Consider the following 83,750-nt stretch of genomic DNA (forward strand, 5'->3'; position numbering starts at 1 on the left):
CGCAGCCCCAACGGTTGAGACGACAGAGGCGCCAGCTACAACAGCGATAGAAGAGAACAACTCCGCAGCGTCAGAACCAGGTGGGTTCCAAACCTTTATGGGGAAGGTATTCCATATTCTATGGCAGGTCATCCTGTGGTCGGCCCTCGTGATCCTTGTTATTGTGATATTCCGGCGTTGGCGTACTGGAGCGCATCTGCAGGCTGAGATCAGGGAATACAGGAGGATCAGCGGCGAATTAATGGTGACGGTGAATCGTTCGCTTGAGGGTGTGTCCGCGCTGGCGGAAATAAGCAAAGGCAGAACCGAACGTGTCGCCAAGGAATTGGAAGGCACACTGACTGATTTGTTGATTGCGGCAGAGGAGCTGAGCAAGAAGCCCGAAAGGGAGGGGTTTGTACTGGGGCTTGCTAAGCTGGAAAAAGAGCAGACGCGATTGAATCAAGGCGTAGCCCTATTAAATCGGACCGCTGAACGAGCGATTGAATCGGCAGAAGAGCTTGCCGGGCACGAACAAGAAGTGCCCAAGATCGTTCAACGACTCCAATCGGAAACAAGGACAGGCCTGTCTGCCTACGAAGAGCTGGAGGGTCTATTGGAAGGACCGGTAGAACCGATGAGGCGGGAATTCAAAGAGCTGGAAGAACTGCTGCATCAAGCACGGGAGCATGCCGTTCTTGATGTGCTGACTGCGCGTGACTGGACCGGCCGTGCGGAGCGATCGATGGCGGCGCTTGCTTCCAGTCTGCAGGAGCTCTTGAAGCTATCCCGCCGATATCAGGCCTATCCTGAATTGGAGCGACAAATACGCCAATCCATTAAGCATGTGATTCAAGAGCATAACCTGTATGAGCGAGAGCAAGATATCTATCATATCCTTGAAGAGAGCAGTAAACTGGTACCGCAGCTTCTGCAATTTTTGCGCAAGGCAGAAATCATATCCGCTCGCACACAGTGGCAACGTATGGAGAAGCTGTTAGCCGAAGCCCGGGACAAAGCAGACCGTCTTGCTGAGCTGCAGAGCAGTAACAATAGTAAAGCAGCTGTGCTGGACGATCGGGTTCGTGAGCTGGATCGGCTCGTGAAGCAATTGGATCAAGAGTTCTTCCGCCTGTCCAATGCGTTTAAGAAATCGTTATGGCAGCCGCTTGAAACGGATTTTGTACAGTTAAAACGCGAGCATGCTGCTGCAAGAATCGAATTGGAGAAAGCCAATGAGCTGCAGGCGCGACAGCAATTTCAGAAGGCGAAAGAAAGGTTCGACGACCTCGCCATAGGTGCGAAGCAATTAGAGAAAAAGCTGCTTCAATGCGAGCAGAACATTATCCAGTTGGATGAGCAAAAGCAAGCGGCCATTGACGGTTTTGAAAAAGCTAGGGCAGCATTCGAAAGTCTGAAAGAAGAGGTTCATGCTTCGGATTTGATCATCTTGCCTGAAGCGGGACTGGAGGCCGATTATCGTGTGGTGGAAGAGGTGGCCAAGCGCTTCCGCGAAGCGGCCGATATCTGGCCTTGCGATCTGCAGCATTTGCAAAAACAAGAGGCGTTGCACAAGGAAGCGATCGCCCAATGTCGCGAACACTATGAACAAATTCAACAGAAGAAGGAACATGCGGTTACGACGCTTGAGCGCTTCACCATCTTGTTTCATCGAGTTATAGATACGACGTCAGGCATCTTCTATAAGATGGCTAGAAAGCGTGACTTCCGAGAGTTGGATAGAGAGATGCACGCTTTAATTGAAAGTGGTCGTTACAATGAAGCGATTGAACAGCTAGCGGAGCTGCAGCGTTTTATTGATACGGTAGTCAACAAAGGTGAATATATCAAACGGACCGTCGTACAACAGCCCACGGTGACGACCAAAACGAAAGAACGTCGCAAGAGCGATATGTCTTTGGAACAGGAAATGTCGTCCTTGTCCGAGAAATCATCTTCCAAATCCAAATCTGTGGAGCCCACCGGACCCATGTTTGACTGGGGTGGAAAGGGCCCTTCTAGTTAGACTTAAACCATACCTCATTTAACTAAAAAGACCTCAATCTCCATCATTGGAGGTTGAGGTCTTTTTTGTAGTTAAGATGTGTACACCCACCGTCGGCTGTAACGCACCTTTGTTCCTCTATTTGCCCGGCAAGCTGTAGGATGTCGGCTGTAACGCACCTTTGTTCCTCTATTTGCCCGGCAAACTGCAGGGTGTCGGCTGTAACGCACCTTTGTTCCTCTATTTGCTCGGCAAACTGCAGGATGTCGGCTGTAACGCACCTTTGTTCCTCTATTTGCTCGGCAAGCTGCAGGATGTCGGCTGTAACGCACCTTTGTTCCTCTATTTGCCCGGCAAACTGTAGGTTGTTGGTCATAACGCACCAAAGCGGCCGTCAGAGCCGGGAGATAAGTCTCTTAGCACTGTAAGCGCTCCTGGCAATCTTACTCCACTCCCGTATTCAAGTAATCCCGGGTCAGCTGCTTCCAGCGTTCAGGGGAGCCTTCCGAGGCGGCCCATTGTACCATGACGATGGATTCGCCTGGCTGGAAGTCCAGCGACAGCGAAGGCTGGTTGCTTAGCCTGGTGCTGTTCAGATAGAAGGCAATGCCTTCTTCCTTGACGATGGCTACGAGATCCTTGTTGGGTGAAGAATAGGCATCCAGGGCCTCCGGCTCGCGCTGCCAGATCTCTTCCCAAGCTACGCCCAGCTTGTCATGGGAGACGACTTCGCGCGGGAGCGGCTGGAGCAGATCCTTCACCTCATAAGAGGTCTGATCGTTATTGTATTCCACTTGTTGAGCCGTCCAACGACCCGGCTTGCGGACAATTGTCCAATGGCTTGGTGATTCTTTGATGTCACCAAGACTAGGCACAATCGTATCCTGGCCAGGGACCGGGAAGATCTCGCTAAGTGGCACATGCGATTCCAGCAGAGGCTGGATGTTCGGCAGCCGGTTGGCCGTGAGCTGGTCAATATGCTTCACCCAGAACAATCTCAGTGGCTCCGCACGGTCAGCAGTGACCGCTTCCTGCTCGATCGCCACGTCACGATTCCCTGCGAAGAGCAGCTTCTCGGATACGATTACTGGCTCATCACTAAAGGGTAGCTCCGTCTCGGTTGCAGGTACATCATCTTCTGAGCTAGTTACAGTCGCTTCTGTATCCTGTCGCTTAGCTGGCGCGGCTGAGAGAATCTGTACCTCTTTGCCTTGATTCTTCTCCACCACCGGCTCGATCATCCAGAAATCCTGGTTGTAGGGCATCAGAATACCCTCCCCTTGCGAGGCCTCAACGACTTGGCCGTCCTCCGGCGCGATTAGAACCGTCCGGTAATCGCTGTAGGCATGACTGGTTTCGGTGGCGGGATGATCCGTCCGCAGGCCGATCAGCACAGCAGTTTGCAGCAGCGGATCTTCATAGTTGTTCTCATCTGCCGTATCCATAGCCGCCTGGTTCGCCATGTTAGACGATCCCGTCTTGTTAAGCGGGTCCATAGGCGTGCCTATATTGCCACTAAACAGGATGATGGCGAACACCGCCACCATGGCGAAAGCGCCGCCTGCCCATGCGAGCGGGAACCGCTTCTGGCGCTGTGGCCTGGGGGAATGGGATGCAGTGTCGAGTATTTTTTTCTGCAGGGCAGAGTTAAAGCTTCTTCCACGCAGGGGACCCTCGCTAAGCTCTTGCCGCAAATCCTCGTAATCGCTAGGATCCATTGTTTTGTCGCTCCTTTATCTTGGATAGTTTCAATCGCGCATGATGCAATCTGGATTTAATGGTGCCTTCACTGACATCCAGAATCTTGGCGATCTCTTTCATCGATAGCTGATAATGTGCAAACAGAATAATGGCTTCACGGTACTTGACCGGCAATTGCAATACCATATCCCACATGTTGTTCACAGTGGCCGCTTGCATAACCTCCTGTTCTGCGGACTGCTGTCCCCCCTCGGAGGAGAAGTAGTCGACTAATGTAATCTTGCGAAAGTAGGCGGAGCGGCGATAATCCAGAACTGTATTGCGGGTGATCGTCAGCAGCCAGGTTTTAAGAGAAGATTCGCTTCGGAACGTGAACAAGCTCCGGTACACCTTAAGAAAAACATCTTGGGAGATGTCGTCCGCAAGCTCCGGCTTGCGGGTCATGCTATACGCATAGTTCCAGACATCTTTACCGTAAGAGGTCATTAGTTCATTCAGAATGGCCTGTTTATCCTCACTATCGGTCAGTGTCTTTAAGTAATCAAACTTTGCATCGGAGTTCAAAACCGCCACCTCTATCTGTATCGACGTATGAAAAGTCATTCGAGTTCAATAATTTAAAGAAAAGCTAAAGATTTTCTTAAGATTTTCTTGAACATCGTAAAAACATTGAATTTATCGGTAAAAATAGCCAAAAAACCGTTGCGGGACATGAGAAAAGGAGGCTCTCCTTGGCTCTATCACGCTTACCGGCCGGCACCTGCTTAAGAATCCCTCTCATTATAACATGCTGGGCGTACAAGACCATAATTGGTGACAAGAAGTTTACATTTGAAAAAAATGGAGCAACAGAAGGGCATGAACCTGAAGTTATTGGCTCTACAAAAAATGGCCTCCTCAGTCAATACTCAAAGGGAGGCATCTAAGGGGGAACAAGGTGAATAGTTAATGATATCTGGAGGAGGGGTTGTATGCTCAAACGAGGGTTATGCTTTATGATCGCAGCTGTCATGCTCGTATCAGGTTTGTTGCCTGCAAGCAGGCAAGCCGTAGCAGCTTCGGCGCAGACTGCGGGAGACTGGCAAGGCCACTGGGCGCAGGAAGAGATTGGCCGCTGGCTGGATAGTGGTTTGTTGGAAGGTTATCCGGATGGCAGCTTCCGTCCACAGCAGTCGCTGACGCGGGCGGAATTTGCAGTTGTTTTGACACGGTTGTTTGGACTTCGGGCAGAGGCGGCTCCGGTGTTTGCAGATATTAAACCGGGCGAGTGGCACGCTGAAGCCATCGATGCTTTGACACGAGCAGGCTTGGCGGAGGGGTATCCAGATGGCACGTTTCAGCCTTCTCGATCGGTGACCCGACAGGAGGCAGCGGTACTGCTGTATCGGGCTTTTTTATTCAAGGAAGAAGATGCGCCCACTGGGGGGACATCAAGTTACAAAGACCAGGAAGCCATCGGCAGCTTTGCCAGCGAGGCAGTTCGTCAGCTGGGGGGCCGAGGCGTCTTGCTCGGCTATCCGGATGGCAGCTTTCGTCCACAGGAGCCATTGACCCGGGCCAGTGCGGCTGCGATGCTGCACCGATTGACGGGTTCGTGGATGCATAGCGCAGATGATATGGCCCAGGGCAGAATACAGGGACATGTTCTGGTGGCTGCTGGTAATACTAAGGTAGAGGACGCAAATGTCGAAGGCAATGTGTATGTCACAGCAGGCTCTGCATCGGGAGACTTGAGTATCATTCGAACAATAGTAGAGGGCATGATTCATTTTCAAGGGGCACAAGATATCCTGCTGAAGGATACGGTGGCGAGAGCCGCAGTCATTCATAGATCAGGTACAGCCATAAAGGCAGAGGGTACAACCAAGATGGGCCACATCCGTTTTGCCGCTGGTGGATCATGGGATCATAGCGGAGCGGACACCGGCGGTGCAGTCCAAATCATGACGAGTGAAAGCGTGCAATTGAAAGGGAATTATGAAAGCGTGACCATTACAGCATCCTCGAATGTGCGGATCGAAGGTGCAGTGGATGCCATCCGGGTCGATAGCAGCATGGCCTATGTCAATGGCGTGGAGCTGAAGCGCGGCCAGACCTATACACTCTCCAACGGACAATTAGTGGAGGCAGGGGAGGCGGCTCCGCCTCCAACACCACCTGCAACCGGACCGGTAATCCCTGGACCGAACCCTAACCCCAATAATCCCGGTGAACCACAGCTGTGGACGCTGGTATGGTCCGATGAATTCGACGGTAGCGGCGAACGGCTGAACGAGCATGGCGTCGACCTTGGTAAATGGGGCTTCCAGAACGGCACGGGATCGCAATACGGACTGGATGGCTGGGGCAATAATGAGCAACAGTATTACACGGAGGACAATGTCCGTGTGCAAGATGGCCGCCTGGTCATCGAGGCCAGAAATGACGGTCGTGGCGGCAAACCGTATACTTCGGGACGGCTGTACACGGCGCCTACATTTTCCAAAGCCTACGGCAAGTTCGAGGCGCGGATCAAGATGCCGACCGGTCAGGGATTCTGGCCAGCCTTCTGGATGATGCCGCAGGACAGCGAGTATGGCGTATGGGCATCCTCCGGAGAGATCGATATTATGGAAGCCAGAGGCCGGCAGCCCGACCACGTAGGCGGTACAATCCATTACGGGGGCGTGTGGCCGGGCAACAAGTATATGGGAAGAGAGTATTATTTTCCGCAGGGGCAGTCCATTGCCGAATACCATACGTATGCTCTAGAGTGGGAGCCTGGCGAGCTTCGCTGGTATGTGGATGGCCAGTTGTACTCGACGCTCAATAATTGGGATAGTCAGGGGCAAGACCAGCCTACGCGTTATGCGTATCCAGCGCCCTTTGACAAGCCATTCTATATGATTCTGAACCTAGCGGTTGGCGGGACGTATGATGGTAATCGCGAACCGGAGCCTTCGATGTTCCCGGCGCAGATGGAGGTCGACTACGTACGGGTGTATGAGCTGACCGGCAGACCTTACCGCGAGGCTGTCCAGCCCATCGTGGACAAAGAAGAGCTGCCGCCTGGGGCCAAGCTGCCGGTGGACGGCAACTATATCTATGATTCGGGCTATGATCGTCCTATTACGACGGTTACGAAAGACAGTGACACTCTGCATCCACAGGATTGGAATTTTGTTGCCCTGGATACGTTCGGCGGGCGGGGCAGCGTCGCAATTGAGGAGACAGGTGGCAGCCGCTTCGCTCGGGTGGATATAGCCGAGGGTGGCTCGCAGGTGCATTCGGTGCAGTTAATACAGCATCTGACGCTGACCAAAGGCAGATATTATCGGGTCAGCTATGACGCCAAGGCCGCGTCTGACCGAACTCTCACCGTCAAGCTGGGAGGAGGCGCCGAGCGGGGATATGCTGCCTACTCCGACAGCAAGACGATCCAGCTGCATAGTGATGTGGCCTCTCATACCTTTGCCTTCCAGATGCTCGCAGACTCCGATGCCAGAGCGAGGCTGGAGTTCAATATGGGAACGAATGCGAGTTCCGTGTGGATTGGTCATGTCAAAGTGGAGGAAATCGAGGGCATTCCATTGGATGAGGATGGAGAGAAGCCGCCGCTCGCGGATGGCAACCATGTCTATAATGGTTCTTTTAATCTGGGGGAGATGCACCGGATGACTTACTGGCATTTTGATGTTCAGCCAGATGCGGTGGCAACGGCCCGGGTAGACAGCCGAGAGAACCGGCTGCGGGTAACGGTGGCAGGCGGAGGCGCAGCCTTGTCCGCCGTAGCGTTGACCCAGCGGGGCATCGAGCTGCTGCGGGGCGAGGATTACACCCTGAGCTTCCAGGCCAAGGCAGCAGAGGCCGACCGCACCGTGGGTGTCTCGCTTGGTAGCAGCGACGGCACCCGTGCCTACCTGGAGAGAGACATCCTGGTAGGCCGTAATGAGGACAGCTATGAGGTCCGCTTTACAATGCCCGCTGAGGTGACGGACCGTCAGGCCGTGCTGCATTTCCATCTGGGCGGTCAGGCTGGAGCTGTAGAGCTGGACGATATCACCTTAATTCGTACAAGCGACCGCAATATCGACTATTCCGGCATCGATTTTTTCCCGCTTCGTAATGGCGGATTTAACGCAGGGTTTGCTTCGTGGGACCCGTTCACAGAGGGTGGCGCGGCCAGCTTCGAGGCGGCCGGGGGCGAGGCGGAGATTGCCATTGCAGCCAAGGGGCCCAACCCCTGGAGTGTCATGCTAAGCCAGGGCGGGCTGAAGCTGAGCAAAGGCTTTGAATACCGGCTGGCCTTTGATGTGCGGTCGTCGGAGGCCCGGGACATGGAGGCAGTGGTGGAGAATGCGTCGTACACCCGACATTTTCAAACGCACAGCATCGCGGTCTCCCCGCAGGTCCGCCGTTATGAGTATAGCTTCAAGATGAATGCCGACGAGACGGTCGCGTTGAAGTTTCTTCTGGGGAATACATCTACAAGTCCTGCGGGTTCACATACGGTATACATTGATAATGTTGTGCTGGAGCTCAAAGACCCGCCGGTTAAGCGGGCGCCTGAACTGCAGGCGGCACCGGAGATGCGGGTTGGTCAAGCGGCTGTGTTGCGATATGTAGAGGATGAAGCCTGGCGCTCGGCGGTGACGGCTGTCAGCGTTGACGGGTCGCGGGTCGCAGATACGGACTATAGGCTGGAGCCCGGACAGCTCCACCTGGCAGCCTCCCTGTTCCCGGCGGCGAAGAGTTACATCGTGACGGTGGAGGCCCAAGGCTATGCGCCGGCGGTTGTCAGCCAGCCCTATTACGCAGCGGATGGCAATCTCCTGATGAACGGCAGCTTCACTGCCGGGCAGGCCAACTGGGACTATTGGGTGGGCGAGGGGGGCGTTTCTGCGCTATCCATTGCGGGGGAGGAGGCCGCGATCGACATCACCAACCATGGGGGCATTCATTCCCAGTGGGGCGTGCCGCTCAGTTGGTCGACCCAGCTCTCGCAGAGCGGCATTCAATTGGCGGCGGGACGAACCTATGAGCTGAGCTTCCGGGCCCGAAGCACCATCGAGCGGCCGATTGAGGTCGAGTTGGGCGGACTGCCGGGGCAACCCAAGCACGTCATGCAGGTGAATAAGGAAGCGGGCGTCTATACCGAGCGATTCAGCACCGCAGGAGCCGTTCAGTTGAAGCTTCTGTTTCTACTGGGTAATGTGGTGCATGGCGGACAGACGACCCCTGATGCAGCGCATACCGTCTACCTTGACGATATTGTAATCCGTGAAGTGGATCAACAGCCGTAAGGAGACACAACTAGCTCAATAGCCGCCCCCCGGGACCATCCCGGGGGGCGGCTTGCGTGGAGGACCTCTGTCAGTTGGGACGTGACGGCGCTGCTATTGCAGCTTCTCCCGGTACTCCTGTGGTGTCAGCCCGTATTTTTCCTTGAACACTTTAATGAAATAGCTAGTTTTTAAGTAGCCTAAGCCGGCCGCAATTTCGTAGATTTTCTGATGTGTTGTCGTCAGCTGTCTGGCGGCCTGCTCCATTTTGAGACGGAACAAATAATCACTGATCCCTTCGCCGGTTTCCAGCTTATAGATTTTCGACAGGTAGGAAGGATTGAGGTAGACATGAGCGGCAATCGATTGCAGGGAAGCCTCCCCGAGATGGGCAAGAATGTATTGTTGGGCCTGCCGAACGGTCGACGAGCGGGTATCGATGGTTTCCAGCTCGACGGCCTGCCGGAATTTGCCGATCATTGCCGTCGTCCAATCCCGCAGCTGCGCAATGGTATGGAATTGCGGACTGCCGACCAGGTGCTGGTAGTTGTCGCCGAGCAGCTCGCTCATCCACCGCTTGCTCTTGTGAATCGATCGGGTGAGCGAGCTGGCGATCGTATAATAGGTTTCAAGAATATGCTCGTGTGAATGGCCCCATTGCTGCTCCAGCTCCTCAAATACGTCATCCAGCTTGCGCTCCAACTGCTCCCATTGTCCCGCCTCCAGCAGATGATTCAGCGTCGGCGGATCATAGAGCAGCGAGAGCGAGCTCGCCTGGACAGGGGCATGCTCTTCCCCCAGTGATAGCAACAGCTCCCGTTCGAAGCCAATGTGCTGGCGGAACTGGACCACGGAATCGCTGTGCACCTGGGCCATATCGGTGGCCAGCACACCCCAGTGACTGAGCAGAATGGACACGGTCCCCTTCAGGTAGAGTTTGACGGCATGCTGGAGCTGAGCGGCCATCTGCTCCGCCAGCTCATTGCGAACCCCGGCAGTATCCACGGTTTTTAGCGTAAGAATAGCGACCAGATAGTTGTATTCATCCTTCGTCTTCCACAAGTGATATTGCTCAGCGAAGATTTCCTCCGCGATGTTCGCTACCGCGAATTCCATCAGTCCAATATCTTGGCCACCGTAACGGTCCAGTCCCTCCTCCAGCCGAATCAGCATGAGCCGGAAAGGCTGATCCGGGCACAGGGGCAGCTCCAGCAGGGTCAGCCTGGCCGCCAGCTCTTCCTCCGGGATGCGGCGTCCCTGCATCAATTCAGTGAGCAGTGCAGCCTGCAGCACCGAGAGATTAAGCTGAACCGACTGCATGATGTTCTGATGTGAGGAGATGGTGCTCCATTGCTCCTCCAGCGCGCGCACCGCCTTGGCTGCTGCCTGCAGCACCTCCTCGTCGCTGGCAGGCTTGAGCAAATAATCCACCGCCTGGTGCTGGAGCGCTTCCTTCGCATAAGCGAAGTCGTCGTAGCCGGTCAGCACGATACACTTGATGTGTTTCCAGGAAACCCGCAGCTGCTCCAGCAGCTCCAAGCCCGACATGCCAGGCATACGGATGTCCGTAATGACAAGATCTATGGGGCGGTCGGATACGATGTCCAGCGCTTCCCTGGCAGAGAAGGCTTTGTGAACCGTACCCACGCCTACGGTGGACCAGGGGAGCATGGTAGCCAGATCCTCCACCAGATCGGGCTGATCATCGACAATCAATAAGGTATGCATATTAGACGCCTTCCTTTCCTCAACCGAACGTGTAAGGCCTGTATCAATTATAATCCGCCCCTTCATCAGTGGCCGCCTCCGGCCATCGGATCTGTACAGTCAATCCGCCCTCTGTTCGCCGTCGGAAGGACAGGGCGGCCGCCTCGCCGAACTGCAGCGTCAGCCGCTGACGGATGTTCCAGAGCGCGCAGCCGGTCTGCTCATTGGGAGGCTGTGTCAGATCCAGACGCAGCCTGGAGAGCTGCTCCTCGGTCATGCCGGCCCCGTTATCCGTGACCTCCAGAACATAGTAGCCGTCCCGTTGTTCCCCTGAAATCTCCAGACGGCCGTCGCCCTCCAGCCGCTCCAGGCCATGGACAATTGCATTCTCAGCGAGCGGTTGCAGGAGCAAGCGGGGCACCTCTAGGTCCAGCATGGATTCGGGCACGCGGATCTCGTATGTGAGATGGGCCAGCTGCATGGCCTGAATCTCAAGATAGCTCTCAATTAACTGGAGCTCTTCCCGCAGCGGAGCTGCCGATTTCTCGACCCGGGTGGTGTAGCGGTAATATTTGCTCAGATGCATGGCCAGATCCATGACGGATTCCCGTTTGCCCAGGCGCGTCATACTGCGGATCAGAGCAAAGCAGTTATACAGAAAGTGCGGGTTAATCTGCGACTGCAGCTGCTTCAGGTTGGCTTCACGGGTCCGGATCTGCTCGGCATACACGTTATGAATTAACTGGTCAATGTCTCCGGCCATCGCATTGAAGCGCTCGAACAGGAAGCCAAATTCATTGTGCGGTCTTGCCTTGATTCGCACGGAATAATCACCAGCGCGCAGCTTCTGCACACCGCGGATGAGCTGGTGAATCGGCCGCTGGACATGGCGGTACAGCAGATAACTGGCGAGAATGCCCATGACAAGCAGGAGACCGACCGAGCCATAGAACAGGTTGCGCGATTGCGTGATTGGCTGCAGCATCTCCTGCAAGGGCACGTAATCGACCAGATGCCATCCCAGCGATTCAATCGGCATGACATGGACCAGATACTGCTTGCCGCCCAGTATAACGCGGCTCCGGTCAAAGCTGACCGGTGTAAGCCCGGCCATCTGCACGGAAAGCTCCTTCATCATTTCCGTGTCGGCTGTCCGGTTCATAATCATGCCATCCTCCGAACTGTACAAGAACGGATCGCCTTTGCCGCCCAGCTTGAAATTATCCAGCTCCTTGATCAGGTATTCCCGGGGAAACGAGACCTCTACAATAATCCCTGCTTGCTGCGGATTAACGATGCGGCTGGCGGGCTTGACAATATGCCGGACGAACCGCTGTTGGCTATGCTTGTCAATCGTCATCTCCTTGTACTTCCAGGAGGGAGTCAAGATGCGCTGGAGCTCTACGGGATCATAGGTGCTGCGGGGATTGGTGGAGACAATCTCGCCGAGCTCCGGTGCAATAATGCTGTATTGCGTATCCCACCGCTCCGCAACGTTCAGCAGCCGGAGCCGCTCCAGGATCCGGGATTTTTCTTCATTGCGTTCGTACGCATTGTCTTCCAAATAAAGATGCTGCAGCCCCTGAATATGAATATCCTCACTGAGCAGAAAGGCCATGGTCGACAGATTTTCAATGCTGGAATTGAACTCATGGGCGAGATAGGCCATATCTTTTTGCTTCAGCGACTGAATCTCTTGCTCCAGTACGGAAACGCTTACACGATTAGAAAGACTGTATAAGAGCAGAATCGGAATCAAGAGCAGGATAACCATAATAATGACCTTGGCAAAAATATTCAACCGCATCAGCATGCCGTCGTACCCCTTTCAATGTCTGCGGGCCCAAGTGATCCATCAACAAAATGGCATCGTTCCAAAAAACCTGGTCTGTGAGCTTTGAAATCCCATTGATACAATTAATATACAGAAAGTGGAGGAAAGTCAACGATAAATGTCTGCATGTAAAGGAGCCGGTTCCATGAAAAGTACCGTCAAGTCTGCGCCCCCGGCGCCTGTTGCTACCTCGCCCGCTCGTATCCCGCGAAGCAGCGTCCGCAAGCCTCGCGAGCGCTGGAGTCTGACCTGGCCGTTGCATCTGATGCTGCTGCCCGCGGTTCTGGTCACGATTCTCTTCGCTTATGTGCCGATGGGAGGGCTGGCGATGGCCTTCCAGGATTTCAAGCCGTATGACGGCATCTTCGGCTCGCCGTTTGTCGGTCTGGAGCATTTCCGCTTCATGTTCGAATACCCGGACAGCAAACAGGTCATTCTCAACACGCTGATCATTGCAGGACTCAAAATCGTCTTTGGTCTGCTGGTGCCGTTTGCATTTGCCATCCTGCTCAATGAAATCCGGATGATTTTCTTCAAGCGGGTCGTGCAGACGCTAGTCTATCTGCCGCACTTCATCTCCTGGGTGATCTTGGGCGCCATTCTGACCGACATGCTCTCGAGCGAAGGCATCGTCAACCAGACCCTGTCCGCCATCGGACTGCAGCCGGTGTTTTGGCTGGGGGACGGCAACTGGTTTCGCTTCACGGTAGTCGTCAGCGACATCTGGCAGAACTTCGGCTTCAACACCATTGTGTTTCTGGCGGCGCTGGCGGGTGTTAATCCCTCGCTGTATGAGGCAGCCGAGGTCGATGGAGCGAGCCGCTGGCGGCAGACGCTGCATATCACTATGCCCGCCATGATCCCCATCGCCGTAGTGGTCGGTACCCTGTCGCTAGGTAACATTCTTAACGCAGGCTTTGATCAGATCTTTAACTTGTATAATCCGCTAGTGTACGACAAGGGCGACATTATCGACACCTTTGTCTATCGAACCGCCATTCTGAACGGCCAGTACAGCTTCGGTACGGCGGTTGGCATGTTCAAATCGATGGTCGGTCTCATCCTGATCGTCATCTCGTACCGGCTAGCAGCCAAATACGCCGGCTACAGGATCTTCTAATTTGAACTTGTACTAAAGGGAGTGAACAGCAGATGTATCACAAAACACCAGGCTACAAAACGTTCAGCGTTTTCAACTATCTTCTGCTGACGTTGATCTGCATCTCCTGCATCCTGCCGCTGATTCACATCCTTGCGGTCAGCTTCAGTGGAAGTGCGCCAGCCAATTCCAATCTTGTCGGGCTGCTGCCGATTGACTTCAACACAGAAGCGTATGCCAAGACGCTCCATAACAGCAACTTCCACCGGGCCTTGTTCGTCGGGGTGCAGCGAACGGTTCTCGGAACGGTTATTGGGATGCTGCTGATCGTGCTGGCTGCCTATGCCATCTCCAAGGATGCGCACGGGTTTCGGAGCCGTACCATATACACTTGGTTTTTTCTCTTCACCATGCTTTTCAGCGGGGGCATCGTGCCGAGCTACATGCTGATTCGCAACCTGGATTTAATGAACACAATTTGGGCGCTGGTACTGCCGGTGGCGGTCAATGTGTTCAATATGGTCCTGATGATGAACTTCTTCCGCGCTGTGCCCCGGGAGCTGGAGGAGGCATCGCTGATGGACGGGGCTGGACATTTTCGCACCCTGTGGAGTGTCTATCTGCCAATTTCACTGCCGGCGCTGGCCACCATCTCGCTGTTCACCATGGTGTTCCATTGGAATTCGTGGTTTGATGGTTTGTTGTACATGACGGATTATCGCAATTATCCGCTCTCGACCTTCTTGCAGACAGTCATCGTGCAGCAGGACTTCAATCAGATCAATGTGGATGTTAACGAGATGAAGAATCTGTCCCAGCGCACCGTCAAAGCGGCACAGATTTTCATTGGGACCCTGCCCATTTTGCTGGTTTATCCGTTTTTGCAGAAATATTTTGTGAAGGGCATTATACTCGGGGCAGTCAAGGAATAGCAGCTGGTATAAATTAGGGTATATAGTCAAACAAACAGGCATGTCGGAAGCACGGTATATCAAGCTATAGTGAAAGCATAACCAGAGCGCGGAAGGCGAGCAGGGTGACAAGGCGCGTCCGCAGCAGCTGTAAACTAGGAATGGGGGATGGAAGATGAAACGACAGGTAGCGCTTGTGCTGGTTCTGATGCTGGTATTCCTTGCAGCCTGCAGCAACAACGGGGGCAACAGTACGGAAGGGACTGGCGGGGAGGGTCAAGGGCAGGGGACACAGACGGAAGATCCGGGTTCAAACAAGGAGGAAGCAACTGCCAATGGCTTCAAGGATGGCAAATATGATCCGCCTATTAGCCTGACGACGGTGGTAGGACTGGATCAGAATGCAGCGGTGTTCAAAAAAGGCGAAAGCATGGAGGACAACGTTCACACCCGCCTCGTCAAGGAACGGCTGGGCATTGATCTCAAGTACGATTGGGTGGTGACCAATACCAACGATGCGTACAAAACCAAGCTGCGGCTGATGCTCTCCTCGGGTGAGAAGATGCCGGACGTGGTCCGGTACCGCGGCGACATGGAGACGGTCAACCTGCTGCTGGACTCCGGGCAGTTTATGGCAGTCGACGAGCTGATCGAGCAGTATGCTGGTGACTTGTATAAGGAAGGGCTGGAACTCGATCCGACAATCTGGTACCCCATTACCCGTGATGGCAAAAAAATGGCCCTGCCGATTCTCGATTACGCCTATAATGGCAACCAGACGATGTTTATCCGCGAAGACTGGCTGCGCAAGCTGAATCTCGAAGCGCCGAAGACGCTCGATGAGCTGGAAGTGGTCATGGATGCCTTCGTGAATCAGGATCCCGACGGCAATGGCAAGAAGGATACCCTCGGTCTGGCCACTGGTTTTAAAAACGGCTTCAATACATGGATGACGGATATCGGTTTCGTGTTTGGTGCTTACGGCGCACTGCCTGGCAGTTGGAATCCCGGCGAAGATGGCACACTGGTGCACGGCTCCGTAGAACCAAAGGCGAAGGAAGCGCTGCTGCGGCTGCGGGATTGGATGAGCAAAGGGTACATCTCCCAGGATAGTGCCTTGAAGGATGAAGTGGGTGGTTCGGAGATGTTCACCAAAGGGCAGGCGGGCATCATGGTCGGTCCCAACTGGATACCGGCTTGGCCGCTCCCGGATCTGGAAGTCAATGTGCCGGAGGCTGAGTACAAAGCGTATCCGCTGCCAACCGGACCGGATGGTATAGCAGGTGCAGCAGGTAACAATCCGCCGGTTAACGGCTATCTGTTCATTAACAAGAACGCCAAGCATCCCGAGGCTGTACTGCATTACTACAACTTCTTCTTCGACAATCTGGCCAATCCGGAGCCAGACAGCGAGTTCGCGTTGGGCTTTGCCGAAGGGTATGACTACGCTGTCCTGGATGATGGCACCGTCATACGCGACAACAATACTGCCAAGGAGCATGCGGAGCTGTTCCCGGATGTCGATCTGAACAATTCGCTGCCGAACCCATTCTTCTATACGCTCACTTATGAAGGCGCACGCATCCCGACACTATATGCGGACAGTATGGTTAAGGCTGCTGAGGGTGGCGAGCTGGTCACGCCATACGAGAAGATGGAGGTGGGCGGACGCAAGGAGCAGAACATTCATGCTATGAAGGTCATTATGGACCAGCTGGATGTGTATCACAAAAACTACTACATGGGTCCGCTGACAGATACCATGCAAAGCAAAAATGAGCTGCTGAGCAAACTGGTCAATGAAGCGTACAATAAAATAATCTACAGCCAATCCCCGCCAGAGGAGTTCGACAAAATGTCGGACAGCTGGCACAAGTCAGGCGGCGAGCAGATTACAAAAGAAGTGAATGAATGGTACGAGGAAGTAAAATAAGTTTGTAAACGAACATCCCCCCTCCAGCTCAGGCCGGAGGGGGGATGGTTGCTTATAAGTTAGGTGATAATTCCGACATGGGGACTAACGTATACCCTTCGTTTTGCAGATATTCGATAACCGCCGGCAGGGCGTCAATCGTATTCTGCAAGCTGCCTTTGCGTCCACCAAAGCTATGCATCAGAATAATGCCATTTGGCCGCACGGTTTCTTGGACGATCTTCAGAATCTCATCCGGCTCGGTGCCTGCCCAGTCGCGCGTGTCCACGGTCCAGCCGACCAGCTCGCGTCCGGTCTCCCGGAGCAATGCTTTGAGTGGGTCAGAGACGGCTCCGTATGGAGCGCGGAAATAACGAGTCGTCTCACCAAGCACGTCCTTAATGAGCTCGTCGCCTTTCTCGATCTCGTCGATCAGCGCCTGGCCTTCCAGCTTGGGCAGATTGGCATGTGCGTAGGTGTGATTGCCGATGGTATGGCCTTCGTCCTTCATCTGCTGCAGCACGGCAGGGTATTTCTCAATCTGCGTGCCGACCACAAAAAAGGTCGCTTTGACGCCATACTGCTTCAGAATCTCCAGCACCTGCGGCGTATACCGGATGTCCGGACCGTCGTCGAAGGTCAGCGCTACCAGCTTGCGGTCACCAGCGGCGGATTCGCCTGCAGGCGTCTCGGTTACTGGTGGCACAGGCTGCTCAGCTGCGGGCGGCTGGGTGCTGCCGGTAGTATCGGCAGGCGGGGCTTCCGCGTCGCCGCCTTCCTCAGACACCGGCGATTCCACGCTGCCGTCCGGTTCACTCGGCGGAGCTTCCGCTTCGTTGCCGGGCGACCCTTCCTCGGAGGGATCTTCGGGAACCGCAACACCGGTGCCATCTGGCCCAGCGTTCCCGGAAGGGGGGGCTGCGGGCGCCAGCTCATCGCCGGGCCCCGATGCCATGCCATCCGGCTTGGTGCCGGTGGTTGGCTGCTGAGGTACTCCCGCGCTGAGAACCGCACCGGCCAATGCCGCTTGATCGCTGGCGGCAGGCCGCTCGGTTAGCGCCGATATGGCTTCCCAGGGCAAAATCAGACTGAGCAGGTAGCAGGCGCCGACGATCGCCAGAGCCCATAGCAAGGTGTGAAGCATACAAGGGACAAACATACGTCTTGCTTGGACCAGCTTCGCGATCAATGCACTCGCCTCTTCCTCTTGATGCTGTCGAACGCTGTCAGCGCTCTTCTACATAATCAGACGAAAGACGCGCACAAAATGTTCAATAAAAATCAAGTCTTTAGCTTCTTTCTTCCGGCATCGGCAAGAAGAGCAGTGTAAAGGGCAAATTGCTGCCCGCTGACGGGCTAATCCAGATTTCTACCGTCTCTTCGCGAGCTCCTGTGCGATAGAGGACACTTGCCTCCCGGGTCGCGCTAGCCATGCCCAGATGTGTGAATCCGACGACCTCGCCGTTCACCCGGGCTGAGCCGGCATACAGTCCGCCACGCGGGTTGAAGGCAATCACAGTATGAGGCGCAACGCGGTTCAATTGAAGCTTGTACATCACGCCATAATTGCCGGAGTTGGTGGCTGCGCCGCCATGAATACCATCTATACCACGCTGAAACGGGTCAGTGGTATTGTCCGTCAGCGGCAGCCGCTGGGGGCTTTCCCCGACCGGAGCATCATAGCGGAAGACACGGTTGGCGTCTGCAAAGGTCCCGCGCACAATCGATTCCCGCGGATCGAGCCGGGGTAGCGTGTCCAACGATTGCAGGGGGTCCATGTCCTCGCCGATCAGCAGCGAGGCATATCGGATCGCGCTGTCTGTATCCACCGAACCAGTAAAGGTGATGATATCGCCTGGTGACAGCGCCTTGGCTTGGGTTAGGCTATCGAACAGCAGGACGCGTTCACCGGGCGCCAGCTGGATGCTTCCTGTGCCGCCAGCCTTTTCGGAGGCCAGATAACGCCCAAGCGACATCCGGCCGGCAATTTCGGCGTACGGCGACGGCCCGGCCAGTCCCTCACCGGTTATCCGGAGCTCCACAGGATGTATACCTGGATTCTCGGCGACCAGATAAAGCTTGGCTTTCTTATTCATACGGTTCTTGTGGTGCAGCAGGAAGCGGGTCTCGCCCTGAATCAGATCCTCATACAACACACCGTCCTCGAAGACTGATTCTGGTCCGCTGCTGCGCATTAAGGTCTGCGGCTCGGTTGTGAAGCGGTAGGGAAGAGCCTCCAATTGCAGCACTGGCAAATGGACGATCGGCATATTGCTGCCCGCAGGGGTATATCGCAGAGCGAATTCTTCCGGGGTGTAGAGCGTGTCCTCTGTAATCCGGATGATTGTGCTAAATGATGAGGATACACCGCGCTTATCAGTAACAACAAGCGTCACCGTCTGCATGCCAGGCTCGAAGAAGGCTGGCTTGTTATTGTCCCATGTGCGCTCACTGATCGGTTCGCTCTCCGCCAGGCTCTGATCGGTATATTGGACAGGCTCGCCCATCCGGTAGACTTCCTTGTCGGTACTGAAATGAGCGACTGGCGGTACATACGGAGCTTCGACAGGCTCGTCGTTCAGCTGCAAAATAATCGCTTGGCCTTCCACCCGATAACGCAAGTTTAAAGCGGAAGTCAGTGAGGTGAAGGGCACCATCAGATGATTACGGTCCGCGTAGACGGCACCGCGCAGCTCGCGAATCTCCCCGTTAACGACATAGCTTGCACTGCCGTTGCGATAGCGCAGCTCACTCCCGCGTATGGTCACTAGCGTCTCGCCGGACAGGGCATCATGGGCAATTGCACCACCTAGCCGCTCGGTCATGAAGCGAAGGCCGACATAAGAGACACCCTGGCGGACCGTTGTCGGCCGGGGTGAGGTATACAGCTGACCATTTATGTATGCTTGGTCGCTGTTCATGGTCAGAATCAACTGGTTGTCCGTATAGTCGGTGGGAGCGGAAGATGACAGCTCGGGCAAGGACTCGGCCATATCAGCAGCTTGGAGCCCTGCCTCCGGCTCGGTCTCCTCTTCTAGAACAGCCTCCTCGTAGTTGGTGTTCACCTCAGCCGGCGCGGCGTGAACGCTGCTGAGGGGCGGCGACCAGACGGCACCAGCCACCAGCGCGGCCAATGCCGTTTTGTATATCTTCTTCATGAGTATTATGTTCCTCCTATTAATATCGAAAATTAGACTGTTGAAAAGAAAGCCTACAGTTACGGATCGATCTTCCGATCGCTGTTGTCCCCAGATTTCTTGATTGATTAACCGCTTTAGCTGTTGAAATCCGGGGACAAAGGCGAACGCTTCGCTTCTCCAGATTCGATTCCGTGCCTCTCCGGCCGTTCTTCAACAGTCTGAAATATGGTGTACACTATTTCCAACTGACAACGAGCACCCCCGCCAGAATCAGGCCGGTTCCCAGCCAGCGGTTGGCAGGGATCGCCTCGCCGAGCAGCTGCCAGGCGACGAGCAGGCCGATGACATAGGCAAGGCTCTGCAGCGGATAGGCACTGCTGAGCGGCAGCCGCGAGAGTACCGCGAGCCACAATAGCGTCGCCAGCCCATAGCAGCCGATGCCTAGCAGAATCAGCGGCGAGACCATAACCTGCGTGAGGTTGTGCCAGCCCAGACCGCCGAGTTTCGTCAGTCCAAGCTTCCACACGTATTGGCCGGCCACGAGCAGCAGGATATTGAGCAGCAGCATGAAATAGGTCACGGCTGACCGACTTTCTCGCGCAGGCCTGCCTCCATCTGTGCGCATCGTTGCTCCTGGATAGCTAGCGCCTGAGTGAGCAGGATCACGCGGCGCGTCAGTGCCGATACGGCCATGGTCAGATGCAGCATAATGCACAACACGGACATGAGCCCCAGCAGATAAAGCAGCGATGGCGCGTAGTCCACGCCAAAGCGGACGGCCAGCCAGTCGAGGAGTTGGGGAAACAATGACAGGGCCATCATGACCAGACTCAGGGCGAGCCAGAGCAGGGCATATTGCTCCCGCAGCTTGCGGCTGCGAATCAAATACAGGATCACGCCGAGAAAAGCCGTACTGATCAGAAAGCTCAGCAGGAACAAATCAGGCTTCATAACGCACCCACCATTTCTCCTTGCGGGTCCGTGCGATTAAGACGGCCAGGATGACCTTGATCATGTAATAGACCGATTTGACAGCAGAGATGCTGGAGGTGCCGGCGACCCGCGCTCGCATAACGACAGGCACCTCGCGGAAGGTGAAGCGGCAGTTGTCCAGCTGTACCAATACCTCGACCTCTGGATAATCTGTTGGATAATCTGCGGCAAACATACGCAGCGCGCGCTCCCCGCAGATGCGAAAGCCGGACGTTGGATCGGTCACGGGCTTGTTGAGCAGCCGTGTCAGCAGACCAGACAATACCTCGATCCCGATTCGCCGCAGAAAGGTGGACTGGAACCCGAGCTTCTCCACGAAGCGCGAACCGACGACCATATCGCATCCCGAAGTCTGAAGCTCGTGCAGCAGGGCGGCAAAATCAGCAGGATCATGCTGGCCGTCTCCATCCATTTGGGCTGCATACTTGTAGCCGTGGACAGCGGCATAACGGTAGCCCGTCTGCACAGCGCCGCCAATGCCGAGATTGCAGCTCAGGTGCAAGACGGCTGCGCCGCCTCGCGCTGCTTCCTCGCCAGTGGCATCTGACGAGCCGTCGTTGATGACGAGGACATCAGCATACGGGATCTGGCGGCGAATATCCTCTACGACCTCCCGGATACCTTCTGCTTCATTAAAAGCAGGAACAATAATTAGAATGTCGTTACGCATGAGCCGCGCCCTCCTCCGTAGATGTATTGGCTGACCGTCCGTTGTCTCGAGTGGGTTTGAAACGCTGCCAGAGGCCGACTGCCAGCATACTTCCCAGCATGATCAGCAGCGGCATCGCCGTGAAGTTGTAGCGGAATTCCGGCACAAAGGCGAGACGGGTCAGAGAAATCGTCCCCAGCAGTACGACCAATAGCATGGCGGGCTGCCGCCAGCGGCGCAGCATCAGGAGCGCGGCTAGCGTCCCTGAGAAGACAATCACCAGGTGGACGGGTTGTCGCAGCGGGATGACTGGATACAGCGGCGAATGACCGGAGCCGAAAAACATGCGTCCGTAGGTATACTTGAGCTTGCCGATGGTATACCACTTGACGTACGTCCACGTATGCTCGGTGAAGCCGATGCGGAGCCGTTCCTTGGCAACCTCCATCTGTGTTTTGCCTTTACGATCCACCAGGCCGTCATCATAATTCTTGTCGGGATAAGTACCTGCGGCAAACGGGTTAACCTGGGTGGAGGCGACGACAACCTCTCCCAGCGTCACCACGTTGCGAATGACCCAGGGGGAGAGCACCAGCCCGGCTCCGATTAATGCAAATAAGAATAACTTTGCTGTTTCCAGCAGCTGGCGGCCCCGGATGAGTAGCAGCACGTAGCTGGCACCGATCAGCACCAGAAATTCGGGCCGAACCAGGACGGTCAGCCCCATAGCGGCTCCTGCCAGTGCGTGCAGCGTCCAGCGCTTCTGTTCAAAGGCGAGCAGCTGCAGCCACACATAGAGCAGAAGCAGCATCGCAGCCAGTGGCTCCGTGAGAATGGCTCCGTTTGCCCAGATGAAGGGCGGATAGACTGCCATAGTGGCAGCAGTCAACAAACCAGCCTGACGACCCGCCAGCCGGGCGGCAATGAGATAGCCGAGCGCGATGGAGACCAGACTGAAGCCGACCTGCAGGACACGGATGATGGGAAACGGCTCGTAAGACAACCCTTCGGCCAGCTTGTAGATGGCTGCCATGAACAACGGGTAACCTGGCGTGACTTGCGCGTTGGATGTGGTGCTCTTGTAGGCGTACACCCCTTCGTCCAGCAGTTGTCGGACCATCGCGTCATAATGGATGGTATCGTGCGATACCTTGTGGGAGGTCGAGAAGAGGAAATCGAATCTCAGGATAGTTGCGACTGCCAGGATCACCAGCAGGGTGATAGCTGTTGCTTTATTCATTCGGAATCGTGCTGCGGACTGGGAAACCATAGGGGCGTGCCTCTCTTTCTATTCTCTGTCTGTTGTCCGCAGGGAGCCTTGCGGCGCCCATGCGGAGCGATTACAGAAAGTATAGAAGAGGAAGCTTAAGGGTGAAGTGCCGGAATGCTTAACATTCTCTTAAGGAGCGCTTAATTCCGGCTTAGGCGAGGGGGAAACGGGACTCAAACACAGTTTTTTTGGTGCTGCTGGCCGCCGATACCTGGCCGCCGTGTACTTCAACAATGCTTTTCACAATAGCCAGTCCAAGACCGGTACCTCCGCTCGAACGAGAGCGGTCGCCCCGGTAGAAGCGGTCGAAGATGAACGGTATATCCCGTGCAGGGATGGGGTCACCGTAATTGATAATCTGAACGCTTGCTTCCCGGCCGTTAGTGGCAATGACAATATCGACGTAATGCCCTTGGCTACCGTACGAAATGGCATTGGCGATCAAATTCTCGAAGCTCCGAACCAGCAAATTGCCGTCTGCTTGAATGAAGATCGTATCCTCTGCCGTCTGAATCCGGCATGCCATGCCAGCCCGGTCCAGATGAGGGACGAACTCTTCGGCGAGTTGACGAAGAAACCCGACCAGATCAATGGCATCCAGCTCCAGCGGCAGACCGTTGTTAATCCGGGTATATTCAAACAAATCATCGATTAGCGTCTTCAGCTTTTGTGATTTCTCATAGGCAATGCCCACATAATGGCGCATCTCCACCTCATCCCGGTAACGGTCGTTCTCGATGACTTCCAGAAAGCCAAGAATTGAGGTGAGTGGTGTTCGAAGGTCGTGGGAGACGCCGGTAATCAGATCGTTTTTGGTCTTCTCCGCGTTGCGCTCCTCCTCAATGGAGCGGGACAAGCGGTCAGCCATTTCATTAATGTTATCGGCTACTCTGGCGAGCTCGCCGTATCCGCTATCCACCGCAATTCGTCCGTCCAGATGACCGTCGGCAATGCGGCGCAGACCCGCTGTAATCTCTTCCAGATAACTGCTGAGTCTGGCTGACATCTCATGGATACCGGCAGCTGCTTGACCCAGCTCGTCCTTGGAGCGTGTGAGCTCGCTGTTGCCCTGCAGGTCACCATTGCCGATCCGCTTGAGCGCAATCTCCACCTCGCGCAGACGCATGACTGTACGGTTGCTGAATACAAAGAACAGCACCAGAAAGAGAGCGGGCCCAAAATAGTAGATAAGCTCAGAGCCAACTTGGTTTTTTAGATAGGCAAACGGGGTGCGGAACGGCTGGAATTCAATGAGAAAATTAAAGATCAGATTGCCCATGTACAGGGTTGCTGCGGTCACGCCAGCACTCGCAAGGACATAGAACAGGAACTTCCATCGGATAGAATAAAGCCAATCTCTAGGCATGGGACCTCCTTCAGGTGTCAGGATGGATCGATTTTGTAGCCGATTCCCCAGACGGTCTTAATGTAATGCGGCTTTTGAGGGTCGCGTTCGATCTTCTCGCGGATTTTGCGGATATGTACCATGACGGTATTTTTGGATTCCATAAACGGTTCGTTCCACACATCTTGATAGATCTTGTCCATGCTGAGCACAATGCCGCGATTAAGGGCCAGCAGCTGCAGAATGGCGAACTCGCGCGGCGTCAGCTTGACCTCTTGGCCGGAGACTGTGACGGTGTGAGTCGCTACGTTGATGATCATATCGTCAATTTCAATCACGCTCGCATCCGTGGTGCGATTCCGGTTAAACGACTTGTAGCGCCGGAGATGCGACTTGACGCGGGCCATCAGCTCCAGCGGGTTGAAGGGCTTCGTTACATAATCATCGGCGCCGATGCTCAGACCCGAGATTTTGTCGATATCCTGGCTTTTGGCGGAGAGCAGAATGATCGGCACCTCGCTGTGCTCACGGACCTTGATACAGGTTTCCATCCCATCCATCTCTGGCATCATGATATCCATAATGATCAGATCCACCTCTTGCCGACTGAGCTGCTCGAGCGCTTCTCTGCCGTTAGAGGCCTTCAGCAGGTGATAACCTTCATTATTAAAATAAATTTCCATCAATTTTATAATTTCCTTTTCGTCATCGACGAGCAGGATTGTTCCCCGGTCTGCCATGTGTACCTCCTACGTACATTTACAGTAGATATATACGCCAATATAGCACAAGACGGACGTCACAGGTGCTTAAGATCTTCTTAACAAATCTTCCCGGCTTCAGGTACCGGCATGCATGCGGCAATAAAATAGATTTATATAGATATATTTACCTGTTCTGTGATAAAATTTTTGCTAGATATAGACCTAGTAAAATAGTATAAAAGGGCGGTTTCTGCATCTATCGTCCTGCTTGAATAACCTCTAGTAAAGGGTGGATCATGTGCGGAGAATAGTAAGCTTGCTGCTGTGCCTGGCTCTGGTGGCCGGCTTTATGCCGATGATTAGCGTCCAGGCGAGCGAGAGCGGCTCCAGTGTGCCGGGACTTGCCGGTGCACAGGTGATGAATAGCTGTCAGATTGTCCTTGTCTTTGACCAGGCAATCACGTATGCGGGGGGCGAGATGCTGCCGCCTTTTTTGGGTTCTGAGTCAGGGGAATTGCCTCCTCTAAGCGGAGGAGGGGCGATGCCACCAGTCATGCCTCCAATTCCAGGGGGATCGGGCGGAGCCTGTGGTCTATTGCCCGGAAGCGGTGGTCACGAAGGCATTACAGTTGCACCGCCAGGCGGGGACGCTTTGGATATTGGGGCTGTTATTCCGTTTCATTATGGCTTGATTCTGGTGCTGGAGGAGCCGCTTGGTAATCAAGAGCTACTGGACATCAGTATGGATGAAGGTGTAGTGCAATTCAGTGGCAGCGAGGCGCCGTTTGAGCTGTCTGGGTACCGGGTGATGACACCGCTTGGTATCCTCGGGCTGATGGATCGGCTGGATCCGCAGCGCAGTGGCTTCCAGGTCGGTCACGCCGTCAAATATATGAAAGGCACCGATTCGATATCAGTGGCAGGAATGGCAGGGCTCGATCAGGAGGATGCTCGGTTCCTCCTGTCGCTGATCGAGAGCGGACCGGTCGACAAGTCAGAGCTGAATTCCTTGATCAGCATCGGGGAGTCGCTGCTGGAGAGCGGTGAAGGGTACGCCCAGGCGGAGCGCGAACGGCTACAGAGCGCACTCGCGGCTGCTCGTCAGACGGAACAGGCGGCGACGGCCAGTCATCGTGAGGTACGGGCTCAGACGGTCACGTTGGAGCGGGCAACCGTAGCATTCTCTGGGAGCTTCGAAATGCTGGCGCCGCTGGCTGGGCCGGTATCCGTTGCCCCGGCTCCGGGATCGGTTCTGGCCGATGGCCGGTTTAATGAGGCAGATCGGAGTGCGCTGGGTGGAGACGCGCAGGCAACGCTTGAGGTTGTGCTGCCGGCGGCCAGCGAGAGCCGCACCGCCTACCGGGCAGGGGACCGCGTTGTGGTTACAGCCGGTCCGGGTACCGGAGCGGCTTATGTCCTGACCGAGGTAGACGCAGCTCGGCTTGCGAACGAGTCGATCACGGTTCAGGTGAATGTGTCCAACGGCTATCTGATGCTGATGCGGGTCGCAGACCGAACTGTGATCCACGAGGTGGTCGTTATGACAGGTCGCATTGCGGTGCCGGACTCCCCGGCGCGGCAGGCTGTCAACGCAATCCGCATTGATACGCTTGCCCCTGAGGTCCGCACGGACAACAGCTCGGTCGAATACACAGGGACGATTGAGGCCACTAGCAGCGAGGCGAGCGTGATCGTGCTGGTGCCTGCAGCGCAGGAAGTGAGCGGACCTGAGGCGCTCAGAGATGAGCAAGGGGCTTACTTGTATCCGGCACGAGAGGTGAATGGGGCCGGGGTGTTAGCGACGTTCGGTCCAGCGGATTGGGAGCCAGGCGAGTATAAGGTATATGGGGTTGATAGTTTCGACAACCTGTCCGAGCCCGTGTACGTCTTGGTCGGCCATCCGGACAGTCCAGTCATCCGGCTTCAAGCGGATGCCAGTCCAGATGTAGAGCTGCCAGCTTCTCCGAATCCAGAAGTACTGGCGCCATACGGGATGACCGTCGCTGAGCTCGCGGAGGAGCAGCTGGAGATTAATAACCCGTACACGATTGAAGTGTTGGATCGTGAAGGAATGCCGGTTGAAGGATCAGAGCTGCTGGCTCAGGGCATGCGTCTGCGAATCAGTGCTCCCTTCTCTGGAGAGTGGACGGATTATCATGTCCGGCTACAGGCAGTAGCAGGTACACTGCTGGAGCTGCGGGAGGGGCTTGAGCGGCTGGAGGAGATTGATGCGATCAAGCTGACCGCTGACATTGTCGAGCCGGAGGCCGAGCTGACGCTGTATGGCGATGCTGTGCTGCGGGCAACAGGCCTGGCGCCGCGCGTGCTGGAGGTCAGAACGCTGGATGTTCAGAGCTTCATGCTGACTCGCAGTGGGGTGGAGCTGGTGTTCCATACGTCAGGAGACGAAGAGCTGACGACTGCTATAACCGGTCAATTACCGGATCGAATCCAGATCAGCGGTCTGGCAGCAGAGGGTTACAGTGGAGTGGCCGGGCGCTCGCCAGAAGGGACGTTTTACTATACGCAGGATCCAACATCTGATCGCATCAACGCCTACGTCAGTACCCCTGGGGGGCTGCAGGAAGCTTGGACCGGTGCGTCCCACATTTACTTGACCCGGGATATTACGCTGCCGGACGATGAGCAAGGGCAACTGAGCCAGTCCGACCTGCTGGTGGAGCTGGCTGCCTCAGAGGAGCGGGTTCTCTCCGCCGCTGGGATTGCTGAGGGTTGGGAAGCTAATCGGGTACGGGTGGTCGTAATCGACCGTGGCTTGCCGGGGCTGTCAGCAGTAGTAAGCTCGGTGAATCTCGGCGACGGAGCAATGTACGGCTTCCGTCTGACCTTTGATGCGCCGGTGTCCAAGATTACGAGAGATAAGGGGACATCGATCATCGAGTCGATTACCCTTCGATACGAGAGTGAAGATGAAGATGAGCTTGTAAATTTCGAGGATTTCACGGTCTACTGGTTTGAAGATAATCAAACGGTGGAAATTCACAAATCTCCAGGAACCAGCCCTTTTGGCCTGTTGGGCATTGAAGTCACCTTTGCAGATGAGCTGATCGTATCTCAAGCAGGCGCGGTGTACGATACAGATGTGCCGGTCATTTACACGCTCCCTCTACCGTTGCAACCGCCATCCATGATGGAGCTTGCTCGGGAATCCATACTGGGTGACGGGATGCTCAATATTGCTGAGTATGCGTTGCTGGATGCCGGTCAAGCCACAGCTGCCATCGAGGTAGAACTGCCAGGTGGAGTCGCAGAGGGGTATGCGGCTTACCAAGCGGGGGACCAAGTTGTTGTCAGGGTATCTTGGGAAGATGCAGGATACTACGAGCTGACAGCGGCGGACATCGCGGTACTCCAGTCGGAACCACTAACCATATCGGTCGATGTCTCTGATTATCTGCTCGCCTTCGAGGAGGGCGTGGAGTGGATGGGTTACGCGAGAGCCTGGGTTGAGTCGGCGGGCTCCCACGCGGATGATTCCGATGGTTGGTATGAAGAATTAATGCTTTATGTGGACCTCAAAGCACCGACCGTGACAGGAGCGCCGGAGGAAGAGCATCCTTACCATGATCCCCTTACGGTTAGCAGTGATGAATCAGGTGCGATTGTACTGGTGCCTGGAGTTATTGAAGTTTCCAGCCTGGACGATCTCTATGCCGATGGAGCGTACCTGTACCCCTATCAGATGGTAGACGGTCGCGGAGCGTATGTCTGGTTTGAAGCTGGGGATTGGCTGGAGGCGGGCTCCTACAACCTCTTCGCAGTGGATGAAGCGGGTAATTTGTCGGTAGCTGTACCAGTGACGATAGCGGCCGCTCCTGCAGAGTTGACGGCGGAGATCGGGAATTATGTGATCGACGGTCCTTTATACTCATTTGATATTTCGTTTAATGAACCGATTCTTGAGAGCGTTCGTGGTTTGGAGAACGGGATTGTGGATCGAGTTGAGCTTCATTATGGCGAAGGTAGTGATCCTGTCATTCTAGAAGCCAGTGCATGGTCCTTATTCTGGGATAATAGCCAGACACTAAATCTCCATAACGGAGAGGGGATCCCGTGGATGGGCTTAGAGTCCGTTTCCGTCTACTTTGTCGATCATGTGTTGGTCTCCGAGGGAGGCGCGAGATATCCAGCGGGTGTGCCGCTGCACGGAATATTCAATGGACCGGGCTTCCCTGAGGAGCCAGGGCCGGATCCGGTTTATGTCATTGCAGGCGCTCCCCTGACAGAGGGTCCTAACCTCTATCATCTTCAGGTCAAATTCTCAAAACCGCTGGTGACATCCGAGAACCTGCTGAGAGAAGTAGAGGTTCACTATATCAATGGGGACCCGGTGACTTATCTCCAGGGTGAGGCGGTCTCCTTTAACAAATTGGGTGACGATGAGCCAAATCAGTCGTTTGAGCTTTCATTTCATGAGTATGTCCCTGACCTAAGAAAGGTCTCTGAAATTCTAGTGTACTTTACGGATGCGGCTCGTTCCACGGATGAGGGAGAGTTGTTCCAGAAGTATGCCGTCTATCGTCCGGTTGATATCCAGACCGCCGGGGGCAGTGAAGGGGAGCTTGCTACCATCTATCTGCCGCCATATACATCGGGATGGACGGTGCTGGACTATCTTGCCCTGCAGGGGTACGACGAGGTGGTCATCTACAGCGGCGATGAGCCGGCTGAGCGTGCCTACCCAGTAACATCGGGCATGTCGGTACGCCAAGGGGACCAACTGCTATTCGACATCGGCATCCATCGGCACATCAACGAGGCAGCGCCACTTGCAGAGGCATTCCGTAACACAACCGGCGTGGACCGAATCAAGTATGCGTTCTCTGACGAGTACTATGAGCGGCATTCTGACGGATACTTCTGGGAGCCCAATGGCCAGGAGGCGTATATCCTCCATGAGACCGACTTCCGCACTGCCGCAAATGACGGAGAGATTCAATCAATCCGACTACTTGAAGATTTGACGTTCCAGGAATCCTTTGCTTTCCCGAACCGTGAGCTGCGTTTTGAAGGAGAGCAGGTAACGTTAAGCATCCCGGGAATCGACGGCTACGATGAGGAGCTGCATGCAATTAGCGAGAGCATCACGGTTGTCGACACGAGCCTCGAGGCTCCGCCAAGAGTAGCCTATATGCCGGAGTATACGTATCTCTATCAAGGATGGTCGACTCAATTTGGTTTCACGGATGCCCTGACAGAGGAACAACAGGAGAAATGGCTGCCTCTTATTCATGAAGCGATTGTTGCAGAGCATAGGCTGGCAGACGATGATATTACGGTGGAGCTTCATCCGCAGGATGATCGGGCCGTCAGAATCGTAAACCAGACAGACCGATTTTTGGATTTCCAGGCTAGTGATGTTTATGTCAAAGCGGACTTAACCAACCCGTTCTCGCCACGCGGCAAGGTGATGTCAATGCGTCCATTATTCCCGTACATTACCTTGCTGAACAGCGGAGAGCCTGCTACCACTAGGTTTGCGATTTCGTTCAACAAGAAGCTCCATGGCACCACGTTAGGGCTCAATTCACAAGCCATATTCCAAGAGATTTCGTACTTTCAGGCTGGTCAGGGTAATGTCTCCTTGATGGACCAAATCGTTGAAGCTCAGTGGCTTCCAGACGGCGCGAACGATATGCTGCTATTGACTATTGCAGGGTTTACCTATGATGAAGAAAATCCCGTAGGTTTGACCTTCATCTTTAGGGACAATGTAATTCGAGATTTCGAGGGCTACGGCTTCCGCCCGCAACGAGAGTTCTATTATGGCCCAACGGCATAATCCATTGTCGACGAACAAAAAGCGATACCGGCTAATGCAAGCCATGGTATCGCTTTTTTGATATTGCAATCTGCGCTAACGGCCAAATAGATGCTTATTTCGGCGTTTTTGAGGGGGGTGGGTTTCTAACGGCCACAGGTGCAGTTATTTGCTCAAAAACACAGGGAACGTCGCTTCATTCAGCATAATAGCCGCATATATGGCCGTTAGAGTTTCGAAGCAGCGATTTTGGGTGAAATAGCGGCTGTGGTGGCCGTTAGAATTCGCCGCAGCTTCGACAGGCATGTTACTCCAAAGGCTGCACGTACCCAACTCGCCCCGTGGATAGGATAAGCTCCCAAGACGCGGGACGACGATTTGGTTGAAGATCCCACAATCCTTCTGACGCTGGACCAGGATCGGAGCACGATGAGGAGGGACGGCTTGTGCAAATCAAGGTATCCGTGGTATCCAGCCCCAATCCCCATCACGTCCCTTACCCTACCTATCAGTCTGCCTGCCTTCATAACTTACCTTTTCGCAGGTTGTCTTCCTGTCCGTCTACTCAATCTATAGGCTGTTCCACATCCCATCAGATGGTCATCTCAATGATGGGCGGTGTATCTCGCAGGATGAGCGCTGGAGAGGGGGGCGCAATGGAGCCGCAGTTTCTAGTTACAGGCTACTTCAACTGGCTAGGCCACAAGACGAGGCTCTTGCCATCCCGTTCCGCGCCCAGGGACAGGAGCAGCTCGGCGCCCTCGCTGTGCTCGATCGGTTCCCCGTTCCAGCGATCCACCTTCACCTTCTTCAACCCCTGCTGCAGCAACGTGCGGAACAATCGGGTCAAATCGTCCGGCGTCAGGAGTGACGCTTGGTTCGCTTCCGCCTTGCGGGGGGAAGTGGTCGAATTCCGGCGCTTAGACTGCACGCCCGAGTCGTCTCCAGCATAGGACGCCACGTCGGCAGTGGCTCTTCCCTGGGCCAGCCTGGCGGTGGAACGCCGGCCTGCAGCCTGTCCGTCCGCACTGGCGCTGGCAGGGGACGTACTATCGGAGGCAGCTCCTTTCTGAGTCGGGCTAGCGGTGGAGCCCCGCCCCACAGCCTGTCCCTCCGCACGGACGCCAGCATGGGACACCTGTCCTCCCGCACCAGTGCCAGCTCGAGAGACGGCACCAGCACCAACACCAGCGTCAGAAGCCGCATCTGCAGCCGCTTCCCGTGCTGACTTGTCCCGGCCGGGTGGTTCCTCAGCGCCACTCGACCTGCCCGGCCCCCGCATAGTAATGCGCCGCCCGTTATTCTCGATCCAGGCGACCCATTGCTCCCCTTTCAAGACGAGGTAGTTGCCGCTCTTGCGGGCATACGTTATTCCTTGCTCGGATGGCCAGTCGGCGATCAAGCCAAAGGGGTTGGCAGGATCGACGGCTGACAGCACGATCAGCTCCTCGCTGCCCAACTGCAGGGGACTGCGGATCGCGGACATGAGCTCACGGGTGGTGAACTGCATGGCCTGCTTGTCCCGAATGAACAAACCACGGGAGACGGCACCCCATTCCTCCAGCTGGCGCATCACTGGCAAGAGTTTGTCCCAGTCGAACGGGGACGCCTGGTTGACCAGCTCGCGCGTCAAGATGCCGTGGCTCTGTAGCAGGTGGTGTACCCACTGTAGCCCTGCGCCTTGCAGCCCGTCCGGGATCGTAGCGTTCCCGCGCTGACCGGCTGCGAGCTCTGCGCCTGCAAAAGGCGCCAACCCGGCAGAAGGTTGTTCCTCCGTACCTTCCTCCCATTCCTCCTCCAGCAGCGAGCCAGTCCAATACCAACGCCCCTGCCCCGTACCTTGCTTGCCCAACGAGGTGGAGCGCTTGGCTCCATGGAGCCGGAGCGGAGCAAACTGATCGCCAGCCACATGTCCCTCCCACGCCAGCTCGAGAAGCTGATCCAGCAGCTCTGATGGGGGCAGGTTCATCTCCCGGCTGAGCCTCGTGATGAAGCTGGCACCCAGCCGCTTTACTCGCTGCAGCAGCTCCGGGTGCTTGCTGTTCTCCGGGTCGGGGAGCTGCTGCAGATATGGCGCATAGAGTGCCTTGGATTCGGCGAGGAAGAAGGCCACCTTGCCTTCCATCTCGGTCCCTTCCTTGCGGCCAATCCAGATGACCTCGCCAGAGGCGCACAGTAAATCCAGCATGTCTTTGCGATAATCCAGCAGCCGGGCGGGCAGGATGAGCGATTCCCAGTGCGACAGCGGCAGGAAGAAGCCCTGCAGCTGCTCCAGGACGGCTCTCAGGCCTTCACTCCCGCTCAGCCGGGTGCTCTGGGTTGCATGCTGCATGAGGGCCATCTGCCCACACCAGCGCTCGGGGCTGGCGGCTTCGCCTTGACGCCGCGCCGCTTGGATCGAGAGCCGTACGACACGCGAGGCGACCTTGCGGCTGCTCCACAGCCGTTCTTCCGGATGGGAGGCGAAGGGGGCTTGCTCGATTTTGTCCTGCCGCAGCAGCTCGTCGATGACTTGAACTGTCTCGTCGGCAGAGAGAGAAGGGTAGCGGGATTGCAGTTGCTCGTCCGTGAAGGACATCTGATACTCCGCATACCTACCTGCTACAAGGGCGACAGATGCCGGGGTTTCCGGAAACTGCTCGTACAGCTCCAGCTCGTCGCTGCACACCCAGCGCTCCGCCTCGCCGAACCTCCGGTGCACGGCGAGTCCGCTCCTCTCCAGCTCTTCCAGCCAGCCAGCAGCCTCGTCGCCAGCCAGCTGGACTAACTCGGCCAGGCTAGCATCTCCTCGTCGCTTGAGCAAACCGAGTAGTTCGCCAGCATCTCGGGGCAGCTGTGCAGGCTCCGCCAGTCGCTGCTGCTCCTGCTCCACAACTGCCGGGTCCAAGGCTTGGTGAAGGGTCTCCTGGCCAAACAACCGGCTGGCCCATTCCTTGCTCACTTGCATCAGCTGCAGCTGAACCGACGGGTCCAGTCCGTCGCCTTCGTACAGTTGCATATTGGCGTAATCCTCAACGAACCGGGCAGCCATAGGAGAAGGGCGGCGAGTTGCCACGACCTCAATGGCAATTTCCCTGCTCTGAATGCGTGTCAGCTGGGTCTTGAGCGTGTCCTGGTCGAGGTAGGTATGCAGGCATTCCTGCATCGCTTCCTGCAGATAAGGAAATTGCTCCGCATAGGGCAGTGACTCCTTCAGCAGCTCTTCGCTGCGCAGCCGCTTCTGCCACATCGGCGTGCGCGTGAAGCTGCGGGAGAGCAGCAGCGAAGTCTCGGCGATGCGACGGAAGGCAATCGCCAGCAGGGGAGACCCCGGCACAGCGCTCAACAGCAGTTCTTCCAGCGTGTCCGGCGTGACCTGCCAGATCAACTGCAGCCAAGAGCTGTCCCATTCCGGCAGCACGAACTCGATACCGCTGTCCTTGGCATTGCCATAGATGCGGTAGGGCAGGACTTGCTGGAGCTGCCGCTCCAGTGCTAGCTGCCACGTCCGGTTGACCCTGCGGCCCCAATGGTTGTGCAGGATCACATGCGTCTTGCCTTGGAGGTCCTGATAGTGTTCGACCACCAGCACCGTATCGGTCGGCAGCGGCGTAGCGGCGGTCTGTGCATGAATCAGATCGATCAGGCGCTGTCCGGACTGGGCATCCATACCATAGGCGTCTTCCAGCCACTCCAAGGTCTCCTCGGGCATGCCGGTGCCCTCGGGCTCCTCGTCAAGCCGTTTACCCAGCTCATTTAAGAAGCGGCCCAGGGTCTCACCGAGTGTAAAAGAGCGGCCGCCTGCTTCATTGCGCCAGAAGGGGATTTCGCTAAAACTGTTGGCCGTCTCCGCCACATAGACGCGATCCTTGCGAATTTCACGAATCATCCAGGAGCTGGTACCAAGCTGGAACACATCCCCTACCCGGCTCTCATGAACAAACTCTTCATCGAGCTCCCCCAGATGTGCCCGGCTATCTGCATGATGAACCGGATAGCCTGAGCTCTGGGGAATGGTGCCCGCACCAGTGAGGGCCGCCATCGTCGTACCGCGAAGCTTGGTTAGACGTCCATGCTCACGGTCCCACTGCAGGAGCGGCCGCGCGAAGGGATAGAACCCTGCCAACACCTGCAGCATGGCTTCCAGTCGAGCACGAGGCAGACTGCGAAAGCTGTCGCTCCCTGCAACAAGCCGGTGCAGATCATCCAGCGCCCAATCGTCCATCGCCACCAGAGCCACGCTTTGCTGGGAGAGGACATCAATGGGGTCTCTGACTACTGTAATCGGATCAATATCGCGCTCCCGGATCATGCGGGTCAGGACAGCTGCCTCTGGCAGCACGCCCGGATGACGCACCAGCAGGTAACCGCGGCTGGGGGCGCCTACCTGGTGCCCGGCACGCCCGATGCGTTGGATGCCTGAGGCCGCGCTAAGCGGCGAATCAACCTGGATAACGAGGTCGATATGACCGACATCAATGCCCAGCTCCAGCGAGGAGGTAGCAACCAGTGCGCGCAGCTGGCCATTCTTGAGCTGCTGCTCAACCTCCAGCCGCCGCTCGCGGGCCAGACTGCCATGATGAGACCGGGCCATCTCGTAGCCGACATAGTCATTGAGCCGCAGCGTTAACCGTTCGCACAGCCTGCGGCTGACGGTGAAGATCAGCACCGAGCGGCAGCCCTCCATCAACTGGAGGATGCGGTCCAGGAGCGGGAACCAAACGGACTCACGGGTGGTGAGTGCCAGGCTCTGATCCGGCATGGTCACCTTGACCTCCAGCGCTTTTTCCATCGGGCTCTCTATAATCGCAACGGGTCGCGGCTGGTAGCCGAGCGGATGACGAAAGGCCGTCTGCTCTTCATCTAACCCAGATGGGCTCATCACATCTGAAGCACTTCCGGTTGTCGCTATATCCGTTGCTGAGGCGGCAGGCTCCCAGCCTCCCAGAAAACGGGCGACCCGAGAGAGCGGCCTCTGGGTAGCGGATACGCCAATCCGCTGGATAGATCGGCCGCAGGCATGGACAAGCCGCTCCAGGGTTAGCGAAAGATGGCTGCCGCGCTTGTCAGGGGCCAGATCATGGATCTCGTCCACGATGAGCTGCTCGGTCGTTCGCAGCATCTCGCGTCCCTTCTCAGAGGTCAGCAGAATGTAGAGCGACTCCGGTGTCGTCACGAGCACATCCGGCGGCTGCCGCAGCATGGCTGCCCGCTGGCTGCTCTTGGTGTCTCCGGTCCGCACCGCGCTGCGCAGACCCGGCCAGGAGGAGCCGCTTGCCGATGCAGCCTCATCGATAGCCTTAACGAAATCTTCGATATGATGGTGGATATCGTTGTTAAGCGCCTTGAGCGGCGTGACATAGATGACGCGAACTCCGCTATTAGCCGACGATTCTCCGGCCAGCTTGGCCTGCACAATCCGATCGAGACAGGGGAGCAGCGCGGCAAGCGTCTTACCCGAGCCTGTGGGGGCTGCAATCAGTGTATGACGGCCTGCGCGAATGGCCTGCCAGGCATCCACCTGGACCGGTGTGGGCTGGCCGAATGCGCCCTTAAACCAGGCAGCCAGCACGGGATGAAATGAGTTAAGCGGGGAGCGGGGGACAGGAGCCATAACTTACCTCCTCCAAGCATCATATAATATTTCAGATTATTGAAAAACGGCCGAAGAGGCACGGAATCGAATCTGGTCAACGCTTTCTGCAAGAAAGCGACTTCGGAAGCATACACTGTCCCCGGATTGTGGGCCGCTAGAGCGGTTAACAATCAAGAAATCTGGGGACAACAGCGATCGTAAGATCGATCCGTGACTGTGGGCATTCTTTTTTCAACAGCCTGAATACCTATTATCAATTCCTAAAGAAGCCGTTTCACCTTGAATCCTTACTCCTACTATTGTAGCCCTCCGGCTCCACACGTCAAACCCGCACGCTCTGAACTTAGTCCCGCAAAATCTCTTTATACACTTCAATGGCGCGCGCACGCGAGGCTTTGAGATCAACAATTGCATCTGGTTGCGGGAGATGAATGGCCTTGTCATCAAGATGGTCGAGGTGCGGCAGCCAGCGCCTGATATAAGAGCCGTCGGGATCGTGTTTGCGTGACTGGGTGGCCGGATTCATGATGCGAAAATAAGGCGCGGCGTCGTAGCCGAGCGATGAACTCCAGAGCCAGCCGCCGCGGTTCTGGCAATTGTCGTAGTCGGTGAGCTGGCGGCGAAAATATTGCTCGCCCAGAGTGAAGGGACAGAGCAGGTTTTTGGTCAAAAACATGGCATTGATCATTCGCAATCGGTTGTGCATCTCGCCAGTTTCGTTCAGCTCTGTCATCGAAGCGTCAATGATGGGAATGCCAGTCCGTGCCTCCTCCCAAGCCTGATAATGACTTTCGCTTAGGGGAGAGAGGTCATATCGCTGTTCGTACCGGAAGAAGTCTTCATTGAAGATAGCTTGGTATAGATAGAAATCCCGCCATGCCAGCTGTCTCACCCACGTCTCGCCGCCGGTTTTGTCCCAAGCCGCACCGTAGGCAGCCCGTGCGGACAGTGCACCGGTATTGAGATAACGTGCAATTCCGCTGGTATTGGGGTCCCGGCTGTAGCGGTCGCGCCGGTGTTCATAATCGCGCAGGCCCTCGCTGTCAGCGAAGTCCTCCAGCTGCGCCCAGGCATCCTCTGCCTCATCCTGCTGTTTGTCCAGGGCGGCTTGGAGCTCCTGCGGCACGCCGAAGCGCTCACCAATCTCTTTATCCAACGACTTGACCGTCTTCAGATCAGAGAGCTCAGCAGAGGCCTGGGGCCGGGCATATTGCTCCATGTACGCCCGCCATTTATTGTAGAACGGCGTGAAAACCTTATAGGGCTCCGAACGCCCGGTGAAGCTGTGGAAATCCTCCAGATCCGCGAGTGGCAGATCATCAACAAGCACGAAAGGTACGTTGCGGTCGTCCGCGATCTTGCGAATGGCTTCGTCGCGCTGCTTCGCGTAGGGGGTATAGTCGGCATGAGCTACGATACCTTTGATCGGCATCGCGTGCAGGAGGGCGTCCACCACCTCTGCGGGATCGCCACTGAGCAGGTGGAGCCGCTGATCAGCCTGCTTGTATTGCTTCTCCAAGCGGACCGCTTCACGCAGGAACTGGCGGCCACTATGGGCGCGGGCCCGCCCGTCCTCCAGCAGCTTGGGATCCAGGATGAGCAGGTGGATGCCCGGCATATTCCGTTTCTTCAATGCGTCAAATGCACGCAGGTCGCGGGTGCGAAGATCTTTGCGGTGAATGAATACATACATGATTGAAACCTCCTCGTCCTTGCAGCGTATATTCTTCTAATATGGAGATCCGGCAGTCTCGCCGGAGACAGTTCGGTATAAGGCAATACACTAACCACCTGGATGTTAAACAGGAAGCAAAGCCCAATGGACAAACGTGATGAAAAAAACCGCAGCCGTCTGCAAAAGCAAACAACTGCGGTTGATGGGGTGCGGGACAGCTCATTCAGGTCTGTACGCCGCGACAAGTCCTAGGGAACTTGTATGTTGTGGAGCACGGATCGCTTGATCTCCTAGAGTTCGGCCACGCGACGCGCGCCCATGTAGCGCTTATCCCAGTAAGCTTCGCTCAGCTTGCTGATCATAACGCCTTTGCTCGAGGAGGCGTGAGCGAACTTGCCGTCGCCCACTGCGATGCCGATGTGGGATACGCCTTTACCGCTGGTATTGAAGTAAACCAGGTCGCCTGGCTGAAGTTCGTCTTGCTCGACGCTCTCGCCATGCTGAGCCTGGGCACCTGATGTCCGCGGGAGTACGATATCCAATTGCTTGAAGACGTACGCAGTAAACCCGGAGCAGTCAAAGCCGCTCGTTGTGGTGCCGGCATACTTGTACGGGGTGCCGATCAAATCGGCAATGACATCCTCCATCTTGTTGAAGGATGAGGCTGCAGCAGCTCCTACCATAAAGCTCATGGTTAAGACAAGGGCTGCCAATGAGGTCAACACTTTTCTCAAGCAAAAAGCTCCTTCCGTGCCTACGAGGTTAGCTGAGGGGTTCGGTTGAAGGCTCCCTATGGCTCCTCCGGATGCATTAAAGGTCGTTCAAAAAGCTGGATTTTGATCACGAAGTGATACATAGAAGCGAATTCGGCATCGAATTTTGAACGCAGTCCGAACTTCCGGTGCTCACGTAGGCTTACCTACGCTCCGCTCCTCATTTCCTCCTGCCTCCAAACTTCTCGGTGCTGAAAACCCAGTTTTTGAACTTTTATTTAGATGCGTCCGAGGATCAATTCACCCAGAACTGGGTCCCCCGTTTCCTGATGTCAGGAACTCGGCGTTCTTATGTAGTATATCGAAGATCATTTCGAGGATTTTTTTAGTTTTCCTGCTTTTGTCACGTAATGTTCACAATTGAAAGCGATTGCCACCACCTTTCATGGAAGGTTTTGAGAATTTTTGTCATCATTTTAACAACTATAACATGCAAAAATCGCCTTCTGCCGAAGCAGAGAGGCGATTTTGTGTTAACTTTGTTTGGATTCCCACAGTTCGTATTGTGAAGCCAGCGTCCATACCCGGACCAGGGATTGAACCAGATAGAACGCCTGATGGAGAATGAGAGCCAGTAGTCCAGCCCAGATCAGGGTGACAGATGAAGCGGCCAGTCCGATTCCTGCCCCGATGCCCCACATGATCAGCGTGATGAACAGGAGTGGCAGGAACGCGCGGAGCGAGTGGAGGCTGCTTCCCAGCATGCCTGACTCTGACACCGCCCCAAACTGCAGACTGAGGAACAGGAGATGGAGCAGTGTACTCCATAACAGCCAGCAAGCGGCATACGGCAATGCAATCTTTGCTGCTTCTGCCAGCGATGGACTGTTGAGCAGCAACTGCAGCGCTGCCGGCAGCAGCCACCACGCAGGGGCTAGTACAAGGATGGATTTGATCCAGTAGAGCAGCGTGATCTTCTTCCAGGAAGCGCGAATCCCTTGGAAGAACTTCGTTCCGCCTTCATCCGTTGCATGGCGGAGGGAATAGAGAAGGCCACTCTGAATCAGTGGCGAAAAGAGCATTCGCACTAGCAGAAGGGCTCCGAGGGTCCACAGATAGGGCTGGATCAGGTCGGTCTTCATCAGTTGAAACTGAGCTTCCATCAGGAAGACCTGGACCGCTCGCTCCGCAGGCAGCGTGTCCGGGAAACGTTTGAGCAAGGGGATGAAGGTGGATTCCACGTAACGGTATAGACCAAATCCCCATAGCAGCTGGTACAGAAACAAGAAGATGACAATATATAAGTGCTTGACCGCGAGCCGCCAGCCTTGCCTAATATGCTCTTTCATACGTGCCTCCTCACCAGCCCAAGGAGCGGAGCAGCCCCTCGAGGACTTTGACAATACCAAGATTCCAGCGTGTGCCGGTGCGCCCCGGCAGTTCCGCCTTCATATAATTATTAATGCGCTGATTGTCGAGTACGATGGAGTAATCGGGATCGACAGCTGCCCATGCCAGCGGTGAACTATGGGTGATCTTATATTGTATATGCGTCTCCTGCGCGTCCCATAGCTTTTCAACAGATTTTCCGTCCTGGAATTGCAGATGAATGGGCACACTGTCCACGTCACCGCCACGTTTGCGGATTAGAATCACGGACTCGTACAAGGTACGGCCGTCCTGTTTGACGGAGCGGATGTTGATCGACTCCACGGCGAAGTCGGCCATCAGTTTGCCATAGATGTACTGGTCAAAATAATCCTTCCAGCTCTGCTTGGTCACCTGCTCGACCACGCGCTGGAAATCAGCAGTAGAGGGATGCTTGAACTTGTATTTCTGGAAGTAGGTGCGTATGATTTTGCGCATCGTCTGCGCGCCGACCCGTTGCTCCATATCCATGAGTACCAGCTTGGCGCGAATATACACATTCTCGGCATAGTGGTCGTGATCCCGGTAGGCCCAGGACAGCTGCTTGAGCGGTGCAGGATCGGTCATGTAGCTGGATTCCACCAAGAGATTGGGCTGGATGCCGTACTCGCTCTCCATGACCTTGTCCTCGGCATAGGAGGTGAAGCCCTCATCGAGCCAAGCCTCTTCGAACTCGTTGGAGGCGACCATCCCGTACCAGTACTGATGACCGATCTCATGGATGACGACTCGCTCCAGCTCATAGCCGGGATTGTCACTGTCAGCTGCAAACGAAGTGACGAGTGTCGGATATTCCATACCGCCAGCCCCGCTGCCTCCAGCAGGCGGTACAACGATAGATAACGTGGAGTAAGGATATTCTCCAAACCACTCGGCATATTTGGCCAAGGCGGATTTGGCAGCATGCATGTAACGGTCCTGCAGCTTGGCATGTCTCGGATCAAGGTAAAGCTTGATTCGAACGCCCGGCACACCATCGGTGGAATAAGGCTCCTCCACATAGATGAAATCCGGCGAGGCTGCCCAGGCGAAGTCATGGACATCGTCGGCATAAAACTGATAAATCTTGTTCTTCCCATCCGTGATGGCTGCCTTGGTTGGGAATCCGGTGGCCGCTACTTTGTAATCGGCAGGGACTTGGATGCGCACGTTATAGATGCCAAAGTCGCTGTAAAATTCCGAATTGCCATGATACTGGTGAGCATTCCACCCCTCATTGACCCGACCGCGGGTCCCGGAGGTTTCGTACTTGGCCAGCTTGGGGAACCATTGTCCTGCCATGACGAAATTGCCGGCATAGCCCATACGTGCAAACACGGCTGGCATGTGAACGATATACTCGGTAGTCAATGTAATGCTCTGGCCGGGTCTTACAGGATCGGGAAGCTTGAGCTTGGCCAATGTTCGGTCCTGCGAATTCCCGTCATCCGGTTGAACATAATGAAGTCGGGGCAGGAGACTTTCGCCTTCCTCTGTCTTCAGACTGAGCAGCTCCATGGAGCCGGTACTAGCTTCGGTAGCCTTGTCCTCACGGAGCTTGCCGCCGGATTCCTGCATAAAGGTGGTCTCGGGCGACGCAAACGCGTTAGGGTAGAGATGCCAGTACATCTCAGTGACCGGCTGTTTGCCGGGATTGGTCCAAGTCACCGTTTGTTTACCCTTGAGCTGACGCGTCTGCTCGTCCAATTGCACATCCATATGATACTCGACGACGCGGTGACTGAGGACGCGGGGCGGGGGGATCTGGATGTAATCGGGCTCTGTAGCCCCGGGGGCCGCGCTGCCCTCCGGTGCAGCTGTGCTCTGCTCGGACAATGTTGATGGAGGTTGTGCGAACGTGTACTGCGACTGCCAGGCTTCTCCAAAACCATGTTGCAGGGAAAGCGTGAGCAAGGAGGCCAGTAGGACAACAAAAACGATTTTCTTTGCATGACGTGGGATCATAGCTCCAATACCTCCCGTTGACAAGCTTCTAAGGCATGTATATGTTGGCTTTTCCCGGATTATTAGCTAAAATAGAATTTAATTCGTCCAGGCCCTGTTGCAGGGTTTGGTTGAGATGCCGAATGATGACTCGATCGTCCAATCGGACAATAGAGCTATAATAGGAAGTACAATGACTAAAGACTGGCGGGAGTGAATGAAGCATGGAACAAGGCAAGGGACCGGAAATGAAGAAGAAGCTGGGGTTTAATCTCATCGCAGGCGAGAAACACAAAGGATTCGGAGCGGGCTCGATCGATTTGAACTCGGTCGCATGTGTCATTATTGATGGCGACGAGGCCTATATGGACGCGGGAGCCATGCATGCCAAGAGCAAGATCGAGAAGCGGATCAAGTTCAGCATGAATAAGGAAGACGTGCCCAATGGAAGACAATGCTGGATCGTATGGGTGGCTGTGGATCGGACGGAAGAGGGAGCTTTCTATGGCGGGGCGACGGCTTGCGAGATGCTAATCGACGAAGAAGCGCGACGCGGCTGGAAAATCCTTGCCGACCATGTCAACAAGCTGGACTATGCGCTCAAACGCCGCTATATCCTGGGGGAACTTGGTGATAAGGAAAAGCAGCTCCTCAAAAACCTGCTGATCGAGCACAATGAGGAATGGTGGAACAATTCCCCGGAGACACTCCAGGAAGCACTCTCATAGAAGAACCAAACAAAAACAAGCCGCCTTATGCCTGGGCTACTGTAGCCAGGTATAGGCGGCTTGTTTTTCGGGTACGCAAACTTATTTCAAAAAAAACTTGATAATGGTTATCATTCTTGGTAAAATACAAAAAGAAAGAAGGGACCGATGAAATCCCTTCAATCTTTAGAAGCTTTATTTCGGATCAAATGTTTTGCAGTCGGTTTCTGCGGAACGATGCGCATTGCTTTCTTTGTTGTTGACGATGAAGATCGATTCAGCTGAACAACGGTTGTTGCCAGCCCAGTTACGGCACGAGCTTACTTCGCAGATGACATCTTTAGCCATGTGGATTCACCTCCTCTGGGAGCACAGTCGCATAGGCTCGTACAAGTTGGCGCTTGTACAGAAGCTAGCTAGCCTTTTCCAGTGATAATGGATGAGGTTTTTTGTGCGTTGACTGTAATTACTATGTTAGTAATTACCCTTTCATTCTAGCAGACAATCACCCAGATGGCAATTGCCCGATTAGGTACCTCTTGTCCTCTATGCAGCGCATGAATCCGGTCTCATCCGAATAAGCTGGTTAGTATGGTGTTCAAGCCATATTAGAACAGAAGGTGATGAGGCGTGGGCGAATTTCTGACCTGGATGGATGCGGATATCCCGCATTATGAAGTGTATATTCGCATTGTGGTCAGTGCACTGCTAGGGTTCTTGATCGGTTGGGATCGCGAGGCGAAGAGCAAGCCAGCCGGCTTGAAAACGTATATGTATGTCTGTGTGGCGAGCGCACTGATTACGATTATCTCCATTTATAGTGTAGGGAAATTCAGTACGGCCGAAGGGACAATGATGGACCCGATGCGTTTGGCGGCTCAGATTGTCTCGGGTCTGGGGTTCCTGGGAGCGGGCGTCATCTTGAAGGATGGTCTTCAAGTGAAGGGCCTTACCTCCGCGGCCATGATTCTGTACGTGGGCGGCATCGGGATCGGCGTAGGGGCTGGCTTCTATAGCGTAGTCATCTTCACGGTTGTGCTGACCACTGTCATGGCGCGGATCGCCAACGCGTTGGAGCGGCACAAATTCAAGACACACAAGGCAACCGGAGAAGAGAGTGAAGGGTAGCGTAGTTCTAGTCCACAACCATCATGATGAGTGATGGTTTTTTTTATTGTTCAGGAAACTATGATTTTGTTTGCTGTGACTAAGATAATTCCGCCAACCGCCCGCTGTAACACACTTTTGTTCCTCTATTTGCTCGCATCGCCGCCCACCGCCCGCTGTAGCGTACCAAGGCGGCCATCAACGCTTTGGGGAGGGCCTAGCTACCGATTGAAAGGAAGTGTTGAATCTAATTTGGGAATCAGATACAGTTGTAGTGGATTATTATGGATGGCGGTGGGGATTGTATGAAAAGAAGCGTTTCTAATCTATTACGTGTCATCGAATGGCTTCTGATTGTGGGGGGAGTAGTACTTCTCTTAGCGCCAATGATTATTCCCTACTCAGATATGTACTCATTTAACCGAGATTTCAGAGAGGCCAAATCAGCGGGAATCTATTATGAAGGGCCGAGGGAGAAGCAAACCTTCTTCGAAAGCAAGTTAACGATAAAAGGGGTCATCTATGACGGGGAGAACCTGAATGTGTATGTTCGCGGCTGCAGACTAGGCTCGGGCAGTAAGCTGCCTCAGCAGGCGGTTGTCCATCTTCCGAGTGGAGAGACTTTGGGTCCCAGAAGCTGGGGCGGCACGATGAACTTGTTCTGCGGCACGGGTGTGTATTCGTACGAAGACGTCCCTGCGGGACTGAGCCAGATTACATTCGGGCAGGAATCGTATGACGAAGCCTTCTCCTTCGAGATTCCTCTGGGCAAGGAGGTGGCAGAATGAAGCGTGCGAAGGGGCACATTATTCGCTGGGCAATCATTGTGGTAATGGGAATTATCGTACTCGGAGCCATGACCTCCTTCGCACTTACGCCAGAGCGCGGGATCAGAGAGTCTTTGCTCGGGATGAATCTGCCGGTTGAGGTGGAAGCCGTTTCTGTTATTGATGCCGGTGGCATTCATGCGGTCGTGTTTTGGGATGAAAAGTATCAGATGTACCACCATTCCTTTATGAAGCAGGTGCTTGGCCTGTTCTGGGAAGCGCGTGGTGGAGGATTCGGTACTAAGCCGCAGGAGGAGTGGCAGATTAAGTTCGGGGAAGGCTACTCTACACAAGGGTCGCGTGCGTATCATTATGTGATTGGCTGGATTAATGACCACGAGGTTGCTACAGTGGAGGTATTGTGGCGAGATGGGACGCTGGAACAAATGGAGCCTGCCATGGGCCGAATTATTCATTTTGCTAGAGAAGGCGAAGCGGGATCCAGCTCTTGGATGGTTGAGGAGTTATATGCTTATGACCGTAACGGCAATCGGCTCTACACATTGGATAACATGAATTATTTCGCTGCAGCCGAATAGAAGGCCTATAGTTCCGAAGCGAGCTTCCTTTCGGAAAACCTAAGCTAATGCTTCCGAAGCTAGTTTTCCTTCGGAAAACTTAAGCCTATGCTTCCGAAGCTAGTTTTCCTTCGGAAAACTTTGAGGAGAGGTGAACATGGAATCTGTAATCGCTACGCTGCCTTACTATAAAGTAGAGCGCAATGTCGACAAGCTGTCCATCTGCACCGTGGTGCACGAGCATGAGATGCATCTGTGCGATACGTGCCTGCGCACCGCGCACAAGGAAATTCCGATTGACTCACTATTCGATATCTCATACCGCCGAATGCGAGGTGCAGATGGCATGCTGTATCTACATACGGATCAAGGTATTGTCTCCTTCACGCTCAAGGTGGACCCCTGTGCTTTTATCGAAGCGTACCAGAGGTTGGTGGGCAAGTGAAGCTTGAAAGTTAGTTGTCCAACTTATTGTCTTCGTCCGCGTCACAGTCGCTATGTAGCTGACTGAAGGCGCGGGCTTTTATTCGTTTCGAGTAACGCGATTAGTCTACATCGGCCGTTTTGGCTTGTGAGGGGTGGTGCAACGGGAATTAACCTGTGTCGCAAGGACAGGTGGACAGGTGCAACTGTGTAATACAGCGAGCGGAGGTTTATGAGAGGGTGAAAGGGTCGCTCCTTCTTTCTTCTGCTAAAGACAAAAGTACACTTAAAAAGCGCCAAAACGATGATTATCCGGCTCGTAAGGACAAAAATACAGTTAATACGCCGGGAATATCCATATATTACTATAAATAAACGGATTAGTTGTACTTTTGACTTTAACTCTTCAGGATCGCTATGAATTTAGGATAATAGTGGTACTTTTGTCGTTAAGGCTCGGGCGGAGATGGTCTGGACCATCCCCAATCATCCCCGTCCCTTAGGATCAATTGTCCCTCGGCCATCATGCTCCCAAACCTCGTGGATTTCAGCACAACGCGCTTTTGGTGATATCCTCCGTACTTAGCTTTCGCATGGGAAGTACGCTTAATTTGCACCGCCACTTGCCAGAGAGCGTGGGCGAGGTGCACCTGCGCCGCCACTTGCTATGGAGCGTGGAGCGAGGAATATCCATCGCCATAGGAAAAACCGGCGGTGATAACCGCCGGCAGCCTATGGAGTCAGGTGAAGCACCGATATAGCCCTCACCTGAGCCTGATTTTACAAGCCCCTCAACATAACTCAATTAGTATCCCAGCTTATCCTTCGTTTTCTCGAAAATATCGTTGGCCATCTGTGTGTAGCGCTCGCTACCGTTGGCTTCGACTTGGGCAGTGTAGGTGGCCCAGTTGTCGAAGCTCTCCTGGCCGGTGATGAAGCGCAGGGTGCTCGTCTTCACGAAGTCCATGAGTGGAGTCGAAATCAGATTCATTTGCTCACTCTCCTCCGGCGTTGCCATGATAGGCGGTGCCAGCTTGCGCGGTTCGCGGGTTGAGAGAATGCGGTCAAAATAGTCTTTTTCACCCTCGGTCATCTTGGAGAGCTTCAGATCAGTCGAACCGCCATAGGCAAACATGCCGTTGGCAAAGCCGTAATCGACGTTCAACTGCTTCGATGCGCCTTCATTCATCCCGTTGTAGTAGATGTCCGAATTCAGGACGATCTTGCCGTCGCCGTCACGGGTGAAGGTTTCGCCTTCGACACCCCATAGGCTAAGCGTCTGGCCTTCATCCGAATACCAGAACCAGTCAACAAAGCGCAGCAATTTGATGAAGCCTTCTTCGCCTAGCTCATTCAATGCATTCTGGCTGACCATGACGCCATTCTCCAGGCGCGACGTCTCGATCTGCTGCATGCCCTTCGGACCGCCCGGCTGCACGATCATATACAGCTCGGCACCAGGGTCCTGCATCTTGGAGCGGAAGTCGGATAGCTGCTGATAATTGCCATTGATGACGAAACTGTCGCCCTTGAAGAACTTGGCCTGCGCCGTATCATTTTCCTGCGTGAAGGACTCAGGGTCCATCAGGCCGTCCCGGATGAGCTTGTTGAAGTACTCCAGGTAAGCTTTGAAGTTATCCGACGCATTGGCAAAGGTAAACTGTTCCTGATCATGGTCAAAATACAGTCCATTGGAAATGCCCCAGCCCGCGGTCACCCCATATTGGACAGCCGTAATGTTCAGCGATGACTCGCCTTGGAACTGGTCAGAGAACACGTAAGGCTTGCCTGTGTGTTCCTTCACCTTCTTGAGCACCTCGTAGAAATCTTCATATGTCCAATCCGCTTGTTCTGCGAGGACATCGATGCCCGCTGCCTCGAAAATATCCTTACGGATGATATAAGAGTATCCGCCACCCGCAACCTCCCACATGCCAGGAAGGACGTAATACTTTCCATCTTCCCTCAGCTTGGACTTGAGGTCTTCTTCCATGCCCCAATCCTTCACGGCTTTCATATAGTTCGGCATATATTGCACCCAATCGCTGATCGGTACGATTTGACCACCTGCCACGAAAGCGGATTCATCATACGTTTTGGGAATCAGGTACGGCGCATCGCCGCTGTTCACCAGCAGGGACTTTTGGTTATCGTATTCGGTCCGGGCCGTAATCGACAGGTCGAAGGTCACATTCGTCTTCTCTTGGATCGCGCTCCACAGGCGCCAGTCTTTGCTATAAGGGTAATTCTCATGGTCGCTGTACATCATGGAGTAGGTTACCGGTTCTGTGGAATGAAACGTCTCGTTCTCTCCAAACGTATAGTCCGCTGCTTCATCGCCTTCGGTATTCGTCTGTCCTGTCTCGCCTGCGGGCGGGTTGGTGCCAGGACTAGCAGGCTCATTCGAGCTGCAGGCCGCCATCACCACAAGCATCAGCGACAGCATCATCAGTACCGCAGTGTTACCCCATCTTTTCATTGCAAAACCTCCCTGTCTAATTTCAAAACTATATATAACGGAGTATTAGGGCAGGGTTAAGTAGCCAAAGAGAATGAGTCAGTTCTGGAGAAGCGTAGCGCTCGCCTTTGTCCCGGGATTTCACCCCCTACAGGGGTTATCAATCCAAGAAATCTGGGGACAACAGCGATCGGAAGAACGACTCATTCTCAAAGGCATACGTACCTAGCCATTTTTCCGGTTATATCGTTTATCCTTTTACCGATCCGATCATCATGCCCTGAACAAAATAGCGCTGCACGAACGGGTAGATGCAGATGATGGGCAGCGAGGTGAGAACCATCGCCGTCGACTTGACGCTGGCGGCGATCTGGCTGGTCTGCTCGGACGAGGCCCCAATCTCTGTCGGACTGACCGCGTTGTCGATAATCTGCTTCAAGTAGAGGGCGATCGGCCACTTCTCCTTGGACTGAAGGTAGAGCGAGGGGCCGAACCAGTTGTTCCACATGCCTACCATCACAAACAGCATAATCGTCGCTAGGATCGGCTTGGACAGTGGCAAGACAATACGGGTGAAGATGCCGAATACCCCGAGACCGTCGACGCGGCCAGCTTCCTCGACTTCATTGGGCAGACTGGCGAAGAACGTCTTCATCAGGATGACGTTGAACGCACTGATGGCGCCGGGAATGACGATTGCCCAGATGGTATCGCGCATGCCCAGCGTTTTGGCGACGAGAATATAGTTGGGGATCAGGCCGCCGCCGAAGTACATCGTGAAGAGCACGAACGGGATAAAAAACTTGTTGAGCCGCAGCTTAGGCTTGGACAATGGATACGACATCACTGCTGTCGCTGCTACTGCAATGAACGTGCCCAGCACCGAGTAGAGTATCGTGTTGCCATAATACCGGAAGAAATCCGGTTTGCTGAGGATCACCTCATAGGTCTGGGTAGTGAACTCCACCGGATAGATGCTGACCTTGCCGGCATAGATCGCCGCTTCCGAGCTGAACGACTGGGCCACCAGGTAGAGAAACGGATACAAGGTGAAGGAGACGACCACGAGCATGATCAGGGTGTTGAAGATATCGAATAGACTAATACGCTTCGTCATAGGGACGGCTCCTTTCTACCATAGGCTGGATTGCGTCGTGCGCTTGGATAATTCATTGGCGATAGTGACGAGGATAAGGCCGATGATGCCCTCGAACAAGCCAACGGCCGTCGCATAGCTGAAGTTACCGCCCGTGATGCCCATCCTATAGACATAGGTAGAGATGACATCGGCGGTTTCATACGTCAGCGGGTTGTAGAGCAGCAGGATCTTCTCAAAGTTGGAGCTCAGAATGCTGCCGATATCCAGAATCAGGAGCACCATAATTGTCGGTAGGATGCCGGGAATCGTCACGTGCATGGCCAGCCGGAGGCGGCTGCCACCATCGATCTTGGCTGCTTCATACAGCTCGGTATTAATACCGGTCATGGCTGCCAGGTAGAGAATGGTGCCCCAACCCAGGCTCTGCCAGATACCGGAGGAGACATAGATCGTTGGGAACCATTCAGGCAGGGAGATGAAGGCAATCCGCTCATAACCAAGCCACGCCACCAGCGAGTTGATGGGTCCCGTCAGGGAGACCATCTCTTTGACCATCCCCGCGACGATAACGATGGAGATGAAATGGGGGAGATAAGAGACGGTCTGCACGAACTTTTTCCATCGCATCTTCGTAATTTCGTTAAGAAGCAGGGCGAATCCGAGCGTCAGTGGAAACTTGACGACCAGGTAACTCACGCTCAGGGTCAAATCATTGAAGAAGGCCCGCCAGAAGGTCGGATCCTTCATGAACATCTCAAAGTAGGTGAAGCCCACCCACTCCGAGCCCAGAATGCTGGGACCGCCCCGATATTTGCGGAAGGCGATCACGTTGCCGATCATCGGCATGTACTTGAAAATGACAAAGTAAATGACGGGGATCACCAAAAACGCGTAGAGCTTCCATTCCTTGCGGACGTGCTTCCACAGCGGCGTGGTGTCCGAGAGTTTGCTGCGAGCCTGCGTGGCCATGTCGTTATCACTTCCCCTGCGAATATTTGCCCCGGCTCCGGGAGACGTCTTGATGCCGTGCTTGCTTGCTCCCCCAATGTAACGGAGAGGTCGCTGCCGCTCAATGTGCAGAATGAGAAATGATGTACAGGATCAGTAAAAACCGGGGGTTGATCTTGAAATCAACAGGCAAAATCCTTAATCCCGGCAAAAAAAACAAAAAAAGACCTCCCTGCTAGGGAAGGTCATCGCTTCATATAACGTTCATAGGCCGCTTGCTTGATCTCCAGCACCCGGTCGATACCGAGCAGTCGCAACTGATTCACCATGCTGTCGTAGGCCTCAATAGATTCCTCGCCCAGAATGATGCGCAATTCCGCATCTTGTACATAGTCTGCGATGCCATCCATCAGGGCGGAGAGCTCACTGGCCTCCTCGGCTGTAGGGGTAATGGGAGGAAGCAGATGCGTTTCATGCCGGGTGTGCCGCCAGATATCGGGTGCCCCATGGGTCGCCTCGAACTTCCAGATCATTTGGGAGTCACGCTGAATCATCGGGAAATTCGTCTGATGCGCATATTGCAGCATCACTTGGTCACTGGACAAGCCCTCGGGGTTGTCCAATACCAGGTCGGTGTAGGTCGGTTGGCCACTGTCCATCGTATAGGTCAGTCCCTCGATGCCGAACGTGTTCAGAAGGTTGCCCTCCTCCGAATAGGCGTAATCCAGCCAGCGTACCGCCGCTTCGAGATGCTGGGTGGTCGCCTTAATGGCCGCAGAGCTGGTGCCGGCATACGCATTATCCAACTGGCCGAACTTGGGCAGTTCGCCCTTCACGAGCGTTGGGTAGGGTGCGGCGGCATAGCTCGCGCTCGTTCCCGCGGCTTGCGCGGCGAGATTGTACTTCTCAATATAGGCGTGCCAGCCGATGGTTGCGCCGCTGACTCCGCTCATGATCTTCTGGTCTACGGTACGGATGTCGATCACGGCAAAGTCCGGGTCAATCAGCCCTTCTCTATACCATTGACTCATCGTGGCCAGATAGTCCCGATACCCGGGCTCAAGATAACCGTAACGGACCTGGCCCTCTTCGACGTAGAAGTTGCCCATCACGCCGAAGGCTCCAGCAAACCCGGCAGTTCGCTCTCCCATGAATAGTGTCCGCAGCGTCAGCGGGGAGGAGGCTTTCTTATGCTGCTTGAATGCCTTCAACATATAGTGCCATTCATCGATGGTCGTAGGGAGAGGGAGTCCCAGCTCCTCCAGCCAGTCGGTTCGCACTATCGGGCCGCCATAGACGCGGCCGGACTCTGAACGGATGAACGGGAAGGCATAGTAGAGTCCACTATCGGTCTTGACCATTTTGTCGATCTCAGGATGCTCGGCCAGCACTCGCTTGAAGTTGGGGGCATAGCGATCGATGACATCGTTGAGCGGAAGAATGTATCCTTGCTCAATCGCTTTCTCGGGCCCGCCCGGATAAGCCAGCCAGTTGTTCATAAAGATATCCGGCATGTTGCCGGAGGCAAGCAGATATTGAAATTTGCTATCCTGAATCGGCACACCGCCCAGATGGCGGATGGTGATCCCGGTTCGTTCCTCATAGACATGATCGATCGGACCGCGGTTGGGCGCAGCAATGTCGGGAAACTCGTTCATGAGCGTGAGCTTGGGTCCGTTGGTCATGGGATACTGGAAAGGCTCTGTCACCGAGCGATCGGCATCCTCCGATTCGCTCTGGTGATTTCCCGTCTCCACCGGTTCCGGACTGCCGAAGCAGCCGGACAACAGCAGGGCGGAGAGGAGGAGAACCAGCCAGCATGCACGATGATTGGTGAGGTAGTTGGCATCTGGCATACTTTACACCTCCTATTGTGTTTAGTTGATTGTTTTATACTTGCCGGGAGTGATGCCCTCATATTTTTTGAACACGCGGATGAACGCGTGGCCACTGGCAAAACCGACCCCTTCAGCGGTATCGTCGATACTGCTTCCTTCCTGGAGAAGGGACTTGGCGGCCTGTACCCGAGTCTGACTAATAAAATCATGAAGTCCCTGGCCCGTCTGCTCGCGGAATAGTCGCGATACATATTGCGGCGATAGCCGGAAGTGGTCGCCAATCAGAGAGACGCTCAGATTTTTGTCCCCGTAATGCTCCTGCACGAACGCCGTCACCTTCTCGCCGATTCCGGCTTGCGTTTGTACATTCTGTCTGCTCCGAAGCACGCCGCATACCTGATCACGAATATCCGACAGCTCCTGATGAAACTCTGCTTTGGAGGTGCAGGCCAGCAGCCGCTTGAGGGGACGCCATTCATCCCATGCGATAGCGGTTTGTTCATCATCTGGAATCGCCTTGATAAGCGTGGTCGCCAGGTCAAGCAGGACGAATCGGATGATCTCCAGAGACGCTTGCGTCTGGAAGGCCTGCTCCACCACATCATCAATAACTCCCTGCGCTTTGTCGTAATCGCCCGCCTTGAGCAGATTTAGCAGAATCATTTGCTCGTTTACCGTGAAGAAATAGCTGCTCTTGGCCGGCTTCACTTCGCCATACCACAGCGATTGCCCCTCGCCAAGCACAATGCGGTACTCCTGGGCCTCGAGTGCTTGCAAAAATGCCTGGTGGATGCCGTCCAGACCGGTCTGCAGATCGCTGCCTGCCGTCGTGAACCGCAATTTGTACCGGGTCGCAATGAATTCATGGGCCTGCGCGAGGGCGTCCTCCAACTCCATCTTCCAGCAAGCCTCGCTGTCATCGGCTACGTTCACAACAGCCGCGAGCGTCCCGTCCACATCGGTGAAACGGACGGCCAGATGGTTCGGGACAAAGTCTGCAAGGATATTGGAGACAATAAATTGCGCCATATCCAGTACCCGCACATCGCTGGCATCGCTCTCGATATAGAAGAGCAGGACGCCGAAGCGTTCGGAGGTCCATTGAAGATGGTAGGTCCGGGAGAGCTCGGAGAGCGGAATGCTGCGATCAGCCTGACCCTTGAGAGCCCGGGCGAGATAATAATGCTGCAGGACCCGCAGCTGCTGCGTCTGCTTGTTGCTCATGTCATCACGCTCCCGGATCGTCTCTAGCACGCTGCGTTGAATGAACGAATATTCATCGGCATCAGCCCCTGCATGCCCTGATTGACCCTTGGCAAAGACGCTTACGAGCTGCTTCACAGGGTCGTAATTTTTGCGGGCAAAGTAATAGATGACAGCGCCTCCAATTAAAAAGCACAAGAGCAGGCCAAGACCGTTAAGGGTCTGAATAGTCCGGGCCCGTTCCCAGAACACCTCGGTTGGAAAGACGCTGACATAACGCCAGCCCGTCGTGTCGGAGGCTTCGATGGTCACCATGGACGGGATCCCGTCAAACGAACGGGTGAAGGTGCCGGTGCCTTCCAATTCCCAAGGTTCGGATAATGAAGCGAATTCAGAGTCGTCCCCGTTCTGGAACAGCACCTGGTTACGCTCGTCCATAATGAATACCTGACCTTGCTTCACCCAGTCGATGTTCTCCAGCAGGGTCCGAATTTTCTCGTTATGCAAGGGAAACAGAAGTGTCCCTGCGGGCGTTCCGTCCACTTGCATGGGCAGCGAGCGAATATAGGCGGGCGTCACCGTTTTGCGCCCCTGGATTTCTACAGGCAAGGTAATGTAGGAGCCTGCGTGCTCTGTCTGCATCATATCCAGCCATTCCTCGTATGAATAAGAAGACGTCGCATGCTGCAGCTCGAAGAACAGGCGGGCGTCAGCATAGGTGTCCCCCGAGAGTACGGTACCCAGCTTGTTGGAATACAGATAGATGCCTTTAATGAAGTCATGAGTAGCGAGCAAATTGCCGAGTTCCTGCTTGGTTTGGTAGGTCAGATAAGGATGATCGGCCGAGGGTCCGTTCAACCACTTTTTGAACTCGGGCTGGATGGACAGTTGGGTGGCCAAGCTCTCGGTCTGCTGCAGCTCACCGTCGACAATATAACGGACTTGCTGGAGCATGGCGCTGCTTGCCCGTTTGATTTCGTATTCAACAATTTCCCTAGTTTGACTGTAAATGATGATGCTCAAGATGACCGGAATCAGCAAAATGACGGCGTAGGACACCATCCATCGAAAGGCCACGCTGCGTGTGTAAGGCTTAATTTTCTTCCAGCTCCAATGCACGTGATTCCCCCCAAAATCTCCTGAAATGTACATTTTCTATAGTAGCATGAACCTCTACGACCTTTTATGTACAATTTGAACCTGAGTGTACATTTTGTGGATTGATATCGTGACTGCAGCATTTTTTGTTCGGAGTGGGTAATGCCAAGTAGTATTGGGTAATATCCATTCGGAAGAAGAAGAATCTGGAATCGGGAGAGTTATAGGGCTTTGGGAGCTATTGCAAAATATTGGGTTGTGACATACGATAGGATTCACATTGAAAGGGCAGATTTCGGAGGAGGTAGAGGATGAGCACAGAAGAGCGGCTTCGTGCGTTGGAAGCCAAGGTTGAGCGTCTGGAGCACGAGTTGGATGTCTTGCGCCAGGCTAGAGGCCGAGGGGAACGCATGCAGTGGAGTATGCATGAGGTGGAGCAGCCTGATTCTTCACATGCAGGCCAAGCGCAGCCTGATTTCGCTCCATCTGCGTTTCGCCCGCCGGGTAATCCAAGGCAAGAGCCTCCCACTGCTGACTCTGAGGCATCTTCGGCTCAGCCGGGTAGGCGACAAGTTCCGCCGCTCCCTCCCTATGGAGCAGATCCCGCGCCATATACGCCGAGACCAGCTACGGACTGGGAGCATGTGGCCCGCGTATGGCTGCCCCGGGTGTTTGTGGTCGTGCTCCTGCTGGGGGTACTATGGGGATTCACGGCTGCGGTCTCCGCAGGCTTCATCAATGAACCGGTCCGCTGTCTAATCGGGATTGTGGCGGCCGCCATTATGTACATATTAGGTGAACGACAGCTTAAGGGCGGGCGTGATGCGTTGGGTCAGGTGCTGATTGGCGGAGCCGTAGCGATTCTGATCCTTGCCGGGGTGGCCGCTTATACGCTCTATGACCTCATTGATATAGGGGTGGCTGGGGTGTTTTTCGTAGGAACGGTAGGGCTCGGCGTGTTGGCGTCGCTCCGGCATCGCTCGCAATCGCTGATGCTGGTTGCCATGGTGGCGGGATATCTCATCCCATTGCTGTTAACTAGAGACACCCCTAATCCGTGGCTGTACATCGGGTATGAGACGCTGTTCTCCATTGCCATGCTGATCATTGCTGCCCGGTTGAACTTCAGGGTCGCCTACGGTGCCGCGTTCGGGCTCCTGCATCTACCGCTTATCCTATACGCGGTCTATGATTTTGATGAGTATCGGACGATTTTTCTGTTGGCAGTTATTCTGCAGCATCTAACCTTGTATGGCTTAGCGGCGTTCTACAAGCCCACGCATTCTGCCACTTACAGGCAATCGGTGCTGTTCGCCGGGTTTATGGCCATGGCTGGCTGGTTCTATGTGATGTACGGCATACGTTCTGCCGGAATGTACGGCGTGTTGCTCGGGGCCGCGACGATTCTGCACGGGGCAACGGCTTATCTGTTCTATCGACAGCGCAAGCTTTATGTCGTTTTCGGCATCCTTGCGTCAGTGGGCCTCACGCTATGGCTGCTACATACAGTAGATATCGACTTCGTCGCCAGTACACTCGTGCTGCAGGGCACGGCAGCCATTATTCTTGGGCTGTACCTGCGCAATAACCTGCAGTTTTTGGTGGGTCTCGCTATCTATGCGTTGGGTGCGGTAGGTACAATTAATATGCCGATTGAAACCTTGGCCTCAGGGGAAACGGTCAATTGGCTAATGCTGCTGGTGACCTTGCCCATCCTGTACAAGTATCGGAATCTCGGCCTGGAGGAGGGCAAGCAGCCCCCGTCCATCGTCCAATCGGTGATGTGGGCGGAAGGCCTGCTCCTGCTGTATTTCATCACCCAGGTTACGCAATTGCTGAGCAGCTCCCTCGCTGATGAAACGCAGCGACTCCTTATATCGGGCGTCTGGATTGTGTACGCCATCGCGGTCATCGTCGTGGGCATTGTGCTTCAGCGAGCCAGAGTCCGGCTGGCCGGCGTAGGCTTCCTATTTTTGACCCTGATCAAGATCATTTTCGTCGATTTGCCGGGGGTGTCTCCTGCCGTGCGGGCGATTCTGTTCATTGGACTCGGCGTAGCAGGTATTGCGGCTTCCCGTTTGTTATATCGAAAAAAAGAATAGGCAAGGCTACCCTTCCGTTGATCCGGAGGATGCCGTGCCCGGTTGATTCGCCTCCTGCATGGCCTCGTGCATGCCGGGGGCGTTTTTGCGTGTGATCAAGAGACCGCGTGCAGCATCCCGTAATGGAATCAAGAGCTCCATCGAAAGCCCGGACAGGCCCTGCGGCGATAAGTCAATGGCCTTCCCAAAGTGGGTCTCACCGTCCTGGCGCAGTTGTTCTTTCTCCTCTGTAGTGAGTGTGTCCAAGACGCGGAGCAGTTGCCATTCTTCGAGTCGCATGTTTCTTTCCTCCTTAGGTGTTGTGGCCCTGCTTGGTGTGCAAAAAAAGAGACCTGGCAGACACAGAAGCTGCCAAATCTCCTTGATCGCCATTGCGGGCAGATCAGTCCGAGTGACGGAGCAGCGCCAGATCGAAGGCTGGCACGAGCTTCTCCTCCATCGCGCGGCTGAGCAGTGCCGTCACGGCGGCATATCCATCCTCGCCGAGATCCTCGGTGAAGTCGTTCACGTACAAGTCGATATGCGCCTGTGCCACCTCGGGCGCCATCTCTTGCGCATGAGCCATCACATACTCCGATGAAGCCTGCGGCTCCTTCCAGGCGTGGCGGACCGAAGCCCGGATCCAATCTGCAATTTGTGCAGTTGCCAAGCCCCGGCGGGCGATGATGGCACCGAGTGGAATCGGCAGGCCCGTATCGCTCTCCCACCAGCTGCCCAGATCGGTCATCAGCTGTAGGCCGTACTCCGCGTACGTGAAGCGGGCTTCGTGGATCACCAATCCTGCATCGATGTGGCCGTCGCGAACCGCTGGCATGATCTCATGAAACGGCATGACGACAATCTCGCCGATGCCGCCTGGCACATGAGCAGCCGCCCAGAGCCGGAACAGCAGGTAAGCGGTCGAACGATCGCTTGGCACAGCCACACGCTTGCCGGACAGCCATGCAGGGTCGGCGCTGCCCATGGCGGGCGTGAGTGTTGCATCTGCAGGGCCTTCGGCACTCAAGGTAGACTCAGCCGCAGGACTCGCTATGCGGTCACCATCGAGCGGGTCCGGGAGCACGGTCAGGGCTGCGGCTTCTTCCACGGCACTGATGGCCGGCGCCCCGTGACCTCGTGTCAGCACGAGAGGACCGCACCCGCGGCCGAGCGCACCGCCGCAAGGGAGCAGGGCATAGTCGCTCAGTACCCAGGGGAGCGCCGCATAAGAGATCTTCAGTACTTCCGGCCCGCTGCGCTCGGCGGCAAGCTTGTTCGTCACATCAATATCGGCGTAGGTAACCGCAAGCTCCGGCGCGCCTGGAATCAGGCCATGCGCCAGAGCATGGAATACAAACGTGTCATTGGGACAGGGAGAATACGCGATGTTCAGCTGCTTCATGCGAACACCCCCTTCAGTGCGGCACTTGCATCCGCCAGCGCATCCAGCGCTTCCTTGATCCGCCAGGCCAACCGGTCGCGAGGCCCGACGTGATTGGAGATGGCGCGCAGCTCCAGCACAGGCAGGCTGCGTGCCTGGGCCGCGACGGCAGCACCATAGCCCTCCATGGCTTCAGCCAGCGCACCGGGAATGCGACGGCTTAACAGCTCAGCGGTATCCGCCGTGCCCGTGACAGTGGAGAGGGTCAGCACCGGGCCTGTGTGTACAGCCAACCCTGCGGCCTGGAGCGCTTCCTGACAGCGGGCCAGCAGTACAGGATCGCTCTCGACCACCGCAGAACCGAAGCCCAGCTCGTCCACGCTCTCAAAACCGTCCGGTGTCTCCGCGCCCAGATCGGCTGCAATGATCCGATCGGCCAGCACCAGCTCGCCTAGCTCGGCGCCCCCGCGGAACCCCCCGGCAATCCCGGCACTGATTACCAGGTCATAGCTGCGTTCTGCCAGGATCATGGCGGTGCCGGCTGCAGCTGCTGCCGGGCCGACGCCAACGGACCTGACATCAAAACGGTCTCCAGAAGCGTCACCGAGACCCCGCAGCACAGCGTCGCGCTCCGCAGCAACGGCAGTGACGATTAGAATATGCATCGATTCAGACATCATTCAGCTCTCCTTACCGATCCTCCATCTACAGCGGGGATCGCTTTGCTTCTATTGTAACAGGAGTCGTCCCCTCAATAAAAGCCGCGTCTCGCTGCAAGCGTTCAATGAACGGCAGATCGGTTGGAAAATTGGCTAGTCCCACCAGCGCTTGAGCTGCTGCCACCACGATTGCCGTTTTTGTACCTCGGCATCGATGACCCCGCTGTTATCATGAGGCTCCGCGCCATCTGTAGCCTCGCCGCAAGCGACTTCGGTCGGCTGGGTACCGGCGATGAAGGTCTCCAGCCGTTTCTCGGCGCAGCCGCTGCCGGCCAGCTTGCCGGATGCCGGATCAATATAGACGCTGACAACGCCCGGTGGCATCGGGAAGATCTTGGGCGGCACAGCCGCCAGCGCCTCTTCCATGAAGGTCGCGAAGATGGGGGCAGCGCTATGAGCCTCGGAGGTATTGATGCTCCGCCCCTTGTCATAGCCAACCCAGACAGCCGTCGTCAACTCTGGCGTGTACCCGACCAGCCAAGCGTCAGTATTGGTTGTCCCTGTCTTGCCAGCGACCGGGCGCTTGATCAGCGCAGAGACACGGTTGGCGGTTCCCCCAGGCTCGAACACGCTCTCCAGCAGATTCGTCATGACATAGGCGGCTGCCGGGTCAATAACTTCTTCCGCTTGGGGCTTGGCCTCGTACAGGACTTCACCGTTCTTGCTCTCAATCCGCAGAATCGCGGTCGGCATATGCCGTACGCCCCCTCCGGCAAGCACGCTGAATGCCGAGGCCATTTCAAATGGACTAACGGGAAACGCCCCGAGTGCCAGCGAAGGGACGGGCTTCATCGGACTGTCGATGCCGAGCCTCCGGGCGGTATCAATCACTTCCTCCGGTCCAACGGCCATCACCGTATTGACCGCAAAGATATTATCCGAGCTCGCAATCGCCTTGCGCATATCGATGTCGTCATTAAAATATTTGTCATTATGGTTGCGGGGTTGATACGTCTGCCGCCCCTCGTCATAGGTGAAGACGGTGGGTTCGCTGCGGAAGGTCGACATCGGCGTCAGCTTGTGGCTCTGCAGCGCTGTCAGGTACAGCAGCGGCTTAAACGAGGAGCCGGGCTGGCGCGTCGTGGCGAAGACGCGATTGTACTGATTCTCGGTATAATCCCGGCCGCCGACCATCGCTTTGACGTAGCCGTTTCGGGGATCAATAGCGACGAGTGCGCCTTGCAGCTCCGAATCTGCCGGGAGACCTTTGTGTACTGCTTGCTCGGCCGCCTGCTGCGTGGCTCGGTCCAGCGTCGTATAGATGCGGATGCCGCCCTCGACGAGCAGCTGCTCATCCAGGCCCAGCTGTTCTACGGCTATCGTTTGCACATAATCCCGGAAGTACGGGGCGATCCCTTCGGTTTCTGCGCTTCCCTGCGTCTGCAGCGGTAATAGCTCCTCATAGGCCGCTTTGGCTTGCTCGGCCGTGATATGCCCTTGATCCGTCATGGTGGTGAGGATGATCTTCTGGCGGTCCTTGGCATTTTTCATATTGCGGTAAGGCGAATAATAGGTAGGTCCCTTCGGAATTCCTGCGAGCAGGGCACTCTCCCCCAGTGTCAGCTCCGATGAGGACTTGTCAAAATACATCTGGGCCGCAGCCTCAATCCCGTATGCGCCGTGTCCGTAATAAATCTGATTCAGATACATTTCCAAAATCTCATTCTTGGCGTATTTCATCTCTAGTTGTACCGTGTACATCGCCTCTCGGAGCTTGCGCGTCCATGTCTTCTCATGGGTCAGATACAAATTGCGCGCCAATTGTTGGGTCAGTGTGCTGGCTCCCTGCTTCTTGGAGCGGCTCTCCACATTGGCCACCACGGCCCGGGCCATGCCTTTGATATCGAAGCCGGTATGATCAAAGAACCGTCTATCCTCAATGGCGATCGTGGCTGTAACCAGGGTCGGGGATATCTGATTCAGTCTGACGGGTCTGCGGTTCTGTCCAGTATGGAAGGTGTCGATCACCTCGCCGTTCAGATCCAGCATCTCCGAGGTTTGGCTGATCGTTGTTGCCGGCAGGGCCTGCGTGCGTAGATAGAGCAGCAGCCCCGCAGTGGCCACCAGACAGATGGCGATGGCGATCCCGGATACTTTGAGCAACCGCGAGAGACGGTACAGCCAGGTTAACCACCGCTCCGATTGTATTGAGGCGTCTTTGCTGCCTCGCCCGCGCTGCCGCTGGACCTTTGATTTGCGCATGCGCCTTCACTCCCTTCTACCTGCCCCAAATGCTATATCTTTAGTATGGAAAAAGGAGGCATGAGCTATTCAATGAACGCGCACAGGATTAAATTTTTGTAGAGGGGGCGTCAGAGGTTGCTTTTTCCCCTTGTTTTACTATAATTACGGAAGAACGATTGACCCATAGAAGGGAGCTTGATCACAATGGAACTGTGGTATACCGAGAAACAAACGGAAACGTATGGCATTACGGCTAAAATAAAAGAGACGTATGTTCATGAAAAAACGGAATTTCAAGAGCTGGCTATGATCGAAACGGAGGAGTTCGGCACCATGCTGGTCCTCGATGGCATGGTCATGACGACGGATAAAGACGAATTTGTCTATCATGAGATGGTCGCGCATCCTGCGCTGTATACCCATCCTAATCCGCGTCACGTGCTGGTGGTTGGCGGCGGCGACGGTGGCGTCATCCGCGAGGTGCTGAAGCATCCAGAAGTGGAGAAGGCTGTTCTCGTCGAGATTGACGGCAAGGTTATTGAGTATTCCAAAAAATATCTGCCGAACATCGCAGGCGGTCTGGATGATCCACGTGTCGAAGTGATTGTTAACGACGGCTTCATGCATATTCATGATCACAAAAATACGTACGATGTCATCATGGTCGACTCCACGGAGCCGGTTGGTCCTGCGGTGAATCTGTTCACCAAAGGCTTCTATCAAGGCATCTACGAGTCGCTCAAGGAAGACGGCATCTTCGTTGCCCAAACGGACAATCCGTGGTTCAAGGCGGACCTGATCGAGAGTGTCTACCGCGATGTGAAGGAAGTGTTCCCGGTCGTCCGTGTATATTGTGCCAATGTGCCGACGTACCCGAGCGGTCTGTGGACCTTTACAATGGGCAGCAAGAAGCACGACCCTCTGGAAGTGGACGAGTCTTCGATTCCGGATATCGACACCAAGTACTATTCGCCGCGGCTGCACAAGGGCGCTTTTGCGCTGCCTAAGCTTGTAGAAGATCTGCTCAAATAAGGTAGCGAAAGCGAGGACAAGCCCTCATGAAATTGGATCAGCAATATTCAGGCAATGTATTCATTCTCAGCTCTGAGGATTATGAAGCATCCAAGGCAGTCATCTACGGCATGCCGATGGATTTCACCGTTTCCTTCCGTCCAGGCTCGCGCTTCGGACCGCCGCGTATCCGCGAGGTCTCGATTGGCCTGGAAGAATATAGTCCCTACCTCGACCGTAGTCTGGAGGACATTACGTACTTCGACGCGGGTGATCTGCTGCTGCCTTTCGGCAATGCGGGACGCAGTCTTGAGGTGATTGGGGAGTATGTGCGTGGCGTGCTGGCCGACGGCAAAATGCCTGTAGGGCTCGGCGGCGAACATCTCGTCTCGTGGCCGATCTTCCAGGAGGTGTACGCCAAGTACCCGGATCTGGCAATCATTCACTTCGACGCGCATGCTGATCTGCGGGAGCAGTACGAGGGCGAGCCGCTCTCACACTCGACCCCGCTGCGCAAGGCGGCTGGCCTGATGGGCGGCGAGAACATCTACCAGTTCGGCATCCGCTCGGGCTCGCGGGAGGAGTGGGCGTATGCGCGTGAGCATATTAACTTCCACCCGTTCGAGGTGCTGGAGCCGCTCAAGAAGGTCTTGCCTTCGCTGGCTGGCCGTCCCGTCTACCTAACGATCGACATCGACGTGCTCGATCCGTCGTGCGCGCCAGGTACGGGAACTGCGGAAGCGGGCGGCATCACCTCCAAGGAGCTGTTGGCAGCGGTCCATGCGATTGCAGGCTCGGATGTCAACGTCGTAGGCTGCGACCTCGTCGAGGTCGCCCCAGCCTACGATCCGACAGAGCAAACCCAGATCGTCGCGGCCAAAGTCATCCGCGAAATGCTGCTCGGCTTCATCAAGTAACAGGCTGCGATAGCAGCAAGAGACCCCCGTTCGGCTGATGCCGGACGGGGGTTCTTTTGGCTGAACGAACCTTGGAATCGTATACGCCGCAGCGTCTCACTTCACGCCGGTCATCCGGAGTCGTTGGAGCGTCAGGTGGCGCGGGTGAGAGGGGGGAGGCGGCAGTAAGGCAAGAAATGGTGGCTGTAAGTTGGAATGGGGCGCGGAGTGGAGGTTGCAAGTAAAGAAAATTTAGTTAGAGGTCGGGGTGGGCGTGGAGTGGAGGCTGTAAGTAAAAAAAGTTTAGTTAGAGGTCGGGATGGGGCGTGGAGTGGAGGCTGTAAGTAAGAAAAGTTTAGTTAGAGGTCGGGATGGGGCGTGGAATGGAGGTTGTAAGTAAAAAAAGTTTAGTTAGAGGTTGGGATCGTGCGCAGAGTGGAGGTTGTAAGTAAAAAAAGTTTAGTTGCAGGCTGGTACTAGCCCACCGCAGCCCCCCCAGTAAGGCAAATAAGTTTCGTTGGAGCGCCAAGTGGAGCGGCCGAGGTAGCTGTAAGGCAAGAAACTTTTGTTGGATCGCAGGAGGGGCGGCCGAGGTAGCTGTAAGGCAAGAAAGTTTCGTTGGAGCGCCGGGTGGAGCGGTTGAGGTAGCTGTAAGGCAAGAAACTTTCGTTGGAGCGTCAGGTGGAGCGGCCGAGGTAGCTGTAAGGCAAGAAAGTTTCGTTGGAGCGCAGGAGGGGCGGTCGAGGTTAGCTGTAAGGCAAGAAAGTTTCGTTGGAGCGCAGGAGGGGCGGTCGAGGTTAGCTGTAAGGCAAGAAAGTTTCGTTGGAGCGCAGGAGGGGCGGTCGAGGTTAGCTGTAAGGCAAGAAAGTTTCGTTGGAGCGCCGGGTGGAGCGGTTGAGGTAGCTGTAAGGCAAGAAACTTTCGTTGGAGCGCCAAGTGGAGCGGTTGAGGTAGCTGTAAGGCAAGAAACTTTCGTTGGAGCGCCAAGTGGAGCGGTTGAGGTAGCTGTAAGGCAAGAAAGTTTCGTTGGAGCGTCAGGTAGAGATCGTTGAGGTGGCTGCAAGGCCGCGCCCTGCCCTCACCCACCGCCTCCCCGCTCCCAGCCTGCCGCCCGCCGTGCGCTTACTCCGCTACCTTTGCCGCTCCCACCCGCCCGCCGCCCGCTTGCTCCGCTGTCGCGCACTTCTGCCCGCCACCCGCTACTCCCTACCGGATCCCCGTCCCACCGCCTGCTTGCTCCGCTTACTCCGCGCCCGGCCCGGCTGCCTAGCGGCTTAGATAGGCGCTGCGGAACATGACGGGCGTCAGGCCTTCTTGCTGCTTGAACAGCTTGATGAAGTAGCTGGGGTGCTCGTAGCCGACTTGGGCGGCGATGGCCTTGACCTCCTTGCGGGGCTGCTGTAGCAACAGCTCCTTGGCCTTGCGCATGCGGATCCGCGTCAGGTACTCGATCGGGCGGGCGCCCAGCGCCTGTTGGAAGAGCACGCAGATATGCTGGGGCGTGACCCCCTGGAGCTCTGCCAGCTCGCCTAGCGTAATCGAGTGGTTGTAGTTCTGCTCCATGTAAGCCAGTACCGGCGTCAGGGCGTCCATCTGATGCTTGCGCGAGCGCAGCTCGGAGCGGGAGATGTAGCGGTACAGGTCGAGCAGCAGCCGATACATGGTGGAGGACGACTCCAGGACAGTGGCCGGGTGCTGGGCCTGCAAGAGAGAGACGGACTCTTGATGATGCTTCAGCAACGCGTCTGGATTGGCCAGGAAGAAGACGCCGGTCTGGTGAATGCCGAGATCCTCCAGCATATCCTGCACGCGATTGCCATCAAAACAAATCCAACGTACCGACCAAGGCGCCTTGGTCGGTCTATATTCATGCGGATCATGGGCCATTGTCAGGATGCCCTGCCCGGGATGGACAGCAATTTCTTTGCCATGATGACTGAATACGCCGCTGCCGCTTGTCACTTGGAGCCATTGGTAGCTGGGATAGCCGCTGGGCCGCTCAATGCTGTTCTGATGCGTCCAGCCGCCAGCGCTCGTTATATAGATCGGCAAACGCCGCTCAAGGTCGGTGATGACGGAGAATAGATTAAGATCCATGAGGTGCCTCCTCTGTAACTCTGCTTGTCCTCATCATAACGGGCCATACGCAAAAAGCCAACTGGCAGCCCATATCCTTGCACACCGGGATTGCTTACAGCAGACAGCTGTATTATAGTAAGGTCACGAGAAGCAAAAGGAAGGAAAGCGGGGCTAAAGGTGCAATCATCAAAGACCAGAGTACGGATTACGTTGGAAAGCCGACAGGACGATGAAGTATCGGTACATACGTATACGGGAGATTGGGCCGTTCGAAACCGCGCCGCTTTCTTGCTCTACGAAGAAGCCGAGGACGATCGTAAGCTCAGGACGACCGTCCGCTGGGACGAGGAGCTGCGGGAACTCAAGATTACCAGGCGGGGCGATGTCGAGACGGAGCATCATTTTGTTCAGGGGGCCAGGCGACGAGGGGAATACCGGCTTACTGGCTCGCGTCTCCTGATGGAGACAGAGACGGATTATCTGGCAATGGCGACGGATGCAGGAGCGGAATCTGCACTGGAGCTTCCCATGACAATTGAATGGAAGTACAGATTATGGATGAGTGAAGAGCCAGTCGGCTATTTTCAGCTTCGGCTGCATATACAGGAGGTCATAGAGTCATGAGTCAGCAGAATGTATTGGAACAAATGAATGAACGGATCCGGGTGGGGATTGCAGATGCGATCGTCGCAGCCGGTCTGGCGAACCGGGAGGAGCTGCCGGTCATTATCCTGGAGGTGCCTAGAGACAAATCTCACGGTGATCTAGCGACGAATGCAGCGATGCAGCTGACCAAGCTGGCCAAAAAGAACCCGCGGCAAATCGCAGAAGCGATTATCGCCAACTTGGACAAAGAAGCCACATCCATTGAATCGGCTGAGATTGCGGGCCCGGGTTTCATCAACTTCCGGTTGGACAGACGGTTCCTGCATGATATCGTTGCCGAGGTGCTGAAGGCTGGCAACAATTATGGACGCGCGACAGTAGGCCAAGGACAGCGTGTGCAGGTCGAGTTCGTCAGTGCCAACCCGACGGGCAACCTGCATCTGGGTCATGCCAGAGGTGCAGCTGTCGGCGATGCCCTGTGCAATGTCCTCGACTATGCCGGCTATGATGTGACAAGAGAGTACTATATTAATGATGCGGGCAAGCAGATCGAGAATCTGGCGTACTCCATCGAAGCGCGTTACCGGCAGGAGCTGGGAGAGGCGGCAGAGATGCCAGAGGATGGCTACCATGGCGAGGACATTATCGGCTTTGCCCGCCAGCTGCGGGAAGAGAAGGGCGATGACCTGATGTCGCTGCCGCAGGAAGAGCGTTTCACACTGCTGCGCAGCTTCGGACTGGAGCGGGAGCTGGACAAAATCAAACGCGACCTGGCCCGGTTCCGGGTACCGTTCGATGTCTGGTTCCATGAGACGTCGCTGTATCAGGACGGTCGGATTGACGAGGTGCTGTCGGTATTGCGCGAGCGCGGGCATGTGTACGAAGAAGAAGGCGCGACCTGGCTGGAGACGATGCCGCTGGGCGACGACAAGAATCGCGTTTTGGTGAAGAATGACGGTTCTTATACCTACCTCACGCCAGACATTGCTTACCACCGCGACAAGTACGAGCGCGGCTTCGACCAGGTCATCAACATCTGGGGCGCAGACCATCATGGCTATATCCCGCGCGTCAAGGCAGCGATGGCGGCATTGGGCTACGATCCGGACAAGCTGATTGTGTTGATTGCACAAATGGTGAGCCTGTTCCAGGATGGCGAAAAGGTCAAAATGTCCAAGCGGACGGGCAAGGCCGTCACCATGGAAGACTTGATCGAAGAGGTCGGAGTCGACGCTGTTCGCTATTTCTTTACGATGCGGAGTATGGACTCTCACTTGGATTTTGACATGGATCTGGCCGTTTCGACGTCCAACGAAAACCCGGTGTTCTATGTGCAGTATGCGCATGCCCGCGTCTGCAGCGTATTCCGCCAAGCGGAGGAACAGGGCATCGCAACCGCGGCGCTGGTTGAGGCTGATTTGGGCAATCTGACGGCTGAAGCCGAATACGATCTACTGCGCAAGCTCGGCGAATTGCCGCAGGAAGTTGCGGAGAGCGCCCAGCTGTACGCACCTCATCGCCTGGTACGCTATGTATACGAACTGGCATCGATGCTGCACAGCTATTACAAAGCAGAGCGTTTCATTACCGAAGACCGCGAGCAGACGATGGCGCGGTTGGCGCTCCTATCCGCGGTTCGGACCACAATCGCCAATGTACTCCGGTTGATCGGCGTGCAGGCGCCAGAACGGATGTAGTTCATAGATCACAAAGAACAGGCCGCTAGCGATCAGCGGCCTGCATCATTTTTACAACATCAAGCTCCCCTGCCATGCGGGCAGACTTCTGACCGCGAATCGGCAGCATCGCTCGCTTGAGGATTGCCTTGATCTCAGCGGGCGTCAGACCGGGACGGTCGGCTAACAACAGGGCAATTGCACCGCTGACATGCGAAGTTGCCATGGAGGTACCGCTCATTTCATGGTACTTGCCCCGCAGCCATGCGGAATGAATTTTGTCGCCTGGTGCATAGATGTCGATATACGCGCCGCGGTTACTGAAAGGGGCGATGCGCCGAAGCTTGTTGGTGGCGCCTACGGAGATCGTTTGTGCATAGCGTGCAGGGTAATCGATGGATTTGCGCTTGCCGTCATTGCCGGAGGAAGCGACGATGACAATGCCGGCCTGATACGCTTGATTGACGGCGCCGAGCAGCGCCTTGCTGCGGTTCTTCATGCCAAAGCTCATGTTGATAATGTGAAGTCGGTTGCGTACGCACCATTCGATGCCGAGAATAATGTCGGAAACGTAGGCGCTGCCATTGTGATCAAAGGCTTTGACCGGATGCACAATGGCACGCGGGGCAACACCAATCATCCCCTTGAGCTGATTGGCGGCTGCGATGGTACCTGCGATATGGGTGCCGTGCCCGTTGTCATCATGGGGGGCGACACCCCGACTGAGCAGGTTGATGCCCCGTGCAAGCGAACCGTTCAGATCAGGATGCCCAAAATCGACCCCGGTGTCGATCACGCCGATCTTGATCCGGTGACCGGTTGTGCGGCTCCAGGCATAGGGGGCTCTAATCTGTTGAACGCCCCAGGGAATGCCCTTGTCGGCGCCGATGGATTTCTGCAGCGTGCCGTGGAGGGAGACCTGCTGATCTTCCTCCAGCGTGAGCTGAAGATCAGGGTCCGGCATCCGCAGGGGGACGGCGGGGCAAGCAATGCCTCCGATCAGTGGCAGTGGCTTTACTTCAGGAAAGTAGGACTGCGGCTGGGCGAGCTCCGACCATGCGGCGGCAAAAGCACGATAGCTGCGACTGCTGCCAAAGCGGAGAATGTGGCGTCCGGAGCCTTCTGCAGGATGGGCCATCGTGCTGTGCAGCCAGCGAAGTAATGCAGTGGTGTCCAAAGTTGGCTTCCCTCCCGACGACCTTACTGCAGTATTGTATGAACGAGCGTCCCCGGCCGAATGAGCAACTTGCCTTTTTTCCGAGAATTAGGCGGCCAGCCGTGTCAATCAGGACACTCGCTCATACTATATACCGAGAGTCTATACCGGCTCTTGAAGTGCCGGACCGTAGGGTGGGAATAACGCGTTCGGGTGGATACAGTCAGACGAAGGGGATGCCTTCGTCTTTTTTTGTTTTCTGGCGTTGGAACGTTTCATCTCCGCGCTTGCATTTTTGCAGGAAATAGGTTTTACTATAATCTGATAACGGATAGAATGGACGCAAGGAACACATATATCTGGCTTGAGAGGATGTGTATAGATGAGTGGCGAGATAACGCTGAAGATCGACCCGGAGCGGCTGAAGGAAATGCCAATGGTGGATCTGGCTTTTGAGGTGCTTAAGAGCGCGAATACCCCTTACTATTACCGGGACCTGATGATGGAGATCGCCAAGGTGCGGGGCCTGACCCAGGATGAGATCAGTCAGGTGATTGCGCAAGTGTACACCGAGATTAATATCGACGGCCGTTTTGCCTGCGTTGGCAGCAACATGTGGGGACTGAAGCGCTGGTATCCGGTGGAGAAGTCGGAGGATCCGATTGGCAACGCCAAACGTACGCGTATCATTAATGATGATGATGACGACGACGAAGATGTCTTCGCAGAGGAAGAGGAAGAAGTATTCGTAGCGGACGACGAAGACTACGATGTGTATGATGAAGACAGTGAAGAGATCTTCTCCGAAGGCGACGAAGAGAGCGGCGTAGACGAGGAAGAAGAACTGGAAGGCGAAGACTCCGAAGAGGAAGAAGAAGAGTCCGACGAGTACGAAGAAGAGGACGATTCGGAGGACGAAGAAGACAGATAGAGATGGGTCAAGTCAAGCCTTGACAGCGCACTTCCGACAGAGTAAACTATTGCATGGGCTTCACAATTGGTTAACCATTTATAGTGATTTTATAAGTGAAAAGTGCCCCGTACTATACGGGTGTCACTTTTTTTGTTTTTAATGAAGGCTTCGTGCCGTTTGTGCTGTGTATAGAGGAGCATATCATTAACCATTTTCAACTTGGAGGGTAATAGTACAGTGACAAAATACATTTTTGTAACCGGCGGGGTTGTCTCATCGCTTGGCAAAGGGATTACAGCTGCTTCTCTTGGCAGACTGCTCAAAAACAGAGGTCTGAAGGTAACCATTCAGAAGTTTGACCCTTACCTCAACGTCGATCCCGGCACCATGAGCCCCTATCAGCATGGGGAAGTATTCGTAACCGACGATGGCGCGGAAACGGACCTCGATCTCGGACACTACGAACGGTTTATCGATATCAATCTCTCCAAGAACAGCAATGTCACGACTGGTAAAATCTACTCCTCCGTCATCAGCAAAGAGCGTCGGGGCGAGTATCTCGGGGGAACGGTTCAAGTTATCCCTCATATTACCAATGAAATCAAAGAACGTGTGTTTCGTGCTGGCAAGGAGGCTGGTTCGGACGTCGTTATTACGGAAATTGGCGGTACAGTTGGGGATATCGAGAGCTTGCCGTTCCTCGAAGCGATTCGTCAGATCAAGAGCGATATCGGCCGTGACAATGTCATGTACATCCACGTGACGCTGATTCCTTACATTAAAGCTGCCGGTGAAGTGAAGACCAAGCCGACCCAGCATAGCGTGAAAGAGTTGCGCAGCATCGGCATCCAGCCGAACATCATTGTGTGCCGTACGGAATATCCGCTGCATGAGGACATGAAGCGCAAAATTGCGTTGTTCTGCGACATTGATGCCAATGCTGTCGTTGAATGCCGTGACGCTTCCAACCTGTATGAAGTTCCGCTCAACCTGCTGGAAGAAGGGCTTGACGAAATCGTCGTCAACCATCTGAAGCTGGATGTTGGCAAACCCGACATGACGGAATGGACACGCTTGGTCGAACGCGTTCAATCACTCAGCCGGACGACCGAGATTGCGATTGTCGGCAAGTATGTGGCCCTGCATGATGCGTACCTGAGTATTGTGGAGTCGCTTGGACATGCTGGAATTGATGCGGACTCGGAAATCAACATTCGTTGGGTCAATGCGGAAGAATTGACCGAAGAGAATGTGGCTGAACAGCTTAGCGGTGTTCATGGCATTCTCGTGCCTGGCGGCTTCGGTGACCGGGGCATCGAGGGCAAGATCATTGCCATCCGTCATGCTCGCGAACAGAAGGTTCCATTCTTCGGCATCTGTCTGGGTATGCAGGTGGCAGTGGTGGAGTATGCACGTAACGTAACCAATCTGCCGGGCTCCAACAGCTCCGAGATTGACCCTTCTACACTGTATCCTGTAATCGATCTGCTGCCAGAGCAGAAGGATATTGAAGATCTGGGCGGCACGATGCGTCTTGGCTTGTACCCGTGCAAGGTAACGGAAGGCACATTGGCCTGGAAGGCTTACCAGGACGAGTTGGTCTATGAGCGTCATCGCCACCGGTACGAGTTCAACACGGAATATAGAGAACGGATCGAGGCATCGGGCCTCATCATCTCCGGTTCTTCGCCGGACGGCCGACTGGTCGAAATGGTGGAAATTGAGGATCATCCGTGGTTCCTGGCTGTACAATTCCATCCGGAATTCACATCCCGTCCGAACCGTCCACAACCGTTGTTCCGTGATTTTGTGCGGGCATCGCTGACATATTCGGAGAACCGATAAATCGTCACAGGATTTTTTCCAGCTGATAGGAGGATATTGGGACGCCTAGGGCGAATATATTAACGATTATGGAAGAGTTGACCATTTATCGATAAGTAGACACGTCCCTAGGAGGGTATCAGTTGGATAAGAAAAAAGTGTTGATCGTTGATGATCAGAACGGAATCCGCGTGCTTTTGGTCGAAGTCTTCAGTAGCGAAGGCTATCTGACCTATCAGGCCTCCAATGGTAAGCTGGCGTTAGAAATTGTCAAAGAGGAATCGCCCCACCTCGTGCTGCTGGATATGAAGATCCCCGGGATGGACGGGCTTGAGATTCTCAAGCATATCAAGGCCATCAACCGGGAGATCAAGGTCATTATGATGACGGCCTATGGCGAGCTGGACATGATCAAGGAAGCGACAGATCTTGGCGCTCTGATGCATTTCACCAAGCCATTTGACATCGATGAGATGCGGATGGCCGTCAACATGCAGCTGCGCGGCGGCGAATCCAATAATTTTTACGCAGTGGGGTCCTAACGGGCCCCTTTTTGCTAGGGGCAACGTCGGACCTCCGGCCGCTGTTGTTCGCAGATATCTTCATTGTTAACCTCTCTAGAGGTTGATATCTGCGAACAAAGGCGGACGCGTTGCTCCTCCGGCTTCGACCTTGCCTTACTACTACACCTGTGGGGATGACAGAAGTATGCCGGAGAGGGTGGGTTGTTTTGGAGAAGCGAAGCGCTCGCCTTTGTCCCCGGATTTCACCCCCTACAGGGGTTAGATAATTAGGAAATCTGGGGACAACAGCGATCGTAAAAATGACCCAACCCTCGCAGGTATGTGAACTTGTCATCCCCACCTTCTCCAAAAAATTCTCCCCCGTTACCAAAGCTTGTCCTCATGTGATATAATAACTCCGTATGACAAGTCGAACGGGCTTGAGAACACATAGTGCTTAGGAGGAGTAAGAAACCATGCCATTGGTATCGATGAACGAATTTTTGCCTAAGGCAAAAGCAAACAAATTTGCGGTCGGTCAATTCAACATGAACAACCTGGAGTTCGCGCAGGCGATTGTTGATGCAGCGATCGAAGAGAAGTCTCCATTTATCTACGGTGTCAGCGAAGGCGCTCTGAAATACATGGGCATCGAGTTCACCGTTGCACTGGCTGAAGCAGCTGCCAAAAAATCCGGTCTGCCAATTGCGCTGCACCTGGACCACGGCTCCAGCTTTGAAGTTGCCATGAAGTGTATCCGTGCGGGCTTCTCGTCGGTTATGTTCGACGGTTCCCACTACTCGCTGGAAGAAAATATCCGTCTGACCAAAGAAGTCGTTCGCGCTGCTCGTGAGATGGGCGTATCGGTTGAGGGTGAGCTGGGTACAATCGGCGGCGTTGAGGATGACATCAGCGTGGACGAAGAGCATGCTTCCCTGGCTAAGCCTGAAGAAGCGATCCGTTTCTACGAAGAGACTGGCGTTGACTGTCTGGCTATCGCTGTAGGTACTGCTCACGGCATGTACAAAGGCGAAGTAAAAATCCAGTATGACATCATCAAAGAAGTCACTGCTGCTATCCCAGTACCAGTTGTACTGCACGGCGGTTCCGGTGTACCGGACGAAGCGATCCGCAAGTCGATCGAAGCTGGCGTAGGTAAAATCAACGTGAACACAGAGAATCAAGTTGCAGCGACGAACGCGATTCGGAAAGTACTGTCTTCCAATGACACGGTATATGATCCTCGCAAATATCTGACGCCTGCCCGCGACGCCATGGTAGCCGTAGTACGCGAGAAAATCCGTTTGTTCGGCAGTAACAACCAGGCGTAACTTCTCGAAACAAACGCTCCAGACCGTTCAGTCAGCATGAGTCTTGTGTACAAGCCGCTTGCTGCTGCCTTAAGCAGCAGCGGTGGATATGCGGGGGCTGGCAGAGCGGTCTTGACTTTGTTTTCTTCCGAATGGAGGACATAAGCTCGAATGGAAAAATTAATGATACGCGGCGGACGACCGCTGCGCGGTACTGTGCAAATCAGCGGTGCCAAAAACAGCGCAGTCGCCTTGCTGCCTGCGGCCATATTGGCTGAGTCAGAGGTTATCCTCGACAACTTGCCCCAACTTAGCGATGTAGCAGTATACAGCGAAATTCTGGAGGATCTCGGCGGCTCCGTCACATGGAGAGGAGACTCCATGTCGATCGACCCCTCTCACATGTCTTCTATCCCTATGCCCAACGGGAAGGTCAAGCTATTGCGGGCCTCCTATTATTTGATGGGTGCGCTGCTCGGACGCTTCGGTGAAGCGACGATCGGCCTGCCAGGCGGCTGTAACTTCGAGCCCCGTCCGATTGACCAGCACATCAAAGGCTTTGAAGCGCTTGGTGCAGAAGTGACCAATGATCACGGCTCGATTCGCATTGCGGCCAAGGAGCTTCGCGGAGCGAAAATCTACCTTGACGTTGCAAGCGTCGGTGCCACGATTAATATCATGCTGGCGGCTTCTCGGGCCAAAGGCTCCACAATTATCGAAAACGCGGCCAAAGAGCCTGAAATTATAGATGTTGCCACCCTGCTTAGCGCCATGGGCGCCAAGATTAAAGGGGCGGGCACCGAGACGATCCGTATTGAGGGCGTCGATTCTTTGCATGGCTGCAGACACTCTATCATCCCTGACCGAATCCAAGCTGGCACGTACATGATCGCGGCCGCCGCGACACGTGGCGATGTCTTGATCGACAATGTCATTCCCAAGCACATGGAGGCAATGACGGCCAAGCTATTGGAGATGGGTGTGGAAGTGCACGAACTGGACGAGGCGATCCGTATTGTCGGACGACCGAGCTATGAGTCCATTGACGTAAGAGCGCTGGTGTATCCAGGCTTTGCGACAGATCTGCAGTCACCAATGACGAGCTTGCTCACGCAGGCAAGCGGCGTTAGCATCATCTCTGACTATGTGTATAACAACCGGTTCAAGCATGTGCCCGAGTTACTTCGCATGGGTGCCAACATCCGACTGGAAGGGCGCTCAGCGATCATTGAGGGCGGTGCCTTGCATGCAGCCAAAGTCCGTGCAGCGGACTTGCGCGCTGGCGCTGCGCTTGTTGTAGCCGGACTGACGGTTAACGACGGCGTAACAGAAATCACCGGTGTCGAATATATCGACCGCGGCTACGACTCGCTCGTAGACAATCTGCGGGAACTGGGAGCCGATGTCTGGCGCGAGAATGATTAGCTCGCGGAAGAATAGGCGAAACTATGAAAATATGTATATAAAAATACGTGTTCAAAAACTTCGTGATCAAAAGCGGACTTTTTGAACTACCTTTAAGAAAATTAACCTAAAGTGGTGAGGATATGACGGAACTTCAGATCGCTGATCTGGAAGGGATGAAGTTAACCGAGCTCTATAAGCTCGCCAAGCAATACCAAATTCCGTATTACGGACAATTAAGAAAAAATGAACTTATCTTTGCTATTTTGCGCGCACAAGCGGAGAAGAGCGGTTTGATGTTTATGCAGGGCGTGCTGGAGATTCTCTCCGAGGGCTACGGCTTCCTGCGTCCCATCAACTATTTGCCAAGTACAGAGGATATTTATATTTCTGCATCGCAAATTCGCAAGTTTGACCTGCGGACAGGCGACTTGGTTTCAGGCAAATGCCGAACACCCAAAGAGAACGAACGTTATTTTGGACTGTTGCAGGTTAATGCCGTAAACGGCGAGAGCCCGGAGCATGCTGCCGAGCGTCTTCATTTCCCGGCGCTGACGCCGTTATTCCCCGAGAAGAAGCTTGTCCTTGAGACCGCTCCCAAGCATCTCTCCACTCGGATCATGGATGTGCTGGCTCCTGTTGGACTGGGTCAGCGGGGACTGATCGTGGCACCGCCGAAGGCTGGTAAAACGCTGTTGTTGAAAGAAATCGCCAATAGCATATCCACTAATAACCCGGAGATTGAGCTGTTTGTGCTGCTGATCGACGAGCGACCAGAGGAAGTAACGGATATGCAGCGTTCGGTCAAGGGCGAGGTTGTGGCCTCGACCTTCGACGAGCTGCCGGAGAACCACATCAAGGTTGCCGAGCTTGTATTGCAGCGTGCCTTGCGTCTGGTAGAGCACAAGAAGGATGTCGTCATCCTGCTCGATAGTATCACACGCCTGGCACGTGCTTATAACCTCGTCATCCCGCCATCAGGCCGTACGCTTAGTGGTGGTATTGACCCTGCAGCCTTCCATCGGCCGAAGCGCTTCTTCGGTTCGGCGCGGAACGTGGAAGAAGGCGGCAGTCTGACTATCCTGGCAACAGCATTGGTCGAGACGGGTTCCCGGATGGACGACGTCATCTATGAAGAGTTCAAAGGAACAGGCAACATGGAGCTGCATCTGGACCGCAAATTGGCGGAACGCCGGATCTTCCCGGCCATCGACATCCGCCGCTCCGGCACACGGCGTGAAGAGATGCTGCTGACCCAAGAAGAGCTGGATAAGGTATGGGCGATTCGCAAAGGCATGAACGACTCGATGGAATTCATCGATAACTTCCTCAAGAAGCTGGCCGATACGAAGACCAATGAGGAGTTCCTGATGTCGCTGGACACGTCAGCCATGGGCGGCTCAGGCCAGACTTCTTCCAGACCGGCTTCTGGCAGCGGCCAGACCGGCCGCCGTCCGGTTCGTTCGACGCCGGTATCTTAGAATGATCGCCCTCTCAAGAATAAGGAGGCAAGCTACATCATGAATCTCGTATATGCCGATAAGGATGGCAATGTTTTTGATCACCCGGATTGGATTGCGCTCGGTCGCAGCGGCGATATGGTCGTGGAGCTCATGGATGATGAGCTGATTCCGCTGCCGGAAGGTGCGACGCTGGTTGGCCTGCCGCATACCCGGCCCGTGGGGATCAATCCGCGCAGCGGGGCGATGGAACTGCTGCCGGGCGAGGTGCAGGCTGTAGGGGCTCTGCTCCCGCAGGGCTTCACCCGCTTGGTCATTCCCGGCTATGTGAAGACCGATAAAACTCAAAAACTGCCGCTCTTCGGATACTCTGCCGTCGTCTGGAAGGACGGCGGATTCTACGTGGCCGCTGATCCGAGCGATGATCCCGAACGTTGGAATCCGCTGCATTGTGACCGTGGCGAACTCGAGGTGCGCGTAGAGGAATTACTGCAGAAGTATCCAGAGAACCGGCTCTACAAGCACCTCTCGCACTGCGCATTGGGTTATGAATGCCTGACGGCATCCAATACGTTCTTGCAGCGGTGGGAAGGCGCCGTGCCCGTTTCGTACTCCTGCAACGCGGGCTGCTTCGGATGTATCTCGGACCAGCCGGACGATAGCGGCTTCCCTGCTCCACAGACGCGGATGAATTTCAAACCGACGGTCGATGAGCTGACGGAAATCATGCTGGAGCACTTGCAAGCACCGGAGGCCATTATCAGCTTCGGTCAAGGCTGTGAAGGCGAGCCGTCAACACAGGCCAAGATCATCACCGAGGCGATGCGCCGTGTGCGGGCGCAAACAGATAACGGCTATATTAATATCAACACCAATGCGGGATTGACGGATCATATTCGGGCCATCGTCGACAGCGGCCTCGATTTGATGCGTGTCAGTACAATCAGCGCGCTGGATGATCACTATAATGCCTACTACAAGCCCCGGGCGTACACCTTGGCTAATGTCGAGAAATCCTTGCGTTATGCAACGGACAAAGGCGTTTACACATCCATCAACTACTTGATCTTTCCTGGGGTCACAGACCGCGAGGAAGAGATTGAAGCCATGATTGGTTTCGTCAAGCGAACGGGATTGAAGCTGATTCAGATGCGTAATCTAAATATTGATCCAGAGAGTTACCTGGAACTCATTCCTCCGGCCAAGGGCGAGATCTACGGCATGAAGCAATTGTTGGAAATCTATGCTCAGGAAATCCCGAATGTCGTCATTGGTTCCTATACCCATGTACCTCCGACAAGGCGGCAATTCAGCAAACAAAGCTAAATCAGCCTGTTTTCAGACCTGACGTCCTCATGGACTGTTAGGTTTTTTTGTCGTTAAAGGGCTCGTGCGAACATCATTAGAATGTCGTTGCAACGTGCCGAGCATTCGTGGTATAATCGTCCTTGTGTGGATTTAAACTCTGGGCCCGCCTGTTGGCTCAGGGCAAAGGAAGAGGTGAATCGCGATGAAACAAGGTATTCATCCGTCGTATCAAGTAACCACAGTAACCTGCGCATGTGGCAACAGCTTCGAGACCGGTTCGATTAAAGAGAACCTGCGTGTTGAGATCTGCTCCGTATGCCACCCGTTCTTCACAGGGAAGCAGAAGTTCTTGGATGCTGGTGGACGCGTCGACAAATTCAAAAAGAAATACGGCATCTAAGCCTTGCCGCAAATTAGCAGCATATAAGAACCTCCCGAAGCCATCCTATGGACAAGGGAGGTTTTCTTATGTTTATACGGATGCGTCATCTGGTATTGATCGTCCTTATATTGCTTGTCTGTGTGCCACTCTCGGCTTGTGGGACCAAGCCCCAGGACGACGAAGGGCGGCCGACAACATATGGCCATGATGGGTACATGGGATTGTCCAATAGCAATCCAGGTCTGCCTACAAACTCAGCCTATTTTAGCTACAGCAGTGATATTCGCTTCATGCACGAAAAGCTGAATGAGATCGGCGGAATCAAGCATGCTGCATTTCGTATTCAAGATCCAGATATTTATGTAACATTGACGATACGCAGTGACGTGACTGAGAATCAGGCAGCTGGTCTGGTGGATCGGGCACATCGGGTGCTTGCGGACAACATGCCTCGCTACGTCATCCACATGGAGCCGTACGAAACCGCACGTTAATTAGCCCTCATCACAACTCAGGAGCTTGGCTTGATTATTGCAGTGGAATGAGCTATACTTATGCTTGCCGTGCTAGATGGGGAGGTAGCGGTGCCCTGTAACTCGCAATCCGCTATAGCGAGGTTGAATCCCTGTTCTAGGCCATGTGGATGCAAGGTCTGACTTCAGTGAACAGTGTTGACGATCCTGGTCCACCGCAATGGATGCTTGTGAACCCGGTCAGGTCCGGAAGGAAGCAGCCGTAAGCAAGTTAATTCATGTGCCGGTGGAGTGCCTGGTCTGAGCTGGAATCTGGGGTTCCGCTTGTGTTGCATTGGTCAAAGACAGGTGCACGGTACTAATTTTTTGAATTAAATCGAACAGTTATAACACCTTTTGGACATGCTTCGTGCATAATCCAGGAGGTGTTTTTTCATATCTAAGGAACGTTTGGAAGGAATCGCGCGGTTCAGCAGAGAATAACATTATGTGAAAAATTATCAAGTATTACCGGACCGCATCTTTGAAGAGGTGATTCCTATTGAATGACGTGCCTATGGTAGTACGCGTACGCCAAGAAACGATGGAATGGTACTGGAACAAGGTTCCGTTTGTTATGGCCGTCTTGTGCAATGACTGCTTCGCCGTGGTCCGGACCAATCCGCTGTTTCGGCAAGAAAGCGGCTATGCAGAATCAGAATTGCTCGGCAGGCCGATGCGCGAGATTCTTGTGGATTACGATCCACATACCATCTTGAATGGGAATCCGGTATCGAGTAATGTGGTGCAGCTGCGCAAGAAGAATGAGGAGCTGCAGGAAATGGAGTATATGCTGATGTCCATAGAACTTGATGGTGCAAAGCATTACCTGACCTTGTTGCACCAGCCTGCTGCATGGCAGCAATCAGGCCTGATGCAGCAATTTGCGCTGACGCTGCTTCGAGAAGAGAGTATGGGGGTCATCCTGCTGCATGCGGATTTTCGCGTGAATGCGATAAGTCCCTTGGCTTGCAAGGTGTTAGGCGTACGAGAAGATGAGGTTCAAGGCAAGCGGATGGATGAATTGTTTTCCCATACGCCATTCGAGCACCGGTTGTTGAAGCAGATGGTCGTGGAGGAACAGCCTGTACGCAATCACCCTTTCCGCTGGAGCAAAGCTTATGAACAGAGAGAACTGTTGATGGACGCCAATTTGCTGCGAGATCAACAGGGACGGTTGTTGGGCGCCTACGTGACGTTCAAGGATGTCTCGAACCTGCGATCACTGGAAGAGCAAGTGCAGCGCAGTGACCGCTTGGCGATGATTGGACAGATTGCTGCCGGTACGGCTCATGAGATTCGCAATCCGCTCACTGCAATTAAGGGTTTTCTGCAAATGTTCAAGAATACGATGAAAGAAAAGGGGTTGAATAAGGAATACGGATACACCGAGATCATGCTGACCGAGATTGACCGAATCAATGAGCTGGTCAGTGAATTTTTACTCCTGAGCAAGCCCAAGAACATTACCTTCGATCTGGTTGACCCCAATGCCGTGATGAGTGAGATCATGCCTATTATTCAGAATGAAGCCCTATTGCATGGGATTGTCGTGAATTACGAGAAATTAAGCAGCCTGCCCAGAGTTGTGGCGGATGGCGAGATGCTGAAGCAGGTGTTTCTGAACATCGGCAAGAACGGCATTGAAGCCATGAAAGAAGGCGGGATTCTTACGATCTCTGGCCGGATTGAACGCGAGCAGGGGCTGACCCGTTGGGTAAGTATTGATATTGAAGATAATGGCCCCGGGATTGAACCGGCTATGGTGGACCGAATTTTTGATCCGTTTGTCACAACCAAACCTACGGGTACAGGGCTCGGACTCTCAGTATGCCAGCGCATCATTCACGACATGGGTGGTAAAATCCGGGTATCCTCGCACGAGAAGGGAACGACCTTCACGGTCAGTATTCCCTGCTCTTTTGAAGATAAGGAAGAGGAGTTCTAACTAAAATGGCGGCCCGTTTCTTCGGCGGCAGCAGCTCCCGGGGTTGCCGCAGATGCGGTCGCCTGTTTCCGCTGACGAAGGGATCGTGTATAATAGACCTACCCGAGTGTTACAGCCCGGGACGAGCGAATTGGAAAGGACGATGAAGGTGACCCATATCGCTTTGTACCGCGCCTGGCGCCCTCAGACGTTCCAGGACATGGTGGGGCAACAACATATTATCCAGACGCTGCAGAATGCGATTCGGGAGCGGCGTATTTCTCATGCCTACCTGTTCAACGGACCTCGCGGCACGGGCAAGACGACGGCTGCCAAGATCGTAGCCAAGGCCATCAACTGCCGGGAAGGTCCGACTACCGAGCCCTGTAACGTATGCGAGGCCTGCAAAGGCATCACGACAGGCACGATTATGGATGTCGTCGAGATCGATGCTGCTTCCAACCGCGGGATTGATGAAATTCGGGACATCCGGGACAAGGTGCGTTATGCACCCTCGGAAGTTCGCTACAAGGTTTATATTATAGACGAAGTGCATATGCTGACGACCGAAGCCTTCAACGCATTGCTTAAGACGTTGGAAGAGCCCCCCGGGCATGTGGTCTTTATCTTGGCGACGACAGAGCCGCATAAGCTGCCAGCGACGATTATCTCCAGGTGTCAGCGCTTCGACTTCCGCCAGGTGTCCCTGGAGGAACAGACGGAACGACTGCGCACGATCTGCGAGGAGGAAGGGCTGGAGGCCGAGGAGGATGCGCTCGTCTATGTCGCCAGACTCTCAGATGGCGGCATGCGCGATGCGATCTCACTCCTGGAGCAGGTCTCTGCCTACTCGGGTGGTCGTCTGACGTTGGCGGATGCCGTAGATGTGACGGGCGGTCTCGCAGCCGAACAGTTCGCTGAACTCGCAGAGGCGATCCGCAAGCGCGATGTGGCAGCGATTCTTCCGCTGGTCGAGGGACTGATGCAAGCGGGCAAGAGTGCGGACAAGTGCATGGAGAATCTCGTGTACTATTTCCGAGACTTGCTACTGCTCAAGCTGGTGCCCGGCGGAGCGGCGATGACAGAGCGAATTGTCGATACCGAGCAGTTCCGGCCGATTGCGGAGGCTTATGATCAAGAGCGTCTCTTCGCTATGATCGATGTGTTGCATCAGTACCAGGTGGAGATGAAGCATGCGGCTCAGCCGCAGACCCTCTTCGAAGTCGCGCTGATGAAAATATGCACACTGCCTGCGGGCGGGTCCGCCGAGCTGGCTGGCGGCGGCGCGGCGAATTCAGCTGCTCCTGCTGCTGATAGTGCCAAGGTCACGGAGCTTACGCGCAAGCTGGAGGCGTTGGAGCGCAAGCTGGAGCAGCTGCTGCGTCAGGTCGTGCCAGCAGGTGGGGCATCTGATGGCGGCGCTGCGAAGATGGCGCCAGCCCGGCCCGAATCCCGAGGCGGCGGCTTCGGCAACCGCGGCGGGGGCGCGGGGGCCATGCGTACGACAGTCAAGCTGCACGCCTATACCGCGGCCAAGGACAGCGAGGATTGCCAGAAGATCCGCATGCAGTGGGGTGACGTGCTGCAGCGAGTGAAGGAAGCACGGATTACGATTCACGCTTGGCTGATCGATGGTGAGCCAGTATCGGTCGCAGATGATAAGGTTCTGATTGCCTTTAAGAATACGATTCATCGCGAAACGACCGAGAAGCAGGCTAACCGAGAGGTCATCGAGCGGGTACTGCAGGATGTGTTTCAGAAACCGCTGAGCTTTGTCACGGTCATGATCAAAGACTGGACAAGTGCGGCCGACGATGCACCGGCTGCAGCCGCAGAGCCGCTCATTATGGAAGCGGAGGAGCCTGAACAGGGAACCAAGCAGCCGGAGTGGGTAGAAGAAGCCGTTAAGCTGTTCGGCGAAGAGCTAGTAGTAGTAACCGACCAAGAGAAGTAAGCGGAGCGGCTGTGACAGGCCGCCCGTCCACTAATCCGATGAGGTGATCATGCGATGAATAACATGAATCAGATGATGAAGCAAGTGAAGAAGATGCAAGAGCAGATGCTGAAGGCTCAAGAAGCGCTCGAAGGTAAAACAGTTGAGGGCACAGCAGGCGGCGGAGTGGTTACAGCGACCATGAACGGCCATAAGAAACTGCTCGATATTCAAATCAAACCAGAAGCTGTGGACCCGGAAGATGTAGAAATGCTGCAGGACCTTGTCCTGACAGCAGTCAACGATGCAATCACCAAGGCGGAAGAGCTCTCTAATCAGGATATGGGCAAATTCACCGGAGGCATGAAAATCCCCGGCCTCTTCTAAGGATGGTAATTCAAAAAGGCGCTTTTGATCACGAAGTGATTCAGGGGGGGATTCGACATCGAATCTTGAATGCAGTCGGAACTAAGCGAATGCTTACGAAGCTAGTTTCCTTCGGAAACTCTTAGGTGCTCACGTAGGTTCACCTACGCTCCGCTCCTCAGTTCCTCCTGCCGGAGGGCCTTCTCGGTGCTGAAAACCGGCCTTTTTGAACCTGATTCATATTAAAGGCTGCTTGAAAGGAGCTGCGGCAGACGTGCAATACCCTGAACCGATAGCCAGACTCATCGACTCATTCTCCAGGCTTCCGGGCATCGGTCCCAAAACTGCGGCCCGGCTCGCCTTTTATGTCCTTCGGATGAAGGAGGACGATGTAATAGATTTTGCAAAGGCTCTGGTCAGCGTGAAGCGCAATCTACATTATTGCTCCGTCTGCTGCAACATCACCGATGTCGATCCATGCCGGGTCTGCCAGGACAAGGCGCGGGATCGCTCGGTGATTTGTGTGGTCCAGGAGTCCAAGGATGTGGTGGCGATGGAACGCACCAAGGAGTTTCAGGGCCAATATCATGTGCTGCAAGGTGCCATCTCGCCGATGGAAGGGGTTGGGCCGGAGGAAATCCGGATTGCAGAGCTGCTTAAGCGGCTAAGCGATGAGCAGGTTCAGGAGTTGATCCTCGCGACCAACCCGAACATTGAGGGCGAAGCGACAGCCATGTATCTTTCCCGGCTGGTGAAGCCGTTCGGTATCCGGGTCACCCGGATTGCCCACGGTTTGCCGGTTGGCGGGGATCTGGAATATGCCGACGAGGTTACCCTCTCGCGGGCTTTGGAAGGCCGGCGAGAGCTGGGATAGTCGACGCGCAGTGCAAGAAACGGTTCAGCCTCAGGCTGAGCCGTTTTTTGTTGCCGTAAGTTGTGCTTTATTTTGCGTGTTCTTCAGAAAAGATGCTTTTCGCAGACGGAGAAATAAGTGGAGGGCTGGTGTGAGGCTTAATGGGTAGTGAATAGGGGAGGTGGGCGGGGTCCGGCAGCATGACGGCGGTCGGACGACCACATTGAGTCGGTTATCGCGCATCACTCAGGATTCATTTGTGCTGTAACGGTCGCCACAGCAGCTATTAGGCTTTAAATGTCCCATCTGCAATTCTAACGGACAGGAACGCAGCTATTCACTCGTTTTCAGCCGGAATGTCTAGTTTTAGAGCAAATAAGTGCGTCTGTGACCGTGAGCTTCGCAACCGTCCATTTTCTTTGCGATTAAGCGCTCTGGTGGCCGTTAGCACTTTCCCACTTGGGGTCAGCCTTGAATCGACGCTCTCACTGACAAGCGTTAGAGCCCACCCATCAGATACTTTTCTTCATCAAAGGTTCTAAGCGCAGGTCCCGGTTTATACAATGGTAACAAGAGAGGCAAACCGGACAAGCGGGAGGGATGCAGGTGGATATTCTGCAACGGTGGAGCTTGATGAGGGAGAAGGGAAAGGCGCGGGAGGCGGCGGAGCTGCAGGCGGAGTCGCTGCTGCAAGAAATTCAGGAGGCTCAGCAGGACTGGGCCAATGCCAAGCGGCACTTTGAATACGCTGAAGGGCAGGATCAAATTGATTATGCGATCTTTGCAATCGAGGCGGCGGAGAAACGGTATGAGATGCTCTTGCGTCATGCAAAAAGGTTGTCGGTCAAGAAGTCGGGCTTCCGGGGCAGTGAAGCGGGATGAATCTAGTATGGTTATCGCTGCTCGTTGTATCGGCCTTGCTTCTGGTAGGCATAATAGTCAAGCGCAGACTCTCATGGTCTTGGCTCAAGCGGTTCTCCATTCATCTAACGGTCGCGGCTGTCGCTTTGTATCTATTGAATTATTCGGGATTCATCTCCGGGTTCTACATCCCGCTTAATCCTGCTACGATAGCTGTTGTTGTGGCGCTGGGGCTGCCGGGGATAGGCATGATTCTGGGATTGCAATGGCTGGTGATCTAACGTATTCTGGACCGGACCCGTGACATGGCGGATCCGGTTTTTTGTGCATTAAAAGTTTTTTCAAAAAAGGGTTGCACTAGCCCAAACATCTGTGTTATATTATTTGAGTCGCCGCTGAACGGTAGCGACAAACGAAAGAAAATGTGTTCTTTGAAAACTGAACAACGAGCGAAATGTCCTGTAACTCTTCGGAGTTGCAGATAGCAATACCAGCAAGAAATGAGCTATTCAGCTTTCTATCATGGAGAGTTTGATCCTGGCTCAGGACGAACGCTGGCGGCGTGCCTAATAC

At 54.8% G+C, this 83,750-nt stretch carries 62 protein-coding genes and 1 other RNA gene (1 of these 63 running past the window's edge); 33 read left to right on the forward strand and 30 right to left on the reverse strand.

Translation table 11 applies throughout. The features are described from left to right. Positions 1 to 2,005: the 3' portion of a TPM domain-containing protein gene (locus F556_RS0118400; protein WP_020618459.1), read on the forward strand. It extends 518 nt beyond the left edge of the window; only the last 2,005 of its 2,523 coding nucleotides appear in the window; its start codon lies beyond the left edge, outside the window; it ends in the stop codon at positions 2,003 to 2,005. Positions 2,006 to 2,165: 160 nt separating this feature from the next. Beyond that, on the forward strand, positions 2,166 to 2,348 hold the full coding sequence (locus tag F556_RS37855) for a hypothetical protein (protein WP_157272812.1): 183 nt from the start codon (positions 2,166 to 2,168) through the stop codon (positions 2,346 to 2,348). A 79-nt stretch (positions 2,349 to 2,427) separates the two neighbouring features. Here the strand turns inward: F556_RS37855 and F556_RS0118410 are convergent, their stop codons facing one another. Both F556_RS0118410 and F556_RS0118415 read right to left on the reverse strand, forming a co-directional pair. Further along, entirely contained in the window at positions 2,428 to 3,702 is a 1,275-nt protein-coding gene (locus F556_RS0118410) for a hypothetical protein (RefSeq protein ID WP_020618461.1), read from the reverse strand. Beyond that, positions 3,692 to 4,249: an RNA polymerase sigma factor gene (locus F556_RS0118415; protein ID WP_020618462.1), complete on the reverse strand. Its 558-nt coding sequence runs from the start codon at positions 4,247 to 4,249 to the stop codon at positions 3,692 to 3,694. Before F556_RS0118415 ends, F556_RS0118410 begins: the two co-directional genes overlap by 11 nt. 407 nt (positions 4,250 to 4,656) lie before the next feature. Here F556_RS0118415 and F556_RS34450 point away from each other — a divergent pair, with 407 nt between their 5' ends. Continuing rightward, a complete protein-coding gene (locus F556_RS34450; RefSeq protein WP_020618465.1) occupies positions 4,657 to 8,967 on the forward strand; it encodes a carbohydrate binding domain-containing protein in 4,311 nt (1,436 codons plus the stop codon). A 93-nt stretch (positions 8,968 to 9,060) separates the two neighbouring features. Here the strand turns inward: F556_RS34450 and F556_RS0118435 are convergent, their stop codons facing one another. Beyond that, positions 9,061 to 10,674 carry a response regulator gene (locus tag F556_RS0118435; RefSeq protein ID WP_020618466.1) on the reverse strand — a complete coding sequence of 538 codons (1,614 nt, stop codon included), beginning with the start codon at positions 10,672 to 10,674 and terminating at the stop codon, positions 9,061 to 9,063. 43 nt (positions 10,675 to 10,717) lie between these two features. Then, complete coding sequence (locus F556_RS0118440) at positions 10,718 to 12,466, reverse strand: sensor histidine kinase (RefSeq protein ID WP_020618467.1); 1,749 nt, start codon at positions 12,464 to 12,466, stop codon at positions 10,718 to 10,720. Between the two features lie 286 nt (positions 12,467 to 12,752). On the opposite strand from F556_RS0118440, the gene F556_RS0118445 reads away from it, so the two are divergent. From F556_RS0118445 to F556_RS0118455, 3 genes are all read left to right on the forward strand, one after another. Next, positions 12,753 to 13,607, forward strand: coding sequence for an ABC transporter permease (locus F556_RS0118445; RefSeq protein WP_051108740.1), 855 nt, complete (start codon positions 12,753 to 12,755; stop codon positions 13,605 to 13,607). 32 nt (positions 13,608 to 13,639) lie between these two features. Next, positions 13,640 to 14,518, forward strand: coding sequence for a carbohydrate ABC transporter permease (locus tag F556_RS0118450; protein ID WP_020618469.1), 879 nt, complete (start codon positions 13,640 to 13,642; stop codon positions 14,516 to 14,518). Between the two features lie 154 nt (positions 14,519 to 14,672). Continuing rightward, positions 14,673 to 16,430: an extracellular solute-binding protein gene (locus F556_RS0118455; protein ID WP_020618470.1), complete on the forward strand. Its 1,758-nt coding sequence runs from the start codon at positions 14,673 to 14,675 to the stop codon at positions 16,428 to 16,430. Between the two features lie 52 nt (positions 16,431 to 16,482). On the opposite strand, the gene F556_RS37200 is transcribed toward F556_RS0118455, so the two are convergent. The 8 genes from F556_RS37200 to F556_RS0118495 all read right to left on the reverse strand — a co-directional run bounded on the left by F556_RS37200 (position 16,483) and on the right by F556_RS0118495 (position 24,546). After that, positions 16,483 to 17,553 carry a polysaccharide deacetylase family protein gene (locus F556_RS37200; RefSeq protein ID WP_211222610.1) on the reverse strand — a complete coding sequence of 357 codons (1,071 nt, stop codon included), beginning with the start codon at positions 17,551 to 17,553 and terminating at the stop codon, positions 16,483 to 16,485. 145 nt (positions 17,554 to 17,698) lie between these two features. Further along, complete coding sequence (locus F556_RS0118465) at positions 17,699 to 19,567, reverse strand: stalk domain-containing protein (RefSeq protein WP_020618472.1); 1,869 nt, start codon at positions 19,565 to 19,567, stop codon at positions 17,699 to 17,701. 217 nt (positions 19,568 to 19,784) lie between these two features. Beyond that, complete coding sequence (locus tag F556_RS0118470; RefSeq protein WP_157272813.1) at positions 19,785 to 20,174, reverse strand: EamA family transporter; 390 nt, start codon at positions 20,172 to 20,174, stop codon at positions 19,785 to 19,787. Continuing rightward, positions 20,126 to 20,500 (reverse strand): DUF2304 domain-containing protein, encoded by a 375-nt coding sequence (locus F556_RS0118475; protein ID WP_020618474.1) that lies wholly within the window; start codon positions 20,498 to 20,500, stop codon positions 20,126 to 20,128. Before F556_RS0118475 ends, F556_RS0118470 begins: the two co-directional genes overlap by 49 nt. Beyond that, the gene (locus F556_RS0118480) at positions 20,490 to 21,212 is read right to left on the reverse strand and encodes a glycosyltransferase family 2 protein (protein WP_020618475.1); all 723 of its coding nucleotides are present in this window, start codon (positions 21,210 to 21,212) and stop codon (positions 20,490 to 20,492) included. The genes F556_RS0118475 and F556_RS0118480 overlap by 11 nt, the downstream gene beginning before the upstream one ends. Next, complete coding sequence (locus F556_RS0118485) at positions 21,205 to 22,431, reverse strand: ArnT family glycosyltransferase (RefSeq protein WP_063824388.1); 1,227 nt, start codon at positions 22,429 to 22,431, stop codon at positions 21,205 to 21,207. The genes F556_RS0118480 and F556_RS0118485 overlap by 8 nt, the downstream gene beginning before the upstream one ends. A 181-nt stretch (positions 22,432 to 22,612) precedes the next feature. Continuing rightward, positions 22,613 to 23,827 (reverse strand): sensor histidine kinase, encoded by a 1,215-nt coding sequence (locus tag F556_RS0118490; protein WP_020618477.1) that lies wholly within the window; start codon positions 23,825 to 23,827, stop codon positions 22,613 to 22,615. A 17-nt stretch (positions 23,828 to 23,844) separates the two neighbouring features. Then, positions 23,845 to 24,546 carry a response regulator transcription factor gene (locus F556_RS0118495; RefSeq protein ID WP_020618478.1) on the reverse strand — a complete coding sequence of 234 codons (702 nt, stop codon included), beginning with the start codon at positions 24,544 to 24,546 and terminating at the stop codon, positions 23,845 to 23,847. Positions 24,547 to 24,808: 262 nt separating this feature from the next. Between F556_RS0118495 and F556_RS0118500 the strand changes: the two genes are divergently transcribed. Beyond that, on the forward strand, positions 24,809 to 30,313 hold the full coding sequence (locus tag F556_RS0118500) for a hypothetical protein (protein WP_157272814.1): 5,505 nt from the start codon (positions 24,809 to 24,811) through the stop codon (positions 30,311 to 30,313). A gap of 661 nt (positions 30,314 to 30,974) precedes the next feature. On the opposite strand, the gene F556_RS0118505 is transcribed toward F556_RS0118500, so the two are convergent. The 5 genes from F556_RS0118505 to F556_RS0118525 form a co-directional block, all read right to left on the reverse strand. Continuing rightward, a complete protein-coding gene (locus tag F556_RS0118505) occupies positions 30,975 to 35,885 on the reverse strand; it encodes a DEAD/DEAH box helicase (RefSeq protein WP_020618480.1) in 4,911 nt (1,636 codons plus the stop codon). Between the two features lie 325 nt (positions 35,886 to 36,210). Beyond that, positions 36,211 to 37,560, reverse strand: a complete 1,350-nt coding sequence (locus F556_RS0118510; protein WP_020618481.1) for a cryptochrome/photolyase family protein — start codon at positions 37,558 to 37,560, stop codon at positions 36,211 to 36,213. 272 nt (positions 37,561 to 37,832) lie between these two features. Further along, positions 37,833 to 38,276: a C40 family peptidase gene (locus F556_RS0118515; protein ID WP_020618482.1), complete on the reverse strand. Its 444-nt coding sequence runs from the start codon at positions 38,274 to 38,276 to the stop codon at positions 37,833 to 37,835. A gap of 512 nt (positions 38,277 to 38,788) precedes the next feature. Continuing rightward, on the reverse strand, positions 38,789 to 39,604 hold the full coding sequence (locus F556_RS0118520; RefSeq protein WP_020618483.1) for a hypothetical protein: 816 nt from the start codon (positions 39,602 to 39,604) through the stop codon (positions 38,789 to 38,791). A gap of 10 nt (positions 39,605 to 39,614) precedes the next feature. Beyond that, entirely contained in the window at positions 39,615 to 41,627 is a 2,013-nt protein-coding gene (locus F556_RS0118525; protein WP_020618484.1) for a M1 family metallopeptidase, read from the reverse strand. Between the two features lie 203 nt (positions 41,628 to 41,830). On the opposite strand from F556_RS0118525, the gene F556_RS0118530 reads away from it, so the two are divergent. Continuing rightward, entirely contained in the window at positions 41,831 to 42,334 is a 504-nt protein-coding gene (locus F556_RS0118530; RefSeq protein WP_020618485.1) for a YwhD family protein, read from the forward strand. A gap of 174 nt (positions 42,335 to 42,508) precedes the next feature. Here the strand turns inward: F556_RS0118530 and F556_RS37205 are convergent, their stop codons facing one another. Further along, complete coding sequence (locus F556_RS37205) at positions 42,509 to 42,661, reverse strand: DUF1540 domain-containing protein (protein WP_020618486.1); 153 nt, start codon at positions 42,659 to 42,661, stop codon at positions 42,509 to 42,511. A 303-nt stretch (positions 42,662 to 42,964) separates the two neighbouring features. Here F556_RS37205 and F556_RS0118540 point away from each other — a divergent pair, with 303 nt between their 5' ends. The 4 genes from F556_RS0118540 (at position 42,965) to F556_RS0118555 (ending at position 45,210) form a co-directional block, all read left to right on the forward strand. Next, a complete protein-coding gene (locus F556_RS0118540; RefSeq protein ID WP_040717121.1) occupies positions 42,965 to 43,441 on the forward strand; it encodes an MgtC/SapB family protein in 477 nt (158 codons plus the stop codon). 365 nt (positions 43,442 to 43,806) lie between these two features. Beyond that, the gene (locus F556_RS0118545) at positions 43,807 to 44,208 is read left to right on the forward strand and encodes a hypothetical protein (RefSeq protein WP_020618488.1); all 402 of its coding nucleotides are present in this window, start codon (positions 43,807 to 43,809) and stop codon (positions 44,206 to 44,208) included. Continuing rightward, positions 44,205 to 44,786: a hypothetical protein gene (locus F556_RS0118550; protein WP_020618489.1), complete on the forward strand. Its 582-nt coding sequence runs from the start codon at positions 44,205 to 44,207 to the stop codon at positions 44,784 to 44,786. The genes F556_RS0118545 and F556_RS0118550 overlap by 4 nt, the downstream gene beginning before the upstream one ends. A 136-nt stretch (positions 44,787 to 44,922) precedes the next feature. Beyond that, positions 44,923 to 45,210: a hypothetical protein gene (locus F556_RS0118555; RefSeq protein WP_020618490.1), complete on the forward strand. Its 288-nt coding sequence runs from the start codon at positions 44,923 to 44,925 to the stop codon at positions 45,208 to 45,210. Positions 45,211 to 45,993: 783 nt separating this feature from the next. Here the strand turns inward: F556_RS0118555 and F556_RS0118560 are convergent. From F556_RS0118560 to F556_RS0118580, 5 genes are all read right to left on the reverse strand, one after another. Then, positions 45,994 to 47,667 carry an ABC transporter substrate-binding protein gene (locus tag F556_RS0118560; RefSeq protein WP_020618491.1) on the reverse strand — a complete coding sequence of 558 codons (1,674 nt, stop codon included), beginning with the start codon at positions 47,665 to 47,667 and terminating at the stop codon, positions 45,994 to 45,996. Between the two features lie 229 nt (positions 47,668 to 47,896). Beyond that, the gene (locus F556_RS0118565; RefSeq protein WP_020618492.1) at positions 47,897 to 48,763 is read right to left on the reverse strand and encodes a carbohydrate ABC transporter permease; all 867 of its coding nucleotides are present in this window, start codon (positions 48,761 to 48,763) and stop codon (positions 47,897 to 47,899) included. A gap of 15 nt (positions 48,764 to 48,778) precedes the next feature. Then, positions 48,779 to 49,714, reverse strand: a complete 936-nt coding sequence (locus F556_RS0118570; protein ID WP_020618493.1) for an ABC transporter permease — start codon at positions 49,712 to 49,714, stop codon at positions 48,779 to 48,781. Positions 49,715 to 49,938: 224 nt separating this feature from the next. Further along, a complete protein-coding gene (locus tag F556_RS0118575; RefSeq protein WP_020618494.1) occupies positions 49,939 to 51,549 on the reverse strand; it encodes an extracellular solute-binding protein in 1,611 nt (536 codons plus the stop codon). Positions 51,550 to 51,570: 21 nt separating this feature from the next. Then, entirely contained in the window at positions 51,571 to 53,811 is a 2,241-nt protein-coding gene (locus tag F556_RS0118580) for an AraC family transcriptional regulator (protein ID WP_245583089.1), read from the reverse strand. A 332-nt stretch (positions 53,812 to 54,143) separates the two neighbouring features. Between F556_RS0118580 and F556_RS0118585 the strand changes: the two genes are divergently transcribed. Beyond that, positions 54,144 to 55,934: a DUF2339 domain-containing protein gene (locus F556_RS0118585; protein ID WP_020618496.1), complete on the forward strand. Its 1,791-nt coding sequence runs from the start codon at positions 54,144 to 54,146 to the stop codon at positions 55,932 to 55,934. A 6-nt stretch (positions 55,935 to 55,940) separates the two neighbouring features. On the opposite strand, the gene F556_RS0118590 is transcribed toward F556_RS0118585, so the two are convergent. The 4 genes from F556_RS0118590 to F556_RS0118605 all read right to left on the reverse strand — a co-directional run bounded on the left by F556_RS0118590 (position 55,941) and on the right by F556_RS0118605 (position 60,215). Continuing rightward, the gene (locus F556_RS0118590; protein WP_020618497.1) at positions 55,941 to 56,213 is read right to left on the reverse strand and encodes a hypothetical protein; all 273 of its coding nucleotides are present in this window, start codon (positions 56,211 to 56,213) and stop codon (positions 55,941 to 55,943) included. 103 nt (positions 56,214 to 56,316) lie between these two features. Then, positions 56,317 to 57,306 (reverse strand): 1,4-dihydroxy-6-naphtoate synthase, encoded by a 990-nt coding sequence (locus F556_RS0118595; RefSeq protein WP_026297374.1) that lies wholly within the window; start codon positions 57,304 to 57,306, stop codon positions 56,317 to 56,319. A 5-nt stretch (positions 57,307 to 57,311) separates the two neighbouring features. Further along, on the reverse strand, positions 57,312 to 57,971 hold the full coding sequence (locus F556_RS0118600; RefSeq protein WP_020618499.1) for a futalosine hydrolase: 660 nt from the start codon (positions 57,969 to 57,971) through the stop codon (positions 57,312 to 57,314). Between the two features lie 135 nt (positions 57,972 to 58,106). Further along, entirely contained in the window at positions 58,107 to 60,215 is a 2,109-nt protein-coding gene (locus F556_RS0118605) for a transglycosylase domain-containing protein (protein WP_020618500.1), read from the reverse strand. Positions 60,216 to 60,401: 186 nt separating this feature from the next. On the opposite strand from F556_RS0118605, the gene speE reads away from it, so the two are divergent. Next, a complete protein-coding gene (speE, locus tag F556_RS0118610) occupies positions 60,402 to 61,229 on the forward strand; it encodes a polyamine aminopropyltransferase (RefSeq protein ID WP_020618501.1) in 828 nt (275 codons plus the stop codon). Between the two features lie 26 nt (positions 61,230 to 61,255). Beyond that, entirely contained in the window at positions 61,256 to 62,125 is an 870-nt protein-coding gene (gene speB, locus F556_RS0118615) for an agmatinase (RefSeq protein ID WP_020618502.1), read from the forward strand. A 1,245-nt stretch (positions 62,126 to 63,370) separates the two neighbouring features. On the opposite strand, the gene F556_RS0118625 is transcribed toward speB, so the two are convergent. Further along, on the reverse strand, positions 63,371 to 64,201 hold the full coding sequence (locus F556_RS0118625) for an AraC family transcriptional regulator (protein WP_020618504.1): 831 nt from the start codon (positions 64,199 to 64,201) through the stop codon (positions 63,371 to 63,373). 159 nt (positions 64,202 to 64,360) lie between these two features. On the opposite strand from F556_RS0118625, the gene F556_RS0118630 reads away from it, so the two are divergent. Together F556_RS0118630 and argS are read left to right on the forward strand one after the other, a co-directional pair. Continuing rightward, on the forward strand, positions 64,361 to 64,807 hold the full coding sequence (locus F556_RS0118630; RefSeq protein ID WP_020618505.1) for a YwiB family protein: 447 nt from the start codon (positions 64,361 to 64,363) through the stop codon (positions 64,805 to 64,807). After that, positions 64,804 to 66,486: an arginine--tRNA ligase gene (gene argS / locus F556_RS0118635; RefSeq protein WP_020618506.1), complete on the forward strand. Its 1,683-nt coding sequence runs from the start codon at positions 64,804 to 64,806 to the stop codon at positions 66,484 to 66,486. The genes F556_RS0118630 and argS overlap by 4 nt, the downstream gene beginning before the upstream one ends. A 25-nt stretch (positions 66,487 to 66,511) precedes the next feature. Here argS and F556_RS0118640 read toward each other — a convergent pair whose 3' ends face one another. Then, positions 66,512 to 67,642 carry a S8 family peptidase gene (locus F556_RS0118640; RefSeq protein ID WP_020618507.1) on the reverse strand — a complete coding sequence of 377 codons (1,131 nt, stop codon included), beginning with the start codon at positions 67,640 to 67,642 and terminating at the stop codon, positions 66,512 to 66,514. Between the two features lie 361 nt (positions 67,643 to 68,003). On the opposite strand from F556_RS0118640, the gene rpoE reads away from it, so the two are divergent. From rpoE to F556_RS0118715, 16 genes are all read left to right on the forward strand, one after another. Beyond that, on the forward strand, positions 68,004 to 68,552 hold the full coding sequence (rpoE, locus tag F556_RS0118645; RefSeq protein WP_020618508.1) for a DNA-directed RNA polymerase subunit delta: 549 nt from the start codon (positions 68,004 to 68,006) through the stop codon (positions 68,550 to 68,552). Between the two features lie 219 nt (positions 68,553 to 68,771). Next, positions 68,772 to 70,379: a CTP synthase gene (locus F556_RS0118650; RefSeq protein ID WP_020618509.1), complete on the forward strand. Its 1,608-nt coding sequence runs from the start codon at positions 68,772 to 68,774 to the stop codon at positions 70,377 to 70,379. Positions 70,380 to 70,501: 122 nt separating this feature from the next. Beyond that, a complete protein-coding gene (locus tag F556_RS0118655) occupies positions 70,502 to 70,900 on the forward strand; it encodes a response regulator (RefSeq protein WP_020618510.1) in 399 nt (132 codons plus the stop codon). Positions 70,901 to 71,337: 437 nt separating this feature from the next. Further along, entirely contained in the window at positions 71,338 to 72,192 is an 855-nt protein-coding gene (gene fba, locus F556_RS0118660) for a class II fructose-1,6-bisphosphate aldolase (protein ID WP_020618511.1), read from the forward strand. A 150-nt stretch (positions 72,193 to 72,342) separates the two neighbouring features. Beyond that, positions 72,343 to 73,596 (forward strand): UDP-N-acetylglucosamine 1-carboxyvinyltransferase, encoded by a 1,254-nt coding sequence (locus F556_RS0118665; protein WP_020618512.1) that lies wholly within the window; start codon positions 72,343 to 72,345, stop codon positions 73,594 to 73,596. Between the two features lie 122 nt (positions 73,597 to 73,718). Then, a complete protein-coding gene (gene rho / locus F556_RS0118670) occupies positions 73,719 to 75,056 on the forward strand; it encodes a transcription termination factor Rho (RefSeq protein WP_020618513.1) in 1,338 nt (445 codons plus the stop codon). Positions 75,057 to 75,095: 39 nt separating this feature from the next. After that, complete coding sequence (locus F556_RS0118675) at positions 75,096 to 76,361, forward strand: radical SAM family protein (protein ID WP_020618514.1); 1,266 nt, start codon at positions 75,096 to 75,098, stop codon at positions 76,359 to 76,361. 184 nt (positions 76,362 to 76,545) lie between these two features. After that, the gene (gene rpmE, locus F556_RS0118680; RefSeq protein WP_020618515.1) at positions 76,546 to 76,743 is read left to right on the forward strand and encodes a 50S ribosomal protein L31; all 198 of its coding nucleotides are present in this window, start codon (positions 76,546 to 76,548) and stop codon (positions 76,741 to 76,743) included. Between the two features lie 68 nt (positions 76,744 to 76,811). Continuing rightward, on the forward strand, positions 76,812 to 77,219 hold the full coding sequence (locus F556_RS0118685; protein ID WP_020618516.1) for a hypothetical protein: 408 nt from the start codon (positions 76,812 to 76,814) through the stop codon (positions 77,217 to 77,219). A 67-nt stretch (positions 77,220 to 77,286) separates the two neighbouring features. Next, positions 77,287 to 77,554, forward strand: an RNA gene (gene ffs / locus F556_RS36910) — signal recognition particle sRNA large type. A 200-nt stretch (positions 77,555 to 77,754) separates the two neighbouring features. Further along, positions 77,755 to 79,185, forward strand: coding sequence for an ATP-binding protein (locus tag F556_RS34460; protein ID WP_245583090.1), 1,431 nt, complete (start codon positions 77,755 to 77,757; stop codon positions 79,183 to 79,185). Positions 79,186 to 79,333: 148 nt separating this feature from the next. Continuing rightward, positions 79,334 to 81,118: a DNA polymerase III subunit gamma/tau gene (gene dnaX, locus F556_RS0118695; protein ID WP_026297375.1), complete on the forward strand. Its 1,785-nt coding sequence runs from the start codon at positions 79,334 to 79,336 to the stop codon at positions 81,116 to 81,118. Positions 81,119 to 81,172: 54 nt separating this feature from the next. Continuing rightward, complete coding sequence (locus tag F556_RS0118700; protein ID WP_020618519.1) at positions 81,173 to 81,484, forward strand: YbaB/EbfC family nucleoid-associated protein; 312 nt, start codon at positions 81,173 to 81,175, stop codon at positions 81,482 to 81,484. A 253-nt stretch (positions 81,485 to 81,737) separates the two neighbouring features. Further along, entirely contained in the window at positions 81,738 to 82,337 is a 600-nt protein-coding gene (recR, locus tag F556_RS0118705) for a recombination mediator RecR (protein ID WP_026297376.1), read from the forward strand. A 579-nt stretch (positions 82,338 to 82,916) separates the two neighbouring features. Continuing rightward, entirely contained in the window at positions 82,917 to 83,198 is a 282-nt protein-coding gene (locus F556_RS34465; RefSeq protein WP_063824384.1) for a DUF2508 family protein, read from the forward strand. Then, a complete protein-coding gene (locus F556_RS0118715; RefSeq protein ID WP_020618522.1) occupies positions 83,195 to 83,458 on the forward strand; it encodes a pro-sigmaK processing inhibitor BofA family protein in 264 nt (87 codons plus the stop codon). The genes F556_RS34465 and F556_RS0118715 overlap by 4 nt, the downstream gene beginning before the upstream one ends. A gap of 94 nt (positions 83,459 to 83,552) precedes the next feature. On the opposite strand, the gene F556_RS38605 is transcribed toward F556_RS0118715, so the two are convergent. Then, positions 83,553 to 83,750: hypothetical protein (locus F556_RS38605; RefSeq protein ID WP_211222611.1), on the reverse strand; the 198-nt coding region annotated here is incomplete at its 5' end.

The sequence above is a fragment of the Paenibacillus daejeonensis DSM 15491 genome (assembly GCF_000378385.1).
In the GTDB taxonomy this organism is placed as follows: Bacteria; Bacillota; Bacilli; order Paenibacillales; family Paenibacillaceae; genus Paenibacillus_D; species Paenibacillus_D daejeonensis.

Coding starts and splice junctions, on each gene's coding strand:
- F556_RS0118625 (WP_020618504.1), bottom strand. CDS start 64,201: ATGGATCTTAATCTATTCTCCGTCATCACCGACCTTGAGCGGCGTTTG.
- rpmE (WP_020618515.1), top strand. CDS start 76,546: ATGAAACAAGGTATTCATCCGTCGTATCAAGTAACCACAGTAACCTGC.
- F556_RS34465 (WP_063824384.1), top strand. CDS start 82,917: ATGCAGGTGGATATTCTGCAACGGTGGAGCTTGATGAGGGAGAAGGGA.
- speB (WP_020618502.1), top strand. CDS start 61,256: ATGAAATTGGATCAGCAATATTCAGGCAATGTATTCATTCTCAGCTCT.
- F556_RS0118585 (WP_020618496.1), top strand. CDS start 54,144: ATGAGCACAGAAGAGCGGCTTCGTGCGTTGGAAGCCAAGGTTGAGCGT.
- fba (WP_020618511.1), top strand. CDS start 71,338: ATGCCATTGGTATCGATGAACGAATTTTTGCCTAAGGCAAAAGCAAAC.
- F556_RS0118455 (WP_020618470.1), top strand. CDS start 14,673: ATGAAACGACAGGTAGCGCTTGTGCTGGTTCTGATGCTGGTATTCCTT.
- argS (WP_020618506.1), top strand. CDS start 64,804: ATGAGTCAGCAGAATGTATTGGAACAAATGAATGAACGGATCCGGGTG.
- F556_RS37205 (WP_020618486.1), bottom strand. CDS start 42,661: ATGGCTAAAGATGTCATCTGCGAAGTAAGCTCGTGCCGTAACTGGGCT.
- F556_RS0118485 (WP_063824388.1), bottom strand. CDS start 22,431: ATGAATAAAGCAACAGCTATCACCCTGCTGGTGATCCTGGCAGTCGCA.
- F556_RS0118540 (WP_040717121.1), top strand. CDS start 42,965: ATGGATGCGGATATCCCGCATTATGAAGTGTATATTCGCATTGTGGTC.
- F556_RS0118675 (WP_020618514.1), top strand. CDS start 75,096: ATGAATCTCGTATATGCCGATAAGGATGGCAATGTTTTTGATCACCCG.
- F556_RS0118525 (WP_020618484.1), bottom strand. CDS start 41,627: ATGATCCCACGTCATGCAAAGAAAATCGTTTTTGTTGTCCTACTGGCC.
- F556_RS0118570 (WP_020618493.1), bottom strand. CDS start 49,714: ATGGCCACGCAGGCTCGCAGCAAACTCTCGGACACCACGCCGCTGTGG.
- speE (WP_020618501.1), top strand. CDS start 60,402: ATGGAACTGTGGTATACCGAGAAACAAACGGAAACGTATGGCATTACG.
- F556_RS0118510 (WP_020618481.1), bottom strand. CDS start 37,560: ATGTATGTATTCATTCACCGCAAAGATCTTCGCACCCGCGACCTGCGT.
- F556_RS0118550 (WP_020618489.1), top strand. CDS start 44,205: ATGAAGCGTGCGAAGGGGCACATTATTCGCTGGGCAATCATTGTGGTA.
- F556_RS0118590 (WP_020618497.1), bottom strand. CDS start 56,213: ATGCGACTCGAAGAATGGCAACTGCTCCGCGTCTTGGACACACTCACT.
- F556_RS0118560 (WP_020618491.1), bottom strand. CDS start 47,667: ATGAAAAGATGGGGTAACACTGCGGTACTGATGATGCTGTCGCTGATG.
- F556_RS0118480 (WP_020618475.1), bottom strand. CDS start 21,212: ATGCGTAACGACATTCTAATTATTGTTCCTGCTTTTAATGAAGCAGAA.
- F556_RS0118505 (WP_020618480.1), bottom strand. CDS start 35,885: ATGGCTCCTGTCCCCCGCTCCCCGCTTAACTCATTTCATCCCGTGCTG.
- F556_RS0118575 (WP_020618494.1), bottom strand. CDS start 51,549: ATGCCAGATGCCAACTACCTCACCAATCATCGTGCATGCTGGCTGGTT.
- F556_RS0118445 (WP_051108740.1), top strand. CDS start 12,753: ATGCTGCTGCCCGCGGTTCTGGTCACGATTCTCTTCGCTTATGTGCCG.
- F556_RS0118555 (WP_020618490.1), top strand. CDS start 44,923: ATGGAATCTGTAATCGCTACGCTGCCTTACTATAAAGTAGAGCGCAAT.
- F556_RS34460 (WP_245583090.1), top strand. CDS start 77,755: ATGGTAGTACGCGTACGCCAAGAAACGATGGAATGGTACTGGAACAAG.
- F556_RS0118410 (WP_020618461.1), bottom strand. CDS start 3,702: ATGGATCCTAGCGATTACGAGGATTTGCGGCAAGAGCTTAGCGAGGGT.
- F556_RS0118495 (WP_020618478.1), bottom strand. CDS start 24,546: ATGGCAGACCGGGGAACAATCCTGCTCGTCGATGACGAAAAGGAAATT.
- F556_RS0118565 (WP_020618492.1), bottom strand. CDS start 48,763: ATGACGAAGCGTATTAGTCTATTCGATATCTTCAACACCCTGATCATG.
- F556_RS0118600 (WP_020618499.1), bottom strand. CDS start 57,971: ATGTCTGAATCGATGCATATTCTAATCGTCACTGCCGTTGCTGCGGAG.
- F556_RS0118530 (WP_020618485.1), top strand. CDS start 41,831: ATGGAACAAGGCAAGGGACCGGAAATGAAGAAGAAGCTGGGGTTTAAT.
- F556_RS0118490 (WP_020618477.1), bottom strand. CDS start 23,827: ATGCCTAGAGATTGGCTTTATTCTATCCGATGGAAGTTCCTGTTCTAT.
- F556_RS0118435 (WP_020618466.1), bottom strand. CDS start 10,674: ATGCATACCTTATTGATTGTCGATGATCAGCCCGATCTGGTGGAGGAT.
- F556_RS0118685 (WP_020618516.1), top strand. CDS start 76,812: ATGTTTATACGGATGCGTCATCTGGTATTGATCGTCCTTATATTGCTT.
- rpoE (WP_020618508.1), top strand. CDS start 68,004: ATGAGTGGCGAGATAACGCTGAAGATCGACCCGGAGCGGCTGAAGGAA.
- F556_RS0118475 (WP_020618474.1), bottom strand. CDS start 20,500: ATGAAGCCTGATTTGTTCCTGCTGAGCTTTCTGATCAGTACGGCTTTT.
- F556_RS0118520 (WP_020618483.1), bottom strand. CDS start 39,604: ATGAAAGAGCATATTAGGCAAGGCTGGCGGCTCGCGGTCAAGCACTTA.
- F556_RS34450 (WP_020618465.1), top strand. CDS start 4,657: ATGCTCAAACGAGGGTTATGCTTTATGATCGCAGCTGTCATGCTCGTA.
- F556_RS0118605 (WP_020618500.1), bottom strand. CDS start 60,215: ATGCGCAAATCAAAGGTCCAGCGGCAGCGCGGGCGAGGCAGCAAAGAC.
- F556_RS0118470 (WP_157272813.1), bottom strand. CDS start 20,174: ATGCGCACAGATGGAGGCAGGCCTGCGCGAGAAAGTCGGTCAGCCGTG.
- F556_RS37200 (WP_211222610.1), bottom strand. CDS start 17,553: ATGCTTCACACCTTGCTATGGGCTCTGGCGATCGTCGGCGCCTGCTAC.
- F556_RS0118665 (WP_020618512.1), top strand. CDS start 72,343: ATGGAAAAATTAATGATACGCGGCGGACGACCGCTGCGCGGTACTGTG.
- F556_RS0118700 (WP_020618519.1), top strand. CDS start 81,173: ATGAATAACATGAATCAGATGATGAAGCAAGTGAAGAAGATGCAAGAG.
- F556_RS0118465 (WP_020618472.1), bottom strand. CDS start 19,567: ATGAAGAAGATATACAAAACGGCATTGGCCGCGCTGGTGGCTGGTGCC.
- F556_RS0118715 (WP_020618522.1), top strand. CDS start 83,195: ATGAATCTAGTATGGTTATCGCTGCTCGTTGTATCGGCCTTGCTTCTG.
- F556_RS0118450 (WP_020618469.1), top strand. CDS start 13,640: ATGTATCACAAAACACCAGGCTACAAAACGTTCAGCGTTTTCAACTAT.
- F556_RS0118440 (WP_020618467.1), bottom strand. CDS start 12,466: ATGCTGATGCGGTTGAATATTTTTGCCAAGGTCATTATTATGGTTATC.
- rho (WP_020618513.1), top strand. CDS start 73,719: ATGACGGAACTTCAGATCGCTGATCTGGAAGGGATGAAGTTAACCGAG.
- F556_RS0118545 (WP_020618488.1), top strand. CDS start 43,807: ATGATTATTCCCTACTCAGATATGTACTCATTTAACCGAGATTTCAGA.